Origin of the sequence: Aquimarina latercula DSM 2041 (assembly GCF_000430645.1) — a bacterium.
In the GTDB taxonomy this organism is placed as follows: Bacteria; Bacteroidota; Bacteroidia; order Flavobacteriales; family Flavobacteriaceae; genus Aquimarina; species Aquimarina latercula.
Genome location: NZ_AUMK01000003.1, coordinates 115,344 through 230,686 on the forward strand (window position 1 = coordinate 115,344; position 115,343 = coordinate 230,686).

The 115,343-nt window shown below is 31.6% G+C and carries 108 protein-coding genes, 1 other RNA gene and 1 pseudogene (1 of these 110 only partly in view); 77 read left to right on the forward strand and 33 right to left on the reverse strand.

The window, feature by feature from the left end:
• Together H526_RS0100560 and H526_RS0100565 are read left to right on the forward strand one after the other, a co-directional pair.
• Positions 1–567 carry the final stretch of an ATP-binding response regulator gene (locus H526_RS0100560; RefSeq protein WP_027391177.1) on the forward strand. 1,638 nt of this gene lie to the left of the window's left edge, so only the last 567 of its 2,205 coding nucleotides appear in the window; the start codon falls outside the window, past its left edge; its stop codon occupies positions 565–567.
• A 264-nt stretch (positions 568–831) separates the two neighbouring features.
• The gene (locus H526_RS0100565; RefSeq protein WP_027391178.1) at positions 832–1,455 is read left to right on the forward strand and encodes a hypothetical protein; all 624 of its coding nucleotides are present in this window, start codon (positions 832–834) and stop codon (positions 1,453–1,455) included.
• Between the two features lie 105 nt (positions 1,456–1,560).
• Here H526_RS0100565 and H526_RS0100570 read toward each other — a convergent pair whose 3' ends face one another.
• Both H526_RS0100570 and H526_RS30490 read right to left on the reverse strand, forming a co-directional pair.
• Entirely contained in the window at positions 1,561–2,076 is a 516-nt protein-coding gene (locus tag H526_RS0100570) for a hypothetical protein (RefSeq protein ID WP_027391179.1), read from the reverse strand.
• A gap of 15 nt (positions 2,077–2,091) precedes the next feature.
• Positions 2,092–3,009, reverse strand: a complete 918-nt coding sequence (locus H526_RS30490) for an OmpA family protein (protein WP_051335910.1) — start codon at positions 3,007–3,009, stop codon at positions 2,092–2,094.
• A gap of 328 nt (positions 3,010–3,337) precedes the next feature.
• Between H526_RS30490 and hisG the strand changes: the two genes are divergently transcribed.
• From hisG to pdxH, 23 genes are all read left to right on the forward strand, one after another.
• Positions 3,338–4,195: an ATP phosphoribosyltransferase gene (gene hisG / locus H526_RS0100580; RefSeq protein ID WP_027391180.1), complete on the forward strand. Its 858-nt coding sequence runs from the start codon at positions 3,338–3,340 to the stop codon at positions 4,193–4,195.
• Between the two features lie 14 nt (positions 4,196–4,209).
• Positions 4,210–5,502, forward strand: a complete 1,293-nt coding sequence (gene hisD / locus H526_RS0100585; RefSeq protein ID WP_027391181.1) for a histidinol dehydrogenase — start codon at positions 4,210–4,212, stop codon at positions 5,500–5,502.
• A 41-nt stretch (positions 5,503–5,543) separates the two neighbouring features.
• The gene (locus H526_RS0100590) at positions 5,544–6,386 is read left to right on the forward strand and encodes a DUF3667 domain-containing protein (protein ID WP_027391182.1); all 843 of its coding nucleotides are present in this window, start codon (positions 5,544–5,546) and stop codon (positions 6,384–6,386) included.
• A 21-nt stretch (positions 6,387–6,407) separates the two neighbouring features.
• Positions 6,408–7,457 (forward strand): histidinol-phosphate transaminase, encoded by a 1,050-nt coding sequence (gene hisC, locus H526_RS0100595; RefSeq protein ID WP_027391183.1) that lies wholly within the window; start codon positions 6,408–6,410, stop codon positions 7,455–7,457.
• Between the two features lie 42 nt (positions 7,458–7,499).
• A complete protein-coding gene (gene hisB / locus H526_RS0100600; protein WP_027391184.1) occupies positions 7,500–8,639 on the forward strand; it encodes a bifunctional histidinol-phosphatase/imidazoleglycerol-phosphate dehydratase HisB in 1,140 nt (379 codons plus the stop codon).
• Positions 8,640–8,693: 54 nt separating this feature from the next.
• Positions 8,694–9,287, forward strand: coding sequence for an imidazole glycerol phosphate synthase subunit HisH (gene hisH, locus H526_RS0100605; RefSeq protein WP_027391185.1), 594 nt, complete (start codon positions 8,694–8,696; stop codon positions 9,285–9,287).
• 17 nt (positions 9,288–9,304) lie between these two features.
• Positions 9,305–10,033 (forward strand): 1-(5-phosphoribosyl)-5-[(5-phosphoribosylamino)methylideneamino]imidazole-4-carboxamide isomerase, encoded by a 729-nt coding sequence (hisA, locus tag H526_RS0100610; RefSeq protein ID WP_027391186.1) that lies wholly within the window; start codon positions 9,305–9,307, stop codon positions 10,031–10,033.
• Positions 10,034–10,039: 6 nt separating this feature from the next.
• Entirely contained in the window at positions 10,040–10,555 is a 516-nt protein-coding gene (locus tag H526_RS0100615) for a DinB family protein (protein ID WP_027391187.1), read from the forward strand.
• Complete coding sequence (gene hisF / locus H526_RS0100620; RefSeq protein WP_027391188.1) at positions 10,555–11,310, forward strand: imidazole glycerol phosphate synthase subunit HisF; 756 nt, start codon at positions 10,555–10,557, stop codon at positions 11,308–11,310. Before H526_RS0100615 ends, hisF begins: the two co-directional genes overlap by 1 nt.
• 50 nt (positions 11,311–11,360) lie before the next feature.
• A complete protein-coding gene (gene hisIE, locus H526_RS0100625; RefSeq protein ID WP_027391189.1) occupies positions 11,361–11,957 on the forward strand; it encodes a bifunctional phosphoribosyl-AMP cyclohydrolase/phosphoribosyl-ATP diphosphatase HisIE in 597 nt (198 codons plus the stop codon).
• Positions 11,958–12,111: 154 nt separating this feature from the next.
• Positions 12,112–14,907, forward strand: a complete 2,796-nt coding sequence (locus H526_RS0100630) for a T9SS type B sorting domain-containing protein (protein WP_027391190.1) — start codon at positions 12,112–12,114, stop codon at positions 14,905–14,907.
• 3 nt (positions 14,908–14,910) lie between these two features.
• Complete coding sequence (locus tag H526_RS0100635) at positions 14,911–15,828, forward strand: PorP/SprF family type IX secretion system membrane protein (protein WP_027391191.1); 918 nt, start codon at positions 14,911–14,913, stop codon at positions 15,826–15,828.
• Between the two features lie 3 nt (positions 15,829–15,831).
• Positions 15,832–17,889: an OmpA family protein gene (locus tag H526_RS0100640; protein ID WP_027391192.1), complete on the forward strand. Its 2,058-nt coding sequence runs from the start codon at positions 15,832–15,834 to the stop codon at positions 17,887–17,889.
• 103 nt (positions 17,890–17,992) lie between these two features.
• Positions 17,993–18,526, forward strand: coding sequence for a hypothetical protein (locus H526_RS0100645; protein WP_027391193.1), 534 nt, complete (start codon positions 17,993–17,995; stop codon positions 18,524–18,526).
• Positions 18,527–18,532: 6 nt separating this feature from the next.
• Positions 18,533–19,399 (forward strand): TlpA family protein disulfide reductase, encoded by an 867-nt coding sequence (locus tag H526_RS30495; RefSeq protein WP_027391194.1) that lies wholly within the window; start codon positions 18,533–18,535, stop codon positions 19,397–19,399.
• Between the two features lie 217 nt (positions 19,400–19,616).
• Entirely contained in the window at positions 19,617–21,443 is a 1,827-nt protein-coding gene (gene rpsA / locus H526_RS0100655; RefSeq protein WP_027391195.1) for a 30S ribosomal protein S1, read from the forward strand.
• A gap of 193 nt (positions 21,444–21,636) precedes the next feature.
• Positions 21,637–22,296 carry a hypothetical protein gene (locus tag H526_RS0100660; RefSeq protein ID WP_155839586.1) on the forward strand — a complete coding sequence of 220 codons (660 nt, stop codon included), beginning with the start codon at positions 21,637–21,639 and terminating at the stop codon, positions 22,294–22,296.
• Positions 22,297–22,444: 148 nt separating this feature from the next.
• The gene (gene pyrR, locus H526_RS0100665; RefSeq protein WP_027391197.1) at positions 22,445–22,984 is read left to right on the forward strand and encodes a bifunctional pyr operon transcriptional regulator/uracil phosphoribosyltransferase PyrR; all 540 of its coding nucleotides are present in this window, start codon (positions 22,445–22,447) and stop codon (positions 22,982–22,984) included.
• 58 nt (positions 22,985–23,042) lie between these two features.
• Positions 23,043–23,972, forward strand: coding sequence for an aspartate carbamoyltransferase catalytic subunit (locus H526_RS0100670; protein WP_027391198.1), 930 nt, complete (start codon positions 23,043–23,045; stop codon positions 23,970–23,972).
• A 4-nt stretch (positions 23,973–23,976) separates the two neighbouring features.
• Positions 23,977–24,309, forward strand: coding sequence for a hypothetical protein (locus tag H526_RS0100675; RefSeq protein ID WP_027391199.1), 333 nt, complete (start codon positions 23,977–23,979; stop codon positions 24,307–24,309).
• Between the two features lie 53 nt (positions 24,310–24,362).
• Positions 24,363–24,815 (forward strand): thioredoxin family protein, encoded by a 453-nt coding sequence (locus tag H526_RS0100680; protein ID WP_027391200.1) that lies wholly within the window; start codon positions 24,363–24,365, stop codon positions 24,813–24,815.
• A gap of 60 nt (positions 24,816–24,875) precedes the next feature.
• Entirely contained in the window at positions 24,876–25,781 is a 906-nt protein-coding gene (locus H526_RS0100685; protein WP_027391201.1) for a ribonuclease Z, read from the forward strand.
• Between the two features lie 59 nt (positions 25,782–25,840).
• Positions 25,841–26,491 (forward strand): pyridoxamine 5'-phosphate oxidase, encoded by a 651-nt coding sequence (gene pdxH / locus H526_RS0100690; protein ID WP_027391202.1) that lies wholly within the window; start codon positions 25,841–25,843, stop codon positions 26,489–26,491.
• 41 nt (positions 26,492–26,532) lie between these two features.
• Here pdxH and H526_RS0100695 read toward each other — a convergent pair whose 3' ends face one another.
• On the reverse strand, positions 26,533–28,755 hold the full coding sequence (locus H526_RS0100695; protein ID WP_027391203.1) for an OmpA family protein: 2,223 nt from the start codon (positions 28,753–28,755) through the stop codon (positions 26,533–26,535).
• 348 nt (positions 28,756–29,103) lie between these two features.
• Between H526_RS0100695 and H526_RS0100700 the strand changes: the two genes are divergently transcribed.
• From H526_RS0100700 to H526_RS0100715, 4 genes are all read left to right on the forward strand, one after another.
• Positions 29,104–29,589 (forward strand): SixA phosphatase family protein, encoded by a 486-nt coding sequence (locus H526_RS0100700; protein WP_027391204.1) that lies wholly within the window; start codon positions 29,104–29,106, stop codon positions 29,587–29,589.
• Positions 29,590–31,695 carry a polyphosphate kinase 1 gene (gene ppk1, locus H526_RS0100705; RefSeq protein ID WP_027391205.1) on the forward strand — a complete coding sequence of 702 codons (2,106 nt, stop codon included), beginning with the start codon at positions 29,590–29,592 and terminating at the stop codon, positions 31,693–31,695.
• A 5-nt stretch (positions 31,696–31,700) separates the two neighbouring features.
• Positions 31,701–32,609, forward strand: coding sequence for a Ppx/GppA phosphatase family protein (locus H526_RS0100710; protein ID WP_027391206.1), 909 nt, complete (start codon positions 31,701–31,703; stop codon positions 32,607–32,609).
• Between the two features lie 131 nt (positions 32,610–32,740).
• Entirely contained in the window at positions 32,741–33,295 is a 555-nt protein-coding gene (locus tag H526_RS0100715; RefSeq protein ID WP_027391207.1) for a porin family protein, read from the forward strand.
• 10 nt (positions 33,296–33,305) lie between these two features.
• Here the strand turns inward: H526_RS0100715 and H526_RS0100720 are convergent, their stop codons facing one another.
• The gene (locus tag H526_RS0100720; protein ID WP_027391208.1) at positions 33,306–33,956 is read right to left on the reverse strand and encodes a Crp/Fnr family transcriptional regulator; all 651 of its coding nucleotides are present in this window, start codon (positions 33,954–33,956) and stop codon (positions 33,306–33,308) included.
• Between the two features lie 243 nt (positions 33,957–34,199).
• Between H526_RS0100720 and H526_RS0100725 the strand changes: the two genes are divergently transcribed.
• The 6 genes from H526_RS0100725 (at position 34,200) to H526_RS0100750 (ending at position 39,758) form a co-directional block, all read left to right on the forward strand.
• Positions 34,200–34,745, forward strand: coding sequence for a YybH family protein (locus H526_RS0100725; RefSeq protein WP_027391209.1), 546 nt, complete (start codon positions 34,200–34,202; stop codon positions 34,743–34,745).
• A 128-nt stretch (positions 34,746–34,873) separates the two neighbouring features.
• On the forward strand, positions 34,874–36,151 hold the full coding sequence (locus tag H526_RS0100730) for an alanine racemase (protein WP_027391210.1): 1,278 nt from the start codon (positions 34,874–34,876) through the stop codon (positions 36,149–36,151).
• Between the two features lie 11 nt (positions 36,152–36,162).
• Positions 36,163–36,435, forward strand: coding sequence for an acyl carrier protein (locus tag H526_RS31605; protein WP_027391211.1), 273 nt, complete (start codon positions 36,163–36,165; stop codon positions 36,433–36,435).
• Between the two features lie 130 nt (positions 36,436–36,565).
• A complete protein-coding gene (locus H526_RS0100740; RefSeq protein ID WP_051335911.1) occupies positions 36,566–38,149 on the forward strand; it encodes a class I adenylate-forming enzyme family protein in 1,584 nt (527 codons plus the stop codon).
• A gap of 2 nt (positions 38,150–38,151) precedes the next feature.
• A complete protein-coding gene (locus tag H526_RS0100745) occupies positions 38,152–39,030 on the forward strand; it encodes an alpha/beta fold hydrolase (RefSeq protein WP_035084037.1) in 879 nt (292 codons plus the stop codon).
• Positions 39,031–39,032: 2 nt separating this feature from the next.
• The gene (locus H526_RS0100750; protein ID WP_027391214.1) at positions 39,033–39,758 is read left to right on the forward strand and encodes a DUF6733 family protein; all 726 of its coding nucleotides are present in this window, start codon (positions 39,033–39,035) and stop codon (positions 39,756–39,758) included.
• A gap of 56 nt (positions 39,759–39,814) precedes the next feature.
• Here the strand turns inward: H526_RS0100750 and H526_RS0100755 are convergent, their stop codons facing one another.
• Positions 39,815–40,396 carry a MiaE family protein gene (locus tag H526_RS0100755; protein ID WP_027391215.1) on the reverse strand — a complete coding sequence of 194 codons (582 nt, stop codon included), beginning with the start codon at positions 40,394–40,396 and terminating at the stop codon, positions 39,815–39,817.
• A gap of 158 nt (positions 40,397–40,554) precedes the next feature.
• Positions 40,555–42,359: pseudogene (locus H526_RS30500) on the reverse strand (DNA polymerase III subunit gamma/tau).
• Between the two features lie 128 nt (positions 42,360–42,487).
• Here H526_RS30500 and rnpB point away from each other — a divergent pair.
• The 3 genes from rnpB (at position 42,488) to bshA (ending at position 44,454) form a co-directional block, all read left to right on the forward strand.
• Positions 42,488–42,801: RNase P RNA component class A (rnpB, locus tag H526_RS30585), an RNA gene on the forward strand.
• A 53-nt stretch (positions 42,802–42,854) separates the two neighbouring features.
• Positions 42,855–43,133, forward strand: coding sequence for a hypothetical protein (locus H526_RS0100770; protein ID WP_027391218.1), 279 nt, complete (start codon positions 42,855–42,857; stop codon positions 43,131–43,133).
• A gap of 193 nt (positions 43,134–43,326) precedes the next feature.
• Positions 43,327–44,454: an N-acetyl-alpha-D-glucosaminyl L-malate synthase BshA gene (gene bshA / locus H526_RS0100775; RefSeq protein WP_027391219.1), complete on the forward strand. Its 1,128-nt coding sequence runs from the start codon at positions 43,327–43,329 to the stop codon at positions 44,452–44,454.
• An 81-nt stretch (positions 44,455–44,535) separates the two neighbouring features.
• On the opposite strand, the gene H526_RS0100780 is transcribed toward bshA, so the two are convergent.
• The 3 genes from H526_RS0100780 to H526_RS0100790 all read right to left on the reverse strand — a co-directional run bounded on the left by H526_RS0100780 (position 44,536) and on the right by H526_RS0100790 (position 46,632).
• Complete coding sequence (locus H526_RS0100780; protein ID WP_035084043.1) at positions 44,536–45,072, reverse strand: hypothetical protein; 537 nt, start codon at positions 45,070–45,072, stop codon at positions 44,536–44,538.
• Positions 45,073–45,202: 130 nt separating this feature from the next.
• Entirely contained in the window at positions 45,203–45,694 is a 492-nt protein-coding gene (locus H526_RS0100785; protein WP_027391221.1) for a hypothetical protein, read from the reverse strand.
• 125 nt (positions 45,695–45,819) lie between these two features.
• Positions 45,820–46,632, reverse strand: a complete 813-nt coding sequence (locus H526_RS0100790) for a DUF1338 domain-containing protein (RefSeq protein WP_027391222.1) — start codon at positions 46,630–46,632, stop codon at positions 45,820–45,822.
• Between the two features lie 160 nt (positions 46,633–46,792).
• On the opposite strand from H526_RS0100790, the gene H526_RS0100795 reads away from it, so the two are divergent.
• From H526_RS0100795 to H526_RS27975, 4 genes are all read left to right on the forward strand, one after another.
• Positions 46,793–47,272: an Lrp/AsnC family transcriptional regulator gene (locus H526_RS0100795; protein WP_035084045.1), complete on the forward strand. Its 480-nt coding sequence runs from the start codon at positions 46,793–46,795 to the stop codon at positions 47,270–47,272.
• On the forward strand, positions 47,269–50,208 hold the full coding sequence (locus H526_RS0100800; protein ID WP_027391224.1) for an FAD-binding and (Fe-S)-binding domain-containing protein: 2,940 nt from the start codon (positions 47,269–47,271) through the stop codon (positions 50,206–50,208). The genes H526_RS0100795 and H526_RS0100800 overlap by 4 nt, the downstream gene beginning before the upstream one ends.
• Positions 50,209–50,309: 101 nt before the next feature.
• Entirely contained in the window at positions 50,310–50,858 is a 549-nt protein-coding gene (locus H526_RS27970) for a DUF4494 domain-containing protein (protein WP_035084047.1), read from the forward strand.
• Positions 50,859–51,102: 244 nt separating this feature from the next.
• A complete protein-coding gene (locus H526_RS27975; protein WP_035084049.1) occupies positions 51,103–52,767 on the forward strand; it encodes a serine hydrolase in 1,665 nt (554 codons plus the stop codon).
• Between the two features lie 147 nt (positions 52,768–52,914).
• Here the strand turns inward: H526_RS27975 and H526_RS0100815 are convergent, their stop codons facing one another.
• Positions 52,915–54,225, reverse strand: a complete 1,311-nt coding sequence (locus H526_RS0100815) for an esterase-like activity of phytase family protein (protein ID WP_027391225.1) — start codon at positions 54,223–54,225, stop codon at positions 52,915–52,917.
• 57 nt (positions 54,226–54,282) lie between these two features.
• On the reverse strand, positions 54,283–55,137 hold the full coding sequence (locus H526_RS27980) for a UDP-2,3-diacylglucosamine diphosphatase (protein ID WP_051335912.1): 855 nt from the start codon (positions 55,135–55,137) through the stop codon (positions 54,283–54,285).
• Positions 55,138–55,497: 360 nt separating this feature from the next.
• Between H526_RS27980 and bglX the strand changes: the two genes are divergently transcribed.
• The 5 genes from bglX (at position 55,498) to H526_RS30505 (ending at position 62,476) form a co-directional block, all read left to right on the forward strand.
• Complete coding sequence (bglX, locus tag H526_RS0100825) at positions 55,498–57,786, forward strand: beta-glucosidase BglX (protein ID WP_035084052.1); 2,289 nt, start codon at positions 55,498–55,500, stop codon at positions 57,784–57,786.
• Positions 57,787–57,804: 18 nt separating this feature from the next.
• Entirely contained in the window at positions 57,805–59,721 is a 1,917-nt protein-coding gene (gndA, locus tag H526_RS0100830) for an NADP-dependent phosphogluconate dehydrogenase (RefSeq protein ID WP_245591170.1), read from the forward strand.
• Positions 59,722–59,724: 3 nt separating this feature from the next.
• On the forward strand, positions 59,725–61,068 hold the full coding sequence (locus tag H526_RS0100835; RefSeq protein WP_027391228.1) for a GntP family permease: 1,344 nt from the start codon (positions 59,725–59,727) through the stop codon (positions 61,066–61,068).
• Positions 61,069–61,204: 136 nt separating this feature from the next.
• Positions 61,205–61,357, forward strand: coding sequence for a hypothetical protein (locus H526_RS31610; protein WP_155839587.1), 153 nt, complete (start codon positions 61,205–61,207; stop codon positions 61,355–61,357).
• 87 nt (positions 61,358–61,444) lie between these two features.
• Complete coding sequence (locus tag H526_RS30505) at positions 61,445–62,476, forward strand: helix-turn-helix domain-containing protein (protein WP_027391230.1); 1,032 nt, start codon at positions 61,445–61,447, stop codon at positions 62,474–62,476.
• Positions 62,477–62,555: 79 nt separating this feature from the next.
• Here the strand turns inward: H526_RS30505 and H526_RS0100850 are convergent, their stop codons facing one another.
• The 7 genes from H526_RS0100850 to H526_RS0100880 all read right to left on the reverse strand — a co-directional run bounded on the left by H526_RS0100850 (position 62,556) and on the right by H526_RS0100880 (position 71,717).
• On the reverse strand, positions 62,556–63,101 hold the full coding sequence (locus H526_RS0100850) for an AAA family ATPase (protein ID WP_027391231.1): 546 nt from the start codon (positions 63,099–63,101) through the stop codon (positions 62,556–62,558).
• Entirely contained in the window at positions 63,102–63,740 is a 639-nt protein-coding gene (locus H526_RS0100855; protein ID WP_027391232.1) for a hypothetical protein, read from the reverse strand.
• 73 nt (positions 63,741–63,813) lie between these two features.
• Entirely contained in the window at positions 63,814–64,374 is a 561-nt protein-coding gene (locus H526_RS0100860; RefSeq protein ID WP_051335913.1) for a Crp/Fnr family transcriptional regulator, read from the reverse strand.
• A gap of 74 nt (positions 64,375–64,448) precedes the next feature.
• Entirely contained in the window at positions 64,449–65,663 is a 1,215-nt protein-coding gene (locus tag H526_RS0100865) for a hypothetical protein (RefSeq protein ID WP_027391234.1), read from the reverse strand.
• A gap of 11 nt (positions 65,664–65,674) precedes the next feature.
• Positions 65,675–67,519 carry a PLP-dependent aminotransferase family protein gene (locus H526_RS0100870; RefSeq protein ID WP_027391235.1) on the reverse strand — a complete coding sequence of 615 codons (1,845 nt, stop codon included), beginning with the start codon at positions 67,517–67,519 and terminating at the stop codon, positions 65,675–65,677.
• Positions 67,520–67,641: 122 nt separating this feature from the next.
• Positions 67,642–69,216 carry a carboxypeptidase-like regulatory domain-containing protein gene (locus tag H526_RS0100875; RefSeq protein WP_027391236.1) on the reverse strand — a complete coding sequence of 525 codons (1,575 nt, stop codon included), beginning with the start codon at positions 69,214–69,216 and terminating at the stop codon, positions 67,642–67,644.
• A 191-nt stretch (positions 69,217–69,407) separates the two neighbouring features.
• The gene (locus H526_RS0100880; protein ID WP_027391237.1) at positions 69,408–71,717 is read right to left on the reverse strand and encodes a type IA DNA topoisomerase; all 2,310 of its coding nucleotides are present in this window, start codon (positions 71,715–71,717) and stop codon (positions 69,408–69,410) included.
• A 156-nt stretch (positions 71,718–71,873) separates the two neighbouring features.
• Between H526_RS0100880 and H526_RS0100885 the strand changes: the two genes are divergently transcribed.
• The 7 genes from H526_RS0100885 (at position 71,874) to H526_RS31615 (ending at position 79,386) form a co-directional block, all read left to right on the forward strand.
• Positions 71,874–73,034, forward strand: a complete 1,161-nt coding sequence (locus H526_RS0100885) for a pyridoxal phosphate-dependent aminotransferase (protein WP_027391238.1) — start codon at positions 71,874–71,876, stop codon at positions 73,032–73,034.
• A 143-nt stretch (positions 73,035–73,177) separates the two neighbouring features.
• Positions 73,178–74,242, forward strand: a complete 1,065-nt coding sequence (gene aroC, locus H526_RS0100890) for a chorismate synthase (protein ID WP_027391239.1) — start codon at positions 73,178–73,180, stop codon at positions 74,240–74,242.
• A 7-nt stretch (positions 74,243–74,249) separates the two neighbouring features.
• Positions 74,250–75,338: a BF3164 family lipoprotein gene (locus H526_RS0100895; RefSeq protein WP_027391240.1), complete on the forward strand. Its 1,089-nt coding sequence runs from the start codon at positions 74,250–74,252 to the stop codon at positions 75,336–75,338.
• 181 nt (positions 75,339–75,519) lie between these two features.
• Positions 75,520–76,842 (forward strand): dicarboxylate/amino acid:cation symporter, encoded by a 1,323-nt coding sequence (locus tag H526_RS0100900; RefSeq protein WP_027391241.1) that lies wholly within the window; start codon positions 75,520–75,522, stop codon positions 76,840–76,842.
• A 109-nt stretch (positions 76,843–76,951) separates the two neighbouring features.
• Entirely contained in the window at positions 76,952–78,397 is a 1,446-nt protein-coding gene (locus tag H526_RS0100905; RefSeq protein ID WP_027391242.1) for a pyridoxal phosphate-dependent decarboxylase family protein, read from the forward strand.
• A 120-nt stretch (positions 78,398–78,517) separates the two neighbouring features.
• Positions 78,518–78,913 (forward strand): hypothetical protein, encoded by a 396-nt coding sequence (locus H526_RS0100910; RefSeq protein ID WP_027391243.1) that lies wholly within the window; start codon positions 78,518–78,520, stop codon positions 78,911–78,913.
• 296 nt (positions 78,914–79,209) lie between these two features.
• Positions 79,210–79,386: a hypothetical protein gene (locus tag H526_RS31615; protein ID WP_155839588.1), complete on the forward strand. Its 177-nt coding sequence runs from the start codon at positions 79,210–79,212 to the stop codon at positions 79,384–79,386.
• Between the two features lie 550 nt (positions 79,387–79,936).
• Here the strand turns inward: H526_RS31615 and H526_RS0100925 are convergent.
• The 3 genes from H526_RS0100925 to gcvT all read right to left on the reverse strand — a co-directional run bounded on the left by H526_RS0100925 (position 79,937) and on the right by gcvT (position 82,404).
• Positions 79,937–80,347 carry a thiol-disulfide oxidoreductase DCC family protein gene (locus H526_RS0100925; protein ID WP_027391244.1) on the reverse strand — a complete coding sequence of 137 codons (411 nt, stop codon included), beginning with the start codon at positions 80,345–80,347 and terminating at the stop codon, positions 79,937–79,939.
• Between the two features lie 66 nt (positions 80,348–80,413).
• Entirely contained in the window at positions 80,414–81,229 is an 816-nt protein-coding gene (locus H526_RS0100930; RefSeq protein WP_027391245.1) for a sugar nucleotide-binding protein, read from the reverse strand.
• A gap of 92 nt (positions 81,230–81,321) precedes the next feature.
• Positions 81,322–82,404: a glycine cleavage system aminomethyltransferase GcvT gene (gene gcvT, locus H526_RS0100935; RefSeq protein WP_027391246.1), complete on the reverse strand. Its 1,083-nt coding sequence runs from the start codon at positions 82,402–82,404 to the stop codon at positions 81,322–81,324.
• Positions 82,405–82,603: 199 nt separating this feature from the next.
• On the opposite strand from gcvT, the gene H526_RS0100940 reads away from it, so the two are divergent.
• Entirely contained in the window at positions 82,604–83,017 is a 414-nt protein-coding gene (locus tag H526_RS0100940) for a hypothetical protein (protein ID WP_027391247.1), read from the forward strand.
• 70 nt (positions 83,018–83,087) lie between these two features.
• Positions 83,088–83,489, forward strand: a complete 402-nt coding sequence (locus H526_RS0100945; protein WP_027391248.1) for a hypothetical protein — start codon at positions 83,088–83,090, stop codon at positions 83,487–83,489.
• Positions 83,490–83,495: 6 nt separating this feature from the next.
• Here the strand turns inward: H526_RS0100945 and H526_RS0100950 are convergent, their stop codons facing one another.
• Both H526_RS0100950 and H526_RS0100955 read right to left on the reverse strand, forming a co-directional pair.
• The gene (locus H526_RS0100950) at positions 83,496–84,107 is read right to left on the reverse strand and encodes a hypothetical protein (protein WP_027391249.1); all 612 of its coding nucleotides are present in this window, start codon (positions 84,105–84,107) and stop codon (positions 83,496–83,498) included.
• A gap of 154 nt (positions 84,108–84,261) precedes the next feature.
• Positions 84,262–84,693 carry a hypothetical protein gene (locus H526_RS0100955; RefSeq protein WP_027391250.1) on the reverse strand — a complete coding sequence of 144 codons (432 nt, stop codon included), beginning with the start codon at positions 84,691–84,693 and terminating at the stop codon, positions 84,262–84,264.
• A 324-nt stretch (positions 84,694–85,017) separates the two neighbouring features.
• Here H526_RS0100955 and H526_RS30510 point away from each other — a divergent pair, with 324 nt between their 5' ends.
• The 15 genes from H526_RS30510 (at position 85,018) to H526_RS0101035 (ending at position 101,948) form a co-directional block, all read left to right on the forward strand.
• Positions 85,018–87,630: a S8 family peptidase gene (locus H526_RS30510; protein ID WP_027391251.1), complete on the forward strand. Its 2,613-nt coding sequence runs from the start codon at positions 85,018–85,020 to the stop codon at positions 87,628–87,630.
• Between the two features lie 182 nt (positions 87,631–87,812).
• Positions 87,813–88,241 carry a hypothetical protein gene (locus tag H526_RS0100965; RefSeq protein ID WP_027391252.1) on the forward strand — a complete coding sequence of 143 codons (429 nt, stop codon included), beginning with the start codon at positions 87,813–87,815 and terminating at the stop codon, positions 88,239–88,241.
• A 189-nt stretch (positions 88,242–88,430) separates the two neighbouring features.
• Entirely contained in the window at positions 88,431–89,132 is a 702-nt protein-coding gene (tssD, locus tag H526_RS30515; protein ID WP_051335915.1) for a type VI secretion system tube protein TssD, read from the forward strand.
• Positions 89,133–89,135: 3 nt separating this feature from the next.
• Complete coding sequence (locus H526_RS0100975) at positions 89,136–90,842, forward strand: LysM peptidoglycan-binding domain-containing protein (RefSeq protein ID WP_027391253.1); 1,707 nt, start codon at positions 89,136–89,138, stop codon at positions 90,840–90,842.
• 7 nt (positions 90,843–90,849) lie between these two features.
• Positions 90,850–91,707, forward strand: a complete 858-nt coding sequence (locus H526_RS0100980) for a hypothetical protein (protein ID WP_027391254.1) — start codon at positions 90,850–90,852, stop codon at positions 91,705–91,707.
• A gap of 34 nt (positions 91,708–91,741) precedes the next feature.
• Positions 91,742–92,260 carry a hypothetical protein gene (locus H526_RS0100985; RefSeq protein ID WP_027391255.1) on the forward strand — a complete coding sequence of 173 codons (519 nt, stop codon included), beginning with the start codon at positions 91,742–91,744 and terminating at the stop codon, positions 92,258–92,260.
• A 35-nt stretch (positions 92,261–92,295) separates the two neighbouring features.
• Positions 92,296–93,099 carry a hypothetical protein gene (locus H526_RS0100990; RefSeq protein WP_027391256.1) on the forward strand — a complete coding sequence of 268 codons (804 nt, stop codon included), beginning with the start codon at positions 92,296–92,298 and terminating at the stop codon, positions 93,097–93,099.
• Positions 93,089–94,243, forward strand: a complete 1,155-nt coding sequence (locus tag H526_RS0100995; RefSeq protein WP_035084056.1) for a PA3715 family protein — start codon at positions 93,089–93,091, stop codon at positions 94,241–94,243. Before H526_RS0100990 ends, H526_RS0100995 begins: the two co-directional genes overlap by 11 nt.
• 309 nt (positions 94,244–94,552) lie before the next feature.
• Positions 94,553–94,900, forward strand: a complete 348-nt coding sequence (locus tag H526_RS0101000; protein WP_027391258.1) for a hypothetical protein — start codon at positions 94,553–94,555, stop codon at positions 94,898–94,900.
• Positions 94,901–95,065: 165 nt separating this feature from the next.
• Positions 95,066–95,806 (forward strand): hypothetical protein, encoded by a 741-nt coding sequence (locus H526_RS0101005; RefSeq protein WP_027391259.1) that lies wholly within the window; start codon positions 95,066–95,068, stop codon positions 95,804–95,806.
• Between the two features lie 7 nt (positions 95,807–95,813).
• Positions 95,814–96,929, forward strand: coding sequence for a DUF1266 domain-containing protein (locus H526_RS0101010; RefSeq protein ID WP_027391260.1), 1,116 nt, complete (start codon positions 95,814–95,816; stop codon positions 96,927–96,929).
• A gap of 156 nt (positions 96,930–97,085) precedes the next feature.
• Positions 97,086–98,252, forward strand: a complete 1,167-nt coding sequence (locus H526_RS0101015) for a hypothetical protein (RefSeq protein ID WP_027391261.1) — start codon at positions 97,086–97,088, stop codon at positions 98,250–98,252.
• Between the two features lie 224 nt (positions 98,253–98,476).
• A complete protein-coding gene (locus H526_RS0101020; protein WP_027391262.1) occupies positions 98,477–98,767 on the forward strand; it encodes a GIY-YIG nuclease family protein in 291 nt (96 codons plus the stop codon).
• A 761-nt stretch (positions 98,768–99,528) separates the two neighbouring features.
• A complete protein-coding gene (locus H526_RS28000) occupies positions 99,529–100,047 on the forward strand; it encodes a hypothetical protein (RefSeq protein ID WP_051335916.1) in 519 nt (172 codons plus the stop codon).
• Between the two features lie 425 nt (positions 100,048–100,472).
• The gene (locus H526_RS0101035; RefSeq protein WP_027391263.1) at positions 100,473–101,948 is read left to right on the forward strand and encodes a hypothetical protein; all 1,476 of its coding nucleotides are present in this window, start codon (positions 100,473–100,475) and stop codon (positions 101,946–101,948) included.
• A gap of 204 nt (positions 101,949–102,152) precedes the next feature.
• Here the strand turns inward: H526_RS0101035 and H526_RS31390 are convergent, their stop codons facing one another.
• The 10 genes from H526_RS31390 to H526_RS31625 form a co-directional block, all read right to left on the reverse strand.
• Positions 102,153–102,803, reverse strand: a complete 651-nt coding sequence (locus H526_RS31390; RefSeq protein WP_081415521.1) for a thermonuclease family protein — start codon at positions 102,801–102,803, stop codon at positions 102,153–102,155.
• A 42-nt stretch (positions 102,804–102,845) separates the two neighbouring features.
• A complete protein-coding gene (locus H526_RS0101045; RefSeq protein WP_027391264.1) occupies positions 102,846–103,217 on the reverse strand; it encodes a hypothetical protein in 372 nt (123 codons plus the stop codon).
• 24 nt (positions 103,218–103,241) lie between these two features.
• Positions 103,242–104,303, reverse strand: a complete 1,062-nt coding sequence (locus H526_RS0101050) for a type I restriction endonuclease (RefSeq protein WP_027391265.1) — start codon at positions 104,301–104,303, stop codon at positions 103,242–103,244.
• A gap of 28 nt (positions 104,304–104,331) precedes the next feature.
• A complete protein-coding gene (locus H526_RS0101055; protein ID WP_027391266.1) occupies positions 104,332–105,102 on the reverse strand; it encodes a hypothetical protein in 771 nt (256 codons plus the stop codon).
• Positions 105,103–105,104: 2 nt separating this feature from the next.
• Complete coding sequence (locus H526_RS0101060) at positions 105,105–105,311, reverse strand: hypothetical protein (RefSeq protein ID WP_027391267.1); 207 nt, start codon at positions 105,309–105,311, stop codon at positions 105,105–105,107.
• Positions 105,312–105,484: 173 nt separating this feature from the next.
• Positions 105,485–105,646, reverse strand: coding sequence for a hypothetical protein (locus tag H526_RS31620; protein ID WP_155839589.1), 162 nt, complete (start codon positions 105,644–105,646; stop codon positions 105,485–105,487).
• A gap of 253 nt (positions 105,647–105,899) precedes the next feature.
• Positions 105,900–106,565: a response regulator transcription factor gene (locus H526_RS0101070; RefSeq protein WP_027391268.1), complete on the reverse strand. Its 666-nt coding sequence runs from the start codon at positions 106,563–106,565 to the stop codon at positions 105,900–105,902.
• Between the two features lie 11 nt (positions 106,566–106,576).
• A complete protein-coding gene (locus H526_RS0101075) occupies positions 106,577–106,804 on the reverse strand; it encodes a sensor histidine kinase (RefSeq protein WP_155839590.1) in 228 nt (75 codons plus the stop codon).
• A gap of 8 nt (positions 106,805–106,812) precedes the next feature.
• Positions 106,813–108,513, reverse strand: a complete 1,701-nt coding sequence (locus H526_RS0101080; protein ID WP_027391270.1) for a hypothetical protein — start codon at positions 108,511–108,513, stop codon at positions 106,813–106,815.
• 46 nt (positions 108,514–108,559) lie between these two features.
• On the reverse strand, positions 108,560–108,718 hold the full coding sequence (locus H526_RS31625) for a hypothetical protein (protein WP_155839591.1): 159 nt from the start codon (positions 108,716–108,718) through the stop codon (positions 108,560–108,562).
• A gap of 356 nt (positions 108,719–109,074) precedes the next feature.
• Here H526_RS31625 and H526_RS0101090 point away from each other — a divergent pair, with 356 nt between their 5' ends.
• The 6 genes from H526_RS0101090 to H526_RS0101115 all read left to right on the forward strand — a co-directional run bounded on the left by H526_RS0101090 (position 109,075) and on the right by H526_RS0101115 (position 115,343).
• On the forward strand, positions 109,075–109,848 hold the full coding sequence (locus H526_RS0101090) for a hypothetical protein (RefSeq protein WP_027391271.1): 774 nt from the start codon (positions 109,075–109,077) through the stop codon (positions 109,846–109,848).
• 172 nt (positions 109,849–110,020) lie between these two features.
• The gene (locus H526_RS30520; RefSeq protein ID WP_027391272.1) at positions 110,021–111,133 is read left to right on the forward strand and encodes a TonB family protein; all 1,113 of its coding nucleotides are present in this window, start codon (positions 110,021–110,023) and stop codon (positions 111,131–111,133) included.
• A 637-nt stretch (positions 111,134–111,770) separates the two neighbouring features.
• Positions 111,771–112,037, forward strand: coding sequence for a hypothetical protein (locus H526_RS0101100; RefSeq protein ID WP_027391273.1), 267 nt, complete (start codon positions 111,771–111,773; stop codon positions 112,035–112,037).
• Positions 112,038–112,147: 110 nt separating this feature from the next.
• The gene (locus H526_RS0101105; protein WP_035084061.1) at positions 112,148–113,419 is read left to right on the forward strand and encodes an NADase-type glycan-binding domain-containing protein; all 1,272 of its coding nucleotides are present in this window, start codon (positions 112,148–112,150) and stop codon (positions 113,417–113,419) included.
• 6 nt (positions 113,420–113,425) lie between these two features.
• Positions 113,426–113,839 carry a hypothetical protein gene (locus H526_RS0101110; RefSeq protein ID WP_027391275.1) on the forward strand — a complete coding sequence of 138 codons (414 nt, stop codon included), beginning with the start codon at positions 113,426–113,428 and terminating at the stop codon, positions 113,837–113,839.
• A gap of 862 nt (positions 113,840–114,701) precedes the next feature.
• Positions 114,702–115,343, forward strand: a complete 642-nt coding sequence (locus H526_RS0101115) for an SDR family oxidoreductase (protein WP_027391276.1) — start codon at positions 114,702–114,704, stop codon at positions 115,341–115,343.

The window sequence follows — 115,343 nt, forward strand, 5'->3', positions numbered from 1 at the left end:
ATACCGTCTACTATTACAACTAGAAATAATGGCGGAACTGGATTAGGTTTAGCAATAGTCAAGAAAATTGTAGAGTTATATGGCAGTAGTGTTTTATTAATAAGTGAAAAAGGAAAAGGTTCTACATTTACGTTTGATTTAGTCTTGGAAAAAGCTGAGGAGATTATTAAAATTGATCAAAAGCAAACGGATCAGTTACAGGGTAAAATAGCAATTCTTGCAGAAGATAATGAAGTAAATGCTTTGGTAATGGGGCAGCTACTGAAGAAATGGGGAGTTAAAATTGAAAGAGTTAAAAATGGATATGATGCCGTACAGATAGCTAATAAAGTAAAAGTAGACTTTATTTTAATGGATATTCATATGCCAGAAATGAATGGTTTTGATGCTGCTAAGTTCATAAAAGATTCAAAAAACAAAAATAGCCATACCCCTATATATGCCCTTACCGCGGATGTTACTGCTATAAATAATGAGGATTATTTGAATTATTTTGATGGTTTTTTATGGAAACCACTACAAATAGATAGACTTTTTGATACATTAGTTAAGAAAAAAAAGGTATAGTTTTTCTTTTTTTTTTGTACCGTACTTTATGATTCCTGTAACAATTAATATGTTTTATGTACTAATAAATAAAATATATTTATGAGTTACTTCTTCATTACGTTATTAAGTCTCGCAGGTTTTTTGTCTCTTAAAGATGAGAAGGATAAAAGAAGGAAAAACATTTTTCTATTAATCTACTGCTCTTTGATAGCGGTTGTTGTACTTTTTTCTTTTGGAGAATTTATTGGTAAAATGTTATATCAAATTCAATATTCATAGATTATGAGAAAAGTAACGCCATATAGGGATAAGGACGAGGCTATTAAAACATTAGATAATGGAGGGAGATTCTATAACATTCTAACAAAAGCTGATGATGGAGTGATTTCTCAATCGGAATTAGGAAAAGTATCTGGTCTTTTTAGTGATAAACAAAAAATGATTCTTTTTTTAGATTTGGCAACTTCTAATCTAAGTGATAAAGATAGAGAAGAAATTATCGTTGCATTATCAAATGAATTAAGATCTGTTTATGATCAATATACTATCAAAAGATTGTTGGTCAATGAAGTGAAGGAAAAGGGTGAATTATCTACTAATATAGTTATTACTGGTGTTCCAAAGAGAATAGCTTCTAAATCAGACTTTAATGGGTTTATTATGGTTCCGATTGTTGCGGGTAAAGTAACAACATTTTCTATGATTCCAATCGTGGATACGTATGATGTATATGAAATAACTTCTGATGACTCATTAGATACTTTTGTAATTGCACATGCAAAAGGAGGGCAAAGACTTCCTGAAAGGAAAATAAAAGTTGCTGGAGTTTTGAAAGAACTAAAAGCGCAAAAGGATGAAACCGATTCAAAAAAATATTTAGAAGTTATTTATTACTTAGATATATAGTTTTCTATATTCTCAAATAAATAGGATCTAAATGCATATTGGATATTAAAAAAGCCTTTATAAATATATTACAAAGGCTTTAATTTTTAGGGTTGAATTTTTGGATTATTGATTTTTTAGCTTTTCCGCTTGAGCTGTCCAGTTATCACGTTCAATACGACCAGGAAAGAATTGTATTAATTCTGTAACTGTTTCTATATCTTCTTTGGTAAATTTACTTATTTGATCAAAAGTATATATTCCAATGCTATTTAATTTCTTTTCAATGAATGGTCCAACACCACTAATCAATTTTAAATCATCTTTTTGTGACTCACTTGCTGTTCCAAAGCTTTCAAAATTTAATTGAGGCTTTTCTGTATCACTCAAATCCTTTTTGACTTCTGCTACTTCAATTGATTTAGGAGCTTCTACCGGAATAGGATTAGAAAAAGTGGTATTAGCCTTTTTGTAGCTATCACTAGCTTTGCGTAATTTTTCTTTCTCTTTATGGCATTGATCTAATTTTTCTTGGTATTTATTTTTAAGAGACCATCTCGATAAAAGCCATCCAAGTAAGAAAGCTATTATTAATAATAAGAGAAGGCACCACCAGTTTGCTTCGTTTAAAAAATCTAACATTTTTATAGTTGGTATTTAGTTTACAATTATTTCTATTCGTCTATTTTTTGCTCTATTTTCCTGTGTGTCATTTGGAGCAATTGGACTTAATTCTCCTTTAGATTTAGCAGTAAATTTGTCTGAAGGGATACCTTGAGAAGTTAGATAATCTCTAACGTTTTGGGCTCGCTTAAGTCCAAAGAGCTGATTGGATTTGGTATCACCAATGTTATCAGTATGACCAGTAATTAATACTTTTTTATCAGGATACTTAGTAAGGTAGTTTTTTAGTTCTAAAGCATAATTAGATAAGGTAGCATCTGGTTTAAAATCTTTAGATCCAAAACTTGAGTATAACGTTTTATTAGCAATACCTTTTTCTATTTCCTCTATTCTGGATTCATCTATTTTATGAAAGTTTAGCAAAATACCACCATTGTATGTACCATTAGCATCATAATCATAGGTATGTAATTTTGCTTTGGTTAGAATTCGGTCTTTGTTTACTCCACCGGTGTTAACTAAAATATCTTTAATAAAATTGGCTCTTGAGATACCAGTTAATGAGTCTGCTTCTCTTTCGGTAGAAGTTTCATACCCATAGATTATTAAGTCTTGATCTTGATGTTGTCCAAGGTAATTAGCTATTTTATTCTCAAAACCATTAAGGCTTTCAGGTATAAAAACATCAAAATTAGAATTGTTGATTTGGATGTTTTTTGGATATCTAAAAACATCCATGTTTTCAATATCCTTTGCATATAGACCATGAGCCAAAGCAATACTATCTTCGTAAGCTTTTTTTGCTTTTGCTTCAATAGCAGGATCTATTTGCTCTTTTACAATAGTAGATCCTTCATCTTTGTTTCCAAGACACCAATTACAGGAGTAGTACCACCACATTCCCAGACAGGCGAATAAGATAAAAATAAAGAACGAAATTAAATTTCTCATATGTTGATGATTAGTGTTATTCTCTTAAAGTTAAAAAATGTTTTCATTAAATTATTATTCTTGAGCGATTTATGTTCCGAAAAAAGATGAATAGCAAAATTTTAAGCTGAAATGCATTTGAGATGAAAAAAAAATTTATAAATTCGCAGCGTAGAAAAAATTATGGAAAATATTCTTTTACATCATCATCATTCTTATATCTCCGCCCAGGCGTGGTAAGTTGATATGTGTATAAGTTAATCATATATAATAACCCGTTTGAGCATTTTCAAACGGGTTTTTTTGTTTAAAACTTGTTTTGAACTGACCAAACACAACAATAAAAAAAATGTCAAAAATTAAAATTGCTATTCAAAAAAGCGGAAGGCTTAATCAAGATTCCGTTCAGATTTTAAAAGATTGTGGTATTTCTATAGATAACGGAAAAGACCAATTAAAAGCTACTACTAGAAACTTTCCTATGGAAGTTATGTTTCTTAGGAATGGTGATATTCCTCAGTATTTGAGAGATGGTGTTGTTGATATCGCTATTATTGGTGAAAATGTTCTAGTAGAAAAAGGAAAAGATATTACGATTGCAGAAAGGTTAAATTTTTCGAAATGTAAAGTGTCACTTGCCGTTCCTAAAGATGTGTCGTATAACTCTATAAAAGATCTTGATGGGAAAAGAATAGCTACTTCATATCCCAATACGGTAAAAGAATATTTAAAAGAAAAAGGAATCTCTGCAGACTTGCACCAGATATCAGGATCTGTAGAAATAGCACCTAATATTGGTTTAGCAGATGCTATTTGTGATATAGTGTCTAGTGGTAGTACATTGTTTAAGAATAATTTAAAAGAAGTAGAAGTAATGTTAACTTCTGAAGCTGTCTTAGCTGTTTCTCCTAAAATTAGCGATGAAAATAAGAGTTTGCTTCAAAAATTACAGTTTAGAATACAAGCTGTATTAAAGGCTAGAGCTTCTAAGTATGTATTATTGAATGCTCCGAATGATAAGATAGATCGTATTGTTGATATCCTTCCAGGAATGCGTAGTCCAACAGTTTTACCTCTTGCAGAAAAAGGTTGGAGTTCAATACATACTGTGGTCGAAAAAAATAAGTTTTGGGATATTTTAGATGAGTTAAAAGCTGAGGGAGCTGAAGGTATTTTAGTATGTCCTATCGAGAAAATGGTATTGTAGTTAATTTAGAGAAAATGCAGAAGATATATAATCCAAAGAAAAATACTTGGGCGGACATATTAAAACGACCTACACAGACCGTGGCAGATATAGAAAATGTGGTTTTAGATGTTTTTAATGATGTAAAAACTAATGGAGACGGTGCAATAAAACAATATACAGAGAAATTCGATAAAGTATCTCTAGATTCTATATTGGTATCTAAAAAAGAAATAGAAAGCGCCGATCAATTAGTTAGTCAGGACCTTAAAGACGCTATTGTTTTGGCTAAATCTAATATCGAAGCTTTTCATGCTGCTCAGAAAACGGATAAGGTTTCCTTAGAAACAACAAATGGTGTTACCTGTTGGCAAGAGAAAAGACCTATTCAAAAAGTAGGATTGTATATTCCAGGCGGAACAGCTCCACTATTTTCTACAATTCTTATGCTGGCAGTTCCAGCTACTATAGCTGGATGTAATGAGATTGTGTTATGTTCTCCACCAAATAAAGAAGGAAAAATCAATCCAGCTATTTTATATACAGCAAATCTTTGCGGCGTAACAAAAATATTTAAGGTAGGAGGCATTCAGGCAATTGCAGGAATGACATTTGGCACTGATACAATTCCACAAGTATATAAAATTTTCGGACCTGGAAATCAGTTTGTTACTGTAGCTAAACAATTAGCTACAAAATTTGGAGTAGCGATTGATATGCCTGCTGGACCAAGTGAATTGTTGGTAGTGGCTGATGATACAGCAAATCCGTCCTTTGTTGCTTCTGATTTATTAAGTCAGGCGGAACATGGAAAGGATAGTCAGGTGATTCTGGTTACTACTTCTAAAAAACTTATAGAGCAAGTAGAAAAAGAAGTTACAAATCAATGTAATTTGTTACCAAGAAAAGAGATTGCTGAAGCGGCAATAGCGAATTCTAAACTTATTTATGTAGAACATGACCAAGAAGCTTTAGAACTAATTAATGAATATGGTCCTGAGCATTTTATAGTATGTGTAGAGGATGAAGACTTTTATGTGAATAATATTATGAATGCCGGTTCTGTGTTTATTGGTAATTACACGCCAGAGAGTGCAGGAGATTACGCTTCGGGAACGAATCATACCTTGCCTACAAATGGATATGCAAAACAGTATAGTGGAGTAAATCTAGATAGTTTCATGAAATCAATGACATTTCAGAAACTATCTGCGGAAGGTATCAAAAATATTGGAAATGCCATAGAGATTATGGCGGATGCCGAAGGTTTACAAGCGCATAAGAACGCAGTTACATTGCGATTAGAAAGTTTAAAGGATATTGACTAAAACGTTATTCGAGTATAGAATTTATAGTAAAAAAGAAGTAAATGAATTGTAGAAATTGTGAAAATATCTTAGCTGATGATGCTGATTATTGTCAATCTTGTGGTGCGAAAGTAATAAGAGAACGTATTACTTTAAAAGGGTTGAAAAGTGATTTTTTCAGTAATGTTTTGGGATTAGATAATCTTTTTGTTAGAACTTTAATTCATTTTGTGACTTCTCCAGATAAAGTTATTTCAGAGTATATCTCGGGAACAAGAAAACGATATATAAACCCATTTGCATTTCTGGTAATCGGAACTGCTGTTGCTACATTTATTTTTAACTTTTTTTCTGATGATTATAGTGAATTGATTCTTGCTACTCAAACGGAATCTTTTTATGAGTCATTATTTTCTATGTCAAACCCCGATATAGAGAAAAACACTGTGGAATATCAAGAAAAATACTTGGAATACAAAAAAGAACAGGCTGAAGCTAATAAAGTTACCCAAAGTTTTATGCTTAAGTATTTTAATATTATAGCTTTTATGTTAATTCCTTTTTATACGTTTTTAGCGGTAATGGTTTTTGGGAGAAAACGGTTTAATTATGGAGAACATCTTGTTATAAACTCTTATTTACTTGGGTTCGGATTGTTTTCTGGTACGTTATTCTTTTTATTAGGTTTACTAATTAGTCCATCAATCTATTTCGTAAGCTCTTTGGTGGTTATCTTTTATTATTTGTTTACTTATAAGAAACTATGTAGCTATAGTATTGGACAAATGATTCTTAAACTATTAAAGTTTGTAGTGGTATTGATCCTGTCAACAATAGTTTTCTTCATATTCGCTATTATAATAGGGATTATAATAGCATATATGAGAGCAATGATTTTTGGATAATTTATAGAATATTAACAAGTAATGAAACAATTAAATTTCAACATAAATAATATAACTCGTGAAAACGTTAAAGGATTAAAACCATATTCCTCTGCGAGAGATGAATACGTTTCAGATGGCTCTGAAATGATTTTTCTGGATGCCAATGAAAATCCATATGAAAATGGAGTAAATAGATATCCTGATCCACAACAACGTAGTCTAAAAGAGGTATTAGCTACACAAAAGGGGGTTAATACAAATAATATATTATTAGGAAACGGAAGTGACGAGGTATTAGATCTTTTGTTTAGGGCTTTTTGCGAACCTAAAGTTGATAATGTTATTACGTTACCACCTACCTATGGGATGTATAATGTATTAGCTAATACCAACGATGTTCAAAATAAAAAAGTTCTTTTAAATGATAATTTTGAACCTAATGTTTCTAAAATATTAGATACAGTTGATCAACAAACAAAGATCATATTTTTATGTTCTCCTAATAATCCTACGGGGAATTCGTTTTCAGAAGATAGTATTGCCCAAATTTTAGAAAATTTCAAAGGGTTGGTAGTTATAGATGAAGCGTATATTGATTTCTCTTCTAAAAAAAGTTGGATACTTAAAATTAGAGAATACCCAAACCTAGTAATAACGCAGACGTTATCAAAAGCATATGGAATGGCAGGGATCAGACTAGGTTTGTGTTATGCTTCAGAAGAAATCATAAGTATACTCAATAAAATTAAGCCTCCTTATAATGTTAATGAATTAACGCAGAAAAAGGCGTTGGATAGAGTTAAAGACGTTAATAAGATTAAAGAAGAAGTAGCTAATATTTTAAAGGAGAGAGAACGTATGATAGATTCCTTAGAAAATATTCAGTTTGTAAAAGAAATTTATAAAACCGATGCTAATTTTGTATTGATTCAAGTAGATAATGCAAATGTACGATATGATCAATTGTTAAAACAAGGGATTGTTATTCGTAATCGTACGACACAACCATTATGTGAAAACACACTGAGATTAACAGTTGGAACTAATCAAGAAAATAAGAAGTTAATAGAGGCTTTAAAAAGTATATAAATTCTGTTCTTAATGAATACGAATTACAAAAAATAAATTAAAATGAAGAAAGTATTATTTATAGATAGAGATGGGACATTGGTGTTGGAACCACCTGTAGATTATCAATTAGATAGTTTGGAGAAGTTAGAGTTCTATCCAAAGGTTTTTCAATATATGGCTAAAATAGCCGACGAATTGGATTATGAATTGGTGATGGTAACTAATCAGGATGGATTAGGAACTGATTCTTTTCCAGAAGATACTTTTTGGCCAGCACATAATAAAGTAATGACTGCATTCGAAAAAGAAGGAGTCGTGTTTAATGCTGTTCATATTGATAAAACTTTTCCTCATGAAAATGCGGATACTCGTAAGCCAAGAACAGGTTTATTAACGGAGTATTTTGATAAGGAAAATTACGATCTAGAAAATTCATTTGTTTTAGGAGATAGAATTACAGATATGGAGTTGGCAAAAAATCTTGGAGCTAAAGGGATTTTCCTGTCAGAAGATCCTGAGCTTGGAGCAGATGAAATAGAAACTGATACAACAGCCATTTCAGAAAGTATTGTATTAACATCGACAGACTGGAAGGAAATTTATGAATTCTTAAAACTTGAAGATCGAGTTGCTGAAATTACCAGAAATACAAATGAAACCAAGATCTATATTAAACTTAATTTAGATGGTTCTGGTCAAAATGAGATTTCTACAGGGCTTCACTTTTTTGATCATATGTTAGATCAAATTGGACGTCATGGTGCGATGGATTTAACAGTTAAAGTAGATGGAGATTTACACGTAGATGAACATCATACTATAGAAGATACTATGATTGCTTTAGGAGAGTTGTTTTCTAAAACTCTTGGTAATAAATTAGGTATCGAACGTTACGGGTTTTGTTTACCTATGGATGATTGTTTAGCACAGGCAGCAGTTGATTTTGGAGGTCGTCCTTGGTTGGTTTGGGATGCTGATTTCAAACGTGAAAAAATAGGGGATATGCCAACAGAAATGTTTTTTCATCTTTTTAAATCTTTTACAGATGGTGCCAAGTGTAATCTAAATATCAAAGCCGAAGGAGAAAATGAACATCATAAAATAGAAGGAATATTTAAAGCATTTGCTAAAGCGATGAAAATGGCGGTAAAAAGAGATGCAAATAAAATGTTTTTACCAAGTACCAAAGGAATGTTATAACAAACCAAATTGTATAATTAAAAAGGTCTTGAATCAAGTTCAGGATGCAATAATATGAAGATAGTAATTATAAATTACGGAGCAGGAAATATTCAATCGATCAAATTTGCGATTCAACGATTGGGATATGAAGCTGTCTTAAGTGATGACCCTCAAGAAATAAAATCTGCGGATAAAGTGATTTTTCCTGGAGTAGGAGAAGCGAGCAGTGCTATGAGTAAGTTAAAAGATTCTGGTTTAGATACCTTGGTCCCACAATTAAAGCAACCAGTTTTAGGAATTTGTTTAGGGATGCAATTGATGTGTAATTACACAGAAGAAGGTGATACTAAAGGTTTGGGTATTTTTCATACGGATGTGGTAAAGTTTAATCACGGAGTAAAAGTTCCTCAAATAGGATGGAATCAAATAGAGTCATTAAGTTCTGCCTTATTTAGTGGAGTAGAAGAGAAGGAGTATATCTATTTAGTTCATAGTTATTATGCTCCTATAATGGAAGAAACCATTGCACAATCTACTTACGGAGTAACTTATAGTACAGCTTTACAGAAAGATAATTTCTACGGAACTCAATTTCATCCAGAAAAGAGTAGTGATGCGGGAGAGAAGATTTTGAAAAACTTTTTAGAGTTAAAAATTAATAACTAATAATTATAAAATAAAGCATGAGGATCATACCTGCAATAGATATCATTGACGGAAAGTGTGTTCGCCTTTCTAAAGGAGATTATGATACTAAAAAAATATATAATGAAAATCCATTAGAAGTAGCAAAAGAATTTGAGGCTCATGGAATTCAATATTTACATTTAGTTGATCTAGATGGTGCAAAATCTAAGCATATAGTAAATCATAAGGTGTTAGACCAGATAGCTTCTAAAACGGGTTTAAAAATTGATTTTGGAGGAGGTTTAAAAACAGATGAAGATTTAAAAATAGCTTTTGATAGTGGTGCAAATCAAATTACTGGTGGTAGTATTGCAGTAAAGAATCCTGATATTTTTAAATCTTGGTTGCAAAAATTCGGGAGTGATAAAATTATTTTAGGAGCAGATGCACAACATGAAAAAATCGCAGTAAGTGGTTGGTTGGAAGAAAGTGATAAAGAGCTAATTCCTTTTGTTAAAGAATATAAAAAAGAGGGTGTGTCCTATGTGATTTGTACAGATATTAGTAAAGATGGGATGTTAGAAGGACCTTCTTTTGATTTGTATAGAAAAATGTTGAATGAAATAGGAGATATAAAGCTAATTGCTTCTGGAGGGATTTCAACTTTTGATGAATTACCAAAATTGGCTGAAATTGGATGTGAAGGAACAATTATAGGAAAAGCAATTTATGAGAATCGAATAAGTTTAAAACAATTAGAGAATTATATTCTTCAAAACAGTTAGTAAGTAATGAAAGAGGAAATATCACAAGAGTTTAAGGAGCAAATCTCCTATAGATTGGATGAAAGTCTTAGGATGATTACTATTAGTTTTGATCAACTTTCTGAAGATGATATATGGAAACGGTTTAATCAATCTTCAAATAGTATCGGAAATTTGATGCTTCATCTTTGTGGTAATATTACTCAATATGGTATAGCTTCTCTAGGAGGTTTGGAAGATGAAAGAGATAGGGATACTGAGTTTGAACCTAAAGAAGGTTTTTTGAAAGAAGAGTTGTTATTAAAACTTAATGAGACTTTAGAACAAGCCAAGACAATCTTGTTCGATTGTACTATTTCTGAATTAATGAGAAAACGAGAAGTGCAAGGGTTTACTTTTTCAGGAATTGGTATAATGATTCACGTGACTGAACATTTGTCTTATCACACGGGGCAAATAGCTTTTTGGACAAAACAATTAAAGAATAAAGATTTAGGTTTTTATGAAGGTATGGATCTAAATATAAAAAATAAAGAAAACTAATGTTAACTAAAAGAATTGTACCGTGTTTAGATATTAAAAACGGACGTACGGTAAAAGGAGTCAATTTTGTTGATTTAAGAGATGCTGGAGATCCAGTAGAATTAGCAGATGCATATTCTAAAGCAGGAGCCGATGAACTAGTTTTTTTGGATATTTCAGCTACTGAGGAGAGAAGAAAAACACTTGCTAATTTAGTTCTTAGAGTTGCAGAGAAAGTTAATATACCGTTTACCGTTGGTGGAGGCATATCATCTATAGAAGATGTAGATGTTTTACTGCAAAATGGAGCGGATAAGGTTTCTGTTAATTCCTCTGCAGTAAAAAATCCACAGTTAATTAATGAATTAGCAGGGAAATTTGGAAGTCAATGTATTACAGTAGCTATAGATGCTAAACAAATTGATGGGAAATGGATAGTACATTTGGTCGGAGGAAAAGTACCAACTGAGCTTGATCTATTTGATTGGGCAAAGGAAGTAGAAGAAAGAGGTGCCGGAGAAATTTTATTTACTTCTATGGATAATGATGGAACTAAAGATGGTTTTGCTAATCAAGCTTTAGCAAGATTATCTACAGAATTAAATATTCCTATAATTGCATCTGGTGGAGCAGGTAATACACAACATTTTATAGATACTTTTAAAGAAGGAAAAGCAGATGCTGCATTAGCAGCAAGTGTTTTTCATTTTAAAGAAATAGAAATAAAAGATTTAAAAGAGGAATTGCGGTTAAATGAAATTCCGGTAAGATTATAACAAAATATAATTCCGGACTTGATCTGGAAACCAAAATATAGATTGATAAAATGGAAATAAATTTCAATAAAAATAATGATGGACTTGTTCCGGCAATAATTCAAGATGCAACCACTAGAAATGTTTTGATGCTTGGTTATATGAATGAGGAGGCTTACCAGAAAACAATAGAAACTAAAAAGGTAACTTTTTTTAGCAGAACTAAGAATAGATTATGGACTAAAGGTGAGGAGAGTGGTAATTTTTTGAATCTTGTAGATCTAAAAAATGACTGTGATAATGACACCTTATTAATCCAAGTAAACCCAGTGGGTCCAACTTGTCATAAAGGAGATGATACTTGTTGGGCACAGAAAAATGTTCAGTCTTTTGGTTTTTTGACAGATTTGGAAAACACTATACAGGATAGAAAAGAAAATCAAGATAATGAAAAATCTTATGTAGCATCTCTCTTTAGAAAAGGGATAAATAAAGTTGCTCAAAAAGTAGGAGAAGAAGCTGTAGAAGTGGTTATAGAAGCTAAGGATGATAACGAAAAGTTGTTCTTAGATGAAAGCGCAGACCTTCTTTTTCATTATTTAATTTTACTACAAGCTAAAGGTTATAAGCTTAATGATATTGTAAAAGTGTTAAAATCTAGAGGTTAAGGGTGTAGGTAAGTGTTGATTTTTGTAAGGGGATGATGTTTTTTTAACATATTTTTATAATTTCGCCGGGCTTTTCGAATACCTGTTAATTTTATTTCGTTTTTATAGGTAACAAAAAGCTTAAAAATGATACTTACAGATAAATAAATTGATTTTGAAACAAAACTACACAAAGTTACTTTTCGTTTTATTAATATTTTTTGGCGGTATTGGAGATGCTTTTTCTCAATGTAGCCAAGAACAAATGATAACCATTTGTGATATGGAGACTATCGATTTCGATTTCGATGGTATTCCAGATGGTATTATTAATTTGTATGATGAAACAGGTATCGTACCGGAATCAGGAGATTTTTGGGAATCTACAGGAATAGAAGAAGGTGAAGAAGGAATAGAAGCTTCTGGAGTTTTAAGATTATGGCAGTTAAGAAATGCTTCTGATCTTTATTTTTTTGAACTTAAGAATCCGAATTGCCCAGATGACTATAGAGTTAGAGTTAATGTCAAACTTGGTCCGTATGCTGGTATTGCAGCAACAACTGGTTTCTTTCCTGTTTGTGATAATGATGATATTTGTACAGCAGGATTTGAAATAGACATTAACCTTTTTGATACATTAGAGTCAAGAGAAGGGTTCGCTCTTCCTCATCTAAACGGTATATGGACTTATACCGGCTCTCTACCTTCTGATACATATATTCTAAGCGGCTCAAACTTTGGTACAACCATTGAAAATAATGGTGGTTTCCCTGTGGATAGTGAAGATTTTAGTTTTAGGTATACCGTTTTTAATGTAGATACTTGTATTACTGAATTTGTAGATGTTCAGATAACTGTAGTAAGACCGGTTACGGCAGGTTATGGATCATCATTTTCGATCTGTGAAGGCGATATCGCATCTTGGGATATGGATATTAATTTATTCGATAACCGATTTTTAAATGGAGAAGAATTAGGTGGAAGTTGGGAAGACGATGATAATACTGGCCAAATTACAAGTGCTACGGATGCAGTAATTAATTTGAAAGAGGTCTATGATGCGTTTAGAGCTTCTCCAGAATATGTTCCAGGTTTTAGTTGTATAGATTTTAGTTATACCTATAAGATCAACAGTAGATCTCCAATATGTCCTAATGACGAAGAAACGGTAATGTTTGTTATATATGAAGAGTTAAGGCCATTTGCTCCACAGAATTCAGTGGAAGAAATTTGTCCTAATTCGTCTCCGGCTCAAATTAACCTTTTTGATTTACTTGAGTTTGAACCCGGTTACGTTTATACGGATGGTTCATTAGTGGATGATTTTGCGTATTGGACATTTCTTGGAGGTATTCCTTTCAATGGTGATCTTAACTTAGAAAATAATTTAAATGATACACCAGAAGATGAACAACATTTAGGACCAATTACTATTGCGGGAGCCAGACCAGGGAGTTATAGATTTAGATACGATGTGGTTCCTAGACAAAGCTGTGGTGCAACATTTTCTTATTCCGGTGATGTTTGTCAGCCTATTAGTATAGAGAGCAACCCTTGTCCTACTATTTCTACTATAGTTACAATTGTAATTTTACCTCATGATTATGCAGGAGAAGATACTTTAGATCTAATTATATGTAAGACAGATGCCAATCAATATAGTTTAAGAAGTTTATTAAACTCAGATGGACGAACTATAGAGGAAGGGATTTGGACAGATAATAATAATGGAGGTAACGTAGTTGATGATTTATTCTTGGTTCCTGAAGAAATTAATGCTCCAATTTCGTATTCCTTTACACATACAACAACCAACCCTTCTGGGTGTGTTGATGAAGCTTTATTAGAGTTTACAATTTATAAAGAAGCAAATGCTGGAGCAGGAAGTGGTACCGCTACATCACTATGTTCAGATAATTTAACGGTAACACTTTTCAATCTTTTAGAAGGTAATCCTGATCCAACAGGAACGTGGATTGGACCTCTTGGTTATATGTCACCAGATCATCTAGGTATTTTTGATGCTTCAGATAATACACTACCAATTCTAGGTCCGGGAGATTATGTATATACTGTTGGAGGTAATGTCGGTTGTAGTTCTCAAGATCAAGCAACAGTAACTATAGCTATTGTAGAACCAGTAGAGATTGGTAATGATAGAAGTGATTCTTTTTGTGAAATTGATGGACGTGTTAACTTATTTACAATTTTAGATAATAATACACCAAGAACCGGAACTTTTCAGGATATAGAAAATACAGGTGCTTTAACTCCAGATGGAGTGGTAGAGTTTGATTTATTACCAAATCCCGATAATGAGGTTAATAAGATTTATAATTTTAGATACGTAATTCCTAACACAGCACCTTGTAATGAATCTTCATTAAATGTAGAAGTACAAATCATAGATTTACCAGAACCGAATGTGCCGGATCAAGAATTCTGTATTCTTGATGGTAAAAGATTAGATGATATTGAAGTGGATGTATTAAATTATAATTGGTATCCTACATTAGAAAGTGATATGCCTATTATTGATAATCCATTACTTTTTGATAATCAAATATATTATATCGCAACTGTAGATGCTGATAATTGCGAGTCAGAAAGAGTAACGGTTGCTGTTAATATTCTTAATATGGGTGAGCGATTCTCTAATGGTGATATATGCGCATTGGATTTTCAAGATGGAGTTTCTCCAGATGGGAATAATCAAAATGACACTTTTGATTTGTTTATTGAAGATGAGTTTAATATCCCAGTTGCTTTTCCGGATTTTGATTTGAAGATATATAACAGATACGGAGCAAAAGTATTTGAAGGAAATAGAAATACTGAGGAGTTCCGGGGAGAAAGTAATGTTTCTATTCGATTGGGAGATGATTTACCATCTGGAACCTATTTCTACATTTTTACACCAAACTTTGAAAACAATTTTCCTATTCAAGGAAGCTTTTACCTAAGCAGATAAACAATGAAATCACGATTAATTTTTAGTATAGCGATAGTTTTCTGCTCGGTATTGTATGCACAGCAGGAACCACAATATTCTCAATATATGTATAACATGAGTACGGTAAACCCTGCTTATGTTACGAACCAGAGTGGATTGATTTCTACTGGTTTATTATATAGAAGACAATGGACAGGAATTGAAGGCTCACCAGAAACAGCAAATGTATTCGGAAACATTCCATTGAGTGAGAAGATTGAATTAAGTGTTAATTATGTAAATGACAGAATTGGTGAAGCAATTAGCACCAATAACAATTTCTTTAATGTTGATTTCGCATATATTACACGTATATCAGATCGTTTTAAATTATCTTATGGTTTAAAAGTAGGAATCAATAGTTTTAAATTAGATGCTTCTGGTTCTGATGTAGCAGATGATCCTGCATTTGCTGCAAATAATTCTGAATTACAGCTAAACATAGGAGCAGGATTATTCTTGTTTTCTAATAATTTTTATGCCGGTATTTCTTCTCCAAATTTATTACCTAATGAGGTGGCTGTCGATGGTATTGGTGTTTCTCAATCAAAGACCCATTTATATGGAGTTACAGGTTTTGTGTTTGATTTAGTAGATGAGGTTAAACTTAAGCCATCTATGGTTATAAAGCAGGTTTTAGATTCTCCGCTTACATTTGATATTTCACTTAATTCTTTGATTTATAATAAATTCGAATTAGGTGTTTCTTATCGTTATGAGGATGCTTTTATTGCATTGGCTGGATTTAATATAACGAGAAATCTAAAAGTAGGATATTCATATGATTTTAGTACAAGTGAGTTAAGTGGATATAACAATGGAAGTCACGAAATTATTCTATTATACAATTTCGATTTACTCAATTTTAGTAATAAGTATACATCTCCAAGATTTTATTAAGATATGAAAACTAAAATAATATTTGTATTCATCTTATTGATTACACAGTTTATCTTTTCTCAGAAAAAGAGTAGAGCGGATCGTTTTTTTGATAATGGAGATTATATAAATGCGGCATTGCAATACGAAGAAGAATTAAATCAAGAAGGATATGAAAAACATATTCTTGAAAATATTTCTATTTCATATTACAATACATTTCAGTTTAAAAAGGCGTATAGATATCTTAAGGTTTTGACTTCGGGTAAGTTTTATGGAAAGGATAAGTCGTATGATAATTCATATAATTTTATGATGCATCAAGTACTTTCTTCCTTAGGAAAATATGAAATGGCTGTCGATTTCCTAGTGTTATATAAAAAAAATCTGGAAACAAATCCATTAAATAAATTAGATGCAATTGCGACAATAGAAGCTTTTAAATTAAAAGATGATGATTATGTTGTGAATTCTGTAGCGTTTAATTCTGAAGCTTCAGAGTTTGGAGCGGTAAAATTAGATAGTACTGTGTATTTTGCATCTGACAGAAGTTCTCATGGTTTTATGAATCAAAAATATAAATGGACGCATAGACCATTTTTAGATATATATACTGTTAAGGTTGATAGCAATAATATAGGAGTCTCCGAAATTGAGGCTCTTTCTGGAGAAGTTAATTCTAAACTCCACGAAGGTAATTTTTGTTTTACTTCGGATGGTAATACTATATATTTTTCAAAAAGTAATTCAGAAAAAGGGAAAAAGAAATTTGATAGTCTAAGAAATAATGCAATTCATTTATATAAAGCTAAAAGAGTTGATGGAGAATGGCAGAAGCCAGAAAAATTAAAATTTAATAATAAAGAATATTCTATAGAACATCCTTCTATTTCAGCAGATGATAGGATGTTGTATTTCTCGTCTAATATGCCAGGCGGATATGGGGATTTTGATATTTATGTTTCCGAAATTAATATGGATGGAACTTATGGAGAACCAATTAATCTTGGTTCATCTATTAATACAGAAAATAGAGAACAGTTTCCGTTTATTTCTAAAGAAGGACATTTGTTTTTTTCTTCTAATGGTCACTTAGGATTAGGAATGATGGATGTTTTTGTCTCTGAATTAAAAGAAAATCAATTTACAAAACCAGTAAACTTAGGTGCACCAATTAACTCTAGCTACGATGATTTTTCCTTAACGTATTATAATGAAAAAGACGGTTTTTTTGCATCGAATAGAAAAGGAAAAACAGATGACGACATCTTTTCTTTTTCTCAGATAGGAGAAATATTTTTGAAAGAATATATGGCGAATTTTGAGGTTAGAGATTTTGCTACAGATAATTATGTTTCCAATGCTGATGTGTATTTACAAAATGCAGAAAGGCAAAAAGTGTACGAATCTACACTAGATTCAATCTCAGCGTTTAGTTTATCAATTTTTCCTGGAAAATATGATTTTAGAGCTTCTTCTAATGGATATAAAACTAATATCAAACCTATTCTAGTGAAAGAAAAAGATAATGAAACTTATGTAATTTATTTAGAAAAGGAAATAGAACTTGCAATTGTAGAGAATTCTAAGGAACGAGAAACAGAAGCTATTACCACTTCTGAAAACACAACTACAAAAAGAAAAGAAAAACTTACTGCAGAGGAGTTAAGGTTAAAGTTGCTTTCGGATAAAGTAGGCCCCCCTGTTATCGAAAAGAATGGGAAGCTGTATTTTGATCTTCCACCAATCTATTTTGATTATGATAAATGGAATATTAGAGCAGATTCCAAAAAAGTATTGGATGATTTTGCTTTAAAGTTGGAAAAGTACAAAACAGTTTATATTAAAATTTCTTCACATACGGATAGTAGAGGTACGGATTCATATAATCAAGTTTTATCTGAAAAAAGAGCAGAATCTACTCGTAATTATTTAGCATTGGTAGGTTATGTAAATGCAAGAAGAATGCAATTTAAAGGATTTGGAGAATCTGCACCTTTAATTGATTGTGATACTAAAACCTGTTCAGAAGAAGAGCATCAGATAAACCGGAGAAGTGAATTTGAGATTATTAAATATTAGCATGTTTTGGTAATTCTATTTTGAGTAATTATCAATAGTTAAAAAAGATATTTAACTAAAAACTTAGTTGTAAGTTTGTTTTTTTAACCACAAAACTCAAACTATGAATAAATTGTATGGAATTTTCCTCCTTTGTATAAGTTTTCTTAGTTGTCAAAAAGAAAGGCCCATTGATTATGCTATTTTCTCGGGACAGATAAAGAATTCGAAAAAAATAGATACTCTTACATTAATAGGAGATCATTTGAAAAAGAGTATTCCAATTGCGCCAGATGGTTCTTTTTCAGATACAATCCCAATCGATACCATTAATTATTTTCATTTTAGTTTAGGAAGAAAAACGGTAGAACTATATCTTGAAAAAGGAAATACGCTTCGTTTAAGCGCTGATCTTGAAAATAAATTGAATACGCTTTATTATGAAGGAGAAGGAGCTAACGAAAACAACTTTATGGTGACTAAAAGTCAATTAATTACATCCTTGAAGGATAGTATTAATTTTTTTCAATATTATAATAAACCTGTACAGGTAAAAGAACAAAGTTTGGTTCTTAAAAATGCTATCCAAAAAATTTTAGATACAATTACTACGATAACACCAGAATTTAAAGAAAAGGAACTGAGAAGTAATCAATGAAATTATTTGGCAGAGTTACATAAATACGTTGGTTTTGTTCTTAATGATTCATTACCTAAAAATTATTTTGAAGGTTTAGATGTTTCAGATTTATCTGATGCATCTAGGTATGAAACTATTGGTAGTTACAAGTCTTTAGTTAAAGAGCACTATAATAGAAAATTAGGACAAATAAAACGTGATTATTATAATAAGGAGATTTTTGAAAATGTTGGGTTTAAGTCATTCTCAGAGGTTTTAAAGGAGATGCCACATGGACTAATAAAAGATGATTTTATGTATTATCATAGTGGTTTACTTCTATATCCTGGAGAAACGAATGAAACCATTGATAACATTTTTCCTATTTTAATGACTTCATCTAATTCAGTGCACAAGAAAATATACGAAAATAAATATGAGAGACTAAAGAAATTAGAAAAAGGAAAGCCTTCTCCTTTATTTGAATATGAAGATTATAATGGAGAAGTGGTTTCGCTATCTGATTTTAAAGGAAACTATATTTATATCGATATTTGGGCTACATGGTGTAAGCCATGTATACAACAATTTCCTTATATAAAGGATTTAAAAAGGAAGTATAAGGATAAAAAAATAAAGTTTGTCGGAATTTCTATTGATGACCCAAATAATAAACCCAAATGGAAGAATTTGATCAAAAAGAAAAACTTGGATAATTCAATACAGTTGTATGCAGGAAATGTTACTAAATCCGATTTTATGAGGGAGTATTTTTTGGTAACGGATACCTATTCGTATAGTATTCCTCGTTTTATTCTTATTGATCAAAATGGTAAAATAGTAGATCGTAATGCTCCTGCACCTGTAGAAACTGAAGAAATGGAGAGATTATTTGCAACTTTAAATTTATGAAAGGCTATATGTAAAAAATCTCAAGCTAATCATTTTGAAAATATGTTTCTAGATCTTTGTTCTAATACTTTGTTTTCTAATAAATTAAATTGTATTTTTGCAGCCCTTTTTAGCGAATAAGAGAATATAAAAAGGATAAAAATAATTTAATTTAACGCTTCTGTATACGTTTTCGTATTGATTCTCAAACAAATACAGGATACAAATTTTATCTTCAATGTCTGAAGAAACAAAAAACACAGACGTTCAGGAAGTAGAGGCTCCAAAGGCAGCTCCAGCTGTATCTCCTCAACAAGAAAATCCTGAACAATTTTTAAAAGACTTTAACTGGCACAACTACGAGGAAGGTATTGACCCAATCGCAGATTCTAAACTTGAAGAGTTTGAAAAGCTAGTTGCAGAAAACTTTGTTGACACCTTAAATGATGAAGTAGTTGATGGTACAGTAATTAATATTACAGATCGTGATGCTATTATTGATATTAATGCAAAGAGTGAAGGTGTTATTTCATTAAATGAATTTCGTTATAACCCGGATCTTAAAGTAGGTGATAAGGTTGAGGTGTTAATTGATGTGCGTGAAGATGCAACAGGTCAGTTGATATTATCTCACCGTAAAGCTCGTGTGATCAAGGCTTGGGATAGAGTAAATAATGCTCACGATACTGGCGAAATCGTAAACGGTTTTGTTAAGTGTAGAACTAAAGGAGGTATGATTGTAGATGTTTTCGGAATTGAAGCATTCTTACCTGGTTCTCAAATTGATGTGAAGCCAATCCGTGATTATGATGCGTATGTAGGTAAAACAATGGAATTTAAAGTGGTTAAGATTAACCATGAATTCAAAAACGTTGTTGTATCGCATAAAGCACTTATCGAGGCTGATATCGAAGAGCAGAAGAAAGAAATTATTGGTCAATTAGAAAAAGGTCAAGTATTAGAAGGTACTGTTAAGAATGTTACTTCTTACGGTGTATTCGTTGATCTTGGAGGAGTTGATGGACTTATTCATATTACTGACCTTTCTTGGTCTAGAATCAACCATCCAAATGAGATTGTTGAACTTGATCAGAAGTTGAATGTTGTAATCTTAGACTTTGATGAGGCTAAGACACGTATCCAATTAGGTCTTAAGCAGTTGAAAGCGCATCCTTGGGAAGCTCTTGACAACGAACTTAAGGTTGGTGATAAAGTAAAAGGTAAAGTAGTTGTAATTGCAGATTACGGTGCATTTATCGAAGTTGAAGAAGGAGTAGAAGGATTGATCCACGTTTCAGAAATGTCTTGGTCAACTCATTTACGTTCAGCACAAGACTTTGTTAAAGTTGGTGATGAAGTAGAAGCTGTGATTCTTACTTTAGATAGAGAAGAGCGTAAGATGTCTCTTGGTGTTAAGCAATTAACTCCAGATCCTTGGACTGACATTACTACAAAATATCCTGTAGGTTCTAGACATACAGGTATCGTTCGTAACTTTACTAACTTTGGAGTTTTTGTAGAGTTAGAAGAAGGTATCGACGGTTTAATTTATATTTCTGATCTTTCTTGGACTAAGAAAATCAAGCACCCATCTGATTTTACAAATGTTGGAGATAAGCTTGATGTTGTTGTTCTTGAATTAGATGTAGAAGGACGTAAATTAAGTCTTGGACATAAACAAACTGAGGATAATCCTTGGGATAAGTATGAAAAAGAATTTGCTGTAGGAACTAAGCACACTAATACTATTGCAGAGATTGTAGACAAAGGTGCTACAATTGAGTTCAATGAAGATATTGTTGCTTTTGTACCTTCACGTCACTTAGAAAAAGAAGACGGTAAGAAACTTACTAAAGGAGATGAAGCTGAGTTCCAAATCATTGAGTTCAACAAAGAATTCAAAAGAGTTGTAGCTTCGCATACTGCTTTATTTAAAGAAGAAGAAGCTAAGATTGTTAAGCAAGCTGCTAAGAAAGCTGCTGCTAGTAACTCAGAGAAAACCACCCTTGGTGATATCGATGCGTTAGCAGATCTTAAAGCTAAAATGGAAAAAGGAGGGAACTAATAATCTCTTTATTTTCATAATAAATATTAAAGACCGTTCGTATGAACGGTCTTTTTTTATAATTTAACTGAAAAAAGGGATGTATCTTATACTGGTTTTGGTGTGTTCGAGATTGAATGTTTTATCGAAATTTGCAGTAAATTGATCAATAATGGAGAAGAGTCTGTGGGTCTTATTTTTAAATATTTTGTTTATGAATTTATCGAATAGTCAGAATATGCATACCGAAGAGGAATTAAAAATATTCAAAGAAAAAGTTAATCAAACCATAGAATTAGGTAGAGCTACTATTGTGGATATTGCGGCAAACGGAATTAGTAACGATACTGAATCTCTTATTAATGACGAGAACGTCCTTATTTCTGTTTGGTATAATAATGCGGAGGTAAAGGTAGAATTCAGGGAACGTTCTCCAATAAAATACCTTGCTTATGGAGAAGAGTTTTATTTTCAGGTTGTTGTAAAAGTGTCTATAGATAGAGTTTCTGGTAGTGGTGGTTCGGTAGTTAGGAATTCTGAGAATGAAACTTCTAGATCTGGTTTTTCTTCAACTTATTTATATCGATCTACTAATAATACTAAAGCCGCTATTGATCATGTATTGGAATTGAATAATACCAATGACCCTAAATATCATATCAACGCATCTTCACAGATATATACTATTATAAGAGAACAAAAGAACTATTATGATATGCAGATCTATGATAGATATTCGATAACATATAAGATCGATAAAAAATCAGGTAAAATATATGATTATAAAAATCCTTATAAAAACTTTTATCCAACACCAGCAAGTGCTCCTAGTTTTCCAATGCCATTTGGTCCATGGATAGAAATAAAAGAATAGTAGTCTTTATTTTTATTGTTTTGTAATAGAAAAGATTATACTGTCGTTTTATTATTGAGTGTTGATCTGGATATTTTAAAACTAGACTTAGGATTGATTAATTCTAAATTTTCATTACTTTTGTATACCAAATGTCTATTTGGAGATTATGAGTCAGAAATTACTACTTAGTGCAAAGGAGATAGATATTATTCTGCACCGTTTGGCTTGTCAATTAATCGAAAATCATACTCATTTTGAAGACACTGTTCTGATCGGAGTACAACCAAGAGGTATCTTTTTAGCGGATAGAATAAAGGAAGTCTTAGTTAGGGATTATGGGTTGTCTAATGTAAAAATGGGACACCTTGATATTACTTTTTATCGAGATGATTTTAGAAGAGGAGAAAAGCCTTTAGAAGCAAATAAAACACATATTGATTTTACAGTGGAGGATAAAAGAGTTGTTTTTATTGATGATGTTCTATATACAGGTCGTAGTATAAGATCTGCATTAACTGCAATACAGTCTTTTGGTAGACCAAGAGAAATAGAGCTACTTACATTAATTGATCGACGTTTTAGTCGTCATTTACCAATTCAACCTAATTATAGAGGTCGGCAGGTAGATGCTATTAATCAAGAAAAGGTAAAGGTCCATTGGGTAGAAAATGGAGGAGAAGATGCAGTTTATTTAGTAAATAATTAAAGTTCAATAATTTCTGAAGTATATTCATACATTAGAAATATAATAACAGAAGAGAAGAATGAGTGAATTAAGTGTAAATCACTTACTAGGAATTAAATATCTCACTAAAGAAGATATTAATCTCATTTTTGAAACAGCTGATCACTTTAAAGAGGTGATTAATAGACCAATTAAAAAAGTTCCTTCGCTTAGGGATATTACAATAGCTAACCTTTTTTTTGAGAATAGTACAAGGACAAGATTGTCATTTGAATTGGCGGAGAAAAGATTATCTGCAGATGTTATTAATTTTTCTGCAGCATCATCTTCGGTAAAAAAAGGAGAAACACTTATAGATACGGTTAATAATATCCTATCGATGAAAGTGGATATGGTTGTAATGAGACATCCTAATCCTGGAGCAGGTGTTTTTTTATCAAAGCACGTAAATGCAAGTATTGTAAATGCTGGAGACGGAGCTCATGAACACCCAACTCAAGCGTTGTTGGATTCGTATTCTATACGAGAAAAATTTGGAGAAGTAGAAGGGAAAAAAGTTGTTATTGTTGGTGATATTTTGCACTCTAGGGTTGCACTTTCTAACATTTTTGCTCTTAAACTACAAGGAGCAGAAGTAAAGGTCTGTGGACCAAAAACACTAATACCAAAATATATTGACAAACTTGGTGTTACTGTAGAAACAAATCTTACAAAAGCGCTCCAATGGTGTGATGTAGCAAATATGTTACGAGTACAAAATGAAAGAATGGAGATTAGTTATTTTCCATCTACAAGGGAATATACCCAACAATTTGGAGTAAATAAAAGGTTATTAGATAGCCTTGATAAAGAGATTGTAATAATGCATCCTGGACCTATCAATCGTGGTGTTGAGATCACGAGTGATGTAGCTGATTCTAAACAAGCCATAATATTGGATCAGGTTCAAAATGGGGTAGCAGTGAGAATGGCTGTTATTTATCTTTTGGCTTCGAAAATAAAACAATAAACTTATGATATTCAATAAAGAAGGTTCTACAACCATAATAACACAGGAAAAAGCGACTGTAGTAGAGTTCGTAAAAGGGATTGAAGATAAATATGAATCAATGAAAAACGACAATATTGTAGCTAACTTATTTTCGTTAAAGGATTTATCTGTTAATGATGTTAATGAATTTCTTAGAATTTCAAACAAACACAAATCAAATAAACGCTCTTTTGTAATTGTTACCGATAAGGTTTCTTATGACGAAGCGCCGAAGGAAATTACTGTTGTACCGACGTTAATAGAGGCTTTAGACCTAATTGAGATGGAGGAAATAGAAAGAGATCTAGATTTTTAAAAATATTTTAATTAATTCTGTAATCTAAAGTAGTTTTTTACGTCATAATACTTATGAATAAATTAGCCCCATTTATTCTTGTGTTGATATTCTTTGTTTCAGGTAATATTCATGCGCAAGACTGGAAATATGACTTCGACGAAGCAATAAAGTTAGCGAAAGAAAAAGATCAAAATATTGTTTTACTGTTTACTGGATCTGATTGGTGTCCACCTTGCATTAAATTAGAAAGAAAAGTATTTTCTAATTCAGAATTTAAGGAATTCGCAGATAAAAAGTTTGTTTGGTTAAAAGCAGATTTTCCTAAAAGAAAGAAAAACAGGTTGCCAGAAGAACAAAGCGAAAAGAACTATAAATTAGCAGAACGCTATAATAAAAAAATGGTGTTTCCGGTTATATTGGTTATAAACAAAGAAGGAACAGTTCTTGGTGCTACAGGATATAGGAAGATGTCAGCGAAACGTTATATGGATTTGCTAACTACTTTTGATTCTTTTGGAAACTGATATAGATTAATCTGTTAGATTAGATTATCTTGAGACTTTTTAAATTTAAGACACATAAAATTGAAAGTAACAATTTTAGGTTGCTACTCTGCGACACCAAGAACATTCACAAATCCAACTTCACAGGTATTAGAAATAAATAATCATATTTTTCTTATTGATTGTGGGGAAGGTACACAGGTAGAATTAAGAAGAAATAAGATTAAATTTTCTAGAATTAATCATATTTTTATTTCGCATCTTCATGGAGATCATTTTTATGGACTTGTTGGTTTGGTTTCTACATTTAGAATGCTAAATAGAGAAAACCCACTTCATATATATGGACCTAAAGGAATAAAAGAAGCAATTACACTACAACTTAAGCTATCTAATTCTTGGACAGATTATCCATTGCATTTTCATGAACTGACGAATACAGATTCAGAATTAGTGTTCGAAGACGAAAAGGTAACAGTTCGGACTATACCGCTTCAACATCGAATTTACTGTAATGGCTTTTTATTTCAGGAAAAACCAGGAGATAGAAAGTTATTGATGAGTAAAGTTCTTAATTATGATATTAATAAGGCTTATTATAAGTCTATTAAGAAAGGTAAAGATGCCATATTACCAAACGGAGATGTTATTCCTAATGCGGAGTTAACAGATGATCCAGCACCGGTAAAAAGTTATGCTTTTTGTAGTGACACTAGATATGATGAAGATAAAATTTCCTTACTAAATAAAGTAACAGCTTTATATCACGAATCAACTTTTTTAGAAAGTCATAAGCACTTGTGTCAGAGAACTGGTCATAGTACGGCTATCGAAGCCGCCACAATAGCAAGTAAAGCGGATGTAGAAAACCTAATTCTAGGTCACTACTCTACGAGATATGATAATATAGAGAAGTTTAAAGAAGAGGCTTCTACAGTATTTGATAATGTTGTAATAGGAGATGATGGTAAAGTTTTTGAGTTCTAAAGAAAGAAATACGTTTTTTCATATTACATTTAAACTATAAATGTGCTAATTATAAAATAATGAATAGAGATCTTACGGATTATAGAAAATCTTATGATAAAAAGGCTTTAGAAGAAAACGAATTACCAGTCTCTCCATTTCTTTTGTTTTCGAATTGGTTTAAAGAAGTAGAAGAAGCAGGTGGAGTAGAAGAGACTAATGCTATGAGTTTAACAACTTTTGGATTAGATAGTTACCCTAAAACGAGAATTGTATTGCTCAAACATTTCGATGAAGAAGGATTTGTATTTTATACCAATTACGAGTCTGAAAAAGGAAAAGCTATGGCTGCAAATAATAAAGTCTGTATTTCTTTCTTTTGGCCTAATTTAGAACGTCAGGTAATTATAAAAGGTGTAGTTAATAGAATTTCAGAACAAAAAAGTAGTGATTATTTTAATTCTAGACCAAAGGGAAGTCAATTAGGAGCTTGGGCTTCTGAGCAGAGCAGTATTGTTGAGTCTAGAGCTTTTTTAGAAAGCAAATTACTAGCATTAGAAGAAAAATATAAGGAGAAAGAAATTCCTAAACCTGACTTTTGGGGTGGGTATTGTGTGACCCCAGTAGAATTTGAATTTTGGCAAGGAAGACCAAATAGACTTCATGACAGAATTCGATATGCCCAACAACAAAAAGGTAACAACTGGGTAACAAATAGGCTGTCACCGTAACTAGGTAGAAGTAATTAAATTTCTTATTTAGAAATTAAAAATTACATAATCACAAAACTTGATCTACGGTTTTTTCGATATTCTTCTTCAGAACAGTCTTTACCATCTTTACATTTGTTTACCGGTTTAGCTTCTCCAAAACCAATATAAGATAGAATTCTATTTTCAGAAATATCTTTACTAATAAGATACTTATAAATAGACTCGGCTCTTTTTTGAGATAGTGTAAGATTGTAATCTGTATCTCCACGACTATCTGAGTGAGTTTCTATTTTTATAACCATTTCTGGGTATTCGTTGTTCATTAACGATACGACCTTATCTAATTCTACAATAGCTCTTTCTGTGATATCCCATTTGTCAAACTCAAAATATATTTCATTTAACTTAATAAGGTCATTAATAGTTTTATCTAAAGAAATTGAAGAATCTAAATTAGATTCAGGATCTGTACTGATATCAACAATATCCTCATTGTTAATTCCGGTATTGCCCGTGTTTTCAGATTTATCTGAAGTGCTTAACTCTACTATATTTTTATCTAACTCTTTAGAGCGAGTTGCGAAATCCGTATTAAAATTAGGACAATTTAAACCACTCATATCAACAGCTAGTTTAAGCTGATAATAATCAGGGAGATTACATTTGTTTATATGATTGTATCCTTTACTGAATTTTTTAGTTTCATTAAGGGAACCATTAAACTCAGCAATCACTGGTTGATCTACAATAGTAATTTCGCCAGTTTCATTTAGTAAATCACAACTGGTATTTACTTTAATAGAATAACGAATTTCAAAAGGTTCGTTATCAATTTTTACCATTTTATTAGGTACAGAGAAGCTTACAGTTCTTGTTGATTCATCATAAGATACTTTTATTTTCTTAGAAGGAAGTACAACTGATTCTTTGAAAAATAAAACGTTTTCTGGCAAAATATCTTTTATAACTGTGTTTTTAGCATCGTCATTACCATCATTATTTATAGTTAAACTATAAACAATATCTTGATCCGGTGCTACAATATCATTTGGAAAAACAAAACTATTATCTGTGTAACGAGATCTTTTTATGATCTGAATAGCCGGTTCATATATCTCTACACTAAATGCTACAGCCATCACAGAATAACCATCATTATCTGTTAATAATCTAAAACTAGACTTCGTTTGGTTGTTACCAATAATACTATTTCTTGGATTTTTTATATCAAATAAATCAGCATCATACCCAAGTGTGTTTTGACTTGCCGGAACCCTAGAAGTAATATTTTTCCCGTTTTCAGTAATGTTCGCATTAAAGAAATTGTTCATTGGGTTGGTGTTATCTGTAATACCTTTGTACTTATTAGTCTCATTAGACATTACCTGAAAACGATCACCTCGTATTCCTTTATCTCCTTCATAAGAAATAACACCAATTTTTCCGTGAACAGCGCCTTCAGGAATTGTTTGGAAATTATCAAAAGAGAATTCTACCGGTTTTGCTTTGGAATCGATATTAACAAAACCATCATATATATAAAAACGTTTTCTAGGCTTGGAGTTATCTTCATAAATAACAACCATTGTCCATCCGCCTGCTAGACCATTTCCAAGAGTAGCATCATCATTAACTTCTGAAGTGGTGACCGGAATATTTGCAACCGTATAGGTACCCGTAGGGTTTTCCAAATTCATTACTTCTTTAGTAATGTCTTTGTAGCAAGAATATTGCTTGAACAAAGATTTAGAATCATTATAGTAGTCATGTATTATTTGAGCATCCTTAATAGTTGAATAAGAATTATTACCAGGATATTTGATTTTGATAGAAGAAATGTCGTGTTCTCTATTCTCATCCGCATAAGAGGCCGTCCAATAAAGTCCAACATGTTTAATAGCAGCACATCCCGAAGTGATATCAAGATCAGCGCTACTAGAATTAAAAGTAGAAGGGTCATTATCAATATCTATGAATCCCATTCTAAATTGATTATTTAATCCTCCATTGTTATAACTCTTATTAGGATCGAATTGATCTGTACCATCATCATTGCTTACTTTACCAAGAATAGTATTAGAGACAAATTTAAAGTCACCTTTGATGGTAAACTCCGTTCTTTTTTCAAGAGGAACTTCTACCTGAGCTTGTAAATTAAATGAAAAACATAGTAGAATCAGCATTATGCTAACATATGTTTTTCTATAATTTATTATTTGATTACTTATTTTTTCCACTTTTCCTTTTTTATTCCCTATTATATATAACTTAAATCTTGTCACTAAATTGCGTTTAATTAATCAGGGTAAACGTCTTCATTTTAAGGGGAAACCGTAGGTAAATTTAAATTTTAACATTTGATTATGTAAGTAAAATCTGTTCTTTTCGATATAAAATACGCTTTTATCGATTAAGTGTAGGGTATTACCCGTCTCATTTTCACATATTTATGTTTTAGTTTGTAAATAATTCCCGTTTCCTTATGGTTTTAGATTCATATTCATGAAAATTATACTTATGGATAGTTTTTTTTTAGAATATTCTTTTTTATCATTTTATTTATAGAATTGTAAATGCTTATTCTTAAACTTGCGTATATAATTTTATTTTACTTAAACTTTTTCTGAAGTATGAAAACTTTATATATTATTAGGCATGCTAAATCCTCTTGGGAGTTTGATTTAGATGATCATAAACGACCCTTAAATAACCGAGGCTTGAAGGATGCTGATTTGATCGGAAAAGAGTTAAAAAACCTTATAAACTCTATTGATAAGGTTATAAGTAGTGATGCGGAGAGAGCCAAAAGTACCGCTAGGATTATATTAAATAATCTAGAGGTTCATGATGCTATATTTAGTTTAGAGCCAAAGCTTTATGATTTTAATGGACATCAGGTGATAGAAGTTATTAAAAATTGTGATGATAAGGTACATGCTCTTATGATTTTTGGTCATAACCACGCATTTACTTCTATAGCAAATCTTTACGGTAGTGAAATGATAGATAATCTACCAACAGCAGGTGTTATAGGTATTCAGTTTGATATTGATAGTTGGAAAGATATAGGTGTAGGAAAAAACATACTGACTCTTTTTCCTAAAGATTTGCGATAAATGGTAGAAAATCAGGTAAATAAATATATAAATCGAGAATTAAGTTGGTTACAATTTAATGCTAGAGTGTTACAAGAGGCGTCTGATGATAGTGTTCCGTTATTAGAAAGGCTAAGATTTATAGGTATATTTTCTAATAATTTAGATGAATTTTTTAAAGTACGTTATGCGGCAATAAAAAGAATTGATCTTGCAGGTAGGGATGGTAAAAATGTCCTTAAAGGTAAAACTGCAAGCGAGTTATTAGAACAAATTACCAAAATAGTTATTAAGCAACAAGCGGAAAGTTTAAAAACGATTAATACTATTGGAGAAAGACTAAAAGAACATAATATTTTTATTATTAATGAAAATCAAGTAACTCCAGAACAAGATAGTTTTATTCGTAGGTATTTTGTAGATAAGGTAAGCCCCGCCTTGGTAACCTATATTTTGAATGATCTAGATAAGTTTCCACACCTTAAAGACAGTGTCGCTTATCTGGCGGTAAAATTAGTGTTAAAAGAAAAAGTACCTAAAGAGGGTACGATATCTAAGATTTTACACCAGAAAACAAAGGAAAAAATCTATGCACTAATTGAAATTCCTAAGAATACCGATCGTTTTGTTGTATTACCAGAAAAAGATGGTAAAAAATACATAATAATTTTAGATGATCTAATAAGGTATTGTATGCAGATCAACTTTAGTATTTTTGATTATGTAAGTGCTTCTGCACATATGATCAAGATTACTAGAGATGCACAGCTTGATTTTGACAATGATTTTAGTAAAAGTTTTATAGAAAAAATTTCTAGTAGTGTAAAATCGAGAAGAGATGGAGAACCAGTGCGATTTGTATACGATAAGACTATAGATAAGGATACACTTAATTTCTTAATGGAAAAAATGGGTGTTGATAATGCCGATAGTATTATTCCTGGTGGTAGATACCATAATCGAAGAGATTATATGAATTTTCCAGATTTAGGTAAAAAGGAATTAGTATATCAGTCATTGATTCCGTTAACAATTCCTGGATTAAGTTTACAAGGAAGTCTTCTGGATAAAATAGCTAAAAAGGATTACCTGCAATATACTCCGTATCATACATTTTCTTATACAGTTAAATTCTTAAGAGAATCAGCAATTGATCCAAAAGTAAAGACAATTAAGATTACGATATATCGATTGGCTAGTATTTCTCATATTGCTAGTTCTTTGATAAATGCAGCAAAGAATGGAAAAAAGGTTACTGTGCAGATAGAGCTTCAAGCTAGATTTGATGAACAAGCAAATATTAGTTATGCGGAACAAATGCAGAGAGAAGGAGTAAACTTAATTTTTGGTGTTCCAGGTTTAAAAGTTCATTGTAAAGCTTGTGTTATTGAGCGAGAAGAAAAAGGTAAATTAAAAAGATATGGATTTATTAGTACAGGAAATTTTAATGAATCTACGGCCAAAATATATACTGATTATACCTTGTTTACTACCAATGAAGCTATTTTGAAGGAGACAAATAAGGTGTTTAAATTTTTTGAAATTAATTATAAAGTAAGTAGATATAAGCATTTATTTGTATCACCTCATTATACCAGAAGCTCATTGACTAAATTAATTGATTCTGAAATAGAGAATAGTAAAAAAGGAAAACCTGCTGGAATTAAACTAAAATTAAATAGTTTAAGCGATTATAGTATGATCGATAAACTTTATGAAGCAAGTAGAGCAGGTGTAAAGATTGATTTAATAATTCGAGGTATATGTTGCTTGATTCCAGGAATTCCAGGGATGAGTGAAAATATTAGAGCGATCAGTGTGGTAGATAAGTTTTTAGAACACCCAAGGCTTTTAATATTCGAAAACGGAGGAGACCCTAAGGTTTTTATATCCTCTGCCGATTGGATGAGAAGAAACTTAGATAGACGTGTGGAAATTACCTGCCCTATTTATGATGATGATATTAAAGATGAATTGATAGATACATTCGAAATATGTTGGAGTGATAATGTCAAAGGCCGAAAACTTTCAGAAAATCAGGATAATGGGTATATTCGAAACGACAATGCGAAGGTAAGATCTCAAATTGCTACGTATGATTATTATTTAAGAAAACTAGGAAATTAAATATTTTGTTGACTATAGAAAAATATGGGGCTATTGATATAGGTTCTAATGCAGTTAGATTACTAATTAGTAGTGTACATGAAGAAGAAGGGAAAACTACCCGGTTTAAGAAAACCAGTCTGGTTCGAGTTCCTATAAGATTGGGAGCCGATGTATTTTTGACGAATAAAATTTCTGATGAAAATATTAAAAGGATGATTGACACAATGCAAGCATATCAACTTTTAATGAATACTCATAAGGTAGTTAGATACAAAGCTTGTGCTACATCTGCCATGCGGGAAGCTGAAAATGGCAAGGAAGTAGTAGATCTGATTAAAAAACAAACAGGAATTCAGATTGATATTATCGATGGAACTAACGAAGCTGCTATTATTGCAATGACGGATCTTCATGATTTAATTAATACTGATGCAACTTATTTATATGTAGATGTAGGAGGTGGTAGTACTGAGTTTACGCTCTATCATAATGGAAATACAATAGCTTCTAGATCTTTTAAATTAGGTACAGTAAGATTGCTTAATAATGTTGTTTCTGAAAATACTTGGAAAGAAGTAGAAAAATGGATAACGGATACTACTAATGGATATTCCAGGTTATCATTAATTGGTTCTGGTGGAAATATTAATAATATCTTTAAGAATAGTGGAAAGAGTAATGGGAAACCATTATCGTTTTTATATTTAAGTTCTTATTATGATCTTTTAAACTCTTTAACCTATGAAGAACGAATATGGGAGTTAAACTTAAATCAAGATAGAGCAGATGTTATACTACCAGCTACTAAGGTATATTTATCAGCTATGAAATGGAGTGGGGCTAAGGATATTTTTGTCCCTAAAATTGGTTTGTCAGATGGGATTATAAAATCTTTGTACAGTGAAAAACTAGAAAATCGATTAAAGACATAAAAAATCAACTTATTGACTTTTTGTCGATTTATCATTGGAATATTTGGCTTAAACTATCTACATAGTCTTTAAAATTACTTTTTTTGTGTTAAATTGCTTTAGGAACCAAATTGATTATAAATACTTATGTTATGAATAAAATTTTACTTTTACTTTTTGCCTTATTTATAGGTACTGTTACTATCAACGCTCAGGAATCAAGATACGGAATTAGAATAGGAGCAAATTTAAGTTCTATTAGTTCTGATGATATCACCGGAGATTTAGATGAGAGTAGAATAGGTGTTGTAGTTGGTTTTTTAGCGGACTATAGATTAACAGATAAATTAAGATTACAACCAGAATTTCAATATTCTGGACAAGGAAATAAAGATAGAGACTTACGAGTTAATTATCTTCAATTACCTGTAATGTTAAAATACAATATTACTGATCTTTTTAATGTTCAATTAGGACCACAAGCCGGACTTAAGATATGGGAATGGGAAGATAATCAATCTAGTGATACTGATTTTGGTACGTTTGATTTTGCCGGAGTAATTGGAGTTGGAGCGAATATCACAGATAACTTTTTTGTAGATCTTCGTTATGCTTTTGGATTATCTAATGTTTTTGATGATGGAGCGGGTATAAACATAGATGGAACAAACCGAAATATTCAATTATCTGTTGGTTATAGATTGTAATTACTTTACTTTAAAATCCTTTCTGGTAGTCAAAAAAACCTTTTTTCAAAATAATTTTTTGCTGATTAGATTCAATTAGTAGATCTTTTTTAAGTTTATTAATTATTTTATTTATAGTAACTCTTGTTACCCTAATGTAATTAGAAATTTCTTCTTGATTGAGGGGTATATCAATGATGATATTTTGATTGTTATCCGATATTGATTCAAACTTTTCCATGAATTCTAGAAGAACATTGATTAAACGTTGTTCAGCACTATTATTTGTTAAAGTTCGTATTCTTCTTTCTAATTGGAAATATTGATTCCCTAGTGCAATCAGTATATCTTTATATTTGAAATGATTTTCTTTTATATGATTCCTCACCTGCTGAATGTCAAATTCATATAATATAGTTTCTTCGTTAAGCGATTCACAAAAGTAATTTGTGTACGAATTATCTATAATCGGGTTCGACCCAAAAACTTGCCCTTTGCTTAGTACGAATAGTATTATTTCATCTCCTTTTTCTGTTAGACTACTAACTTTTACAACTCCATTTTTAATGATGTAGAATTTGTTACATATATATTCTTGATTAGTTATAATTTCTTTTTGATCATAGCAGTTCCGCTTATATTGATCGGCTTTTATAAGGCCATCTAATAAATTAATATACATTCTCTTTTTTGATTTTTTACGGTAAATCTTTATGAAATGTTAAAATAATATCGATTTAACGTTTAAAATCACATTTGATTATCATTATTACATATTTTTTTTATGGTATTCATGTCATTTATTATCGCTCATAACTATAATAAAGTAAAGTTTGTGTTAGAATATTTATAACTAAAAAATTGAAGCTGCTATAATTTCGAATCTTATAAATATTAATTTTTAACTCTTAAACTCAAACCAGTTATGAAAACAGTTAGTCTAAAACCAACTTGGACGTTTTTTATCGGAATTTTTGTCTTAATCTTATCATCATCATTTTTGGCAGCTACAAAACCAACTCAAGCTGAAATTAAATACAAAGATTCTGTAGTTAGTTATTTCGGAATTGAAAATGTTACGGAAAAAGACCTTTTAAAAGAAGCAAAACTTATTGATAAAGCGGATCGTCGTTTCGAATCTAAATGGAGGAATAAAGATCCAAAAGGAATTTCAGAAGAATACACGAGCAAAGGTGCGGTTTTTATGAAACCAGGAGTCAAACCTAGAATAGGAAGAATCCAAATTGAAAAAGAATTTTCTCTAAGTGTAAAATCGGTAGATAGAGTTGAATTTTTTCAGGATGAATTACAGTTTTTTGGAAAAATGGATGTGGCCTTTCAAAGATGTCATATGCTCGGTTATTTAGATTCAAAAAAAGAGCACGTTTTCGAAGGGTCATATGTGATTCTATGGAAAAAAGAAAATGGCCATTGGCTTATAGAGTATGATATGTTTAATTCAGATCAATAGAATTCCAAACCTTCCTTAAAACACTCTTAAAACTCAATACTTAATAAGAATATAGTGCTCAATGGAGTAATATATCTTACTGTAGTTAAACATGTGTATCACGTTTACTACTGATAATTACTAAAAAAATGAAAAACAATAATAAAGAAATAATATCTGCTGTAGACAAATATGGAACACCAGCATATTTTTATGACGGAGAACAATTGATTACCAATTATCAAAATTTAGTTAATGCATTACCTTCTTGTGTGGATGTATTTTATGCTCTTAAAGTAAATCCAAATGTTTCTTTGGTAAAATTGCTACGAGAACAAGGAGCCTGTACAGAGGTATGTTCTATCACAGAAATGGAAATCGCTCTTAAAGCCGGAACATCTGTTCATGATATCATTTATTTAGGTCCTTGTAAAAAAGATGAAGAGCTTAAAAAAGCCATCGCATTAGACATATTTGCTATAGTAATAGAATCTGAAGTAGAATTGGAAAGAGTCTCTTCTTTTGCTGGAGAATTGGGAGTTACAGCTAATGTTGCGATTCGCATTAATCCAGACTTTTCTGCAGAAGGATCTCCTTGGAAAATGGGAGGTAGGCCTACTCATTTTGGGATTGAAGAACAACAAGCGATTCGTAATTTTAAAACTTATTTGCATACACCGAATGTAAATATTAGAGGTATTCATGTATATAATGGTACAAATATTTTAGAAGCTAAATCAGTATATGAAAACACTAAGTATATTTTAGAATTATACGAAAAGATTGTTGAAAAATACAATTGCGAATTCACTATGGTTGATGTAGGGGGAGGAATGGGAATTCCATATTTTAATAATCAAGAAGAACTAGACCTTAAGGAATTTCGAAACTTAATGGTTCCATTATTCAATAGCTTTCACAAAAGGTTCCCTAACACTAGAATCATTATGGAATCTGGAAGATTTATAATTGGTACCGCAGGCTCTATGGCTGTTAAAGTAAATAATATGAAATTTAATCATGGAAAAACTTTTGTTGTAACGGATGGAGGTACTAATTGCCATTCTGCAGCAGCGGGCTCAGGAAGAGTGGTAAAAAGAAATTTTCCAATGAAAAATATATCTAATCCTGATGATAGTTTTGTAGATAAGTATCAGGTTTCAGGACCGTTATGCAGTCCAGATGATATTATTGGACGCAATATTATGCTTACTAAAGTAAATGTATCTGATATTTTGTTAGTTGAGTTGTCAGGAGCTTATGGTCCAACATCTTCTCCTGGACTTTTTCATAGTCATGGGTTCCCTTCTGAGGTATTATTATATCGAGGAGAAACCTACCTTATTAGAGGTAGTGATACAACAGAAGATATTGTAAATAAGCAAATACTAGTAAATTTTAAACAAGAAGAACCAATCTTAAGTTAATTGATATAATAATGGATACTGATAAAATTTTAGATATAATAAAAGACGGTTTACTAGATAGTATTCCGAATACTACCAAAGAAGAGATCTTAATAGAATCTCATCTTAAAAATGATTTAGGAATTGATTCGCTTTCATCTATGTTTTTTCTAACATATTTAGAAGATAATATTAATGGTTTCGAAGTAAACCCTGATAATATAGAAGCCAAACACTTCAATACGTTACAAACAATTTTCGAGTATGTACTTACCGAAATGAACATAGATGTTTCGGTTTTATAACGTATAAAACTTCCATTTTAATTATTGTAGAGGAATTCTAGATTTCTTTACCGCAAGTACTTATTGATACTCTAATCATTTTAGAAGTATCAATAAGCTACTTGTTAATTCAACTTATAAATATTTTATAATGATACCAAAAATTCAAAATTTCTTGGAAGAATCTGCACACCTATATCCTAACGAAATAGCTGTAGTATTCGGAGAAGAAAGATTTTCATTTTCTGACATAAATAGACAATCCGATTCACTTGCTTCGTATTTTCAAAATATCGGTGTTAAAAGAGGAGATCGTGTTGTACTTCAATTAGGAAATGCTATAGAGACTGTCATCTCTTTCTGGGCAGTTCTAAAAATTGGAGCTGTTGTAATTCCTGTAGGAACTGAGCTAAAATCTAATAAAATTGAATATATACTTAATGATTCTGGTGCTATAGTTTTAATCACCAAAGAAGATATAGCAGTTCAGAATATAGAACTATTAGATAACTCAAAGCTTAAAAAGGTTATTATTCCTAATAAATCATTAGATCTAGAAGAAACCTTATTTGTTGATTTTGGACGTGTATCTAATAAAACGGAAAAAGAACTTGTTTCTTCGAGAACAATTAGTGTTGATTTAGCTGCTATTATATATACCTCTGGTTCTACCGGTGAACCAAAAGGAGTGATGTTAACTCATCAAAATATGATTGCCGCTACGAATTCATTAAATAGTTATTTGAGGTATAGTAAGGAAGATAAAATTTTATGCGCTTTACCCTTATCATTTGATTATGGTTTATATCAAATGATTATGAGTATTTCTGTTGGAGCAACATTAGTATTAGAAAAAGAATCCACTTGGCCCATATTTCTATTAAAAAGAATAGAAAAGGAGAAAGCAACAATAATACCTGCAGTACCAACGATGATCATGCTATTATTTGAGCAAAATAAGAAACATCGTTTTGATTTAAGAAGTGTACGTTCCGTAACAAATACTGGAGCTGCCCTAACGAGTAGTAATATTCAGATGATCAAAAATATATTTCCAAAGGCTCAAATATTTTCAATGTATGGCCTAACAGAATGTAAGAGATGTACGTACTTGCCTCCAGAAGATATTGACAATAAACCGGATAGTGTAGGGATAGCTATTCCAAATACTGAACTATGGTTAGTGGATTCTGATGATAACAAAATATCTACTCCAAATACAATAGGTCAATTAGTAATACGCGGTGCAACTGTAATGCAGGGATATTGGAATAAACCAATTAAAACATTAGAAAAACTTAAACCAGGTAGATATCCAAGTGAAAAAGTATTGTATACCGGTGATTACTGTACTATTGACGATGATGGATATCTCTATTTTATAGGTAGAATGGATCATATGATTAATTCTAGAGGTATAAAAGTTAGTCCCAAAGAAGTCGAAGGTTATATAGGAAATATTAAAGAAGTCAACGCTGTTGTAGTAACAGGTGTTCCTCACGCTGATTACGGAGAAGCGTTATTTGCGTTCATTGTACTTAACTCAAATGAATCAATTACAGAAAAAGAGATTTTATCGCATTGCTCATCTAATTTAGAAAATTATAAAGTACCAGAGTATATTCAGATTATCGAATCAATTCCAAAAACTCCGAATGGAAAATTTAATGTAATTGTATTAAAACAAAGAGCATTAAAAATTATAGAAGAAGCTAATAATACGATATCTATTTAATTATGGAATTAGTATTGGATATAGAAGGTTTTAAGATTAGTGCTAAAACCTGGGGAGATAAGACAGGTCAACCGCTGCTTGCTATTCATGGTTGGTTGGATAATGCAAATACATTCGACAAGATAGCACCATTACTTTCTGAGGATATTTATTTAGTCGCTCTTGATTTAGCTGGTCACGGTTTTTCTGATCATCGATCAGTTAATGATTCCTATTATTTGTGGGACTATGCGATTGATATATTGAATGTAGTAAGTATATTAAAATGGAAGAACTTTTCGATTCTTGCACATTCCATGGGTACGGGAGTGGCAGCTATTATTGCGGCTGCAATGCCCGAATTTATGGATAGGCTAGTTTTTATAGATGGTTTAGGTGCTCCTTTTGTAATTAATGAGGGGGATGTTGTATCTAATTTTAGAAAATCCACAAAACAAATGAAAATGGCTAAGAAGACTAAGTTGTTTGGTTTTTCTTCAACAAATTCTTCTCAATTTGATACTAGGGAAGAAGCTATTAAGGAGAGAATGAAGAGTAACATCAGTAGTATGTCGTATGATGCATCCGCTTGCTTGATAGGGAGATCTTTGTCTCAAACATCTAATGGATATCGATGGCGGTATGATCCACGTATTGCCTTACCAGAATGTTATAAGATGACAGAAAGACAAGCGCAACTTTTTATTGAAAAAATATCTTGTGAGGTACTTGTTATTTTAGGAAAAGAGGGCCTTTTCTCAAATGGAATGTTTAGCGAAAGGCTTAAGAGGTTTAAAAAAGTTAGTGTTCATTGGGTTACAGGTGGTCATCATCTGCACCTCGAAGAAACACATATAGAAACCTCAACATTAATAAATCAATTTTTACAAACAGAATTTTAATTATGAAAAAGAATATATTAACGATTATAGCATGCTTATTAATGATGTATGCCTCTAGTGCTCAGGAAAAAAAAGAACAGAATAAAACTACATTTGCAACCAAAATCATTCATAATAGTGTTGCAGGTTTTTATCCTATTTTCTTTGGTAACTTTGAAACGAATAGAAATTTTGATATTACCTTTTATACTATTTTTTGGACAAATCCATCTTTTGGAAACTTGCCATCCGGAAGTGATCTATTGTTAGAAACGTCTGTTGGATTAGGATTTAAGTTATTAGATAAATCTTTATATATTAATCCATCTTTTGGTTTCACTAGTGGTAAGTTTTCATCTAATAGCACAGGAACTAAAATAGGAGAAGGAATTGTTCCGAGTGTTTATGTAAACTATCAAAAGGGTTTGATTGATTTTGAAGGATATATATCTTACTATAAATCAATACGAGAAGATGATGGTATCTTGACCAAAGATTATCTTTTAAATTGGATGGCTCCGGGAATAAGTGTTAGTAAGCGTGTAGTTTTAGGAGCTTTTTATGAATCCTTTGGAGTAACGAGACAAGAAGAAGGAGATCCTTTATTAGTATATCAGTGGTTAGGAGGGTCAATTAAACTAAAATTTGATAAAGGAATTGCTTTTAGAATATCGGCAGGAGCAACCTTAAATACGGATGCAGGAACCTCTGATGAGTTTTATAAAGTTTCTGCATTTATACCATTATAAATCATATAGTAATTTGCGTAAAGCGAGTGTAAAAAACAAGTTATACTCGCTTTATACTATCCGTGAATTGATTCTTTTTTACTTAGAGATTTCATGATATCTGCTTCGAAATCCAATAAATCCTGCCATTTTTGATCAACTTCTTTGCGATCTCCATACTGACGGGCAAAGTTTAGAAACATAGTATAATGATTAGCTTCACTAACCATTAAATCTCTGTAAAACTTAGCTAATTCTTGATCTTCTAATTCTTCTGATAAAAGTTTAAAACGTTCACAACTTCTGGCCTCAATCAAGGCTGCATATAATAGTCGATGTACTAATTGCGTAGTTCTACTACCACCTTTTGGAAAAAAAGTAACTAATTGAATGACATAATCATCTTTTCTATCTCGACCTAATGTCCATCCACGGGCAATGATTTTATCGTGTACCATTTTAAAATGACTGATTTCCTCTTTAACTAGTTTAGTCATCTCCTGTACCAATTCTGTATATTCGGGGAAACTAACAATTAATGATATGGCAGTTGATGTTGCCTTTTGCTCACAATAGGCATGATCCGTAAGGATTTCTTCAATGTTTTTTTCTACAATATTTACCCATCGCGGATCAGTTGGGAGTTTTAAACCTAGCATCATCTTGTTTCAATTATAATAAGCAAAATTACTATTTTGATTTTTCTAATGCTAATTAGTCAGATGGAAAGGTTTTTTTAAACTAAGAAATGTTGACTCTAGATCTTAATCATGTTTATCAGAAATCTTAAGTTATATAATTTTTCAATAAAACACTATTAGATATCTAAGTCAAAATCAGACCTTAATTTATCAATAAGAGGATTTTTTTCTCGAAGTTTTTCGTATTTATCTTGCGGAGTAAAAGCATATTTTTTTGATGCCTCTTCGTTTACCTTAATATCAAGTGCAATACTATAATTGTTAAGTTTTTTGTAAAGAAACTGAAATAATCCTGGTAGTGCACTCTCCATATCAGCTTTCATAGAATTATTAGGTAGTTCTAAATAAATTTTACCATCATTTAATGTAGGTATATTCATCGCGAACATAGAACCAATAATACGTTCTCCTTTTTTGTCTTGCATTTTCCCATATTCTTCCCAACCAGCTTGCATTTCGGATTCAGTGAAATCATCACTAGGTAAATTTTTAGGATCAACAATCGTATCTACTTTTTTCTCTGCGTGTTCTTTTTTCTTACGAATACTACTTAGTGATAAACCAGAGGTTCTACCAGTTCTATTTCTAATTGAAGGTTTATTTTCCGAAGTGGTCGGACCTATAGTAGCTGTTTGTTCTGTATTAGTAATTTGAGAAGGAGATTCTTGTTTTTTTTCATCAACAGGAGTGGATGAAACAGATACATCAGGATTTTCTTTAGAAATAGAAATCTCAGATTCACTATGATCAGCTTTTTCTTCAGCTCTTTCCTTAACTTCTGGAGAAATCTTTACTGGTTGTATTCCTTTTTCCTTGAAATAGTTAGGAGGGATTATGTAAGGCTGGCCTTTTTTTTTTCTCCGTCTTTTGTAAGTACAGAGGCAAGTTGCATTAAGCATAATTCGACCAATAATCGCTGGTTACGACTTGTTTTATATTTTAAATCACAATCATTTGCAAGTTCAATTCCCCTAACTAAAAATGGATGTGGTGCTTTTTGTGATTGTTCTAAATATTTGGCTTTTGTTTGTTCTCCAACTTCCAATAGATTAATGGTAGCTTGATTTTTGCAAACTAATAAATCTCTAAAATGAGAAGCCAAACCAGCTATAAAATGATGACCATCAAATCCTTGAGCTAGAATTTCATTGAATTCTAAAAGCAACTGGGGAATATTATTTTGCAGAATTAGATCTGTAGTCTTAAAATACGTTTCGTAATCTAATACATTGAGGTTTTCGGTAACCGCCTGTCGAGTTAGATTTTTACCACTAAAACTAACAACTCTATCAAAAATAGACAAAGCATCTCGCATAGCACCATCCGCTTTTTGAGCAATGATTTGTAAAGCATCCTCATCAGCAGTTATTCCTTCTTGCTCAGCTACCTGCATCAAATGATTCTTTGCATCGGTAACTGTTATTCGTTTAAAATCAAAAATCTGACAACGAGATAATATCGTTGGAATGATTTTATGTTTCTCTGTAGTTGCAAGTATAAAAATTGCATGTTTTGGCGGTTCTTCTAATGTTTTAAGAAAAGCATTAAAAGCTGCTTGTGATAACATGTGTACCTCATCAATTATGTAAACTTTATAAGTTCCAACTTGTGGAGGTATACGAACTTGATCGATTAAGTTTCGGATATCATCAACAGAGTTATTAGAAGCAGCATCTAACTCAAAAATGTTAAATGCAAAATCTTCATCTGGATTTTCATGTCCTTGTTGATTAATTGTTTTTGCTAGAATTCTAGCACATGATGTTTTACCAACACCTCTTGGGCCTGTAAATAATAAGGCTTGCGCAAGGTGATTGTTCTCGATAGCATTAAGCAGCGTATTAGTAATAGCCTGTTGTCCCACAACGTCCTTAAACGTCTGAGGTCTATATTTACGTGCAGATACTATGAAGTGTTCCATCGATACAAAGTTAAAAATTGATTGGAAATAAAGAATTACTGTATTTGGTTTTTACAACCGAGTTATTAACAGTTTAAAAAAAACACGAATTACTTATTCAAGCTTTCTATTTATTTTATTTTTGCACGTAAGCAGATCACCTTATCGCTGTTTTGATTTATCAAAAGAGAGGAAAGTCCGGACACCATAGTGCAGTATAGCGGGTAACGCCCGTCCGTCGTGAGATGAGGACAAGTGCAGCAGAAAGTATGTACAGGTAAGGCTGTAGTGAAACCAGGTAAACTCTATACGGTGCAACGCCATGTATACCAACGCTTAAGGGTTGCGCGCCCAATGTTGGAGGGTAGGCGGTTTGATCTTGATAGTAATATCAAGGCTAGATAAATGATAAGGATTCCATCTTTGATGGATTACAGAATCCGGCTTATGATCTGCTTTTTTTATTTCTTTAGTTAGGCATACAATTTGATTCGATTGAGTAAATAAGATAAAGATATGCCAATCAAAATTACCTTGCTATTTCTGTTAATTTCTGTTGTATCAATCTCCGCTCAAAATCAGATTCCTAATACAGAAGAATTGTTTGGAAAATGGATCATAGAAAAGGATTCTTATAACAAATTCAAAACGTATCTTATTAATGCTGAATTGGAAAATAATAATCTATCTACAAAGATTCATATTTTTAGAGATGTGTATACAGGAACACTAAAAATGGAATATGTTAAATCGATGAAAAATGTCAAAGGAAATTACAATACATATACTGTTTGAGCTTATGATTCAAAAAATGGAAAATTAAAAGTGTTGGATCCTAGTTTTACAGATGGTAAATTGTTTTATGTAAAAAAAAATTGGGGTTGAAGAAATAGAGCTAATTAAAATCAAATAACTTTTTTACAAATCCTTTAACAAGTAGCAATACTATTTTTCTTGTACATTGTGCTACCAAAAGAAAATTGTATTTATGAATATTGCTATTGTTTGTTATCCGACCTTTGGAGGTAGTGGAGTAGTGGCTACAGAATTGGGAATTGCTCTTGCTAAATTAAACCATCAGGTACATTTCGTAACGTATAAACAACCAGTACGACTTGGGTTATTAAGTCCTAATATTCACTTCCATGAGGTTACTGTTCCAGAATATCCTCTATTTCATTATCAACCGTATGAATTAGCTTTATCCAGCAAGTTGGTAAATACGGTAAAGAAATATGATATAGAATTACTACATGTACATTATGCTATACCACACGCATATGCGGGATATATGGCCAAACAAATATTAGCAGAAGAAGGCATACATATTCCAATGGTGACGACATTACATGGTACTGATATTACATTGGTAGGGAATCATCCTTTTTATAAACCGGCTGTTACCTTTAGTATTAATAATAGTGATATTGTTACTTCAGTTTCAGAAAGTTTAAAAGATGATACATTAAGACTATTTGATATAAAGAAAACTATTGAGGTAGTTCCCAATTTTATTGAAGCTAGTGTACGTAAAACTGATTTTACAGATTGCCAGAGAGAGTTGATGGCTAAACCAGAAGAGCGTATAGTTACTCATATTAGTAATTTTAGACCGGTAAAAAGAATTATGGATATTGTAGATATATTCTATAATATTCAAAAAGAACTTCCCGCTAAGTTATTAATGGTAGGTGATGGTCCTGAGCGAAAAGCGGCTGAAAAGAAGTGTAAAGAATTAGGGATAAAGGATAATGTCATTTTCCTTGGTAATAGTAATGAAATTGATAAAATATTATGTTTCTCTGATTTGTTTTTGCTTCCTTCCGAGAGAGAAAGTTTTGGTTTAGCGGCTTTAGAAGCTATGGTAAACAAAGTTCCCGTAGTATCGAGTAATTCAGGAGGTATTCCAGAGGTTAATTTAGATGGTGTTTCTGGATATTTAAGTAATGTAGGGGATGTTCAGGAAATGTCTAATAATGCAATTAGTATTTTAAGAGATGACGAAACATTAGATAAGTTTAAGGAAGGAGCATTTGATCAAGCACTGAAATTTGATATTGCTAATATAGTTCCTTTGTATGTAGAATTATATGAGAGCGCACTCGCCTCGGTTTAGAGAAATAAAATAAAGCGCTATTATTTTGATAATAGCGCCTTACAACTAAACAAAAATCAAATCAATTGATTCTCGAGGGGTTTAAAAGATATATCTTGCAGCAATTCCGATATTGACTCCGAAGTTATCCACATCACTAAATCCTCCAGTATTTTCTATACTATGAATATCGTACGTTGGACGAATACTAAATGCCACCTGCAGTGGAAAATCAAAACGATAATCTACTCCAAAATCAGCTCCAACATATGGAAAGAATTCACTATCTCTATCATTGGTTATTCCAAAACCAAAAATGCTAGTTTTAAAGTCAATATATCCTGCACCTATTCCAGGACCGGCAAACCAATTTAGGTTATCCCAAATGTTATAACTCCAATGAAAGTATGCACCTCCACGATAGGTGTTAATGAATGAATTTGTTTTCCAACTTAGGTTAACGTCAATTCTATTATGTTCTCCAAACATTTGACGTTGGTATGTAATTTCTGGACCAAATCCTTCATCACCAACAACTCCTTGTGATAATCTAATACCTATAGCACTTTTAGGAATATCTTGTGCCTGAAGATTAATACTAGTTACAATTAAGATGAGAACAAAAAATAATTTTTTCATGATTATAAGGTTTTTTTTAATATTTACCTTTTGTATGTAATCGAATGAAAAGGTTAACATATAATCGAAAAAAAATAAAAATCCCTCGACAATAGTGCCAAGGGATTTTTATTATGATATGTTAGATGTACTAAAACTTATATCTTGCACTTAGACCAAGATTAAATATTATATCATCATTTGTGTAATCATCAAAGTAAATTTCTGGTCGAAAATCTAAAGAAATTAATAACGGAAAGTCGAAATTGAATTCAATACCAACGTCTCCCGTTACAAAACCAAAAGTCCCTAAGTCATCCCTATTATCAAGATCATTGTCATAATCGACAAGACCACCACCGATACCAGGCCCAACATACCAGTTTAGTCCTCCATCAATATTAAACACCCATTGATAGATTCCAGTTAATTTAACAGCATTAAAACTATTTCTTCCTTGCACTCCTAGATTTAATTCTGCTCTAGTTTTAGAGCTTAATTTTGCTTGATAAGTAGCTTCTGCCCAAAAACCATTACTTTCACTAAGTCTTAAACCTATAGCATGTTCCGAAATTTCTTGCGCTTGTGCTGTAAAAATTGAAGCAAATAATAAAGAGGTAATGATAATAATACGCTTCGTCATTGTGATATTGTTTTTTTATTGTTATCCCAATATAACGTTAGATCCTTTTTTTTAATATGACTGAATTGCTTAAGGTTTTGTTAATTTCTAATTTAATACAACATATGAATTCTTTTAAAACCTGTCTAAACTTCTTGTAATTTCATATCTGTACTTTCGAAAATTTTATCTGCTGAATTTGCTATAAACCCTGTAAAAAGTTTACCATTCTCTTGTTTGTGTCTAAATGCGAATTCATAATAACAAGAAGTAATCTCTTTGATCCCCTCAATAAATTCTATTTCGATTTTATCTGCTAAAATACTTGATTGTTCAAGAAATTGAGAAGGAGTTCCTTTGATCTCTCCACCAGAAGAGTTTAGTACAAATCCGTTTTCCTTTAGAAAATTATTAAGACTAGTTAAATTTTTAAAGTTGTTCAGTTTATTAACGTCTACTGTAAAGTGATTGGAGCAAAAACCATTAACGTACATCCAAGCAGCATATTCAGATTCTTGTTGTAAGTTTTTATAGGTTTCATAGGATGGTGTCTCCCAAACCCTACCTTTTAGTATTAGATCATCTTGATCAAAAATTGTATGCTCGACGTTATCCAATAATTCTTTTACAGTTTTCTGAAGCTGTTCAGTAAAATGATGGCTTAGCAATTGACTTATGAAAATTTTTGGAGCATCAGGATTATCAGCATGTTCGTAATGTTTAGCATACAGTTTTTTAGCTTCAAAATGATATTCATTTATTTCTTTATAACCCATTGCTAAAAATGGTTTAGCGATTACACTAATATTAGTTCTTGGGTCATCAAAAGTTCTAATTGCGATATGATCATTGAAAATCGTTTCATTCTCTTCTGTTAATAGAGATTTAACCTTATTTGCAGATGGAGTTTTATGGGCATATTGTTTCCATAGCTCGTTAAAAAAAAGTGTAGAATTCATTTTATCTGTTTATTTTTATTTCAAAAGTACTACATTTGACTAATTTTATTACTTTAGGTAATTGATTTAATTAATTATTGTTTTTTTTTATGTCAAATTGATTTTGCTTTAAAATAAGATTTCTTATTTATAGTTTAGATCACTCAAAATTTCATTCATTATGAATCATTTTGATTATATAGATCAGCAAATATTATTGCAGATCCGCGAAGATGCTAGAAAACCTTTTTCTCAGATAGCCGAAGAATTAAAGATTTCTAATTCATTAGTACATCAAAGAATTAGAAAGTTAAAAGAGAATCAGGTAATTAATAAAGCCGAGTTTGTTATTGATGAGAAGCAAATAGGATACAAAACCAAATCTTATGTAGGAATAAGGCTTAAAGAAGCTAGATATGCTAGGTCAGTGGTTGATGATTTAGCTAAAATACCAGAAATATTAGAATGTAATTATGTATCTGGTAATTATGCACTTTTTATCCTGATATTTGCATATGATAATCATCATTTACGTAATATACTGTACGAACAAGTTCATCAAATAGACGGAGTTGCTGGTACTGATAGTTTTATTTGTTTTGATACCAATTTTAAACGGCAGATTACGTTAGATTCATTAGTAAAAGGAAAACAAATATGATAAAAGAGGCTGATCTCATTACTTTAAGTGAACAGTTAGACGGAGAATTGAAATTCGATTTTCTTACCAAATCCTTATATGCTACTGATGCATCCGTATATCGCAGAATTCCTACTGCGGTAGCTTTTCCTAAAAATGTATTGGACCTAAAGAAAATTATAAATTTTGCAAACGATAATAGCTGCGGTTTAATACCAAGAACCGCCGGTACCTCTTTAGCAGGCCAATGTGTTGGAGATGGTATTATAGTAGACGTGTCTAAATACTTTACTAAAATAATATCTATCGATGAAGCTAAAAAAACAGTTACTGTTCAGCCTGGAGTTATTAGAGATGATTTAAACCGTTTTCTAAAACCTTATGGGGTGTTTTTTGGACCAAATACTTCTACCTCTAATCGTTGTATGATAGGAGGTATGGTTGGCAATAATAGTAGTGGTACTACTTCTATACAATATGGAGTTACTAGAGATAAAGTAATCGAATTACAAACAGTTTTATCTGATGGTAGCGAAGTAACGTTTTCCAATGTTTCTAAAGAAGGTTTTGAGCATAAGAGGAATCAAAATACATTAGAAGGTAAGATATATGATACTGTTTTTAATGAATTGATTTCTAAAGATGTACAAGAAAATATACATAATAATTTTCCAAAACCAGAGATACATAGACGTAATACTGGATATGCAATTGATGAATTAATTAAATCCAATGTTTTCTCAGATTGCAAAAAGGATTTTAATATGTGTAATTTATTATCTGGTAGTGAGGGAACATTAGCTTTTACAACACAAATTACGTTGCAACTGGATGAACTACCTCCTCAGGAGTCATTGATGATAGCTTCTCACTTTCATTCTATCGAAGACTGTTTAAATGCTGTAGAACCAGTAATGAAACATACATTATTTACTTGTGAAATGATGGATAAGACAATCTTAGATTGTACAAAAAACAATGTAGAACAACTTAAGAATCGCTTTTTTATAGAAGATGATCCTCAAGCGATTTTAATGTTAGAATTAAGAGCTAATGATTTAGAAAGTCTTGAAAAACAAAAAATGAAACTGTTGTCTACATTAGAGAATTCAGGATTGACCTATGCGAATCCTATTTTATTGGGAAATCAAATTAATCAAGCCTTAGAACTCAGAAAAGCAGGGTTGGGGTTATTAGGTAATATTATTGGTGATAAAAAAGCAGTAGCCTGTATAGAGGATACGGCCGTAGCTTTGTCTGATTTAGCAAACTATATCAAAGAGTTTTCTGATCTAATGAAAAAACATGATCAAGATGCAGTTTATTATGCACATGCGGGTGCTGGGGAACTGCATTTAAGACCAATTTTAGATCTTAAAAAGAAAACAGATGTTGTGCTCTTTAAAGAAATCACTGATGATGTAGCTAGTTTGGTAAAAAAGTACAATGGATCCATGAGTGGAGAACATGGTGACGGAATTGTTCGAGCAGAGTATATTCCTTTTATGATTGGAGAAGCGAATTATCATGTACTAAAACAGATAAAAACTGTATTTGATCCTAATGGTATTTTTAATCCAGGAAAAATAGTAGATGCCTATGCTATGAATGAACAGTTAAGGTACGAGATTGATAGAAAAGAACCTGAAATAGAAACATTATTAGATTTTACAGATTCTTTAGGAATTTTACGTGCTGCAGAAAAATGTAATGGGAGTGGAGATTGCAGAAAATCGGTAGAATCTGGAGGAACGATGTGTCCTAGTTATAGGGCTACTAAAAATGAAAAGGATACAACTAGGGGTAGAGCTAATACACTACGAGAAGTATTAACGAATAATACCGAACCTAATAAGTTTAACAAGAAAGAATTAAAAGAAGTATTTGATTTATGCATTAGTTGTAAAGGTTGTTCTGGTGAATGTCCTTCTAATGTCGATGTAGCTGCGCTAAAAGCAGAGTTCGAATATCAATATCAAAAAGAAAATGGAACTTCTCTTAGAACTAAATTATTTGCAAATAATAATACGTTAAATAATCTAGGAAGAATAGCACCCAGTTTAACAAATTTCTTTTTTGAAAACACATTTACTTCTGGAATTTTAAAATCTACTCTTGGTATTGCTAAAGAGAGAGAATTGCCATTACTAAGCAAACAGTCTTTAAGAAAATGGTGTCAATACCATTTAAAACTAAAACAACCTAAAAATCCAATTAAAAGCATTTACTTTTTTGTTGATGAGTTTACGAATCATTTAGATACAGATATTGGAATCGATGCCTTGGAGTTGTTAACAGGATTAGGTTATGAGGTAAAAATTACAAATCACAAGGAAAGTGGTCGAACATTTATTTCTAAAGGATTATTAAAGCAGGCTAAAAAACTTGCGAATTATAATTTAAATATTTTTAGAGAATTAATATCTAGTGATATTCCATTAATTGGATTAGAGCCTTCGGCGATATTAACGTTTAGAGATGAATATCATAGGTTAGCTGATGATAAAGAAGTAGCAAAAATACTTTCGCAAAACACTTTTTTAATTGATGAGTTTTTAAAATCAGAGGTTGAACTAGGTAATATTACTTCTGAGCAATTTACAAAGGAAGAAAAAGTGATAAAACTTCATGGGCATTGTCATCAGAAAGCATTGTCTACTATTCATACAACGTTTGTATACCTTAATCTACCCAAAAACTATAAAGTGACCATTATCCCTTCTGGATGTTGTGGTATGGCAGGGTCTTTTGGTTATGAAAAAGAGCATTATGATGTGAGTATGCAAATTGGGGAACAAACATTATTTCCTGCGGTAAGAAAAGCTCCAGAAACAACTATTATTGCTGCTGTTGGAACTAGTTGTAGACATCAGATTAAAGATGGAACAAAACGTATTGCATTGCATCCTGTTAGTATATTAAATGCAGCTTTAATATCGAAAACAGAATATAAATAACCTATAATCAATGTGTTGTGAAATTGTGAATATCTAATAACAAAATTCGTATTGAGAACTTTTTTTAAGATTTATATTTGGCATCCTAAAAAAGTAAATATATGAGCGCTACTTGGTACGAATGTAAAGTAAAATATAGAAAAATAAATGATTCTGGAGTACAGAAAGTAACTACAGAACCTTATTTAGTGGATGCAGTATCTTATACAGAAGCAGAAACTAGAATTAATGAAGAAATGGCAGCATATGTTAGTGAAGAATTTATTATTACTAATATAAAAGTTGCAAATTTTGCTGAGATACACCCTTTTGAAAATTCTGATCGTTGGTTTAAATCAAAAGTATCTTTGATAGCTTATGACGAAGAAAGCGGTAAAGAAAGGAAAACAAATATGTATCTTTTAATTCAGGCTAATGATGTAAAAGAAGCTTTTGACAATACTAATAGCGTAATGAAAGGTACAACAGGAGATTATACAATACCTGCAATTGCAGAATCACCAATTATGGATGTATTTCCTTATTTTACAGGTGAAGAGGAACAATTAGAAAAATTCAAAGCATTGAGAGATTCTATTCAAGAAGTAGAAGAAGTAGAAATAGATGAAGATGTACCGGCAGCTCCAGGTTTTATAGGAGAAGAAGAATAATATTTTTAAAGTATTAAAACCTAATAGAGGTTTCTAGAAAAAAGCTTTTGGAGCATATGATATGAATGCTCCAAAAGCTTTTTTTATATAATAATTTTTAATTTGACTAAAAAAGTTAATTTCTCATATATATTATTGTAGAATAATAATTTTAATCTTTTAGTAACTTATTCTAGAATTGATCGTCAAATAGATAATAATTGTTTTATTAAGCAACCACATTATCAATCAAAATAATAATCACATGAAATTATCACAAACAATTAAAACGTTACTTTTAGTTTTCTTTTGTACAGGAATGTTCTTTAGTACACAGGCCCAAAATTTAGAAAAAGAAATTGATGCTATAGTTTCTTCGATGTATTCTGTAGACGAACCAGGTATCTCAATTTTAGTAGCCAAAAATGGAAAACCTATTTATAGAAAGGCATTTGGAAAAGCTAATTTAGAATTAGAAGTTCCTCTCAAACCAGAAAATGTATTCGAAATAGGTTCGATAACCAAGCAATTTACCGCAGTTGCAATCCTAATGTTAGAAGAACAAGGAAAACTTAAAATTGAAGACGAAATCACTAAGTATATTCCAGATTATCCTACGAATGGAAAGAAGATTACCGTTCATCATCTTCTAAATCATACATCTGGTATTAAAAGTTATACTGGTATGCCTAGTTTTATGAAATCTGCGCGTACTGATATGACACCAACCGAATTAATAGATGTATTTAAAAATGAGCCTATGGATTTTGATCCAGGAGAAGAGTTTAGATACAATAATTCGGGTTATATATTATTAGGATATATTATTGAAGTAGTAACAAAAGATACGTATGAAAATTTTATAGAGAAGAATATTTTCCAAAAAATAGGAATGAATTCTTCATATTACGGAAGTACTAGTGAACTTATTAAAAATAGAGCTTATGGGTATAAACAAAATGAAGATGCATTCCTTAATGCGGATTATCTAAGTCTTACATTACCTTACGCCGCAGGATCATTGATGTCTACAGTAGATGATCTATTAAAATGGCAAAATGCAATAAGTGCTAACACCTTTATTAAAAGATCAAGTTTAGAAAAAGCAATAAACGGATCTAAGTTAAACAGTGGCGAAGAAATTGATTATGGCTATGGTTGGAGTAAGACCATAATACAAGAATCTAAAGGATATGCGCATAGTGGAGGAATTTTTGGATACACAACGAATGGAATCTTTCTAGAAAATGAAAATGTATATGTAATTGGATTAACTAATTGTAACTGTAAGAATGTACGTGAAATCACTATGAAAGTAGCAGCTACTGCCATAGGTAAACCAATTCCTGATAAAAAAGATGCAGTTGCATTATCAATTAAAGAAGCAAAAAAATGGGTAGGAGCTTATGAGTTTGAAGATAATGTTATAAGACATATTATGCTTAAAGATGGTAAACTATTTAATCTAAGAGAAGGAGAAAATTCTAGAGAGTTTGAAATATACCAAATGAAAGATGGTTCGTTTATTTTTGATGATGGAACTATATCTTATAATTTTTCGATGACTGATGATGGAAAAAGACAAACAGTATTTAAAACTGCTGATGAAAGTTTTACAGGAAAAGGAATTGATAAAGCTCCTCCTGCAGAAAGAAAGTCTATTACGGTATCAGCAGATATTTTGAAACAATATGTGGGTAAATTCGAGTTACAACCAAACTTCATCATAGACATTACTTTAGAAGGAAATTCAATATATGCAGAGGCTACAGGGCAACCTAAGTTTGAACTTTTTGCAGAATCCGAGACATTGTTTTTCCTAAAAGTAGTACCTGCAGAAATTAGTTTCAACGCTAATAACAAAGGGTTAATAGATAGTTTGACTCTAAATCAAGGAGGAAGAAAAATGCCGGCAAAAAGGATCAATTAGGGATTCTAGATCTTAGTTCAGCCATAATTTTAATATCAAATTATTAGATATCATAAAAGCGGAGTAAAATTTAATATTTTAACTCCGCTTTATTGGTTATAATTAAGTGAAAAATAACTTAATTAAATATGAATAGTTGGCCATATTTTAATTGTTTAAAGAAGTGTTTAACTTGATCATATATAAAGAACTTGCATCTATTTTTGGCTCTGATCCAGGAAGTATTTTTTGTTCAATAATACCATTGTCATCTTCATCGGTAACCGCAAAATCATCATCATTGATACACCCTAAAGTATGATCATCAATAACCCATATACCTTCTAATTTATCGTGTGGATATCCTGTTTTTTCGACAAGATCTGCTATTAAGGTCTTAGTAACAGGAACAATTCCAGCGTTTTCTAACTCCACCCAGGTAGATTCTTCCAGAGTTTTTCCATTAAGTAGTAAACCAAATTCATCTTCGTCATTAGTAGAACTAACATCTGTGGCGTTAGAAATATCTATTTTATAGATATGTTTTTGTACAGTACCTTCTCCAGAAAAATTACCATCTCTTTCTATAACAAGAAATTCTGTATCAGATAAACCAACGATTTCTGAATTTGATAGGTTTGAGTTTTCTTGTCTATAAAGGAATTGTTTTGTTTTAGCTGTTCGTAAGTCAAACATTAAAATTCTAGTAAGATCCGTTCTAATTGTTTCTGGATTATACATAGTAGATTGCATGATACCTACCAAATTCCTTTGATTTGGTGTGATTCCTAATCCCTCCATTCCTCGATTTGGTCTTCGTTTCGAAAATACAGCAGGAATTTTTCTACCTCTATTGTCATCATTAATACCATAAGGAGATATACGTTCAAGTTCTATACCTTCAGCAGAATAGTGTACGATATGAGGACCATATTCATCAGAAACCCAAAAACTTCCATCATATAATGCCACCAAACCTTCTGCATCTAGACCGAAATCATCAAATGGTAATTGGTTGCCATCAATATCATAAGGTATCTCTCCTGTAGCTCCTTTTCCTTCAGGATTCGGAATTCCTGAAATAGGATTACCATTTGGATCTTTTAATATGATTTCTTTTTTTAGAATAATATCACCTTCCGAAGTAACAGAGAACAAGCCGATTCTTGGGATGTAATCTGCGACTGGAAATTTTTTCCCATCCATAAAGTCAGTATTTGGACCTCTATCTGTTATTGCATAAAATTCTCCTTTTCTTTTAGGATGAGCAGTTGCCGCAGAACCGTAACCACCATTTCTAATTTCTACATCCTCTGGAGTAGTAGTTAATACTTCAAAAGGTAGCTCATATTGGATGTTCTCTTCTAAAACAAGTTGAGGTGGAACAGATATTGGACCTCCAGAAAAGTCATCCAAATACTGACAAGATGTAAAAAGAATTAGTACTGCACAAAGCAACATGGTCTTAAGAGTTTTCATTGGTTTTAAGTTTAGTTATGTAATTAAGAAATTGTGTGAGATTTTTTAAAAAACTAATCAGATCTTTTTTTCAAGAAATGAATTCAAGAAAAATGAAGGTTGCAGTCCTTCAAGGTCTAGAGGAACATTTTCAATATCTTCATTTAGTTCTTCAGCATAAGCTTCAAGTTGCTGTTGTTGGTAATGAACAAGTTTCCATTCTTTATTATGATATTCTAGTGATGTCAGGTTTTCTACCCAATCCCCGGAATTTAAATACATACAGGATCCATTCTTATCTTTATATGTTTTTATTTGTGGTTGATGGATATGTCCACAAACGACGTATGTATATGCATTCTTGATAGCTAGTTCTGCAGCTACTTCTTCAAAATCATTTATGTATTTGACTGCTTTTTTAACGCTATTTTTAATTTTTTTTGAAAGTGAAAATTTTTCCTTCCCCATTCGTAAGAGAAACCAATTAATAAATTGATTTAATAAAATGAGCATATCATAGCCCCATCCACCTAATTTAGCCAACCATTTTGCGTTCTGAATCGAGGCATCAAAAATATCTCCGTGAAAAAACCAAGCTTTTTTCCCATCTAAATCCAAAACTAACTTATCAACTAATTTGAAGTTACCCATGGTAGTATCACTGAATTTTCTAAGCATTTCGTCGTGGTTTCCAGTGATATATATAACTTCGGTCCCTTTAGAAGCAAGAGTGATAATTTTTTTAATGATTTTAAGATGCGGCTTAGGGAAATACCTTTTTCTAAATTGCCAAATATCTACGATATCACCATTAAGAATAAGTACTTTGGGTTTAATACTATTGAGATAATTTAGCAATTCTTTTGCGTGACATCCAAACGTTCCTAGGTGAACATCAGATATAACTACGATATCTACAGTACGTTTCTTCATAAAAATGACTTATTCCTACAAATAAACTACTATATAGTTAAATAATAATTAAGGGATTAGGAGCATATTGTTATCTGTGTTTGAATATTTTAACTCGGTATTACTAGAATGTTAAACCGATATTATTATCAAAAAGTTATAAACCATCAAATATTTAATTATTTCCGAGTTATTTTATGAAATTATCTTATTCTATTATCTTTTATTGAATAAAATACTTCTATAAACTTTCTTAACAACGCCTCGATAGCTTTGTTTTGCTTTTTTCTTATCCTGAAGTATCTCTAAATTCGTCCTTCAAACCTTAACATTTTTCGTATTGAAAAGTTTAGAATTTTTCTTTCTAATAAAATTTATTTTATGACATTTTTACATTTGAAAGTTTATACATATCGTTTTTTGATTTTTGGCATATTCATAATGATGCTATCCTGCGATTCTAAGATTTCAGAAACTTCATCTAACAATTATCCTAAAGACCCCGTAGAGCTTAAAATAGATAGTATCTTGTCTACAATGTCATTAGAAGAAAAAATAGGACAAACGGCGCAACGAGGTAAGTCTAGTAGAGTAAAAGAACTACCAAAAGATCTTAAAGATGCTGTTAGAAAAGGCCAAATAGGATCTTTTCTTAACATAATGAATAAAGAGGATGCTAAAGAACTTCAGAGAATAGCCGTAGAAGAAAGCCCTAGTAAGATTCCATTAATTTTTGCACGAGATGTAATCCATGGTTTCAAAACAATTTTCCCTATTCCGCTAGGGCAGGCGGCTTCATTTAATCCTTCATTAGTACAAGAAGGTTCGCGAATAGCAGCAATAGAGGCAAGTACTTATGGAATAAGATGGACTTTTGCTCCGATGATAGATATTTCTAGGGATCCTCGCTGGGGAAGAATAGCAGAATCAGCAGGTGAGGACCCTTATCTTACAAGTAGAATGGCAGAAGCATATGTAAAAGGTTTTCAAGGAGAAGATTTAGCATCACCAACAAGTTTAGCTGCTTGTGCCAAACATTTTATTGGATATGGAGCAGCAGAAGGAGGTAGGGATTATAACACAGCAAACATCAATGATAATTTGTTGCATAATGTATATTTAAAACCTTTTAAAACTGCAGTAGATGCAGGTTCCGCAACTTTTATGACAAGTTTTAATGATCTTAATGGGATTCCGGCATCGGCAAATTCATATATACTAAAAGACATTTTAAGAGAAGAATGGGGATTTGATGGTTTCGTAGTAAGTGATTGGAATTCTATAATAGAAATGGTAAATCATGGATATGCCAAGGATCAAAAAGAAGCTGCAGAGAAATCTATTAACGCAATGTTGGACATGGAAATGACCAGTACTTCTTATCACGATCATTTAAAAGAATTAATACAAGAGGATAAGTTTTCTGAAAAAGAATTAGATCAGGTGGTAAGAAATATTCTTCGAATTAAATTTAGATTGGGATTATTTGATAACCCCTATTTTGATCCTGATGATACAATATTGTATGATAAAAAACATTTAGCAGCAGCACAAAAAACTGCTGAAGAAAGTATTATTTTATTAAAAAATAAGAATAATATTTTACCATTAGATGCTAAAAGGAAAATAGCTATAATTGGTCCTTTGGCGGATGCACCTCATGAACAATTAGGAACTTGGACTTTTGATGGAGAAAAAGAGCATACAATTACTCCTTTACAATCATTTAAAAGTGATGATGAATATATGGTACAGTATAGTAAGGGGTTATCGTACAGCAGAGATAAATCGGAGAATGATTTTGGTGATGCAATAAAGACAGCAAAATCTTCTGACATCATCTTGTTTTTTGCTGGAGAAGAGGCAATTCTTTCTGGAGAAGCACATAGTAGAGCTGATATCAACCTTCCTGGAGCACAAGAAGAACTAATTACAGAATTACACAAAACAGGAAAACCAATTATTTTAGTTCTAATGGCAGGAAGACCTATTACGTTAGGAAATATTAAAGATAAGGTAGATGCAGTTCTTATGGCATGGCATCCTGGAACTATGGGAGGTCCAGCTTTAAAAAATATTATTACGGGTTTGGTTTCTCCATCAGCAAAGTTGCCAGTAACCTGGCCAAAAGAGGTAGGGCAAATTCCTATTCATTATAATCATAAAAATACAGGTAGACCAGTAATTCCAGAAGAGTTTGTTCATATGGATTCAATTCCAATTGGTGCCTGGCAGAGTTCTCTTGGGAATACTTCTCATTATCTAGATGCAGGGTTTTTACCAGAATATCCTTTTGGTTATGGACTTGGTTATAGCAGCTTTAAGTACTCCGATTTTTCTATATCCTCAACGAATCCAAAGATAGGGGAAACTATTACTGTAAAAGTTCTAGTGACTAATACTGGAGATGTAAAGGCTAAAGAAACAGTACAATTATATTTTAGAGACATGGTTGGGAGTTTAACTAGACCTGTAAAGGAGTTGCTACGTTTTGAGAAAATTATATTAAATTCAGGGGAATCTAAAGAAGTTGAATTTACTTTTTCGACAAATAATTTAGCTTTTTATGGACCTGACAAGAAATGGATTACTGAACCTGGTAATTTTAAGCTATGGATCGCTAAACATGCTTTAGACGAAGAAAATGAATTAGAATTTATTTTAGAATAATAATTTACTATTGTTAAGGTGTCTAAAAGTATAATATACATAGTATATGGAGTTTCTGGAAGTGGAAAAACTACAGTAGGAAAAGCATTAGCTAAAGAATTAAATATTCCTTTTTTTGATGCAGATGATTTTCATCCAGAAGAGAATATTAAAAAAATGTCAACGGGCTTTCCTTTAGATGATTCTGATAGAGAACCTTGGCTGAAGAAATTAGCGAGTGAAATCGTAGTTTGGAATACAAACAAAGGTGCAGTACTGGCTTGTTCAGCTTTAAAGAAAGCTTATAGAAAAACCCTTCAATCTATCGATTCTAAGTATGTGAAGTGGATTTTTTTGGATGGGAGTTTTGATTTGATTTCAAATCGTTTAGAAGCTAGAAAAGATCATTTTTTTAAAAAGGAAATGCTATTCTCTCAATTTGAAGCTTTAGAACAACCGGAGGATGGTATTTCTATTAATATAGATAAGAGTGTTGATCAAATTATGAGCGAAATTAAAACTACATTAAATACAGATAAATCACAATTAGGGTTAATTGGTTTAGGAGTCATGGGTAAGAGTTTAGCTAAAAACTTATTGTCCAAAAACTTTAAACTTTCTGTATATAATAGACATGTTGATCATATTGAAGTTAATGTCGCTAAAAACTTTGTTGCCGAGGAGTCTAAATACCAAACATTAGTAGGTTTTGATGATTTAAAAGAGTTTGTAGATTCTTTAGAACAACCGCGCACAATAATGCTTATGGTTAATGCAGGGAAACCAGTGGACCTAGTTATCGATGAATTATTACGCTATTTGTCCGAAGAAGATTGTATTATAGATGGAGGTAATTCTCACTATAAAGCAACATTAGAAAGAAGTAAAAGACTAGAAGAAAAAGGAATTCATTTTTTAGGAACCGGAATATCTGGTGGAGAAGAAGGCGCATTAAAGGGTCCATCAATAATGCCGGGAGGATCTAAAATAGCATACAATAGATCTGGTAAATATTTAGAAGCAATAGCAGCAAAAGATAAAAACGATAATAGCTGTTGCGCTTATATTGGGCCAGAAGGATCTGGCCATTTTGTAAAAATGGTTCATAATGGGATTGAATATGCAGAGATGCAATTATTAGCAGAAGCATATCATATGCTAAGATTTTATGCACATAAAACTCCAGCTGAAATATCCGCTATTTTTTCCGATTGGATTAAAAAAGGACTAAAAAGTTATCTGTTAGAGATTACTTCGGATCTTCTTCTTAAAACAGAGGGTGAGGATTTTCTTATTGATAAAATATTAGATAAAGCAGGGCAGAAAGGAACTGGCGGATGGTCTACAAATGCCGCCTTGGAATTAGGAGTTTCTCTACCTACGATTTCTGAATCTGTAATGGCTCGTAATGTTTCTGGAATTAAATCCGAACGGGTAAAAGCATCTGAGATATATCAACTTAAAACTTCAGATTACCCTGCCAATGATATTGTTTTTATTGAAAATTTAGAAAAAGCTTTTAAAGCTACTAGTATTATCAATCATCACATAGGGTTTCAATTATTAAACGAAGCATCAGCAACATATCAGTGGGGACTCAATCTGTCTGAAATTGCTAGTATATGGACCAATGGCTGTATTATTAGAAGTAATCTTATGGAACAAATGGCTGTATTATTTGCAGAAAATAATGAGATGCCTTTATTACTGTTTCCAGAAGTGGTTTCTACTATGAAATCTACGATAGATTCACTTTCAGAAACGGTAGCAACTGGATTAAAATCAGGTTTTTCACTACCAGTATTGTCTGCAGCAGCAAATTATTTTTTCGCATATACATCTGCGCAATCTTCTGCTAATATTATACAAGCGCAACGAGATTATTTTGGCGCTCATACATATCAAAGAGTGGATCAACCAATTGACCAATATTTTCATACAAACTGGAAAAGCTAATTTATGGATTATCAATTACTAATTGCAGTAGGAGTAGGTATCATTGCACTACTTTTTATGATTTTAAAGTTACGAATGCAGGCTTTTATAGCCTTGTTAATCGTTTGTATATTAGTTGGAATTGTAGCTGGCTTACCTGCAGATGACATTCTAAATAGCATAAAAAATGGAATGGGAAGTACACTAGGTTTTGTGGCTACCGTGGTTGGACTTGGAGCGTTGTTTGGTGGTTTACTTGAGAATTCTGGAGGTGCACAAGGATTGGCTAATTATATCTTAAAATTAGCTGGAGAAAAAAATGCATCTTGGGCATTGATGATTACCGGTTTTATAATTGCAATACCCGTTTTTTTTGATGTAGCTTTTATTATTTTGGTTCCTATTGTTTATGCAATTGCTAGAAAAACTAAAAAATCTTTATTGTTATATGCTATTCCATTATTGGCAGGTTTAGCAATCACTCACAGTTTTATTCCACCAACACCAGGTCCAGTTGCTGTTGCCGATATATTAGGAGCTAACCTTGGTTGGGTAATTGTTTTTGGTTTTTTAACAGGTATTCCTGCGGCTATTATAAGCGGACCTATATTAGCAAAATACTTAGCTACAAGAATAAATATTACTATTCCAGAAACAAATGACTCAGGTGTTGCAATAAATAACACACCTAATCCTATTGGTATTATATTGATTATAGCATTACCCATTATGCTGATTGTTTTAAAAACGGTTTTGTTAGGTGATTGGTTCGGAGAAGATGTATTATCAAAATCGATGGTAAACTTGATTACGTTGTTTGGTCATCCATTTACTGCGTTAATCATTGCTAATGTGGTCGCTTGGTATTTTTTAGGAATCAAAAGAGGTGTTACTAGAGATGATTTATTGAAAATTTCTATGAAATCTTTTAAACCAGCAGGAGCAATTATTCTATTAACTGGTGCTGGTGGCGCTTTTAAACAGATACTAGTGGATACTAAAGCAGGTGAGTTATTGGCATCATCATTACAGAGTTCATATATTCATCCATTATTGTTTGCTTTTATTGTGGCAGCTTTGATACGAGTTTTACAGGGATCAGCAACAACAGCTATGATTGCAGCCGCAGGAATTACATCACCTATTATTCTAGCGGGTGATTTTAGTAACTCTCAGATAGCTCTCTTTGTTATTTCTATAGCATCTGGGGCAACTATTTTATCTCATGTTAATGATAGTGGATTTTGGTTGGTTGGTCAATACCTGGGTATGACAGAGAAACAAACATTTCGTTCTTGGACTGTGATGACTACATTAATAGCTATTACTGGGGTTTTAATGTCACTACTATTGTGGTATATTTTTTAAATATTTTAAGTTGATTTTAAAAAAAAGTTTTCATAAACATATCGTTTGGTTAAAAATTAGTTAACTATTTGTTTTGTAATATGTTATTTTAATTGATATGTTTATTTTAATCGTGTTAATTATTAAAACAAAAGTAATGGAAGCATTAGATAATCTTAAGAAAACTTATAAGGAGATGGATCGTAATGAAAAACAAAAGATCCAAGGTGGGACGCAACAAAAATCAGTAGTAATATGGTCTAGAATGGCAATTACCGAGGAATGTACTGATCATATTTTAGGTTGCTAAAATCATATTTTTATTACAAAAAAAAATAGTTATTTATATAACTCGTTAGTAAAAACAAAGACTTAAAATTACGTTCTTTGTTGAACTATGAATCCAGAAGTTTATAAACACATAGAATTATTATTAGGTAGTATAGGTTTTATCATAGCGTTATTCTTTAGTGCTTTTTTGATAATAACCAAAGAACAGCGATCTAGTGCTAATATATTTTTAGCGATTTATTTATTGGCATTTAGTCTTAGAATTGGTAAATCACTGTTTTATAATTATTTTCAGATAGATCCGATAGTTCGCAATGTATTTTTAGGCATGTTGTTGGCAATTGGACCTTCCTTATTTTTTTATACCAAGCAACTATTTGAACTAAATAAAATAGGTAATAAAAGATCAATTTTTATTCACTACATCCCTTTGTTTTTATTCGTAACATTTTGCTGGGTAATCCCGAATAATGATTCTATTTCTTCCAGAATTATATTTTTAGCACTGTTATTTCACATATTAGCATATGGATTGTATACGTTATATTGGATAGTGGTAAATAGAAAAGAGAGAAATGATAAATCGAATAAACTCTATCACTGGCTATTGTTTTTTACGATATTAACGATAATGATGTCACTCATACAGATTAGTGTTTTTCTGGATGTGGTTCCATACTTAAGTACTGCTTTTTTATTTTCTTTGATAATTTTGATTTTATCAATTACCGCATTAAAGAATCCTTTTTTGTTTAAAATGAAGAATGAAAAATATATTAATTCTTCGCTAGACAATGAAAAAGGGATAGAATATTTGAAAAAGTTAATGAGTTTAATAGAACAAGAAAAAGTATTTCTGGATCCCGAATTAACACTAACCAAATTGAGTAAACGGATTGGAATAACGTCTAAACAATTGTCGCAAGTAATTAATCAAAATAGAAATGAAAACTATTCTCAATTTATTGCTAGGTATCGGGTAGAGGAAGCAAAAAGATTATTGAGCTTGCCAGAATATCATAACTTCAAAATATCTGCTATTGCTTATGAAAGTGGTTTTAATAGTATTTCTTCTTTTAATACAGCTTTTAAAAAGTTAACAAATACCACAGCGGTTAGATATAGAGAGTCTTTGTAAATATGATGTCGGTTCTCTATTGCTTGATCAAACCATTTAGTGTTTAATTTACTTATTATAAAAGCAATAAGGTTCGTAATTAGTTTAGTTTGTGTTTAATTTCAAATATTACTTTTTCATTTTTTTCATTTAAAGTTATTTCTCTTTCTATTCTCAAAACTTTGCACTGTAATAATTTGATCCAATTATTATGAATTCTTAATGATCTCCCTTCAAAATTAGGGTTTTCATATTGATTCGCCCAGTTTAAGAAAGCTTTTGAATTTTGTTGAATCTCTTTGTCTTTTAGAATCTTTTCTCCGTATCGTTCTTTTTCTCTTTTATAAAGACGATCCATTCTTTCTTTATTATCAAGGCGAATAAATACCGCAAGATCAAATGATGTTAGCCATTCTTTTCCCCAACTTACCAATGAACCACTTACAACAACATTTTCATACTTTTTGAAATCTAACTTTAGTTTTTTATTCCGTTCGTTTCGTGGTACTTTTTTCTGGAATGGTGGTTCTGTTTTTTTCCAATAGTAATCATCAAGATCTAAATGAATAAAATTGGCGTGTTTTTCAATTTCTTTAGCTAAGGTGGTTGTTCCAGAACCTGATGCGCCAAATATTAATATTTTCATCTATCTAGATTTTGTTTTAAATAAAAGAAGTCCAATTGATAATATCCAAGCGGCTATACTAAAAGTAAATATTCTAAAACCGGTTAAACTCGTAAACACAAAATCTGTTCCCCCTCCTACAATAGCAAAAATTGTAATAAAAATCCCTAAATTTCCAATCCATTTTGGGTACTTGTTTTCTGCTAAAATAATAATAGAATATACTAGAATGGCTATACAACAGGCAACTATAAAAATATAATCTAATGGAATATTTAGAGCAAAACCATAGTTTATGATTGGTTGTAAAACTTCTAAGTTCTCTTCTGTTTTAGTAGCATATTGATTTAGGTAATGAGGTAGAGTGAGTCCATTAACAAGGGCAGCAAACATAGCAGCAATCAAACCAAAAGAAATGATTATAAATGCAAGAATGGATAATTTCCATTTGTCTAAAAGTGCTATTGTTAAACCATAAAATCCAAATAATATTATTGGCAAACTGAGAATAGCTAATGAATGAGTAATGCGGATCGATTTAGAGATTTTTATAATGTGTTCAATATTTCCACCTGGAGGATGGAGGATCATGGTGAAGATAATTAGAATCGCTCCTGTAATAAGAGCAATACCAGTACTTTTATAACTGTAGTTTTCCATGTATTTGATTTTAAATGATACTATCAAATATCTATGGTTTATTAAGAAAGATCACTTGATCGTAATCAAGAAATTAGGTAATTCGTTTTCGTACTCGGCTTAAAGTTTCGGGTGTTATTTTCAGAAAAGATGCAATTATTTTTTGAGGAAAATTTTGAAGCAGAAGAGGTTTGTTTTTCAGGATATATGCGTATTTCTCATCAGGAGTATTATTATGGTCAAAAAAAGAAATTCTAGCAGTTGATTCTTCTAAAACTTTACCAATTTGAAAAAATGTTGGAGATATTGCTATTAATTTATGTATTGCATCTATGGTTAGTTCATATACAGCACTATTTTCGTACGCCTGAATTTCAAATTCCGAAGGTTTTCGACCAGTAAAGCTTTTATGATCAATAACCCAATCATTTTGTATTCTTAAATCAATTATATTTTTATCTAAATTGGTATCCATATAATATTGATAAAAACTTCCAGAAATAACAAAGTATAGAGAAGAACAAACCTCTCCTTTACGCAGTAAAAACGCGTCTTTTTTTAGCTCTTTATATATAACTTCATTTTGTAGCAATGATGATTCTTCATCAGAAAACTTTCCAGCTTTATTTAAAAACTCTAGAATAGATGTATCCATTTGCTTTGTGTTTTTCTGAATATAAAGATTGCCTAATTAAAAATCCTATTATCTGTATGCTATGAAGATGATATTTAATCTACAGGCTGTTTAAATTTTAATGACTCATTTCCATTAGTGATGACAATAGTATATGTTCCTTTTTTTAAACCTAGATTACAGGCTTCTTTAGATGATTTTACCTCTGTAATATCTATAGGTACTGCCATATTTATATTTTCTCCTTCTTTAAAGGCTAGAACCATAATAGGGAATTCAATTTGAATTTTTTCTAAATTGATAGTAACATTCTGATTCCCATTTTTAAACAACCAGTCCGGTCTATTGTTGATATACGTTGATGTAGGATGGAAAATAGCAATATCTGACCAAGCATCACCTTTTTTATGTTTTAATGGTTTTCCTTTTTTATCAATAATAACAGAGGATTCTTTAATGTCCAAAGCGTTTAGAAGAGGGAAATTATATTCAGATGTACTTTGTTGACTATATTTTACTTGATTTATTGTCAATGGATCTATTCCTGTGTATTCTGTTAACCTTCCTGCCATTGCTTTTTCCCAATAGTCATAATTTCCTTCTAATGCATGATCATATCCACAATGAATTAGAAATTTTTCATTTGGTTTCGCTTCTATAGCTTTTTGGATATTTTTTGCCTGATCAATTTCTCTGGGTTTTCCATTGGTTTCTTCATTTTTCGTTTCGTAAGGAAAAAGAGTATATCCGATCTCTAGCGCTTCTCTAATGAGGTTACCAAATTGAGGATCTTTCGTATAATAACCAGTTTTTTGTATTGGATATTTTCTAATATTATTAAGAGAATCTAAATCATCCTTGTATGATAACGCTTCAAGCCCTAAGTTTTTATATCCCAAATCATATAATTGTTTTAGAAGTGATTTTGTAAATGAACGATGAAAAGAATTATGGTGAGCTTCATTTATTATGATCACATGATTTTTTTCCGCTTGTTCTAAAATATAATTATTAGCATTAACCTTAGTATATTTTTGATTTATAGAATCTACTCGATCTTCGGTAAATCCTTTTCGTTTTATTCCCATTGCAATATCCCATTGATTCATTGCATTTTTATAATCTCCTTTAGTTGCGTATTGGGAAGCTGCTATTTGATATTTCCAAGAAACAGTATCTTTAGCTAATTGAGATTCTATTTCAGAAGAAAACATATATTTTGTTTTAAAATCGACCTGTTCGATTATTTTTTCTTCTTTACAAGAGGTGAAAAAAACAACTGCAATTAAAAGATGGAATGTTGCTCTCATAATGGTCTTGGTTATATACTATTTACAAAATCGATAAAAATCTTTTTGTGAAGGTCAAGATCTAAATTAGCAGAAAGGGCGACTCGAACTATATAATCCTTATCACCTTCTTTAGTAGTTCCTTGGGTAGAAGTAGCAGGTATTGTCCAATAACACCCTTTTAGTTGACCATAACTAACACAAAATTTACTTTCATCAGGAATCTCTTCGATCATTAGATTGATTAACTTAAGATTCAGTGCTCTTTTATATGTTTCTTTTTCATCGTCAGTATCACCTTTAGTAGGAAGATCTAAAGAAAATACAGAAGGAGTAAACCCTTCATTTGCTAATTCTGGAGATACAAAATTGATTTTTGCATCCGGTAATTTATTCTCGATAAAACTAACGAAATCACGAGTGTTTGTATAAGCATCAGCAATTCTTTGATTCATAGATGGCAATTGCTTTGCTAATATTTCCATTTGTAGATCAGTAGCTTGATTGTCACAAAGTCGTAAATGTAAGTCTATCTTTTCTAGTAAGCTTGCAGATTTGTTATTAGCTACACAATATCCCGCAGTACATTTACCACCACTAGGAAATTTTGATCCACTTACATAGGCAATAGCTCTAACCGAGGACAGTATTTCATTTTCTCCTAAGAAATGAACATTAGGGCAAAATGTTTGATCTAAAATAAATACTGGATCAATAGCAGTTTGACCATCGGTAGTTTTACGTTCTTTACTAAGAACTGCTTCTAATTGAGGAAGATCTGGAACTTCAACTCTTGGGTTTGTTGGGATTTCTGCAATAATATATGGAACGGCATCTTGTTCTGCTATTTTATTTAGAACTATCTCAATACTTTGCACCATATCCTGACCACCATCTACAGGTAAGTCAACTATTTCGATCATATCACTACAAGCAGCAACACGTCTAGCTTGATCATTGGTTCCTCCATAACAGTTTGGAGGAACTACAATTTTTATAGCTTTTCCTTTATGATGTTCTAATGCGTGATCCACCAATCCCATTACAATGGCATATTGCATGGATAGCCCGCTAGATCCAACAAGACCTTTTGCCTTAGTTCCAGTAATTTCTTTTATAGTATCTAAAACAATAGTTTTGTTTTCGTCAATTTTACTATTTAAGTCATTAGAAAAAGACTGTTGGGTTAAACTTTTTAGAAAAGCTAAAGTGTTCGCAGGTGTCATCGCGATAGTTTCTCTTCTTCTTACATGTTGAATTTCTGATATATATTCTTTATTAGTGTCTTTGTTTATTAAAATAACACTACCTAAATTATGATGAATGTTTACAAAAAAGTCAATATTAGTTTGTAAATCAAATTGTGTGAGATCATCCTGCTGGGAAACAAAAATTGTACTTCCATTAAACGCTGTAATCTCATCAGTATTTTCTATTTTTTTAAGATCAAATTGATATCCATATACGGTTTTTAGTATATCGGCATCGAAACAGTTAGGTAATTGATCAGTATATACAATTTGCGTGTTTTTACGAGCTAATAAGTTTGTTCGTAGAACAGCCATAATAGGAGTTGTCTTAGACGAAAAACTAATTATATTTTCTGAACTTAATTTGTGTAGTTTAGCAATAGTCCATTCTAAAACACAAGACAATGGGTGCCCTAATCTAATATAGTCATATGCTGTTGGTAGTTCATGTAGTGAAGATAGTTGTGCGTCATTATTATTAAACAGAAGTTCAAAACCTTCTAGGAATTGATCTTTAGCCAATGCTTCATTATAGATATCTAGTCGATGTGTTGTTAAATTCAACCAGTCTGGAGGCATGTTTTTTACTACCTCTTTTATATAATTTAATATGTTATTGTCTTGCATGATTTTTACCTTTAGAAAGGTGGGTAATATACATTAAATAGAATTTTTTTTAAACCTTTTTAAAACGTTTTATTCTATTGTTTTTATTGTTGGTTATATGAACTTGGTTCTGAGATTACAACTTAATTTTTTAAAGGTGTATTCATCCAATAGTCCAATAGGTTTTGAGGAGTGTTTGTTGGGTGGATGTTTTTAGAAATTGGTTTTGTTTTAATCATAAATAATTGATTAGTATTCTTTTCAGTATTGGTGCCAAGCTCTTGAACGAAAAACTCTCTAAATTGATTGTAAGAAACAGATTCTTGTTCATGAACTATATTCCCATAAATATCTTGCACATTTTTGACTTCTATGGATACACCTTTGCTACTTAATTTATCAATAGATTGTATCATTTTTGGATGAAAAAAAGCTTTTTTGTCTTCAGGGTAGAGGTATATGCTATTCTTTTTTACACTAACACTATCAATTTTTAACTTTATTTCTTTATACCATAATCGATAATTCTTTTTTTTAAAAGCATCTTTCGTGGATACAGAATTATTAAAAATAAGTTCAAAACGTTTTCTTTCATGATTGATTTTTGCAGTTACGGGCTTAAACTTTGGTGGTTGTAGAACTTCAAAAGCATTATTAAAAGAGATGTAATTAGGATACATTAACCCTTTGTTTGACCTATATGCTACAATGATTTCAAAAAGTAATTTGCCTTGATTTTTTTTAGGAGTTTTTGTAGTGTTAGATTGTTGTCTATCATACACTGCATATTCTAATTTGTAAATTTTATAATCTTGTTTACTTACATAAATTTTACTCTCTACTTTTATGTTTTCCTTATTTTTTGAAACTTTAATGGCATATAAAGGGATATCGTCTATAAAAGTTTCTGGTAGAAGTTTAAGTCTATGATTTTTAATTAGATCTTTATTTAAACGATTTACAAAGTCGTACGCATTAATATTATAGTTTCTAATTGCATCGTGTAATCTAAGAATAGTATATTCATTTCCTCCTTGACCATCTAAAGTCGCATTAGAAATAATCTTACTTCGATTAATGTAATCATATGGTTTTGAGGCAACTGTATCTTTGGGGAAATCTGTATTGTTTTTATAGGAGAATAAAGTTGTCTGCGTATTTTTAAAATCCTCAGTTCCAAAACCTTGATCAAAAACTTTCATTATGGCTTCGTTCATATTTAAATAATGACCATCTTTTACTTGATAATCCCGATAATAGCCAACATAAGAATATGGCGAAAAAGGATAATTTTGTGGAATTCTATCAATGGCAGTTCGAATGATGCTTCTAGCACTTTTTCTTTTCTTCTTTTTTGAAGTTACAACTTTTACTTCGTCTAATAATTCTATTTTTTCCAATAGCCTTATTAAGTTAATCTGATTTGTTTTAAGGTTTGATAAAGGTATTTCTTGGGTCAGGTATCCTATAGAAGATATCACTAAAGTATCAGCATTTTTCTTAAAAGTATAAGGGATTCTAAATCCTCCATCTGCGTTAGAGATTAGACCTCTTTTTTTGTTTTTAATCAAAACCGTAGCAAAAGATATTGGAGTTTGATTTTTAGCATTGATTAGTTTGCCATCAATAAATGAATCTTCTTGACCTAAAAGTTGTATTGATTGGGTTATGAGAACAAATACTAAAATATGATATGTTAGTCTAGTAACTTTATACATTCTATTTGTTCTTATGTTAGTTAAAAAAGCTGTTTGATAAGAAAACTGTTTGCAAGATTAATTCTTTATCAGATCCCTATTTATAGGAATTCTTCTATGAGTTTCATCCGTAGTTACTAAGTAAGTATATAATTAGTTATTAGTAAAATGTCAAGGTGCTTTTAATAGTATTTTAAGATTCTAAAATAGTATTAGTTGTAATTTTCTCTAAGAATTTGAGAGACTAATGCTTTGGTTATTTTTTTTCCAGTAGTTTTAGTTCGTAACATATCAAATGAATATCTAAAGTCACAACCGTTTTTGAATTCACTACAGCCGTAAGCAGTTTTCCCTTTCAGGATGTGTCCTTTTTTACATTTAGGACATTCCATTTGATCAGGTGTACTGGTCGTAGTAGCTGATTTTGTCTTTTTCTCTTCTAATATAATCCTAAAATGATCATCAAAACGAAGTAGACCTTCTACAAGTCCGCTTTCTGATTTAAAACCTTTTAAGTTAACAGTACATCCTTTTTTTACTAACCTGATATATTGTTTTTCGGATATTTTTTTCCCTAAATAGGTAAATGGTAGTTGAAAACTACAACCATCTTTAAACGCGCTACAACCATAAGCAGATTTTCCTTTTAAGATTTTTCCTTTTTTGCATTTAGGGCAAAGCTCATCTTTTATTGTCGAAGTCTTTTTAGTTTTTTCTGTATTCGTTTTTTGCGTTTTTTTATCGGCTGTATAAGATATATTAGCTCTTGTTTTTTCCGTTCTTACTTCATACACCAAATGGTCCACCATTTGTTTCATATTTTTAATGAATGCTCCTGCATTAAAAGAACCTTTTTCAATTTCTTTTAATTGTTTTTCCCATCTTCCTGTTAACTCGGCAGAAATAAGTAGTTTATTCTGGATAGTGTCAATAAGCTGAATACCTGTGCTAGTTGGCAAGATTTGTTTTTTATTACGTTCAATATATTTGCGCTTAAATAGCGTTTCAATAATATTTGCTCTTGTAGATGGTCTACCGATACCATTTTCTTTCATAAGCTCTCGCATCTCATCATCATCCACCTGTTTTCCTGCAGTTTCCATAGCTCTAAGTAAGGTAGCTTCTGTAAACTGTTTTGGAGGTTTAGTTTCTTTTTCAAGAAAGGTTGGTTCATGAGGTCCTTTTTCTCCTTTTGTAAAAACAGGAAGAATTCCAGTTTCTTTTTTATTAGGAGCATTTGGATTCTCAAAAACTACTCGCCATCCTTTGTCTAAAATAACTTTGCCTGTGGTTTTAAAAGAAACTGAATCAGCTTTACCGATTACTGTAGTATTTGCTACTTTACAATCATCATAGAATACTGCAATAAAACGTTTTGTAATAATATCATATACCTGTTTTTGATTATACTGCAGGTTTATTTGCTCACCAGTTGGAATAATAGCATGGTGGTCGGTTACTTTTTTATCATTAAAAACTTTTGATGATTTTTTAATCTTTTTGTCTAATAAAGGTTTAGTTAATGCGCTGTAATCGGTCAAATTTCTTAAGATACCAGGAACTTTTGGGTATACATCATTTGGCAGAAAGGTAGTATCTACTCTTGGGTACGTAACAACTTTTTGTTCATACAATCTTTGTACAATTTTTAAAGTTTCATCTGCAGAAAATCCGAACTTAGTATTACAATATACTTGCAATCCTGTTAAATCAAATAACTTGGGAGCATATTCCTTTCCATCCTTTTTAGTGATAGAAACAATTTCAAAATCACTTTTTTTTACTTTATTAGCTAGTAATTCGCCATCTTCTTTTTTTAAGAATCTCCCTTCCTCATAACTAAATAAAGTATCCCGATATAAGGTTTGTAATTCCCAATACGGTTGTGGTATAAAGTTTTGGATTTCTTTATATCTATGAACAACCATCGCAAGACTAGGAGTTTGTACTCTACCGATAGATAATACTTGTTTGTAACCTCCGTGTTTTACTGTATACAATCTGGTAGCATTCATGCCTAATAACCAGTCACCGATGGCTCTAGAAAAACCTGCATAATATAAGTTATCATATTGTTCAGAAGGCTTGAGATTATCAAACCCTTCTTTAATTGCTTCTGTAGTTAATGATGAAATCCATAATCGCTGTATTTCTCCAGAATATCCTGCTTGATTGATGACCCATCGTTGTATGAGTTCTCCTTCTTGTCCTGCATCCCCGCAATTAATTACTAGACTTGCTTGATCAAATAAAGATTTAACGATGTTAAACTGTTTCTGAATTCCTTGATTATCTACAACTTTAGTTTTAAACTTTTCTGGAAGCATTGGTAGATTATTAAGATCCCAACTTTTCCAGTGTGGTTTGTAATCATTTGGCTCAAACAAAGTACATAAGTGCCCAAAGGTATAGGTAACAGCATATCCATTTCCTTCATAATAACCATCACGTTTTGTATTAGCTCCTAAAACAGTAGCAATTTCTCTAGCAACACTTGGTTTTTCGGCTATACAAACCTTCATTAATCGATATTTCTTGTTCGGTCGAAAATTAAGAAATTTTTATATAAAAACGATAGTAATGGTAATTGAGTATATCACGTTTTAGTATACCAGAATCACGATCTTGATAGGAAATACACTGTATATCAGTCAAATTTGTAGAAAACCAATACTCATATGAAAGCAACAGGATTTAATAGAAGAAAATTTTTACAATTAGGAAGCACCTTAGCAGTAGCAAGTACTATTTCTCCAATATCTTATGGAGCCACTTTATTAGACAAAAATGATGTAAAACCATTAGGAAATGATGAGAATATTAGGTTATTTTCTAATGAAAACCCTTATGGACCTTCTCAAAAAGTATTAGATGCTATCACCAATAACACTAATCGAGTAAATAGGTATGCATCGTTTCATTCGTATTCTACAGACACACTAAAAGAAAAAATAGCCAAAATCAATGGAATTGCAAAAGATCAAGTGATTTTTGGTCATGGATCTTTTGAAATATTATGTATGTTAACCAGAACATTTGGACAGCAACGAGATGGTATTATAGTTCCTGCGACTACATTTAATGTTACTGCTGCTTTCGCTGATAGAATTTTTGATCACAAAGTAAAGAGAATACTACTTACCGATGGAATGGATATTGATTTAGAAACTACTAAAAAAGAAATAACTAAGAACACAAAACTTGTATATATATGTAACCCAAATAATCCAACCGGAAAATCATTACCAGCGGCTAAGCTAGAATCTTTTTGTAAAGAATTAGCTACTACCAATTGTACTATTGCTATTGATGAGGCCTATGTAGAATTAATGGAACCTTCTAGAAGACCAGATACTATTGAGTTATTAAAACAAAAATATAATGTATTGATTATTAGAACTTTTTCTAAAGCATTTGGTTTAGCTGGTTTACGGGTTGGATATGCAATGGGATTGCCCGAAACGATAGCAAAGTTGAATCATGATTCCTATACTTTTAGCGGATTGATCGGTAACCCTGGGATTGTAGCTGCAATAACTGCTTTAGACGACATTGATTATGTAGATGAATATAGAAAAAAGAATGTAGAAGTAAGAACGTATATGGAAAGTAGCTTAAAAAAAATGGGCTTGAAATATTTAAAAAGTGACACTAACTTTATGTTGATAGAAGTAAAAGATGTTAAGCGATTAAAAGAAGAATTAGTGCCATTTGGGATTGCCATTTTTCCGAGTGGAGGAAAACATTATCCAACTTGGGCACGAATAAGTATCGGTACTTTGCAGGAGATGAAAATATTCTTTAATGCTATAAATACTATGAATTGGTTAACATCATAAATCAATAAAAATATTCATTGTGTAATAAAAGAGTTTGAAATCTGAAAGAGTAACAATTTTTAAGAAGCAAATAGCCGTTTTTCTATCAAATTACTATGGCGTTTTTAAAGATTAACAAGTACATTTGTTAAAAATTGTTTTGAATGGCAGGAAATACATTTGGAAATCTATTTAAGGTAACCACTTTTGGAGAATCTCATGGAGTAGCAATTGGAGGAGTAATTGATGGATGTCCTTCTGGAGTAACTTTAGATCTAGAGGCGATACAAGCAGAATTAGATCGTCGTAAACCAGGTCAATCTGCTATTGTTACGCAACGTAAAGAACCTGATACTGTAGAGTTTTATTCAGGAATATTTGAAGGTGTAACAACGGGAACTCCGATTGGTTTTGTGATTAAAAATGCTAACCAAAAATCTAAAGATTATTCGCATATAAAAGATTCGTATAGACCTTCTCATGCGGATTATACTTATGATCAAAAATATGGTCTTCGGGATTATCGTGGAGGTGGACGTTCTTCTGCCAGAGAAACTGCTAGTAGAGTAGTAGCAGGTGCTATTGCAAAGCAAGTGCTTTCAGGAATTTCATTTAACGCATATGTAAGTGGAGTAGGATCAATAAAGTTAGATAAACCACATACAGAACTTGATTTTTCGTTGACAGAAAGTAATATTGTTCGTTGTCCAGATCCTCAGAAAGCAGAGGAGATGGAACAATATATTAAGCAAATTAGAAAAGAAGGAGATACAGTTGGTGGATTGGTTAGTTGTGCAATATCTGGTGTTCCAGTGGGATTAGGAGAACCTGTTTTTGATAAGTTACATGCAGAGTTAGGTAAGGCAATGTTATCCATTAATGCAGTAAAAGGATTTGAATATGGTAGTGGTTTTGCAGGAGCAGAGTTAAAAGGAAGCAAGCATAACGATTTGTTTAATTCGGATGGTACTACCAAGACCAATCTTTCTGGAGGGATACAAGGTGGTATCTCTAACGGAATGGATATTTACTTTAATGTAGCTTTTAAGCCTGTAGCGACTATTATGCAGGATCAAGAAACCATTGATAAGGAAGGGAATGTTGTAAATATGCAAGGAAAAGGAAGACACGATCCTTGTGTAGTACCTAGAGCAGTGCCCATTGTAGAGGCAATGGCAGCCTTAGTCATCGTAGATTATTGGTTAATGAATCGTACGATCAAGAAGTAATATTAATATGTTGTCTAATCCTTCTAAGCGTGTTTATCTTTTATTAATACTTTGTTGTTACGGAGGTATTGTTTACAGCCAATATTTAGGGAAAGAATACAAAAAAATCACGAATGAGAGTTTTGTAGACAAAGTTGATCTGGTTTCTGAAAAATTGGATATTGGATCCGATAAATTAGTCGCTCCATTAAGACTAACATTGCTCGATAATCATTTGGTAATTCACGATACTGAAGCTCAAAAGCACTTGCATCTAATCGATATTGAAAACAATAAATATGTTGATCAGTATATAGGGATTGGAAATGGACCAAATGAATTATCTGATGTTGGTACTTTTGAAAAGAACGGCAATACTGCCTTTATCGTTTGGGATCAAAATGACAAGAAATATCTTTATTATGAGTTACAAGATCTAATTAATTTATCTAATGATACCATTAGTAAAAAGCTAGATGAAGATGAATATATCTACTTTTTGAATTATGATAAAAATAATCAAAAGTTATGGTATGCTGGACAATTTAGTAAGGAAGACCATCGTATCTATGAAAAAGATATGGCCTCTGGAACAGTAAAAGGGTATGGAACATTATTAAACCCTCCAAAAGGTAAGTTGAATTCCATAGCGATAAGAAATTTTATATCTACAGCTAAGATGGAAAAGAATGATCGTCATATTGTAATTGCTTATGAAACGGCTCCTTTATTAGAAGTTTTTAATACAGAAACAAAAGAGTTCACCTCTGTGCTTGTGCCGCATAGTAAATTACCGATTTATTATGCTGAGAAGGATGAAGATAACAAAATGCTAATCGGTTATACCAACCGTTCTTTATATGAGTTTTTAGACATCAAGCTTACCGATACCTATATCTATGCTGTTTATAGAGGAAAAGAATTTGGTAATACTGAACCAAAAAAAAGTGTAATATATGTGTTTGATTACCAACTCAATCCTATAAGATCATATCGTTTAGATCAAGAAGTAACTTCGATAGCTGTATACGATGATAAAATCATATATGGTTTACACCTATCTCCTTTTATTCCTTGGCAAAAAGGAAAACTAATAAAATATGATATTAAGAAGTAATTTTATCATCGATTTACTAATCCAGTAATTTCTTATGCTACTTTGGTAAATTTTAGTTTCGTGAGAGGTTCGTTTTATCGGTTTTTGTACTATTCTCACATACTCATCTACTAAAAAACTTATCTACTCATCCTTTTTTTATATCTTCGACTTCTTGTATTCAAAAAATTAGATAATTCACATGAAGAAACTAGCATTGCATTGGCAAATAATGATCGGAATGATCGCTGGAATATTATTCGGGTTTTTAATGACACAGTTTTCCTGGGGGAAAGGATTTACAGGAGATTGGATAGCTCCTTTAGGTACAATTTTCGTTAATCTATTAAAATTAATAGCTGTTCCGTTAATTCTTGCTTCTTTAATAAAAGGAATTTCTGATTTAAAAGATATCTCTAAGTTTAAGAAAATAGGAGGAAGAACAATAATAATCTATGTTTTAACTACCGTTATTGCAATTACCATAGGATTGTTATTAGTTAATGTAATGAAACCTGGAGATGGAATTACTCCAGAAACTATAGAAAAATTAACCAACGAATATGCTAGCAGTTCTAAAATATCTGAACGTATTGCCGAGGCCGGAAGACAAAAAGAAAGTGGTCCTTTACAGTTTGTTATAGATATGGTTCCTCAGAATGCAGTAGCAGCTATGAGTAATAATAAACTGATGCTGCAAGTAATATTTTTCGCTATTTTCTTAGGAATTAGTATGTTACTTATTAAAGAAGAACAATCAGATCCTTTAAAAAAGTTTTTCGATAGTTTAAATGAGGTTGTTTTAAAAATGGTTGATTTAATTATGCTCACTGCTCCGTATGCTGTTTTTGCATTGTTGGCAAATGTGGTTGTTACTTCTGATGATCCAGATATATTATTAGCGTTATTGAGATATGCAGGAGTTGTAGTATTTGGATTAGCGCTAATGATTGTATTTTATAGTATTTTGGTATCCGTAATTACCAAAAAATCTCCTTTATGGTTTTTAAAACAAATCAGTCCAGCGCAATTATTAGCATTTTCTACAAGTTCTAGTGCTGCGACATTACCAGTAACTATGGAAAGAGTAGAAGAGCATATTGGTGTTGATAAAGAGGTGTCTAGTTTTGTACTGCCAGTTGGTGCTACTATTAATATGGATGGTACTAGTCTGTATCAAGCAGTAGCTTCAGTATTTATTATGCAAGTGTTATGGCCAGAAGGGCTTACATTTAGCAACCAGATCACTATTGTATTAACGGCATTGTTAGCATCTATTGGTTCTGCGGCTGTTCCTGGAGCAGGAATGGTTATGTTGGTAATCGTATTAGAGGCAATTGGTTTCCCTTCGGATAAACTTCCTATTGGTTTAGCCTTAATCTTTGCTGTAGATCGTCCATTAGATATGTTGAGAACTACTATCAATGTAACAGGAGATGCTACTGTTTCTATGATTGTTGCAAAATCCGTTGGTAAATTAGGGGATCCTAAGGTAAAAGATTGGGATGATCATTATCAGGGATAATAAAGAACTTTAGAATTTATTTGTTATACTTTTTCTAAAATTGAATGCTTTTTCTTATTAATAGGATTGGTAGTTTTACCTTTATTGAAAATTGAGCAATTAAGGTACTATGAATGAAAATATATTCCTAGACGAATCATTAGAAAAAGTATACAATCCTTCAGATTTTAGAGAAATAGGTCATCAATTAGTTGATATGCTAGCTGACCACCTTGGTCAGGTGCAATCGAATAGAGAACAATCTGTTATTAAGTTTGAAGATCCAGAAAAAGAATTATCATATTGGAAAGAAGATATATCTTCTGATACTGGTATAATGGATTTTTATCAAAAAATTCTTGATAGATCTATTCATGTGCACCATCCAAGGTATATGGGACATCAAGTAGCGGTACCTTCTGTAATAAGCAGTTTATCTGGTTTAATGGTTGATGTTTTGAGCAATGGAACTGGAGTCTATGAAATGGGAATGGCTTCTAATGCATTGGAAAAAATAGTTACTGATTTTGTTGCAGATAAGATTGGATATGGAGCTAATTCGTCTGGTTTTCTTACTTCGGGTGGTACATTAGCTAATTTGACAGCTTTATTAGCTGCTCGAAAAGCAAAAGCACCAGGTTCGGTTTGGGAAGATGGACATAATCAGAAATTAGCGGTATTAGTTTCTGAAGAAGCGCATTATTGTATTGACCGTGCAGCTAGAATATTGGGATTTGGTTCAGAAGGAATAGTAAAAGTTCCTGCCGATGAAAATTTTAAAATAAATACTTCTTTATTAGAAGAGTATTTAAAAAAGGCAAAAAATAAAGGATTAACAGTTATTGCACTTGTTGGATGTGCTTCTTCTACATCTACGGGTTCTTATGATGATTTAAATGAATTAGCATCTTTTGCTTCAGAACATAATTTATGGTTTCACATAGATGGTGCACATGGTGGAGGAGTCGTTTTTTCAAAAAAATATAGGCATTTAGCAAAAGGAATTGAAAAAGCAGATTCTGTAGTAATCGATTTCCATAAAATGTTACTGACACCATCATTAAATACAGCATTAATTTTTAAAGATAGTCAAGATTCTTATAGAACTTTTGAACAGAAAGCGCAATATCTTTGGGATTCTCAGCAATCAAGGGAATGGTATAATTCTGGTAAAAGAACTTTTGAATGCACAAAACTAATGATGTCACTAAAAGTATATTCTAATATTAGAATGTACGGGAATGACATATTCGAAAAGAATATCGATCGGTTATATGACTTAGGAAAAGCCTTTTCAAGAATCATAGAGAATAGAGAAGGATTTGAGTTATTAATATACCCTGAAGCTAATATTGTGAATTTTAGATATACTAACATATCAGAAAATGATCTTAATTCGTTCAACTCTAAAATAAGAGAAGAACTGATTTTATCTGGTAAATTCTATATCGTACAAACAATGATAGGAGAGGATCGTTATCTAAGAACTTCAATAATGAATCCTCTTACAACTGAAGTAGATTTTAATGCTTTGTTAGATGAAATAGAAAAAATTGCTAATCCTATCCTTGGTTAACTTATTACTCTTAAGACGCAACCAATTTATAAGTATTTCATCTATTAAGAGAATTAACTAATTGATAACCGGGTATAAATTTTAGTTTTTTCACTTTTAATAAACTAAAAAAATAAACAGATGAGACACTTTTGTATTGTATTGCTTTCGATTATCCTATTCAGTTGTAGTAATGATGATGATAATAATGCCCAGTCATCAACAATTGCAGGAGCTTGGAACTTGGTTAAGGTTTCTGGTGGAGTTACAGGAGTGGATGAGGATATAGAAAAAGGCCTTATTGTATGGGATTTTAATGAAACTACAGGAATGGTAACTATTAATAATACGATTACTGATTCATCTTTTAATGTATTATTAGATTCAGGAACTTATACCTATAGTATTTCTGCTCCGGCGGATGCTGATATTCTTATTGTTAACGAAATAGTTGTAGGAGGTATTAATTTAGAAAATACATCATTTACCGTAGAAGAAACATTTGAAGATGGTTTTTCATTTCGTTTTGAGAGATAGTTTTATAAACTAGTTTTTATCCTCTAAAAAACAAAAAGAGACATAAGATTTCACCAAAATTTTAAGAGCTATTGTATAGCTCTTTTTTTATGATTTTATATTAACGCTATATTTTTTGATTTAAATATATGTATCTAAATGCTTGTTTATTAGTATATTGTGTTTTGTTTACGGTTATTATATATTAAAAAAGGGGGAAAACCCCTATATGATTTTTAGCTAAAGTCCCCTTAATTTGTGCGATAGATAAGTATACTTTTGAACCACACATATTAATAAACTTAAAAAGACTCATTATGAAACGGCTTTTTCTACCAGTAGCTTTGATCTCATTTGCAGTAATATGCCTAAGTATAGTGCATATTGATAATGTAAACAAGCTTGATAAAGAATATAATCAGCTAAGAGAGAAACACCAAATTGATGATAATTCTGATATCGATACAACGATAGAAGAGTTTGATGTAAAATGAAGAGAAGGAAAGGATACGTTACAAACTAATAAACAAGAGGGAACTATTACTTCGGAACTGAAGGAATAAAAGGGAAAACAAAAAAAGTAACGGATAACCACCAATGAACTGTCTTATCTATTTATAGTAAGGCAGTTTTTTTATGCTATATACCTTTGATTTTACCGTTAAGTCTAGGACAAATTCCTATTTAAATGATGTTTGGTCGATGCTTCTAAAAACGTTTTTTTGATAAGTACAATCACTACAATAACGAATTCTAATTGAATTGCTACGAATTCTAAAAGACGAAGGTGAGTAGGGTGTAAACATGATTACTTTTAAACCGTAATTAAAGGATGGTCTTTTTTTGCTCCCAAGTTATTTTAATCCCAAAATAAAATAGATATGAAGCAATTGTTATTACCGGTAGTTCTTATATGTTTTACAATATTCTGTTTAGGATTTGTGCATATTGACAATATGAATGAACTGGCTAAAGAAAAGAGTGAATTAAAAAAAATCGAGAATCAAGAAATACTTTGATTTTCTAAATTATATTTTAACCGATTTAATCAATAAATAGGGCTTTAAGTTCTGGAGTTGGAATTACACAATTATCTCTTTTGCCAAACCATTTATATCTGTTTTTAGCAATAATATCATAAAACCAATCTCTTAGAATCTTCGGAAAAATAAGAAAAACAGAAAGTAACGGATAACCACCAGACAGCCGCTTTGCAATTTGTAGAGCGGCTGTTGATTTATGATAATATGCTACAGATGGTTCAATAAGCAGAATAGTATCTAACTTTGACGTATCTACACCAATCTCTGAAGCCAATTTTTTACCTATATCACTTTGTAACGATGCATATCTAAAAACATCATTCTTATCTCTTTTGATAATGAAATTAACAGCACCATTACATAAGTTGCAAACACCATCAAATAGTATAATCTTCTTCCCTTCAAAATTCATATTAAACAAAGATAAGGACGAAATATGACTTCTAACTATGGATTATAATTTCATTAAGAATCTGACTTACTTTAAGATAATAGAATCGATAACTTCTTTGGTTGTGATTTGCAGATTTTTTGGTAACAAGTTATCTTTAGGAAGTACCGCTAAATACCGATCATTATTAGAATCAAAAACTTGTTTAAATATTGGATCTTCAAATTGGAGCATATCACAGATTTCTTTTATAAGATCTAAGTGATAGATAAGATCAGTACTTCCTAGATGAAAGATGCCTTTTTTACTTCTATTAATTATGTAATGTAATTGTTGTGTCAGTTTAGAAATTGAAGTAGCATTTATAATAACGTTAGGAAAAACTTCTATCGAGGCTTTAAGATCATATAATGTTCTAAGCTCTTGTACACGTGGAGTACTAGCTCCAAAAATCATAGGTATCCTCGCGATTACGTATTTATGAGTTGGTAGTCGCATCAATGCATTTTCAATTTTTATTTTAAATCTACCAAAAACACTTTCACTTAATGTTTTATCATATTCATAAGAAGGATAATTACTAAAGGTGTCAAATACATTTGCACTGGATAAGAATATCAATTTAGATTTATTTTTCTTGATCCAATCTATAATTCTGTGATGTGCATCGACTTGAGAGTTAAAGTTCCCTCTAATAGCAGAAACAATGATTGTGGGTTTAAGATTATCTAATAATATTGAGATATCTTCTAATTCCATATCATACTGAAAGAATTTTTGATTCTTTTCATAAAAGGGATTATCCGTATGATATGTACCATACGTATCAAAATAAGAATTAAGCTCTTTATATAGAGCGTTTCCTATAAAACCACTGGCTCCTATGATTAGAATTTTTTTCAATACTACGTTATGCTAAAAAAGTTAAGTTTCAAAGATCACTAAACTCTGTAATCTTGAAACTTAACTTACCTTTTATTATTGTTATAAAATAATTATCCTTTGTAAAAAGGTAATTTTATTACTGTTGCTGGAATTGCTTTTTTACGAACCTGAATATGAATTTTACTACCAGGAGAAGCAAAAACTTTAGGAACATATCCTAATCCGATTCCTTTTCCTAAAGAAGGGGACATCGTACCAGAAGTAACTATTCCGATGATATTTCCATTACTATCTACAATATCATAATCATGTCTTGGAATTCCTCGTTCATCTAATTCAAACCCTATAAGTTTACGTTCTGCACCATGTTCTTTTTCTTTTGCCAATGCTTCTGCGTTTACAAAGTCTTTACTAAACTTTGTAATCCAGCTTAAACCTGCTTCTATAGGTGATGTTGTGTCATTGATATCATTACCATAAAGGCAATATCCCATCTCTAGACGCAAGGTGTCTCTTGCAGCAAGACCAATAGGTTTAATTCCGAAATCAGCACCAGCTTCAAGTACTTTATTCCATATTTGTTGTACTTCAGAATTTTTACAATAAATTTCAAAACCACCACTACCAGTATATCCAGTTGCAGAAATAATCACATGATCGATCCCAGCAAAATCAGACACTTCAAACGTATAAAATTTCATTGCTTCTAAATCCACAGATGTTAAGGATTGCATTGCCTTAGCAGCTTTAGGTCCCTGAATTGCTAATAAAGAATAGTCCTCAGATAGATCTCGCATATCAGCATTCATGGTATTATGACTCTGTATCCAATCCCAATCTTTCTGGATGTTAGAAGCATTTACTACTAACAAATATTTTTCATCAGCTAATTTGTATACAATTAAATCATCTACAATACCACCTTTTTCATTAGGTAAACAACTGTATTGCGCTTTTCCATCTATTAGTTTAGATGCGTCATTAGAAGTTACTTTTTGGATTAAATCTAAAGCATTAGGTCCCGTAATTAAGAACTCACCCATATGCGATACATCAAAAACTCCCACGTCTTTGCGGACAGTTTCGTGTTCAATATTTACTCCTTCATAAGAAACAGGCATATTATATCCTGCAAACGGAACTATTTTAGCACCTAAAGCAATATGAGTTTCTGTTAATGCAGTGTTTTTCATAATGAATTGATTTGTAGAATTAAGAATCAAATTGACGCCGAAAGTAAAAAACTTTGCGTTGGTAAACAATGCTTTTGTATGATAAATTGTTAACTTTTTCCTAATCAGAAAGCATATAATTATGGATATAATAATATATGATTGTATTTTCTATGTTTTTTAATAACTTTATAAAGTGTCATTAGTTAATTCATGCATTATGCCAGCAGGATATTCAGGAACTCCATTAGCTAAAAAATTGGGAATAAAAGAGGGATGTACTATTTTATTATATAATCGTCCAGATCATTATTGGAATTTGTTTTCTGATCTTCCTGATAAGATAAAAGAACTGAAAATGGCAAAAAATGAGCAAGCAGATTTTATTCATGTGTTTTGTAAAACAATAATAGAGTTAGAAAAGATTATCCCAATCTATAAAACTGCTTTAAAGAAAACCGGAATGTTATGGGTTAGCTGGCCGAAAGGAAGTTCTAAAATAACCACTAATCTTAAAAGAGAGTTGATCCGAACTCATGTATTACAGATTGGATTAGTTGACATTAAGGTAGCTGCCGTAGATGATGATTGGAGTGGTTTAAAATTTGTTTACAGAGTTTCGGATAGAAATTAATTTTAAATTATTTTTTATTGAAAAGCAACCCAATCCTACATAACGCATCTACATTATAAATAACGCAATCATGAAAAAGTATATACCTCTTATTTTGATTCCTCTTTTATGTGTGTTCTCTTGTAGTAATGATGATGATGCGATTGCTGATCCTGATTTATTAGGAAAATGGCAATTAATAGAACAACTGGTTGATCCTGGAGATGGAAGCGGTACATTCCAGCCAGTAAATAGTGATTTAGAATTAGAATTTCTCCCTGCCGGGGTACTTCAAGTGTCTAATGGAACTTTATGTTTAATAACCATTGGTGGAGAAGGAGATAGCACAGAAAGTTACTCCATTGATGAGAATGTTATAACTGTGGATTGTGGTAATTCTACGAGTATTAGTTTCGAAATAAAAGAAGGAAGATTATTTCTGTATTTTCCTTGTATCGAAGCGTGCGCCCAGAAATATCAAAAACTACCTTAAAAAAAACTATCCTAAATATATAAGGTATTTTAGAAGTTTAATTAGTAGAAAACAGATAAGGGTAATAATAGAAATTATGGACCCTATTTTTTTCCATTTTTTAACTTTTTCCGGATCTCCAAAGCCTCGTGGTTTTTGAATGTACAACCCATTAGGAATATCTAGAGAGGCGATTAAATCAAATAGTTGATCGATTGTCATTTTACCTCTTAAAAATTCAATAAAAACAGGGTTTTTTCGGATGAGGTCATGATTTCCCTTTTGTTCTATGATAATGTATTCATCACATTTAAATATTTTAGTATAAAGACTCTGAAGATAGGTTAATTTGATATTGTGAATTGGTATTTTTTTTTCTGTATATAAGGTGAAATTTCCAATTTTTTTCTCAACCAAGGTATCATCGCGAATTTGAAAATGATCTTCTAGTAATGCTTTTTGAATATTTCCTTTAATAACTTTTAATTCACCTATTGCTAATTGACCAGAACCACCAAATTCTTCTAAGTAGGTTTTTAGCTGTAAATACTTTTCGTGATTTTCTGCGATCAGTAGATTATCATTCCTTTTTGTTAAAGACAAGCCAATAGTTTGGGCCTGTTCTTCGAAAACTGACATAAACTTTTTTATTAATAACATATCTTAAGATTAATTATTTGTGTGAATAATATATTGTTTAAAAACAGCAAATCCTGTCCATAAACAGAACAGGATTTGCCAAATAACCCCCATCAATTAAGGTAACTAAACTTAACTTAATATTTCTAAATGATTATTGCATTAGTTTTTTAGATAACTCTTGCAATTCAGCTGACTTTGCAGTCATATAATCATTTAACTTTTTTACATCATCGCCAGAAAGATTACCCATAACTTCCTGAGCTTTTGTACCTAATTCTTGTCCTTTTTGACCTAAAGAAGCAAAAGCTGTCATATCCTTACTTTCGACTACTTTCTTATATTCTTCAATATAAGCTTCATAAGAATTTACATACTCTTGTACTTTTTCGTCACTAAAACTTGGCACACCATCAGATGCTGCTGTCGTTGTTTCTTCATTACTTTTTTCTTCTGCTTTTTCAGTTTTTTCAACTTCTTCCGTTTTTTCTGCACTATCAGCAGCGTCGGATTTAGTTTCATTTTTACAAGAAGCTGCAAAAAGAACAGCAATGATTAATGCGAAATTTAAAATGGTTTTTTTCATGATTTTTATATAAGTGTTAATTAATTGGTTTCTATGACCACTACAAAGATATATTGATTGATTCCCTTACCAAACACTCTTTTCAGTGAAAAAAACACCCTGTTTTCAGGGTGCTTCCTTTGATAAGCTTTATGATTTGAATGTAATATATTGATAGTTAATTGTTTGTAATTTGTTGTGCCCCGCTTTTTTAAGTTATAGCTTCTGATTATAGGATTACCATAATTAATAAGGGATAAATCCCCGTTTTTAATAAGTGTAATACCTGTTGATCTCTCATTAGTAGTAGTGTAAGTTTATGGTATCAACTTAAATATATTATATATGAAATCTAAAACAACAATTCTGTGGTGCCTTATGGCACTGATCACTAGCTTTTCGTGGTCACAAAAGACAAAAACAATCAATCAACAACAATTTTTGGAAGAAAAAGATGGTTGGAAATTGGTTGATGAGCAAACTGGACAAAAATTTACATTAAGTGATGAAATTACAATTCAATTTAAGAAAGCACCTTCACCCAAGGAGATTCAAAGATTAGAAAACATCTATGGGATGAAATTCATGCGAAGTAACCGATTAGGTTTCTATGACTTTAAAATTACTACCAAAAGTAAACTACTCGATTCATATGAGAAAATGAGTAAGGAAGTAGATGCTGAGCAAGTTTTCACGAATACGATGGGTACATATATTTTAACACCTAACGATCCTCAGTTCGGAATACAATGGGGGCTAGAACAAGCTAGTGATGCGGATATTGATGCAGAAGATGCTTGGGATATTACTACTGGAAATAGCTCGGTAATTGTAGCAATTTTGGATAGCGGAACCGACTGGACTCATGAAGATTTAGGGCTTGGTACAGATGGATATCAGAATGTGTATCTTAATCCAGGAGAGGATGCTTGGTCTAATCCAAATGATCCTACTACCGGAAACGGAATAGATGATGATGGTAATGGATTTATTGATGATTGGAAAGGTTGGGATTTTAATAATGCAGATAATGATTCCAGAGGACCTTTTTGGCATGGTACGCATGTAGCAGGAATCGTTGGAGCTAAAACGAATAATAACACTGGGATGTCCGGCATTGCCGGCGGTAATAACGCTGTAGGGTCTAGATTGATGTTAGAAGGAGTTGGAGATTTTGCTCCTAATGCTTCTATTTTGGACGATGCTATTATATATGCAATGGATAATGGAGCAGATATCATTCAACTTAGTTTAACTGTTGGGAGTTCGCCGGCTATAGATACAGCACTACAAGATGCATATAATGCGGGAGTATTTATAGTGTGTGCTGCAGGGAATTCTGGAGCGGGAGCTATTTCGTATCCGGCATCAAATGTAAATGCATTCTCAGTAGCAGCAACAACAAATGCAGATGTTAAAGCAGGTTTCTCGCAATTTGGTCCTAACTTGGATCTTGCAGCGCCTGGTGTAGGGATTCGTAGTACACAAAATGGAAATGTCTATGCCGATAGCGATGGAACTTCGTTTGCTGCACCAGCAGTGTCAGGAGTAGCAGCATTGATGCTATCAGTAGATCCGACATTAAGTAATCAGGAGATTGAAGATATACTAAAATGTACAGCTGATAAAGTAGGAGGATATGATTATATCTGGAATCCAGCGGAGTTAGGACATTCTCAGGAATTGGGGTATGGTAGATTAAACGCACATCAAGCTGTGTTGGCAGCGAATACTTCAGATATTTATATTAGAGATACCACGTTGGATGATGGAACAGAACCATCTTCGGGAACTATGTACCTTAGTCCAGATATTTGGGTGCGTAACGATGATGATGGCGTACTAACCCATGAAAATCCAGAATACAAATTATTGAGTCCTAATTGGGTATATGTAAGAATTAATAGAAAGAATTGCTCTAATATTGATGATGGAGTTTTAAAATTATATTTTAGTAAAGCTTCTACAGGATTATCTTGGCCATTACATTGGGATAATTATTATCAGATGGTAAGTGGTAGCAGCGTATTACACGGAGATTTTATTGGTGATGTGCCAATACCGACATCTCCAGATGATGAGATTATCGTAAAAATTCCTTGGTATCCACCTAATCCAGCAGATTTTATAAACGATGTACATCACTTCTGTTTATTAGCTAGAATAGAATCTGCAACAGATCCAATCGGAGTAGAAGGAACTGCTGTATGGAACAATACCAGAAATAATAATAACATTGCTTGGAAAAATGTGAGTGTCTATGATATCAATGCATTTAATAATACTGCACCTTATGTATTCATTAGAAATGTGGACAAACGAGTTAGAGCTATTAATTTATCATTAGACGTTACAGAGAATAAAACGGGTATACCATTTGAAAAGATAGGAGCTTTTTATATCATTCCTGACGAAAAGTTAAATGAAATTTTAGCAGAAGCAAAGATGGAAGGAATTGAACGAGTAGATAGAAATGTCTATAGGGTATATGAACCCAAAGCTCGTATTTATGAGGTAAAAGCAGAACCCTATCAAACCTTTAGTCTTCAGTTATTGGTAAAACCAGAAGTTGAACTTAAAGAAGGGACCTATTTAAATTATAATATTTTACAAACTGATGAAAGATTCCAGCCAATGGGTGGAGAACAGTTTACTATAGGTAATTTTGGTGGAAAAGAAGATGGCCGAGAAGAAATCACACAATCAGAAGAAATTAAAACGATAGATTTTAACGCATATCCTAACCCGACACAAGGCGAGGTAACTATACGTCTTAATGATATCTATACTAATGTAGGGATAGTGATCAGAAATATGGCAGGAGATGTTATTTATGCGGATCATCAAAAAGAAGCAGATCAATTTAATGTAGAACTAAAAGGTTATAAAGGATTGTATTTTGTGAAGATTACAGCAGCTAATGGAGAAACCAAAACAATGAAGTTGCTTAAGAATTAATAAATGTATGAATACCCCAAGACTAAATAAAACCGCTCTTAATAGTTAGGGCGGTTTTTTCTGTAAGTGGTAATGGTCTGCAATTCATTCGTCGACATCTTTTTGCTATTTACCGATTTAAAAGGGAAAATTAAGTGAATTACAAGTAGTTTAGATTTGGAAAAATAATACATTTGTTTCCTATGCAATACCTTAAAGACTCTATATTTTATAATCAGGCTATACACGAATTAAATTATCCTTTCGGAAATTTTTATTTATTTGATGGATTTGTGGTTGGTGAGTTTAAAGAAGATACTGTAGTTACTTGGGCTGATCACGCAAAACTTTTGGTAGAAGACTTAACTAATCTTTATGATCACGATGGAGGTAATGTTGTTTATATTACTAATCGTGTACATTCTTATGCGGTAAAACCGAGTGATTGGATTAAGTTTTATAGAAGTGATTATAAAATGAGGGGATATGCAATTATAAGTTATACTAAAAAAGGAATACTAAATGCATTGATAGAAAAACTCTTCATAAAAAGTAGGTTTCGTAGTTTCGAATCTTTAGGTGATGCAATTACTTGGGCTAAAAGCTTAACCAAATTTCCTGTTTCTAAATAAATATTCTTTCGTTCGATATACTATAAAGGATTTTATAGTCATTTGATTTCTTACATAATAGATTACCGATATCTAAATTTACAGTTTATCACGGGAAAATATACCTATATCGAAATAATTCGTGATGGTAACCGTTGTTACATATATTTTTGATATTTTCAGCTTTCCAAATACCAAATTCAAACGCTTATGGCCTTTCAGGCAAAACTATTTATTAATGACGAAGAACGAAATGTAATTGACAGTACATTTTTATATCAGCAACTGATGGATAGCAATGGTCGTCCTAAAACTACGATTCAGGATGGTAAAATCAATGTTTTAATAGAATCCACTAAGAATGATGAATTGTTTTACGATTGGATGTTTTCTACGCATACCACGTATAACGGATATGTTCGATTTTTTAAACGAGATGGATTTAGTAAACTATTTGATTTCGAATTTGCGAATTGCCATTGTGTTCATTTAGAAGAAAAATTTAATGCAGAAGGTAATAGTCCGTTAAAAATGGAATTGGTATTGTCGCCAGGTATTCAGAGAGTGCGCGGTCAGATTTTTGAAAAAAACTGGAATCCTAGTAATCCTTTTACGAATGCTACACCAATTACAGAGCGGGAGGAGAACGCAGAGCCTGAAATAGAGGATATGTATTATACAGATATGAATGGAGAAATGATTCCGGATGATGAATTGCAATCAGGTACTGCAGTGTATCTAGTTCTAAAAACTAAGAATGGTGTTGGTAAGGATGTTGATATAGATCTTGATGATAATGAAAATGATTTTAAGTACAATGGAGAAGTTTTAGTTAATGATGTTATAGAAGATTTAGTAATCAAGTCTGATACACAAAAAATAAAATTGGAGATTATTTCTCAAAAAAAATAGATTATGCCTACTTTAAAATTTAAGGATTTTCCAAATATTTTTAAAACGATTACTCCGCTTAGTATCGTAAGACCAAAGGTTACTAAAGCATATTTTGCAGAAGCTACTATTGAAGAAATTGAAGTGGAAAGCGAATCTGGTGAACAAGATAATGAAATATATACGGTAGAATCTGGTGATACATTAAGTAAAATAGCTAATAAGAAGGGTACAACAGTTGCAGCTATTATAGAAAGTGATGAAACGATTACTACTGCGAATCAAAACAGCCTTAACATAGGACAAGAAATTACGCTACCAATACTTATAGCAGCAAAGGAAAAGAAAAAGAAAATAACTTTTAAAAAAGTTGATGAGGGTAATATTGGAAAAGAAATCTATGTAATAGTAGAGACTGAATTGTTGCAAGGTAAAACCATGGCTATTAATGTTCGTCAAGGCAAGGAAAAGGGAATTGAAGAACAGGATGAGAATATAATGCTTAAGGATGATCAGGATAATTATCATACTATGGTGAAGACAACTATCGGTGGTATGTGCGAGACTGATTATTTAAATAAAGATGATTTTGCCGATCAAGCTATTTTTAAAATAGCTATTGATAGTAGTGATGAAGAAAAAAAAGATGGTTGGATTAAATCTTTGAATGATGTTACTGATAAGAAAACCTTGTTATACATTTTAGCCGATGCACATACTTTAGAGGGTCAAACGGAATTAAATATTCAATATCTCGGAGATACTGAAGAAGGAGAAATAAGAGGAGAAAAAATTACGAACAGATGGTTAGATACGGATGGACAATGGTTTGAATTGAAAGGTGGACCGAAATTTCCGATTACTCCTGAGCAATTATTGGAAATATTTCCTGAATCTAAGAAGACGCGTAGGGAAGAAGTTGCTAAAGCTATTAATAAATATAGTGATGAATTTGAGATTCATAATCTAGATAGAATGTCTCATTTCTTAGGGCAAATAGGTGCTGAAACAGGTCAGTTAAAAGCTTTAGAAGAAAATTATGGTTATTCAGCGAAAAATATTTATAACACTTTTCTTAGGAAAGTTTTAATATCGCACCCAACAAAATCTGATAAATACACGTTTAAATATCATGATTTAATTGAAGGATATGATGCTACATTAGAATGTGAGTATACTAATCCTTCTACTTCTTATCAAAAAAAGTATGGTCATAAAAGAGATGTTGATGATCCTATCGAAGTAACAAGAGTTCTTTTAAATGGCAAATATGTAGCTTCTTGGAATTATACAGAATTCAATGCGTTATATACTGTGAAATCTTCTTATACTCAAAGCAAAACACTTTTTGACTATGTATATGGATGTAGAATGGATAATGGGAAAAAATCTACCGAAGATGGTTCAGATTATTTTGGCGTAGGTTTTATACATTTAACAGGCAAGGATAAGTATAAGGCTTTAGATGATAAATGGAAAGAATTATATCCCGATGATACCAAAGATTTTATGGGAGATGATATTTCTCTTCTGAAAACAGATGTCGAAGTTGCTATTAAAGCTTCAATGATTATATGGACTCATGTACAAAATGGCACTAACAGTAAGGCTGATCAAGGTAACAGCAATGCGACTATAACTTCTGTTACTCTTGATGTAAATGGTGGAGATAATGGATTGGCTGATAGAAAGAAGTATACTAAAAAAGCTTATGAAGTTTTAGATAAATAAAAATTAGATGAAAAATATAATTTATTTAGTAACTATTCTTTTTTTCTTATCATTAAGTTTATTCTCTTGTAAAAATAATGGTAATAAAAAAATAGAGATTGAAGAATCTTTGAACGAAGTTTCAAGTGAGGTCATTGATCAATTAGATCAAAAAGAATCGAAACATTCTGTTCAGGATTTTCAAGGAATTTGGGAGAGTTTTTCTGAATACTTGGAGCACCAATCAGAATTTAAGGATTACAATCAGAATAAGTACTATAAAATAGTTAATGTAAATGAAGTATTAGATATAACTATTAGTCGTACAGATAATAATTTAATACTTGATGAAGGTTATTTTGGTTTTTCGAATGCATATGATTCAAAAACATCATTAAGCGAAGATGTATTGATAAATAGTTTAAAAGAATCAGGAAAGTTATTAATTAAATTTAAAAAAGGGTTAAAAGCTTATAGTACTAAGGATATAGAAATTAGTACTAATTTTAATAGGTATTTTGATGTAGCTGAAATTTTAGATGATGATTTCGATTATGGCGATAAAAAAGAAAAAGTTAGTTTTAGACTAGTATCATCAGTACCACAAGAAATTTTTAACCAACTTAAAAATAGATCTAAAATTGACAAGGTCAATTACATAAAAGAATATAGAATTAAGAAACAATCGAAAAAAATCAAAGTAATAGTTAACAAAACCTTTTTCCATACAGAAATGTCATCAGTATCAAAAAGGAAAGCTTTTTTGGTTAAAGGGGATATTGCATATCTTGAAGAGATAAAGGATGATTGGGTAAAAGTATATTACGACGGCACTATAGTTTCAGGGGGATATTTAAAACGATCGGATATAGAGATTTTAGAATGAAGCAAAGCAGTAATTATTTATTATTGTAACGATTTTGTTTATTATTATTTCTCCATCAATACTTAGTTGTCAAGAGAAATATGAAGAAGAAGTAATTTTTTTAGGTGAATATAATGATCAAAATGAACTAAAAGTTTTTAAGGAAGATTCCATAGTTTTTGTTCATAAAGACTCTCTTTCACAAATAGATCAATTAAAACCGGAGGAATTAGTTAAAATTTTGGATTCTAGTAAATTATATTTTATTGGTGAAGGAAATGGGCCATATTGGCAATTTAAAATAAACTCATCTAAGCTTTTATTTAAAAAATTTGATTCTGTAAGAGAAGAAAGTTTTGAATGTGAATTTTATTATGATCAACAATCAGGTTTCAATTTGATGTTTAAATCTAACAATAATAAAGCTTTTGGTTTAATTCGAAGAGTTGATTATAAGTTAGAACCAGACAAATCTTGCTCTTTAGGACTGTCTGATAACTATTTAGTTTATGAAGCTTTTGTTACGGTTAATGGTAATATGTATAAAGGATGCGCAAGTATTGGTAAGAATTAGGTGTATCTTAATCTTAGTTTTTCTAAATTCTAAATATGAAATATTTAATTTATATAATATCAATTACGTTTTTTGTCTCTTGTAATTCGCAAACAAATAAAACAGAAAATTCAAAGACTAAAATAATTATTCTTAAAGACTCTTTGTTTATAAATCAATCTTATGCAGTTTTTGAAGAATTGAAAATTGATAATAAAAGTAGTGAAGTAATCAATAAACTTCAAAAAGAAGTCCAAAGCGTATCAGTAAATGGTGAATTGAAATCTAATGATCCTCAAAAACGATTAGAAATAAAGAAAAAACTTTTTTCGGATTGCTTTAAAAAAGATCAGATTAACGAGTGTGTATATTCCCCTGAAGGATACAAAATACAGAGTGAAAATAAAGGTATTGTTACAATTAAATATAGTTACAATCAGTTTAGTAGTTATGATCAATTTTTTAAGTATTTGACATTAGATCTTCAAAAAAATAAGCTTCTTGATTATGATGTTGTATTTGTAAACCCCGACACCATTTTGAAATCTTTCAATGATGATTACACTAAATATTTTCAAGATATTTTGGATGATTTAGATTTAACTAAGGATGAGGATCAAGAAGAATTTGATATTATTGAAAGTCACTTAGAACAACGTAGACCATTTGAATTAAAAGATTTAAATAATTATGAATTTGTTTTTAAGAATAATCAAATAGAAATAATAAGATTTCACTACAATGGAATGACTGGTGTATATAAGTCAATAATTCCAAACGGTTATATAGACTATAATTTTTTAATGATTTCAGATAATATATCTAATGATATTAAAACAAGATTCAAGGTTGAAAAATAGATTTTTCCTTATTTCTATAGTACTCATTCTATTAATTTCCTGTAATACAACACAAGAAAATAAAGTAACTACCAAGGTAGAAAACGCAGTAGAAAGCATTCCAGAAAAAGTAGAAGCTGCTGTAGAAAGAGCGGAGGAGCCACCTTCGCAAGATATAGAAGAAACTATAGAAGAAGAATCAGAAGCTTTTACGCCTTCACCATTTATAGCCAAAATTTTAGAACAACTTGGAGTTCAACCCATACAAGTGTATGAACAATTTGTTGTACAGAAAGTAATGCCTTATGATGAGACCAGTACTATAGTAGTGATTCCTACAGTAGCTAGCCAAGAGTACGATTGGGACGTTTTTACATTAAACAGTTATATTTTGGTGGTAGATTCGGAGACGGCGGAGATCAAGCAACAATTTTATGAAAAAGAAAGTTGGTATTCTGATGCTATTCGTATCGATGAGATATCCATTGACACAGCCAATTATAAGGTTGCCGATGGAAAGCGAGCTTTTGGAATTACACTTTCTTATATAGGAGCATCTAAACCGAATCCTTATAATTCAATCACCATTTCTCTTTTTATTCAGGAAGAGAGTGTTTTGGTACGCGTATTAGATGCTTTCGAAATAAACTCTTACTGGGGAGAATGGGATATGCGATGCACAGGAGAATTTACGAGTGTAGGTAAGGTCCTGATTATGGACCATAATCAAAACAATGGTTTTTATGATATTAAAGTGAATGTGGAAACTACAACCATGGAAACTTTTGAGAAAGGAGAAGATGATTGTGATGAAAAAGAATCTACTCAAAAATCAAAACAATTGCTCCGATATTACGGAAGTTATCAGTTGTATCAAAAAGTATACACATTAGAAACAGAATCTTCTTGTGGATTAGAAATCAAGCTAGAAGGAAATCAATATTATCTAAAAACCAGTAAACGAGAACATAAGGGAATATTCTTAATAAAAGATGGATATATTACTTTCCAAGGATTATTAATTGATAACTCCAAAAAAGAAGTACAAGGCAGTTATGATGGAGATGAAATCGTAATACAGAACTACGGAAATGCAATGAATCCGTTTACTGTATTTGGAGAATGCGCTGATCAGAAATATCTTCATTTGGTAAATAAGGAATAATCTTCGTTGCCCTACTTAGGTAAATATAATTTTATCAAATTAAAAATAGGTTAGGTATCCTTATGTTATTGCTGGCAGGTCTAAGCTATCCTCAGAATAGCAATTATACAATATTAGTGTAAGAATTTGGTCTTCAGAATAACATCCAAACGGATAAAGAAAACACATCATATTCGCAAAAAGTCTTTTATTAGTAATAACTTTCGGGGAAATTTGCTAGTGTAAAATGGAAAACAGTGGTTTTCAGGGGTGGTTTTATCTTATAGAATTGTTTCCTTTGATATAAAGAACCTATAATACCCCCAAAGTATGAAAAAATCAAGGCTCAAAGAATATGTAGTACCCTATAAAACTTTAAAAACTCAATTTGTTTCACCTTATAACAAAAAAGAAGTTTTACTAGAAGTACGTATGCATAAAAAGATGATACACAAAGGTTTTGGTGAAAAAACACTAAAACAGCCAATCATTACGTTTCATACTACCACAGATCAGACAGAGATCCCTAAAAGGTATTGGACAGAACAAATGATAAAAGCAGTGGATGCCTACGCTAAAGAATATCCTGTAATTGATATCAGAAAAACACATTCTATAGCTAGTAAGATGATTTCTTCTATTTCTAGAGTATGGTTGGTATTGATTCCTATTCATTGATTTTTTATTCTGTTAATGAGATTACATAAAATCAACAATTAATATTATATTTCTCATGCATTACATAAAACAAAGAAATCTTCCCTAATTAAACGGTGGTTTTCAGGGTTGATTTTGATCTGAATCCGTGGTTATTTTGAGATGTACAAACTAACAACGCACATTATGCCTATTCTTACTATCAGTGAGCATTTAGAACATTATCAAACACTCAAGAGCCAATTTATATCCCCATATACTAATATGGAAGTGATGATGGAAGTTCGCTTGCATAAAAAGGTTATAAATACAGGCTTGGTTCAAAACATCCAGAAGAAACCCGTAATTGCTTTTTATACAACTACAGATCGAACCGAGATTTCTAAAAAAAAGTGGACGCAGCAAATGAAAAAAGCAGCTGCGGATTATGCTAAACAATATCCAATTGTCGATGCAGGAAAAACATATTCAACATTTGGTAAAATTATATTCTCTACTACTATTATTGGAGTCATTGGTGCGTTAGCACTGGTTTTTTACTTATTTATGTTTAGTAATCCACAAGCAAAAATGAATATAGAAGAGTTTGTGTCTTTACCTAATAAAGGAGATAAATACTATGGATTTATTAATCAGACTTTAGATGAAAAGAAGACGCCTTTTTTAGCTCATGGTTGGATTAAAGTAATAGCTGTAAATCCTATAGATAGCACCTGTACGTATGTTACGGGTGAAGAAGTAGGAGCGCTTACCTTTGAAACCTTAGAAGCAGATCATAGTAATTTTTCTAATACACAAATAAAAGGAAAATTTAAAGCAGATAAGCGAGCTCAAAAAATCTCACTTATATCAGCAGACAAGCGTTGGAGATTCGAATCCCAAGTGATCAGTAATAAAACAAAGAATTATAAAATCACAGCAGAGTAAGCAGCTTATGGAAATATTACAAAACACACCATTAAGTCGCATAAATCCACCAAAAAACAATACTTTTTTACAAGCATATCAAAACTTAGAGCAGAATGCCAAAGTTGGGTTATCGATCTTAGGAACCGCAACGTTGTTTTTTATGTTGGTAATAGGAATGGGATTGTACGAAGTTTTTGGGAATCCTTCTAATGGAAATGGGATGCCTTTAAATTCTTTAATAGAACCTCAGTTTCTCACTATAGTTATTGGTGTAATTATCTCCTTATTTTTTATAGTTTCTTTTCTAAATAAGCAACGAAAATTAGCAATAAAAGAACAGCAAACCTATTATAAGCTTGGGAATGTAGTTCCATTGAATATAGACCAAAAAAAAGCAATTAGACTCAATTTAGTACATATGTTTTATGGCGGAGGTTGGTCAGAAACTTTAGAAGTTTTTCCGTGTAATATTCGGTTAGGAGAACAAAAATTTAAGCCGCAGACATTTGATATACAGTATGATATCTTATACCAACAATATCTTAATGAAGATTGGGGAGTACTTAATAAAGAACAATATCATGAGATGATAGCTCGCTTATTTGATGGGATGCACTCTAAGTGGTTTGCGCAGGATATTGCTTCGGACTCCGCAAATGATATGATTAATCAAATCTCTGGACTTACCAAAGTAGATCCTATGTATATAGAAAAATGTGGTGTAGTAATTAATGATAAGCCTAAGAAGTTGATTTGGGGATTTGATTTGTTTAGAGTTATACCGATGAGTCGATGGGCATTTATGGCAGGTTATATTACGGAAGACGAAGCTTGGAAAAATATACTAAAAGCATCGGAGCTTATTTATTATCTATTTGATAGTCATGAAGATTATTATGACAATTATCGGGTAGGACATGCTTTTTGGAGTAATAATTTTGAAGCTTGCACGGATCGATTACAGAAATGGACCTATTTTAAAGAAAAATGTGATTGGCCCGCAAATAATTTAGCTTGGACACAACCGGAATCTGTAAGGCTACCAGAAAATATGAAGACCAATTTCGAAACACATCTTTCGGAGGTAAACAACCAACAGAAAACCACTATCGGGTTTCGCAAAACAGAGGAAAGTGAGTAGTATGGATTAGGACAATGTGGATAATGAATATACTGGATTTAGACCACACTTAGTTCTTTTATAAGTAAACTCTGAGCTGTTAACTTAGCTTATCTAATTAGTAGCCAAAAGGGAAGGAGTGCCATAGTAGTACATTAACATCAGATTATATATAAAATGTCAGATATAGGGAAAAAAGCATTTCAGGTTTTAGTAATCATAACTTGTATTATGGTACTATTTACAAGTTTTATAGTATTAAAATCAAGATATGACGATAAAAAGGAAGCTAGAGATATTACATATAAAGCGAAAAAAGATGTTATTAAGGATTTTGACTATGAGTATGCTAAACTAAAGTATTTGGCAAGAGATTGGAGCACTTTGTATGCGAAAATAACCACAGCGCATAACAGAGATACTATAGAACATTCCAAGTATACAGTGTCAGAGTTTCCTAGGAAACACAATGATATAATACGATTTTGGGATCGATTTGAAGAAGATGTTTATATCCAACATTATACAACAAACGAAACGTATCTATCAAAAATATATACAGTAGGGGATACTTTACGAAAAGTTGCTAAACCATATGCTACGCAAAGTAAAATATCGGAGTATTTAGAATTACTTAATATGGCCTATGGGGATATCCTAAATCACACTTCTAAGACAGACAGTGTTTTTATGTATTCATCAAGAGGTAACCCGAAATTTTCAACCTATTTTTATTATCTGGATAAAATTGATCGAGCATACTATGAACTATTATCCGAGCATTATCCAACAGCGCTACATAATCTAATTTATGGCACTAAGGAATTCGAAAAAGACGCTGTTCGTAGTTTGATATATAGACAAACACAGGAGTTAAATACGAATTATAGGTACTATCCAAAGAATCCAGAAATAAAAAAGTTCGAAAAACATATGAAGGCATATTTAGATGTCGAAACAGATTCTCTAAATACCTATATTCTTAAAAAGAATAACAATAAGTTGTTGTTATTAGTAAAAACTTTGCAATTTAAAGAAGACGACAACTTAGCATCAAAAAAAGCGTATCTCGATGCATTAATAGATGGTTTTACTCTGATTAGAGGTAAACATACAGAGGAAATATATATTTATCTAGAATTTTTTAATGCAGAAACTTTTTATATTGATACTTGGATAAAAACACCCAATGAAGCATATTTTAAGGTAGATAGTCAAGATAATATCCCAAGTATATTATCAGAATTCTACGAAGTGGATGCATATCAATATTATATCAAAGGGTCTTTTCCGCTATTAGATGTCTGGTATCCTAAAGTAGATAAACCTAAATCTTCATTATAATTTTGTACTCTAGCTATTCTCGAATCCTTAACTATTTTCGATCCCTGAGGCTCTCGAAGGGTGATTCTAGTTGAACCGGGTTTCGAGTGCCTCAACCCTCGGGGATGAGAATACTCCCGAACCCTGAGGTTACTCGAAGGGTGAAGTGCCGAAGGGTGAATTCGTAAGGTAACAATTGCTTTGCTACTGACACATAGTAATATGAATACTTTACTATCATAAGGATGACAGGATATATGTACATATTAGAATGTAGTGACGGCAGTTACTATACAGGAAGTACAAAAGATTTAGATAGAAGATTGCAGCAGCACCAAAATGGAGAAGGAGCTAATCATACAAAAAAACGATTACCGGTTAGGTTATTATACTACGAACAATATGACAGAATCGATACGGCATTCTATCGTGAGAAACAAGTACAAGGATGGAGCAGAGCAAAAAAGGAAGCGTTAATGCAGGGAGAATTGGATACGTTACCGGGATTGTCCATTGCCTATCGTGATATTAGGTGACTGAGGCTCTCGAAGTCACCGGGCTTCGATGATGCGGATGCTGAACTTGTCGAAGTACAAGCTTCGGATGTTCGAACCCTGAGCGTAGCCGAAGGGTGAAGTGTCGAAGGGTGACACAACACCAGTATACCCCAATCCTTTGCCAATAGCACTGTCAGTATCCATCGAATGAGTAATTGTAAAAAATAAAATCAAAAACGTATCCATATATAAAGAAAGCGTTTGTAAACCCCTGTAATGTAATATTTTATATAGAGGTCAGTATGTCAGTAGTGATTTTATAGAGTTGGTGTATTGTCAACTTTTTGCGTAAAATGTTAAATAGTAATCAATTAAAATTAAATTTTAACAGAATATTATTAATAAAAACATAAAATATTGAAATTATCGGTATTGTAATTGACCATACATCACCTCAAATGAATGTTAAACTCAATCTGGATATAATAGTTTTGGTTAAGGTTTATTGTTTGTCTAGAATATCATAAGATTTAATCAATCGTATATAATAGACGTTCCAAAGCAGGGCTTTGAAATCTTTTTCACCAGTATAGGATTTGTTTTACGTTAAAAAATCTTGAAGCCTTGGAAAGATTTTAGTAAAACAAATCTGGTTTTTAGCAAAGCTAAAAAATACCTTGAAAAAGCACCCTTTCTTTTGTTTCGTTTTCTTTGGGTGAGCAAAGAAAATGAAAAGAGGGTTAAATCAATTTTCATTATAACTAAGTATTAAAGAATCCGGGTTAAAAAACAAATGAAGTATGAGTAATGTATTAAACAACCGATTATCGGTAACCGTAGATCCAGCAGCGATCACAGAAGTAAAAAACAGAATTGAGGAAATCAATACACTGTTACCATTTTTAACAGGATTGACTAAAGACGAGCGTAGGACGCTCCCTAAAATCAATCGTAGTAACAAGATCTTTGTAGAAGATACACTAGATAGTATGCGTCAAAACGGAGATATTCTACCCAATTTTATCAATGTAGAAGAGGTAGATAAAGATTATGCGTTATACAATGAGTTAAAGGTATTAGCACTAGAATTAGCAGAATTATCAGAAAAGGTAAACGATACGCGAATCTTGGCTGGATCCGAAGCCTATAGCACTTCTTTATTAGCCTATAAGATGTTTGGTGTTGCGGCTAGTAGCGGTGTAGCAGGAGCAGAGGCATTGCATAGCAGATTAAAAGAACGATTTGCGAATAGTCCTAGTACCACAGAAGAGGACATACCAGATCAAACCGATCAGGGTACGGATGGTAGTACGGAATGAGACTTCGAGAGCCTCAGTCTCCAGGCGTAATCCTAGGGTAAACTTTAGCGAACCCTGAGGTTCTCGAAGGGTGACGAATCGGGCTTCGAGAGCCTCAGTCTCCAGACGTAATCCGAGGGTGAATTTTAGCGAACCCTGAGGTTCTCGAAGGGTGAGCGGAGCCGAAGGGTGAGATCCAAGAAGTAAATAACCCAAACACCTCTAATCATTGGAAACAATGGTTAGAGGTGTTTTTATGTCCAATAGAAAACAAGTACAACTACCTGTTACATATCCAGTAAATAAAAATTAATTTTCCCAATACTTTTTTGAAAAAAAATACTGGGTGTTGGGTATGTTTTTTCTTAATTATTATTTGGAATTTGCAACTATAGATAATCGTTTTAACATACAATAAATTCATTCAATTCTAAGACTAAACAATTATGGGTAGGAAAACAACTTTAAGTTTAATATTATTATTCATATTTCGAGCATATTCTCAGGATATTACGGTAAAGAGTGATCAGTTAGTATCTGATGATGCATTTAATAAATTAATTTTTCAAGATTTAAATTTCATGATTCTGGGCGATAATGCTCCACAACAGGGGCTTGCTTTTGAATTAAATGATAAACAAACACAAATAGCAGCAAGTGGCTATCTAGGTAATTACAAAAGTGCATTTTTTACAATAGATGGTGCTTTTTCAGTAGATAACGGGGTCTATTTCTTCGATGAGAATGGAGGGAGTAAACAATCAAAGTTTACAGTAAATACTTATATACCAAGAGGTAATGCTAAAAGAGGTTTTCCCTCGCTACAGAATAAAGTAGATAAACATAAATTAAAAAGAGCTTTTATAAAAAGGAATTTTAACATTCATAGAGATATACCTTTGAAGTTATATACTTATAAAGGGCTTTATAATCTTATGTTGCAACATAATTTACCAGTTGAGTCTGATACATACTATAGTACTATTATAGCACAGGTAGAAGAGTATGACAGTTCCATCGTCATTGATAGAAGTTCATCTATAGATCCAATACCAGTTCCTGCAAAGAGTAAATATAAACTTAAAACTCCAAGAAAAAGAAATAAATTAATTATCGAGAATACTCGAGATTGGAAAAAAGGAGAAACCTATAATTTAGATCCGAATTTTGATGTTTTGAAATTAATAGCTGATTACGAAAAAGCTAAGGCAGATTTAGATAGTTTGATTGAGTCTACTAAGGATAAAGAAATAGAAATTACTCGAGATATATGGACTTCTAAGACTATAGATTTTTTTGGTATTTCGGCTTTCTATCAACGAGAAAGTACCACGCTATATAATTTTGAAGAGAATATGTCTTTCAATAGTCTATTTAGTGATATAATAGGAGATTTATATGGTATTACAGGCTCATATAATTATACAAAGCAATGGAAAGGACAGAGGTATTTTATATTTAGGGGTTTAGCTAGTTTTTCCAGAGGTTCTAATATAGGAGCTTTTAGACAAAGCACTATTAATTTAAATACACCAACAGGAGATATCATAGATGGCGAACCAGTTACCATTACTAATAGTAGAACTGGTTATGTGGGAGAAGGAAGATACACTTATGGTTTTAGACAAGGGTATGATGTAGAAGTTTATTATAGTTTTTTTAAATCTATTGGTATTTTTGGTAATATTGGGTATGATAAATTAGGATTTTCTGATGAGTCTAATTTAGAGAGTATTGAAACATTTCCAATGCGAATAGGAGCACTTCTTAACCTTAAATCAAAGGATAAACAGAAAAACATACTTACACTTCAGGTGTTTATAGATCGTCAGGATCTTAATAAAGAACCAAACGGGGATGATAAAGATTTGCGATTCGGTTTTAAAGTAGGGTTGCCAATAAATATTGGCAAGAAGTTGTAATAAAAGAGAGAACTTTTATACTCAACTCTAAAGAAAAATGGCATACCATAACTTTAACATTGGTACTTTAATTTTTAGTAACAATTGGCAGAGTATCCATTGCAGTGATCCAATTCTTTTTGATCTAACTATATAGCATCACTTATGCCAAAAGAAACCCGGATATCATTTTGGTATGCGGGTTTTGGTTTTTATAAGATTTAATTATTTTTTTTCAAAACTACATAATACTCTTCCATATTGTTTTTCAGCTTTTTCTTTACAAATAGTCCTGATAGTATCTTTACAATTTTTTAATCCTCTACATTCTTTAGTGTAATGATAGGTTTCACTAGAACTACTATTACAAATAAAAACCTCTTTTTTACACTTTGTTTTCTTTTTTTCTTGAGGAGTAGAAGTATCAAGAGATTTCTTAGACCAAATACCTACATTCTTTTGTTTTGCTACATTTTCTAATGAGGCATAACTTTTATCTTTAGAATACTTTTTAAAATGAACGGCATATCCATTGGTAACTAATTCCTTGTTTAAGATCTTATCTTTATATTTAATCTCAGCAATTAATCTACGATATCTATCAAATCTTCCTTTGGATATCACTTGCACTTTCTTACCAAAACAAAAATCAGAAGTAAATTGTTTCGCTTTTTGCCAATAGGCCTGTTTTTTCTCTGGGCAATCAATATGTTCTAATCTTATAACGACCGGTTCATTTTTATAAAGGACTTCTATGGTATCTCCATCTTTGATGCCGATTACTTTAGCTTCAAATTCTTTGGGCAATTTGATAGTAGGAGAGAAAACCAGTAAAACTAAGATTGATATAAAAGAGTGTAAGTAATAATTGCTCATAACTTTTTAGTTTTCGGTGTCTGAATATAATAATTTTATGTTTTAATTACATATACTGCGATCCACATAGGTTTTGTTTCCATTAGAATTAATATAATAACATCCACCTCTGGATCCTCGTATGTATCTCCTAGTAGCTCTTAGTTTGTTTCGCTTTTTTTTGGTTGTACTACTATTTAGAGAGTTATAATTAACTGTTTTGGTTATGTATTGGGTACTGGATTTAGAATTACTTTTATTTCCTAACTTTTGATCAATAGCATCAATTCGTTTTTGAATTTCCTCTGCCTTTTTTAATAGTTCATCTCGTTGCTTTACCAATTCTTCTTTTATATAGAGTGTGGTTTCTATACTTTGGGAATTGCATTGGTAAGAGGCAATAATGAGAAAGAATAGTAGTGTTAATTTTTTCATCGGGGATGTTTTTTTGTTTTTTCTCTACGCGTCAACACCTTCATAAGTGTCTATGGTTTGAAGTAATTGTTCTTCAAAATCATAAATATTACTAATTGATTCTATATGTTCTCTATGCACATTTTTATCCTGATCGAATAGACTTATATATTTTTTACTTCCGTCAAGATGGAGTCTACAGATGGGTTTTCTGTTATTGTTATCTAATAGAATACCAAAGTAAGATTGAGTATCTCTATGTACAATTCTTTCTACAGCTATTTTTCGACGTAAAATTGCTACCACAATTCTAAAGCCTTCAAGTTCCTCTTCTGTTGTTATAATTTTACTTACTTCCTCGTCAATTTCTGTAATTTCTTCGTGCTGTTTTTCAGCTTCTTTATTTAATGCTGAGTTTAATCGATCGTTTACCTTTTCACTAATGGTTTGGTTAAAGGCTTTATGTACTAATTCTGTGAATTCTTCCATAACCCGTTCTGTAAGTCTTCCGGAATATACTTGATTAGCAAACAACCTAACAAAATCATAAGAGGATTCTTGTAGTTCTGAATTAATCAACTTTTTTATTTCTTTAAGATATTTTAGTGAACTGGCATTATCCACAATTTTATCAATATCAAAATTTGATTTATGAAATTTAGCTATTTCTGGGATTATACTTTCCTTTAATTGAGTAATTGTATACTCTAAAAATGGTTTTTCATCCATTTTGTTGGTTTCCTCTAGATCAGTATAAAACCTGTAATCAATTCCATTCGTAAGTAGAGCAAAACGTGTCTGAGTAACATGGAAATATCTGAATAATTGGGAATTGTGAATATCCAGATTTTCTCGCCAATTTTTACATTCTATAATCAAGATTGGTTCCTCATCTTGAAAGATTGCATAATCTACTTTTTCACCTTTTTTAAGTCCAAGGTCCGCGGTAAATTCCGGCACAACTTCGGTAGGGTTAAAAGTATCATAACCTAATAAATTGATAAAAGGTAAAACAAAGGCATGTTTGGTTGATTCTTCCGTTTCTATTTTGTCCTTAAGCTGCTCGATCTTATCGGCAAGTGCTTTGAGTTGAGTGTTTAATTCCATAAGGGTTGTATTTTTTTCATAAGCTTAATTAGATATTTAAATAAAGGTCACCTCTTTTTCCTTCGATTTCTGCAAGTTTTAAATGAGCGTTTTTTAATTTTTTTCTTCGATTACTTTCATTTGAAAAAGTAAAAACACCTTCCAATAACAGATAAGACCTGGTTAAAGGCCAAGTACAGGTAAGTATATCTGCTATATTGGCAAGAACTGTATTAGTTATAGATTTTTGTTTACCTCTTGCATAGTTTCCCATCCAGATGGTATTGAAACCAACATATTCAAAGAAACCTATTAGTTCAACTTTATCTGCTTCCTCTAAATGTTCCATTTTTCTAAATTGACAACCTTTTGAAGATAGCTGTAAAGCTTCTTGAAATAACGTATTTGTTTTTTCTACTATTCTTGTAAGTTGATTAATTTCTTTTTCAAAGGAAGTTTCATCAATTTCAAGTAAATCACAAATATCATCTACTTTACAATTAAATTTCTGCATCATTTCAAAGAGTGTTTCCGATTCATGAGTATCTAAGTAACCATCGGATAGGAATTGATTGACCTCATTTTTTATTATAGTATATACTCCTGAAATCTTAGCTATCAATGTACTTGGTCTATGGCCAGTTTGGAAATCAATTGCCTTTTCAAATTCAGTTTTAGAACTTAGAGAATTGTGAACTGTGTTTCTAATACTTTTCACCCTCCGGTATGGAGCAGCATGACTATCTTTAAAAAGAGAATTGCTTACTACTTTACCAACATCTCTACCTACTTGATTTATAGTACTTTTTAAAAAACTCATATTTAACTGGTATGACATTCATATGAACAGTGATAACACCCGTTAACCTTTCTATAATATTCTGTGGCTTTTCTTACCGCAGATTTGCAACCTGTATGTTCTCCTAAATAGATTCTATTTTCTGGATTAGGTAGCCAAAGACATCCATATTTATGGACTTCGTGGTCACCATTTGTCTGAGCATTTTTATTTACATAATATCTAGGCATTATTTTATATTTTAAGATTAATACTTTTCAAACTTACACTCACTAAAAACCAATTCCTTACGGAAAACCATAAAGTAGGGTGATAGAACAAAAAAAAGACCCATCAAGTTTTAAAAACAAGATGGGTCAGTGTAAAAGCCCATTACCCCATAACAAGCTTTAATTATATTCCATTATTTGTTTGCTTTTTTAAGCTGTTCTAGTATTGCATATAGAACATTAATTACATCATTAATTCTAAGCATCCAAGCACCTAATAATCTTGTGAGAAGTATGCTTAAAACAAATAGAGCCAATAATATTATAATTCCTGCACCTCCTGTTAAATATTCCATTTGATTTCGATTTATTATGATTAATTTATTTCAAAACTAATTCTACAGAAATATTATGCCTTACGGTTTCCCATAAAAGAGTAAAAATGTTCAAAAGTATATCTGAGGTCACTTCGAGTGATTTTTCGGAATGGTAATATAGAAAACTGTGTCGAGAAGTTTTTAGATGCTAGTACTATGCCTTATAGTTATAAAAATACTGGTTATCAATACATTACGATTTATCAATCGCAATACTCGAACTAATGTATTTTTATATCAACCCTAAGTCCTTAACAATAGCTACCAGATGGGTAGCATTATTGGCCTTAAAGTCGATCTTCAATTTATTAAGTCGCTTTTCTACAGAACTGATACTGCTGGGTGCGATACCATTGTTTTTAAAATAAATGCCTATTTGCTCCTGCGTCAATCCATTAGCTAGTTGCTGTATCAGTTTTGCATCATAGGCGTCAAATTCTATTGTATTTCCGTTTCTCATAGCAGCTTCTACTTGTGGAGAAATATAGATTCTATGATGAGATACTTCGGTAATTGCTTTAGATAGTTCTTTTAATCCTTTACGATCTTTACAAACAAATCCATTTATACCGAGATTAGTAAACATACTTTTTACTTTTTCTGGTCGGTCTTCAATAGAATAGGCTATTGTTTTAATAGTAGGCTGTTCTTTTTTTACAGCTTCGATAAGTTGCTCTCCAGAAGTTAGTTTTTGTTCTCGATGATCTTTTTTAAAAGATAAATCACTGATTAATAAATCAAAAGGATCATTATCAAGATTGGCTCGTTTTATTTTTAATAGTGCATCATCACAATATTGTACGTGAATCATCTCCGCAATCTGTAATGCTTCTTTGATTTCTTTTAAACCTTGATTGATATTGTCAATATCTTCTGCTACTAATACTTTTTTAAACATAGGGCGTCATTTTATGCAGGAAAAGAGATGTTGGCTTTCAATCCCTTTTCGGTATTTGTATCAAAAGTAGCACTTCCGTCTATTGCATTTATACGGTTTTCCACATTCTGGATACCATTTGCTATATTTTGTTCAATTTCAGAAAACCCGATACCGTTATCGGTATACATAATATGTATCTTGTTATCTTCTTTTCTAAACGTAAGAGCGACTAGTGAGGCTTTACTATGCTTTTTCATATTGGTCATCAATTCCTGTAAACCCGATACGTTTCTATTTTTTTTAATGCAGGTATGTTGGTCCAGTGTTCTTCTGTTAACCCATTAATAATAATATTTGTCTGATCCGATCCGTATCTAGATACCATAGATCTCAGTTCATCCGTATATTGAGCACCGGTCTCGATACGATTATTTTCTCTAGAAATATCTCTGGTACGAGAATAGATATCTTCTAACTGATCCAATACAGGAGTTGTATCGGTATTGTTTTTTGTTTGTAATTGAGTCATAACCTGATACACATCGTTTGCCAATTCATCATGGACTTTTTTAGAAATACGTGTTTCTGTTTTATAAATTTCCTGGAGTTTTTCTTTTTTATGTTTAGTTCCGAGGTAGAAAAATAGGAAAATAGAAGAAAGAATAATCAGTAGTCCAGTTCCGGCATATAAGATGTTTTGGGTTTCTTTTTTCTGAAGAGAAAGAGCTTTTTGACTATTTTCAGTTTTAAGAATTAAATTTTCTTTTTCTTTTTGTTCAGTTTCATACCTTATTCTTGCAAATTTATTCTTGGATAGACTATTTGATGAATTAATACTATCACTGATTTTTTTATATTCCAGTAATTGATTTAATGAGTTTTTGTCTATTTGGATTATTAAATCAAGAGATTCTATAGTCCCACTTATACTTTTTAACTCCTTTGAAATTTGATATGCATTTTTAGCGTATTTCATTGCCGAATCTTTATTTCTACCAATATGATATTTTGCAAGATGAACGTTACTAGCTATCATTCCTTTAATATCCTTTTGGTTTTCTCTTATTTTTAATGCTTCCAGTAATTCTTTTTTAGTCCAAGTATAATTCAATTTTGATTTTGTAAAAGCAAGATTACTAAGAACACGAGCTTTTTCTTTAGAATCCTGGATCATCAAAGAATCAGTAATGAGTTGTTCAAATACTTTTATTGCATCATAATATTTTTTCATTTTTAGATAGATGACACCTTTTGTGTTTTTATAAAGACTTCTGTGTGTATTAGATGTAGTTATTTGTATAGCTTTTTTGTTATATTTCAATGCATTTTTATAATCCTTTTGTTCTCTTGAACTTATTGCAATTATTTGGTATAACTCAGCTATTTGTGTTGGGTTTTGAATTGTATCCAGATATTTTAGGGCCTTAAAACACGTAGCCTCACTTGATATAAAATCTCCAAAGGATTTTTCAATATCCGCAATTGATCTTAATTGCTTTGCAACTTTTAAACTATCATTAATAGTTTTATAGAGGTTGAAACTTTTATAATAATTTGTATACGCTTCGGTAATTTTGTCCTGTTTATAGTAATAACGAGCAAGTTTTCCATAACCTTTTGCTAAATATGAGGTATCACCAAATTTTAAAGAAGTTTTAATTAAATCTTCTGTCGTTTTTATGGCATTAATATACTCCTTATTGCTTCCATGCATTGTTGATTTATAACTTATAGATTTTAATATAAAGGAATCAATTTGATTTTCTTTCGAAATTAATATAGCCTCATTAATTGATTTTAATCTTTGACTATTTGGTAATTGTTTATTTTTGGATTGATTAATTTTTTTATGAATACTATCAATAATAGGAGGATTTATATAATTGTTGTTTTTACCTTCATTCTTAGAACAAAAAAGAAAAGTAATCGATATAAAAAAGAGGAATGTTAGTCTTATAGCTTTCATTCCTCTAAATTAATAAAATATGAATATTTATTTGGTAAATATTCCCTTAGTCATCATCTTCTTCTTCGGACTCTACGGTAGAACCATCTTCTCCTTCTGTAGCTAGTTCTTCAATAGCGATTTCTTCTGCTAAATCAGAGGTTGTACACGAAAATATTGAAAAACTAAACATTACTATTGCTAAAATTACAAATGAATTTCTCATCTTTTTTTGTTTAAAAAAATTATACAATAGCGCCACTTCCTGGTTTTAGAATCCAGAAGATTATTGCCAGATGATGGCGCGTTAAATGAGAAAAGGCCTTTTCTACTTTTGGGAAGAATGTTTGGAAAGTCAAAGACAGAGAAAGTAGGTTGTTCTTCCCGGATCAACTGTCTGATCCTGTCTTATATTTCCTGTTTTGAATTAGTTTGTATACATTTGTCTTGTTATCTAAGCAAGACTTTAACTAAGTCTGGGACAAAGATATTACCACGTTACCCCACTACAGGTAAGGGATTCCAAAGATTCCATAGAATCTTTTTATTCCAATTATTCCATATTACTAAATTTTGAATGTTATGAATGATATTACCTATGAAGAGTATATCCGTGCAATTAGAAATAAATATTCTTTACAAAGTGGAGGAGATCTAAGTACTTTATTAGCTAAACCAACTAGAGCCAATCTTAAGAAAGCTTGCATTGAAGCTTATGATATAAGAAGGCTACAAAGCGACAAAAGAATTCTTAAACAATTTTTTGATATTCAAAATGAAGATGGTTTTAAAATCAAGAAAGAATTTGATAATGATAAGTTTGTACCAATAATTAACTTTTTAAAAGGAAAAACTGATTCAATTCAATCTTCTATATCTTTAGAACTTGTTGCAGTATTAATTGATTTTAAACCAAGACCGTTTTTAGAGTATAAAAGGAATGGAAATAAAATAATTAAACCTCCTTCAGGTAGCGGAGATGGAAAAACAAAAATTCCTTGGAAGAAAATTACTATAACAATTAGCTTCATTTCTTTAGTTTCGGTGTTATTTTATTTAGGATATAATTGGCAACAAAAAGACTGTATGGTTTGGAAAGAAGATCATTATGAAAGCGCAAGTTGTAATACAAAAGGTATTAGTCTTAACTATAATCAGGATTGGGTTGACAATTTTAAGAAAGCACAAAATGATACCATCGAAACCTTTTTCAAGCAAGGGGATACCTTATATTGGTATTATAAGAGAAATAATAAAGTAGAGCTTTTTACAAAATCGGGGATGCATCCTACGGAAAATGTAAGACTAAAACCAATTACTGAGACAATAGTTCGTAATTATATATTGAAAGAGTAAATAGAATCTAATTCTAAACCTTACATTAATATATACATAGAAACTTTCTTAAAAAATCACCTATCAATGCCATATATTAGGGTAACATTTTACCTCATTTTGATACTTACAAGAGTATGAACTTGATAAATTAAAAGCATTTTAGCACAACTCTTAAATTTTCTAATATCCGATGAAGAACTATTTTACATTTTCTCTCTTTTTAATACTAACTGCGACCTGTATTGCTCAAAAGGCGCAATCTGTGGATACTACATATCTACGTTATGATCGAAGTCCTGGATACCCAACATTGTCTAATTATATGCTGGTCAAAACCAAATTACCATCAGGTAAATATGAGTTTAAAGAATATTACCGTTTTAATGAGCCAATGACATTAAAAGCCAGCTACGAAGGTTTTGGTAATGGAAAAAAAGAAGGGCTTTATAAAGGATATACTAAAGATATATTTATAAAAGAAGAAGGTGCATATGAAGAGGATAAAAAAGTAGGAGAATGGATATATTATAAGAAAGGACAGTTGCAATGCAAAGTAAGTTACGTAGATGGCAAGAAAGAAGGAACTTCTGTGTATTATGCAAATGGTAAAGAACTATATACCTGGAATTATAAAAATGGAAAATCTCACGGTTATAACAAAAGTTATTATGAAGATGGCACGCCTAAGTTTGAAGGTACGTATAATGAAGGGAAACTAGAAGGTAAAATCAGTGAATACGATAAAAAAGGTTTTCTGAGAACGATCTCTCTTTATAAAAATGGAAAAAGACATGGCGCGTTCACACGATATAGAAGCGATGGCAATGTAATGGGAGCAGGAACCTATGCAGAAGGAAAGGAAATAGGCGAGTGGACTTGGTATAGAACAGATGGAAGTATGAGTAGTCGAGAGTTATATTCTGATAAAGGGAAATTAAAAAAAGCAACGTTTTATAATAAAAAAGGTGAAGCGATAAAAACTAGAAAGAAAGATGTTTTTACCGGAGTTATCGAAGAAAAGAAAAAATTAAAAAAAATAATTCAGGCACATGTAAAAGGTACATTTAATTATCCGCAGACAATGTATCAACGGGGAATAGAAGGTAAGGTGTATGTGAAGTTTAAAGTAACAAAAGAAGGGAATGTAAGTGATATAGATTATAGATCAGATACACATAATTCTTTAGAAATACAGGCAAAAAACCTTATAGCTTCTATTCCAAAACAAAAACCTGCGATTATTCATAACCTGCCTATGGATGTATGGTTTAGTATTCCAATGATATTTAGAATAAAACCTTGATTATTTAATGAATGATATCCGAAAAATGGCTGTTGCGTATTGCTTTTTAAAATACGCTAACATGGTATTAATGTACTAGTTGATGTTAACTTCTCATTAACAAAATCATCTAAAAATACTCAAAACCTACTACTATAACTAGGAAGCAGGTACTTATATAGGTAGGTACATCGAAATGAGCGTTTCGCTTAGGGGACTTATCATAGTAGGTGCTAGTAACCCAAAGCGTTGCTTGGGGTAGTTCTAATGAAAGGTAAGGGTATTTCTGACAGAAGCAAGACTAGGTGTAAACAGAAGTGACTCTTGTGTCAGAAGGAAGTGTTACTTCTGTTTAATACAGGAACGTCCTATATCAGAACTAGGAGGAGAGTAGTACATAAATAGGAGTGAGGTACCTCTGAAGTACCCCAAAACGAACAAAAAATGTTAATTTTTTAGTATAGTATTAGGTGACTGAGGCTCTAGAAGGGTGATTACTGGGGGCTTCGACTCCACGGTTGCTGAGTTTGTCGGACTTCGACTCCATGATTACTGAGCCTGCCGGGCTACGAGAGCCTCAGCCCTCGGCTGTTCGAACCCTGAGGCTCTCGAAGGGTGAGCTTGTCAAATTGGTAGTCTAGGTACCGTTTTTAAAATTATGCATTGGCCTTTTCAGGATATTCTTATTGTGATAGGGTGTATTGGAATTGTTTGTGTTTATGTCTTACATTTCATTAAAAAACCTATCAAAAAACGATTAGATTATTTAAAACTTGCATGGGTACTAATACTATATATTGGAGCTATACTAAAGTTATATAATTTAATATCTGGAGATTATAGAATTCTTACTGTAGTACTAATGATACTGGCACTTATGGATTATACGTTGCCTAAGATTAAAAACAAAACATTGTTTGATTAGGCATATTCTGTATTAAAATTTTAACACTTGTTTAATCTCCTTATTATAAATAGTATCTTTGTTAGGTAACAAGATGATCCATAACAGCTTCTTGCCCCAAAAAAGTGAATATGATGAAACCTATATTGTCCTTTTATGTACTGCTGTTATGCTCTGTGGTAGCTACTGCACAGGAAATCAAAGCATTAATTCCTTCTGTAGAACTTTTAGAATTTAGTAAAGAAGGTGAGCAGGAGTTTAATAGAAATTGGAAAGCTTGCGAAGTTATCTGGGAAAAGATGCAAAATGGTATCGAGTATAAAGACCTTACTGCTCAGGAACAACAAGATTTAGAGAAGGTAAGTGAGGTGCATGGCGATTATTGGCAAGTAGGTACTGATGGATGTAGTTGGTATTGTGGTGCTAGTATTGCTAAGGTTTCTGCTTCTTCTTATTTAAAGACACAAGGGAAAACATCATATATTCCCGAAAATTCTCATGATTTTGATTATAAAAATGCTTGGGTAGAGGGAGTTGAAGGATATGGAGTTGGTGAGTTTTTGGAATTTAGCTTTCCTCAGGAAAATCCTAGAATTACTAAAATTAGTATAGTAAACGGGTATGTAAAAAGCGAAAAAGCTTGGAAAGCAAATAGTAGAGTTAAAAAACTAAAAATGTATATAGATGATAAACCGTATGCTATTTTAGACTTAAAAGATCAAAGAGCAACTAATCATTTTACGGTTGATCCAATTGGTAACGATGATCGTGATAATTATGATGAACTTTCCAAGTTACCGGATTGGACTATCAAGTTTGAAATTCTAGAAGTATATCCAGGGGAATCATATGATGATACCGTGATTTCAGAAATCTATTTTGATGGGATTGATGTACATTGCTTTGCTGCTGGCACCATGGTGACCATGGCTAATGCTACACAAAAATCAATTGAATTGATAAAAGTTGGTGATCAGGTAGTATCTTATCATAAACAAACAAAAACCTATACCACTGCTATTGTAGAAGAAGTAGCTAGCCCAATACACAACAACCTAGTTACCATTACTTTTGATGACCAATCAACGATAACATTTACCAATGATCATCCTCTATTACGAGCCAATGGAGATTGGGTTTCTTATAATCCTTCGAAAACAATAAAAGACTATGATTATGACCGAGTTTATCAACTAAAAATAGGAGATGTTCTACAAGGAAATGATATGCAACGAACCGTTACATCTATTAAAACAACTGAAGCAGCGCAGCCTACATATACCATAGTACGTTTAGATACAGGAACTAATTTTATTGCTAATAATATTGTGGCAGGAACAGAACCATTAAGGAAAATAAAAAAATGTGATGTTCATAAATCAAATTGTAAAGTAGTAAAGTAAATAGAGATGCTCATATACCTTAGTATCATAGAAATAGTATTAGTTGCGTATACTTTGTACGAAGGATATCGATATTTCAGTTTTAAATATTTATCGCTTACTATTGATGCTACTGTAATTTTATGTCAGGCCGATAAAGCTTTTCAAACAGTTACTTCAAGATTGTTAAAAGGAACAAGACAGGTAATGAAAGTAGGGCTTTCCTATAAAATAGATGGAAAAAGCTATTCTGAGATTCAAAAAATTTCATATAATCCTGAGATAAACCTTGGCAGTACTATACCACTAAAAGTTCTAAAGAATAATCCTAATGTTTGCAGCTTACATAAGGATATTGTTCGTTTAAGAAGGTTAACGTTAGCAGTGATATTCTTAATATTTTGGTCCGTATTGTCCTATGTTGCCCTGAAAACTTCTTAAGCATCTTATACTTATATGTCCTTAAAACTATGGTAATCTTTATTACAGTATGTGCGTTTACAAATTAACTTCTCATTAACGAAAATTATCTAAGAATACTCAAAACCTACTACCATTACCAGGGAGTGGGTACATATATAAGTAGGCATGTCGAGATGAGTGTTTCGCTTAGGAGACTTATCATAGTAGGTGCTAGTAAGCAAAAGCTTTGCATTGGTTAGTTCTAGTAAAAGGTAAGGGTACTTCTAACAGAAGCATGGCTAGGTATAAAGAGAAGTAACTCTTGTGTCAGAAGGAAGTGTCACTTGTTTTTAACACAGGAACTTCCTATATCAGAACTAAAAGGAGAGTAGTACATAAATAGGAGTGAGGTACCTTTGAAGTACCCCTAAAACAACAAAAAAAGTTAATTTTTTATTATAGTATTAGGTGACTGTGGCTCTCGAAGTCACCGGGCTTCGGCTCTGCGGTTGTTGAGTTTGTCGGACTTCGACTCCGCGGCTGCTGAGTTTACCGAAGTACAGCCCTCGGCTGGTTACATTCTCGAACCCTGAGCGGAGTCGAAGGGTGATTACTGTCGGGCTTCGACTCCATGATTACTGAGCCTGCCGAAGTACAGCCCTCGGATGATGATATTCCCCGAATCCTGAGGTATCATACTGAGCCTGCCGGGCTTCGAGAGCCTCAGCCCTCGGATACTGATATTCTCGAACCCTGATTACTGCGGGTTTCGATTATTCCAGAATCAGTATTAAATTTTAATTACTTACTTGCATTAAGAACTCTTTATAACTATCCGTTAAACCCTAGTTAAACCAGCCTTTTTACTTGTTTTTGGCGTTCTTGAATGTTATACTAAAATATGGAAAAAATACTAGTAGTAGGTGCCACAGGTACCACAGGAAATATAGTCATTAATGAATTAAATAATCAAGATAATTTTGAACCGGTTGCAATGGTGCGAAAAAAAGAGCAGCAACTAAAGTTTGAAAAACAAGGCATACAAACCGTACTAGCCGACTTATCCGAAGATGTTACTCACGTAACTAAAGGTATAGATAAAGTAATTTTTGCTGCAGGATCAAAAGGAAAAGCATTAGAAACTGTAGATCGTAAAGGAGCGATGAAAATTGTTGACGCCTCTAAAAAACATAAAGTTCATAAACTCGTTATGTTAAGTTCTATAGGAGCAGACGCTCCGCAGCAGTCTGATAAATTACAAGATTATCTACAGGCTAAAAATGATGCTGATGAATATCTGGCCAATAGCGGTTTAGATTTTACGATTGTTAGACCTGGTACACTGAATGATGAAGTACCAACGGGAAAAATACGATTAGCAACAAGTTTAGATAATAAAAAAGGTTCTATACCAAGAGGAGATGTTGCCAAGGTATTAGTACAGAGTTTAGAAGATACTATTGCTAGAAGAGAAGTTTTCGAAATACTCAATGGAGAACAACATATCAAAGAAGCATTGGATACGATGGTTAGTGCCCAATAG

Excerpts from the sequence above, each read along its gene's own strand:
- H526_RS0100955 (WP_027391250.1), bottom strand. The coding sequence starts at position 84,693 with ATGAAAAAAACCATTTTAAATTTCGCATTAATCATTGCTGTTCTTTTT.
- H526_RS0100880 (WP_027391237.1), bottom strand. The coding sequence starts at position 71,717 with ATGAAGGTTTGTATAGCCGAAAAACCAAGTGTTGCTAGAGAAATTGCT.
- H526_RS0101055 (WP_027391266.1), bottom strand. The coding sequence starts at position 105,102 with ATGAGTTTTTTAAAAAGTACTATAAATCAAGTAGGTAGAGATGTTGGT.
- H526_RS0100660 (WP_155839586.1), top strand. The coding sequence starts at position 21,637 with ATGAATTTATCGAATAGTCAGAATATGCATACCGAAGAGGAATTAAAA.
- H526_RS0101060 (WP_027391267.1), bottom strand. The coding sequence starts at position 105,311 with ATGCCTAGATATTATGTAAATAAAAATGCTCAGACAAATGGTGACCAC.
- H526_RS0100745 (WP_035084037.1), top strand. The coding sequence starts at position 38,152 with ATGGAATTAGTATTGGATATAGAAGGTTTTAAGATTAGTGCTAAAACC.
- H526_RS0100905 (WP_027391242.1), top strand. The coding sequence starts at position 76,952 with ATGAATGAAAATATATTCCTAGACGAATCATTAGAAAAAGTATACAAT.
- H526_RS31620 (WP_155839589.1), bottom strand. The coding sequence starts at position 105,646 with ATGGAATATTTAACAGGAGGTGCAGGAATTATAATATTATTGGCTCTA.
- hisA (WP_027391186.1), top strand. The coding sequence starts at position 9,305 with ATGAGGATCATACCTGCAATAGATATCATTGACGGAAAGTGTGTTCGC.
- pyrR (WP_027391197.1), top strand. The coding sequence starts at position 22,445 with ATGAGTCAGAAATTACTACTTAGTGCAAAGGAGATAGATATTATTCTG.
- H526_RS0101105 (WP_035084061.1), top strand. The coding sequence starts at position 112,148 with ATGATGAAACCTATATTGTCCTTTTATGTACTGCTGTTATGCTCTGTG.
- tssD (WP_051335915.1), top strand. The coding sequence starts at position 88,431 with ATGGCCTTTCAGGCAAAACTATTTATTAATGACGAAGAACGAAATGTA.
- H526_RS0100800 (WP_027391224.1), top strand. The coding sequence starts at position 47,269 with ATGATAAAAGAGGCTGATCTCATTACTTTAAGTGAACAGTTAGACGGA.
- H526_RS0100850 (WP_027391231.1), bottom strand. The coding sequence starts at position 63,101 with ATGAAAATATTAATATTTGGCGCATCAGGTTCTGGAACAACCACCTTA.
- gcvT (WP_027391246.1), bottom strand. The coding sequence starts at position 82,404 with ATGAAAAACACTGCATTAACAGAAACTCATATTGCTTTAGGTGCTAAA.
- bglX (WP_035084052.1), top strand. The coding sequence starts at position 55,498 with ATGACATTTTTACATTTGAAAGTTTATACATATCGTTTTTTGATTTTT.
- H526_RS0101075 (WP_155839590.1), bottom strand. The coding sequence starts at position 106,804 with ATGAAAAAGCATAGTAAAGCCTCACTAGTCGCTCTTACGTTTAGAAAA.
- H526_RS30510 (WP_027391251.1), top strand. The coding sequence starts at position 85,018 with ATGAAATCTAAAACAACAATTCTGTGGTGCCTTATGGCACTGATCACT.
- pdxH (WP_027391202.1), top strand. The coding sequence starts at position 25,841 with ATGAATAGAGATCTTACGGATTATAGAAAATCTTATGATAAAAAGGCT.
- H526_RS0100785 (WP_027391221.1), bottom strand. The coding sequence starts at position 45,694 with ATGACGAAGCGTATTATTATCATTACCTCTTTATTATTTGCTTCAATT.
- H526_RS0100570 (WP_027391179.1), bottom strand. The coding sequence starts at position 2,076 with ATGTTAGATTTTTTAAACGAAGCAAACTGGTGGTGCCTTCTCTTATTA.
- H526_RS27970 (WP_035084047.1), top strand. The coding sequence starts at position 50,310 with ATGAGCGCTACTTGGTACGAATGTAAAGTAAAATATAGAAAAATAAAT.
- H526_RS0100700 (WP_027391204.1), top strand. The coding sequence starts at position 29,104 with ATGAAAACTTTATATATTATTAGGCATGCTAAATCCTCTTGGGAGTTT.
- H526_RS0101005 (WP_027391259.1), top strand. The coding sequence starts at position 95,066 with ATGCCTATTCTTACTATCAGTGAGCATTTAGAACATTATCAAACACTC.
- H526_RS0100730 (WP_027391210.1), top strand. The coding sequence starts at position 34,874 with ATGAAAAACAATAATAAAGAAATAATATCTGCTGTAGACAAATATGGA.
- H526_RS0100885 (WP_027391238.1), top strand. The coding sequence starts at position 71,874 with ATGAAAGCAACAGGATTTAATAGAAGAAAATTTTTACAATTAGGAAGC.
- H526_RS0100975 (WP_027391253.1), top strand. The coding sequence starts at position 89,136 with ATGCCTACTTTAAAATTTAAGGATTTTCCAAATATTTTTAAAACGATT.
- H526_RS0100925 (WP_027391244.1), bottom strand. The coding sequence starts at position 80,347 with ATGAATTTTGAAGGGAAGAAGATTATACTATTTGATGGTGTTTGCAAC.
- H526_RS0100615 (WP_027391187.1), top strand. The coding sequence starts at position 10,040 with ATGAAAGAGGAAATATCACAAGAGTTTAAGGAGCAAATCTCCTATAGA.
- H526_RS0101080 (WP_027391270.1), bottom strand. The coding sequence starts at position 108,513 with ATGAAAGCTATAAGACTAACATTCCTCTTTTTTATATCGATTACTTTT.
- H526_RS0100670 (WP_027391198.1), top strand. The coding sequence starts at position 23,043 with ATGAGTGAATTAAGTGTAAATCACTTACTAGGAATTAAATATCTCACT.
- hisH (WP_027391185.1), top strand. The coding sequence starts at position 8,694 with ATGAAGATAGTAATTATAAATTACGGAGCAGGAAATATTCAATCGATC.
- hisF (WP_027391188.1), top strand. The coding sequence starts at position 10,555 with ATGTTAACTAAAAGAATTGTACCGTGTTTAGATATTAAAAACGGACGT.
- H526_RS0101050 (WP_027391265.1), bottom strand. The coding sequence starts at position 104,303 with ATGGAATTAAACACTCAACTCAAAGCACTTGCCGATAAGATCGAGCAG.
- H526_RS0100715 (WP_027391207.1), top strand. The coding sequence starts at position 32,741 with ATGAATAAAATTTTACTTTTACTTTTTGCCTTATTTATAGGTACTGTT.
- H526_RS0100980 (WP_027391254.1), top strand. The coding sequence starts at position 90,850 with ATGAAAAATATAATTTATTTAGTAACTATTCTTTTTTTCTTATCATTA.
- H526_RS0100725 (WP_027391209.1), top strand. The coding sequence starts at position 34,200 with ATGAAAACAGTTAGTCTAAAACCAACTTGGACGTTTTTTATCGGAATT.
- H526_RS0100900 (WP_027391241.1), top strand. The coding sequence starts at position 75,520 with ATGAAGAAACTAGCATTGCATTGGCAAATAATGATCGGAATGATCGCT.
- H526_RS0100860 (WP_051335913.1), bottom strand. The coding sequence starts at position 64,374 with ATGGATACATCTATTCTAGAGTTTTTAAATAAAGCTGGAAAGTTTTCT.
- H526_RS0100940 (WP_027391247.1), top strand. The coding sequence starts at position 82,604 with ATGCCAGCAGGATATTCAGGAACTCCATTAGCTAAAAAATTGGGAATA.
- H526_RS30490 (WP_051335910.1), bottom strand. The coding sequence starts at position 3,009 with ATGAGAAATTTAATTTCGTTCTTTATTTTTATCTTATTCGCCTGTCTG.
- H526_RS0100635 (WP_027391191.1), top strand. The coding sequence starts at position 14,911 with ATGAAATCACGATTAATTTTTAGTATAGCGATAGTTTTCTGCTCGGTA.
- H526_RS0101010 (WP_027391260.1), top strand. The coding sequence starts at position 95,814 with ATGGAAATATTACAAAACACACCATTAAGTCGCATAAATCCACCAAAA.
- H526_RS0100640 (WP_027391192.1), top strand. The coding sequence starts at position 15,832 with ATGAAAACTAAAATAATATTTGTATTCATCTTATTGATTACACAGTTT.
- H526_RS0101110 (WP_027391275.1), top strand. The coding sequence starts at position 113,426 with ATGCTCATATACCTTAGTATCATAGAAATAGTATTAGTTGCGTATACT.
- H526_RS0100875 (WP_027391236.1), bottom strand. The coding sequence starts at position 69,216 with ATGTATAAAGTTACTAGACTAACATATCATATTTTAGTATTTGTTCTC.
- H526_RS0100750 (WP_027391214.1), top strand. The coding sequence starts at position 39,033 with ATGAAAAAGAATATATTAACGATTATAGCATGCTTATTAATGATGTAT.
- hisC (WP_027391183.1), top strand. The coding sequence starts at position 6,408 with ATGAAACAATTAAATTTCAACATAAATAATATAACTCGTGAAAACGTT.
- H526_RS0100965 (WP_027391252.1), top strand. The coding sequence starts at position 87,813 with ATGCAATACCTTAAAGACTCTATATTTTATAATCAGGCTATACACGAA.
- H526_RS0100590 (WP_027391182.1), top strand. The coding sequence starts at position 5,544 with ATGAATTGTAGAAATTGTGAAAATATCTTAGCTGATGATGCTGATTAT.
- H526_RS0100945 (WP_027391248.1), top strand. The coding sequence starts at position 83,088 with ATGAAAAAGTATATACCTCTTATTTTGATTCCTCTTTTATGTGTGTTC.
- H526_RS0100795 (WP_035084045.1), top strand. The coding sequence starts at position 46,793 with ATGAATCATTTTGATTATATAGATCAGCAAATATTATTGCAGATCCGC.
- hisG (WP_027391180.1), top strand. The coding sequence starts at position 3,338 with ATGTCAAAAATTAAAATTGCTATTCAAAAAAGCGGAAGGCTTAATCAA.
- bshA (WP_027391219.1), top strand. The coding sequence starts at position 43,327 with ATGAATATTGCTATTGTTTGTTATCCGACCTTTGGAGGTAGTGGAGTA.
- ppk1 (WP_027391205.1), top strand. The coding sequence starts at position 29,590 with ATGGTAGAAAATCAGGTAAATAAATATATAAATCGAGAATTAAGTTGG.
- H526_RS0101100 (WP_027391273.1), top strand. The coding sequence starts at position 111,771 with ATGCATTGGCCTTTTCAGGATATTCTTATTGTGATAGGGTGTATTGGA.
- H526_RS0101020 (WP_027391262.1), top strand. The coding sequence starts at position 98,477 with ATGACAGGATATATGTACATATTAGAATGTAGTGACGGCAGTTACTAT.
- H526_RS31610 (WP_155839587.1), top strand. The coding sequence starts at position 61,205 with ATGGAAGCATTAGATAATCTTAAGAAAACTTATAAGGAGATGGATCGT.
- H526_RS0101070 (WP_027391268.1), bottom strand. The coding sequence starts at position 106,565 with ATGTTTAAAAAAGTATTAGTAGCAGAAGATATTGACAATATCAATCAA.
- H526_RS0100720 (WP_027391208.1), bottom strand. The coding sequence starts at position 33,956 with ATGTATATTAATTTATTAGATGGCCTTATAAAAGCCGATCAATATAAG.
- H526_RS0100815 (WP_027391225.1), bottom strand. The coding sequence starts at position 54,225 with ATGAAAACTCTTAAGACCATGTTGCTTTGTGCAGTACTAATTCTTTTT.
- H526_RS31625 (WP_155839591.1), bottom strand. The coding sequence starts at position 108,718 with ATGAGAAATTCATTTGTAATTTTAGCAATAGTAATGTTTAGTTTTTCA.
- H526_RS0100680 (WP_027391200.1), top strand. The coding sequence starts at position 24,363 with ATGAATAAATTAGCCCCATTTATTCTTGTGTTGATATTCTTTGTTTCA.
- H526_RS0100910 (WP_027391243.1), top strand. The coding sequence starts at position 78,518 with ATGAGACACTTTTGTATTGTATTGCTTTCGATTATCCTATTCAGTTGT.
- H526_RS0101045 (WP_027391264.1), bottom strand. The coding sequence starts at position 103,217 with ATGAAAAAATTAACACTACTATTCTTTCTCATTATTGCCTCTTACCAA.
- H526_RS31390 (WP_081415521.1), bottom strand. The coding sequence starts at position 102,803 with ATGAGCAATTATTACTTACACTCTTTTATATCAATCTTAGTTTTACTG.
- H526_RS30505 (WP_027391230.1), top strand. The coding sequence starts at position 61,445 with ATGAATCCAGAAGTTTATAAACACATAGAATTATTATTAGGTAGTATA.
- H526_RS30520 (WP_027391272.1), top strand. The coding sequence starts at position 110,021 with ATGAAGAACTATTTTACATTTTCTCTCTTTTTAATACTAACTGCGACC.
- H526_RS0101015 (WP_027391261.1), top strand. The coding sequence starts at position 97,086 with ATGTCAGATATAGGGAAAAAAGCATTTCAGGTTTTAGTAATCATAACT.
- H526_RS0100990 (WP_027391256.1), top strand. The coding sequence starts at position 92,296 with ATGAAATATTTAATTTATATAATATCAATTACGTTTTTTGTCTCTTGT.
- H526_RS0101090 (WP_027391271.1), top strand. The coding sequence starts at position 109,075 with ATGAATGATATTACCTATGAAGAGTATATCCGTGCAATTAGAAATAAA.
- H526_RS28000 (WP_051335916.1), top strand. The coding sequence starts at position 99,529 with ATGAGTAATGTATTAAACAACCGATTATCGGTAACCGTAGATCCAGCA.
- H526_RS31605 (WP_027391211.1), top strand. The coding sequence starts at position 36,163 with ATGGATACTGATAAAATTTTAGATATAATAAAAGACGGTTTACTAGAT.
- H526_RS0100780 (WP_035084043.1), bottom strand. The coding sequence starts at position 45,072 with ATGAAAAAATTATTTTTTGTTCTCATCTTAATTGTAACTAGTATTAAT.
- H526_RS0100895 (WP_027391240.1), top strand. The coding sequence starts at position 74,250 with ATGTTGTCTAATCCTTCTAAGCGTGTTTATCTTTTATTAATACTTTGT.
- rpsA (WP_027391195.1), top strand. The coding sequence starts at position 19,617 with ATGTCTGAAGAAACAAAAAACACAGACGTTCAGGAAGTAGAGGCTCCA.
- H526_RS0101035 (WP_027391263.1), top strand. The coding sequence starts at position 100,473 with ATGGGTAGGAAAACAACTTTAAGTTTAATATTATTATTCATATTTCGA.
- aroC (WP_027391239.1), top strand. The coding sequence starts at position 73,178 with ATGGCAGGAAATACATTTGGAAATCTATTTAAGGTAACCACTTTTGGA.
- H526_RS0100855 (WP_027391232.1), bottom strand. The coding sequence starts at position 63,740 with ATGGAAAACTACAGTTATAAAAGTACTGGTATTGCTCTTATTACAGGA.
- H526_RS31615 (WP_155839588.1), top strand. The coding sequence starts at position 79,210 with ATGAAACGGCTTTTTCTACCAGTAGCTTTGATCTCATTTGCAGTAATA.
- H526_RS0100675 (WP_027391199.1), top strand. The coding sequence starts at position 23,977 with ATGATATTCAATAAAGAAGGTTCTACAACCATAATAACACAGGAAAAA.
- H526_RS27975 (WP_035084049.1), top strand. The coding sequence starts at position 51,103 with ATGAAATTATCACAAACAATTAAAACGTTACTTTTAGTTTTCTTTTGT.
- H526_RS0101000 (WP_027391258.1), top strand. The coding sequence starts at position 94,553 with ATGAAAAAATCAAGGCTCAAAGAATATGTAGTACCCTATAAAACTTTA.
- hisD (WP_027391181.1), top strand. The coding sequence starts at position 4,210 with ATGCAGAAGATATATAATCCAAAGAAAAATACTTGGGCGGACATATTA.
- hisB (WP_027391184.1), top strand. The coding sequence starts at position 7,500 with ATGAAGAAAGTATTATTTATAGATAGAGATGGGACATTGGTGTTGGAA.
- H526_RS0100565 (WP_027391178.1), top strand. The coding sequence starts at position 832 with ATGAGAAAAGTAACGCCATATAGGGATAAGGACGAGGCTATTAAAACA.
- H526_RS0100835 (WP_027391228.1), top strand. The coding sequence starts at position 59,725 with ATGGATTATCAATTACTAATTGCAGTAGGAGTAGGTATCATTGCACTA.
- H526_RS0100950 (WP_027391249.1), bottom strand. The coding sequence starts at position 84,107 with ATGTCAGTTTTCGAAGAACAGGCCCAAACTATTGGCTTGTCTTTAACA.
- H526_RS0100870 (WP_027391235.1), bottom strand. The coding sequence starts at position 67,519 with ATGCAAGACAATAACATATTAAATTATATAAAAGAGGTAGTAAAAAAC.
- H526_RS27980 (WP_051335912.1), bottom strand. The coding sequence starts at position 55,137 with ATGAAGAAACGTACTGTAGATATCGTAGTTATATCTGATGTTCACCTA.
- hisIE (WP_027391189.1), top strand. The coding sequence starts at position 11,361 with ATGGAAATAAATTTCAATAAAAATAATGATGGACTTGTTCCGGCAATA.
- H526_RS0100740 (WP_051335911.1), top strand. The coding sequence starts at position 36,566 with ATGATACCAAAAATTCAAAATTTCTTGGAAGAATCTGCACACCTATAT.
- H526_RS0100865 (WP_027391234.1), bottom strand. The coding sequence starts at position 65,663 with ATGAGAGCAACATTCCATCTTTTAATTGCAGTTGTTTTTTTCACCTCT.
- H526_RS0100755 (WP_027391215.1), bottom strand. The coding sequence starts at position 40,396 with ATGCTAGGTTTAAAACTCCCAACTGATCCGCGATGGGTAAATATTGTA.
- H526_RS0100645 (WP_027391193.1), top strand. The coding sequence starts at position 17,993 with ATGAATAAATTGTATGGAATTTTCCTCCTTTGTATAAGTTTTCTTAGT.
- H526_RS0100770 (WP_027391218.1), top strand. The coding sequence starts at position 42,855 with ATGCCAATCAAAATTACCTTGCTATTTCTGTTAATTTCTGTTGTATCA.
- H526_RS0101115 (WP_027391276.1), top strand. The coding sequence starts at position 114,702 with ATGGAAAAAATACTAGTAGTAGGTGCCACAGGTACCACAGGAAATATA.
- H526_RS0100790 (WP_027391222.1), bottom strand. The coding sequence starts at position 46,632 with ATGAATTCTACACTTTTTTTTAACGAGCTATGGAAACAATATGCCCAT.